Genomic DNA, 114815 nt, shown 5'->3' with positions numbered 1-114815 from the left:
GCGCTGGGCGTCACCATCTCCACACAGGCGGCAGACGATCACCATTTCTTTTCCGAGATGCTGGACGCGCCTCCAAGCCCGACGATCTATACCCAGCTTCACACCGCCCCGGCAGAGTGTGAGCTTGATGACCGGGACGCATGGGCCGCTGCGAACCCGGCGCTGGGCACCTTCCTTAATGAAGAGCAGTTTCAGGATGCAGCCGAACGGGCGAAGGCTTCCCCTTCCTTTGAACCGTCTTTCCGGCTGTTGCAGCTAAATCAGCGCATCAGTGTCGAGGCCCATTTCCTGAATGCCGCCGACTGGAAAGCCTGCGCAACCGATGCCGACATCGAAAAGACGCACGAAGGGGCGCGCTGCTATCTGGGGCTGGATCTGAGCGCCACCACCGACTTGACGAGCCTCACAGCGTTCTTTCCCGACACCGGAGCGGTTCTGTCATGGTCATGGACACCCGGCGACACGATTGCCGAGGCCGAGCGCCGGGACCACGTTCCCTATCAGCTCTGGAAGAAACAGGGCTTTATCGAGGCCGCACCCGGCAAGATCATCGACAAGCGTTGGGTTATCCAGCGCATCGCCGACATTGCCAGCCGCTTTGATGTCGTCACGCTGGCCTATGACCGCTGGGGCGCAAAGGAACTGGAAAAACTGCTTTCGGATGAAGGCGTGAAACTGAAGCTGGAGCCATTCGGGCAAGGTTATCAATCCATGTCCCCGGCCATTGCGGCGCTGGAAACGCTGGTGCTGACCGGCGAACTAAAGCACCCCGGCAATCCGCTTCTGGATTGGGCCGTTTCCAATGGCGTGATTATCCAAGACCCGGCAGGCAATCGAAAGCTGGTGAAGGGCAAGGCGACCGGGCGCATTGATCCCCTCATCGCCCTTGTGATGGCCGTTGGCACGGCTGCGCAGTCCAAGGCGCGAAAGACGGTCTATGCCCGCCGTGGAGTGTTCACGGTCGATTTGAGCGCCGCTTGACCGTAATACTATAACAGGAGTATATTCCTATTGTTCGAACAGGCCCGCAGTGATTGCGCGCCAGTCCCTTAGAAGGAAAGATTGATGAAGCTTCATGAACTTCTCGAAAAGCGTGGTCAGGCGGTCGCGGAAATGCGCCGTCTGGCCGATGCTGTTGAAACCCGTGGTGACGATTACAGCGCCGACGAAGCCAAGCGTCACGGCGATCTGAAATCCGAAATCACCGAGCTTGATAAGAAGATCGAGCGCGCCCGCGATATTCAGGAGGCCGAGCGTTCCGCCCCTGCGATTATTCAGGGCACCGGCAAGGATGGCGCTTACGAAGAGCGCGCCCGCGACTTCTCGATCACCAAGGCAATTTCCGCCCGTCTGGGTGATGATGTCGATGCCGGTTTCGAGCGTGAAATTTCTCAGGAAGTCGCCAAGCGTTCCGGTCGCAAGTTCGAGGGCATTGCCGTTCCCGACGAAGTTTTCTTCGCAGAGAACCGCACCCTTCTGGCAGGCTCCAGCGCCGCCGATCTTGTGCCGAATGTCCACCGCCCTGATCTCTTCATTGACCGCCTGCGCTCTTCCCTGATCACCGGACGCCTTGGCGCAACGGTTCTGGACAATCTTGTCGGTGACATCGACATTCCCAAACAGACCGGCTCCAGCGTGGCGCAATGGGTTGATGAAGATGGCAGCATCACCGAAACCGATGCCGCATTCGATGACGTGAAGCTGACCCCGAAAACCGTTGGCGCTATGACGAGCTTCAGCCGGCGCACCCTTATCAATGCCGTTCCCAGTGTGGAGCAGCTTGTGCGGCGTGACCTGTCTGCCGTGATTGCGAATGCAATCGACTTTCAGGCTCTCATGGGTGACGGCACGGGCAACACCCCGACCGGCATTGCAAACGTCGCTGGCACCGCTTCTGCGAGCCTTGCAACGCCCTCATGGGAAGAGGTGCTGGCCTTCATTTCCGCGATCCAGACCAGCGATGCCGACATCGGCGCAATGGGCTGGGCGATGAACCCGAAGGCGGTCGCCAAGCTTCGCGGCACCAACAAGGTTGCGGCAGAGCCGGAGCATGGTTTTCTCATGACCGATCCGGGCAATCTGGCTGGATATGGTTCGGCAACCACCACCGCTATCCCGGTCGAAAGCGGAACGCCCGACACCACCACGGTTCTTTTCGGCGCATGGTCCCAGCTTCTCATTGGCTACTGGAGCGGCACCGACATTCTGGTGAACCCCTATGAGGCAACCGCCTATGCCAAGGGCCGCGTCAAGGTGCGTGTCATGCGTGATTGTGACGTGAAGGTCCGACACGCCGAATCCTTTGCGGTCGCATCCGACCTGGAGGTCTAAATCATGGAGCGCCGGGTTGCCGTAGAGCTTCGCGCCAAGGGCCGACGCTTGGAGGGCTATGCCGCCCTCTATGGCGTTGACACCCGGATTGGAGACTTCACCGAAGTTATCCTTCCCGGCGCTTTCACTAAGACAATTAGCGAGGGCCGGGACATTCTGGCCCTTGCCGACCATGACCCCCGCCGCGTTCTCGCCCGCACCAAGTCGGGCACCCTGCGCCTTTCCGAAGACAGTCGAGGGCTTGCCTTCGATATGGACGTTCCCGGCACCACGGCAGGCCGCGACATGCTGGAGCTTGCCGAGCGTGGCGATCTGGGAGGCATGTCCTTTGGCTTCACGGTCCCCTCAGAGGGCGAGCGCTGGCAATCCGACCGCCGCGAGCTTCGATCCGTCACGCTTCACGAAATCAGCGTTGTGAGCGCCTTCCCGGCCTATGAGGGAACAATCGTTCACGCTCGCCAGCGTCCCATTGCTTCACCCCGCCTTATCGCCGCCCGCCGCTGGATGGAGACCCTATGAGCATCTTCACGCGCCTTTTCGGCACCAAAAGCGAAACCCGCGCCGCACCCACAAGCTGGGATTTGCTCGCAACGCTGGGCTTGCCGACCGCAACGGGACAGATGGTTTCCCCTGCCGTGGTGGAAGGCAATTCCGCCGCGTTCTCTGCAATCACGATCATCTCTGAAGCCGTGGGGGCTCTTCCCCTCATGGTCTATCGCAAGGAAGCCGAAGGCGTTCGGGAAGCTGAAGCCTCGCACCCGGTCGCCAAGCTCTTCACCGACGCGCCGAACGATCTGCAAACGCCCGTCGAGTTCGTTTCCACCATGCAGGCCAATTGCCTCATGCATGGCGCGGCCTATGCCGAGATCATCCGCGACGGCAACGGCAGACCGAATGCGCTATGGCCGATTCATCCGGGACAGGTCAGCATAGAACGCATTCCCGGCACCCGCCGCATTCGCTATCAGGTCTCCGACGAGGTAAGCACCCGTCGCTTGCTTCCCGGCGAAGTCTTCGCCTTGCGTGACCGCTGGGACGATGCATTCACGCCTCGCAGCCGTCTGGATCGTTGCCGGGAGGCTCTGGGGGGCGCTGTTGCCACCGAACGCTTTGCCTCATCCACATGGCGCAATGGAGCGCGCCTGAGCGGCGTTGTGACCCATCCTGAAGCCATTGGCCCGGAAGCTGCAAAGACGCTCAGGGAGACGTTGCAGGCGATCTATGGCGGTTCTGAAAACGCTGGCAAGATTGGCGTTCTGGAAGAGGGCATGGAGTGGAAAGGCATTTCCACCACGCCGCACGATGCCGAACTGTCCGAAGCCCGCCGCCTTGCCGTTCTGGAGGTGGCGCGAATCTTCAATATTCCTGCACCGTTGTTGAATGAGCTTTCCAACGCGAACTATTCCAACGTGGTGGAGCTTCGCCGCCAGTTTGCAGCCGGGACCGTGCAACCATGGCTAACCCGCTGGGAGCAAGCAATCATGCGCGATCTGTTTTCCGAAGCCGGTCGCAAGGCGCATGAAGTCGAGTTCGACATGGATTTGCTTGTGCGAGCCGACTTCCTCCAGCGTCTTCAGGGATACCGTATCGGGCGCGAGGTCGGGCTTTACAGCGCGAACGATCTTCGCCGCTTCGAGCATTTGAACCCGCGCACCGATGCCGAGGCAAATGCCTATCTCAGCCCGTTGAACATGCAGAGCGAGCAGACAGGGGAACCCAAAGACCGGGAGGCTTGAATGCTGGCCCGGACCCCATGGGTGAAACCCGTCAAGGCCCAGAAGCCGAAACCCCACCGCCTGAACAGAGACCGTCGCCGCTATCTGGTGGAAACCGTTGTGGCGATCCTGAAGCAAGGCGAGGCGAGCAAGTTCCAGTTTGAGGCCACATGCCGCCATGCGATCCGGTCACGCCTGTGCCTGAATGGCTGGAGCTGGCATGAGGCCGAAGCGATTGCGAAAGATATTGTCGATACCGCGTTGAACCGCATCGGAGCCTACAGACCGTCATGGGCCGAGGGGCAACCGGAATGGTCGCAGAATGGCGCGGGGGCGCTGATCGAGCGCACCCGTTGCATTCGATGTCGGTCCCCTCTGGAAGAGCAGCAGACGAAGTTTTGCAGCAAGCTTTGCGCCACTTCCCATTTCAAAGCACAGGAACGGCTCCAGCAGGCAGAAGAAAGCGCGACCTACGATCTAGTGGTTAACCCCGGCAACAGGCGGGCATTCGTATGAAGCTTGACGATATTCGAGGGCCGGAATGTCTCTGGTGCAATGCTTCGCTGGAAGGAAAACGGGCTGACGCGATCTATTGCAGCCGAAAATGCGCAGTGGATCACTACCATCACTTAGAGCGGGAGGCACGTCTGGAGGTCATGAAGAAGAGGCCGCCTTGCCGTGTCTGCAAAACACCGATCCCAGCCGAAGCCGACCCCAAACGTGTCTATTGTTCGATTCGATGCCTGCGCATTGCCAACGATCCAAAGGCAAAAGCGCTTTATCCGAAAACTTGCGAGCAATGCGGCGAGGCTTTCAATGCGCACAACCGGCATCAACGCTTTTGCTCCCAAAAATGTGCATCACCGACACGGGAAGCTCTCAAGAGGCTAAGAGCCGCGCCAAGCTGAAATGCGTTGTCTGTGGTGAGCCGCTTCGGAACGCCAAACGGGCGCATCAGAAATATTGCAGCCGTCATCGTGGAGTTAAGCCGAATAGGCGAGGGGCAGGCTAGCAAAAGCCTTCAGCGTACCTATGCCGTACCTATCGGCAATTCGTACCTTTTTCATTTTCAGCTAAGTGCTTGAAAAGAATGGCTCCCCGGGCCGGATTCGAACCAGCGACCAACCGGTTAACAGCCGGTTGCTCTACCACTGAGCTACCGGGGAACGCCTGTGCTCTGTCGAGTGAGCGTGCCTATAGCAAACCGAATTCAGCTTTGCAAAGAGGCAAATGTGTTTTTTGTCTTTTTTTTCACAAGCGCCATTCCTTGGATCCAATTTGCAACGCATATGAAGCATCAGCGTTTGTGCAGCAAAACCGCTGAAATGTGCGGAACGGGCGACGGAACGGGCGATGGAACAACAGGAAGACAGGCAGGACGACGACAAGCGCGCGAAGCCTTCGGTTTCGCTGATGGGGAAACGAATCCCGATTCCCCAGTCGCGTCTGGCACGAATCACGGGCGGGTCGGGCCTCGTGGTGCTGGGCATATTCGGCTTTTTGCCCGTGCTGGGCTTCTGGATGATTCCGCTTGGTCTTTTGATTCTGTCCTATGACATCGCCGTGGTGCGACGGAAACGGCGCAAGATGACCGTCTGGTGGAGCCGCCGGGGCGGCGACAGGACGAACAGGCGGTGAGAAAGGGCTCTTATAAGGGGCTATGACGATAAATTGCGGATCAATGACATTGTCCGCTTGACGGGGAAATGGTCGCAACCTATTGAACTGCTCGATGCTGCTTGCCAGCATGGCCTCGTGGCGGAGTGGTTACGCAGAGGACTGCAAATCCTTGCACCCCGGTTCGATTCCGGGCGAGGCCTCCAAATTCTTTTTCTTCATAAATCCATATCGTTTTGGTGCTGGCTGCCGTGGGCGCGCCGGCTGGCGTAAGCCAGTTGGTTCGGGCTTGCGAGAGCAGATTGTCTCTCGATCCAGCCTCGACCGTCCTCACCTCTTGGATTGCTCCGCCCGCTGGCAAGGGGGAGGTGGAAGGGGAGGGGGAAGCCGTTAGTCGACTGATAACCATATTCCTGCCCTAGCGTAAGCTGAAACTGGCGTTCGCCCTTAGAAGGGGCGAGACTGCTTCGCGTTCCGCTCTTCTTTGATTCGTGAAAGGAAAAGCGGGCGGGGACGGTATTTGTATGGAAGTACACAGGGGCGATCTTATGATGAATTTTCACGCACTACGTGCATTGCTTTTGGCGGGCACCGTGTTTGCCGGTGGAGCGGCTTGTGCGCAGGAAATTGCCGACACGATCTACAGTGGTGGCCCGATCCTGACGATCAATGATGCGCAGCCGACCGCTGAAGCGGTTGCGGTGAAGGACGGACGTATTCTCGCCGTTGGCGCGCTGGCTGATATTGAGGCCCACAAGGGCGATGAGACGACCGTTTTCGAGCTGGACGGTCGCGCCATGGTGCCGGGTTTCGTCGACAGTCACGGTCATGTGGTGTTTGGCGGCCTTCAGGCGCTCTCGGCAAACCTTCTGCCGCCGCCGGATGGCGGCGTTGCTGACATCGCCAGCCTGCAGGAGGCGCTCGGAAAGTGGATCGAAGACAACGCCGAGACAGTCGACAAGGTCCAGATGGTCATCGGCTTCGGTTACGACAACGCGCAGCTGGCCGAACTGCGCCACCCGACGCGCGAAGAACTGGATGCCGTTTCGACGGAGTTGCCGATCCTGATCGTCCATCAGTCCGGGCATCTGGGCGTCGTGAACTCCAAGGCGCTGGAACTGGCGGGCGTTACGGCCGATACCAAGGACCCGTCAGGTGGCGTGATCCGGCGCGACGAGAGCGGTGAGCCGAACGGCGTGCTGGAAGAGTATGCGTTCTTTACCGCTCTCGGTAAGATGCTGGGTGACCTCGGTGAGGAAGGCATGCACGCATTTGCGCGCGCGGGCGCCGAACTCTGGGCGCGCTTCGGCTACACGACCGCGCAGGACGGGCGTTCTGCGCCATCGATCGTGGAGGTTCTGAAGAAGCTTGGCGCCGAAGGGGATCTGCCGATCGATGTCGTGGCGTTTCCCGACGTTCTGGAAGCGCCGGATTACATCGTCGAGAATTTCTCGCAGGACTATACGAACGGTGTCCGCGTGGGCGGCTGCAAGCTGACCATTGACGGTTCCCCGCAGGGTTTTACGGCGCTGCGTGACCGCCCCTATTACAACCCGGTTGGCGATTATCCGCCCGGATATTCGGGTTATGCGGTGATCGGGATGGATGTCGTGCAAAACGCCGTCAACCATTGCTACAAGAACGGTCTGCAGATCATCACGCACTCCAATGGCGAAGCGGCCTCGGACATGCTTCTGACTGCCATCGAGGTGGCGCAGAAGGAATACAGCGACGCGAACAATCGCCCGGTTCTGGTGCACGGCCAGTTCCTGCGCGAGGATCAGGTCGACACGATCAAGCGGCTTGACGTCTTCCCGTCGCTGTTCCCGATGCACACTTTCTATTGGGGCGACTGGCACCGTGATCACACGGTCGGACCGGTGGCGGCAGACAATATCTCGCCGACCGGCTGGGTGCGTCAGCGGGACATGATGTTCGGTTCGCATCACGATGCGCCGGTGGCTCTGCCAGACAGCATGCGCATTCTGTCTGCGACGGTGACCCGCCGCACGCGCTCGGGCGACATTCTGGGGCCGAGCCAGCGGGTGGACGTGCCGACGGCCCTGAAGGCCATGACGATCTGGCCGGCCTGGCAGCATTTCGAGGAGGACGACAAGGGTTCGATCGAAACCGGCAAGCTGGCCGATTTCGTGATTCTCTCCGACGATCCGACCGCAATCGACCCGGAAACCCTGTCCAGCCTGACCGTCCAGGCGACGATCAAGAATGACAGGGTGGTCTATGAGGCGGACGGAAGCATGCAGAAGACCGAGTTCCTGAACTGGCCGGTCGGCCCGGATGGCGAGGCATCGCATCATCTGCTGCACGCCATGTATGACGGCATGAGCAAGAAGTAACGGACGAACCCGTTCAAGATCGACCGCCGGAGCACGCTTCGGCGGTCGTTTTTCTTTTGTGCCGACCATGCGGATGGTACTGTTTGGGGATGAGCTGTCCCGTGTATGGAGGCGTCGATGAGCTGGAACCCCGCACTCGAACCCGGCTGTCCGGATGACATTGAAGCCGAATCCATCGAGACGCTGATCATTCCGCGCGCCCGTGACATTGGCGGGTTCGAGGTGCGCCGCGCGCTGCCGGCGCCACGCCGCCAGATGGTTGGTCCGTTCATCTTCTTCGATCAGGCGGGGCCGGCCGAGTTTCTGACCGGGCAGGGGATTGATGTCAGGCCGCATCCACATATCGGCCTGGGGACGGTCACTTATCTCTTCCGCGGCGATTTTCATCACCGGGACAGTATCGGCTCGGACCAGGTCATTCATCCGGGCGCGCTCAACTGGATGGTTGCCGGGCGTGGCGTCTCGCATTCGGAGCGCACCAGCGAGGCAGCCCGCAAGGGGCCGCACAGCCTGTTTGGCATCCAGACCTGGGTGGCGCTGCCCGAAGCGATGGAAGACGCTGCCCCGGCATTCGAGCATCATGAGAAGGAGACGCTGCCGGAGATCGTCGATGACGGCATCGCGCTGCGTCTGATTCTGGGACGGGCTTATGGCGAGACTGCGCCGGCGACGGTGTATTCCGACATGTTCTATGCGGATGTGATGCTGGAGCCGGGTGCGCGTTTCCCTTTGCCGGACGATCATGAGGACAGGGGTATCTATGTGACGGACGGGGCGATCTCCGTTGCGGGCCAGGTTTTCGGGGCCGGGCGGATGATGGTGTTTCGTCCGGGCGATTCGATCACCGTGGCGGCGGGAAGCGAAGGGGCACGGATGATGCTTCTCGGCGGTGCAACGATGAACGGCCCGCGCTATATCTGGTGGAACTTCGTCGCCTCTTCGAAAGACAGGATCGAAGCGGCGAAAGAAGACTGGAAGCGTGCGCGCTGGGGTGCGGGACTGTTCGATCTGCCCACGGGAGACGATCAGGAGTTCATTCCGCTGCCCGGGTGAAGGGGTAGCCGGCCTTTGACACAATTGGCGCCGGGAATTCGGGGGCGCCGGGGCGCTATCAACCGCCAATATGCCGCAGCGGGGCGGAGTAATTGACAGGGGCGGCGGTAGCCGCTAGCAAACCCGTGAAATCGTTGTTTTCGCCGCATTGGGAACACAGTCCCGAGGGCGGCGCGAAAACAGGCATCGGGAACCAGACGCATGACAATCGATTTTTCCCAGCAGCGCGCCAATATGGTTGAGGGACAGTTGCGCACGTCGGACGTGACGGCGAGTGCTCTTCTGGACGCCATGGGTGACATTCCGCGCGAGGCGTTCGTGCCCGGCCGCAAGCAGGCTCTCGCCTATCTTGATGAGGATCTTGAGATCGCGCCGGCAACGGATGAGAGCGCGGCGCGCTACCTCATGGAACCGGCAGCGTTTGGCAAGCTGGTGCAGCTCGCCGACGTGCGCTCCAGCGACGTGGTGCTCAATGTGGGCGCGGGCTCGGGCTATTCGGCTGCGGTTCTGTCGCGTCTTGCAAGCTTTGTGGTTGCGCTGGAGAGCGATGAGGATCTGGCCGCCAAGGCAACGGATGCGCTCAGCGAACTCGGTTGCGTGAATGTTGCCGTGGTCAGCGGACCTCTGCAGGGCGGCTATGCCGACGATGCGCCTTATGACGTGATCTTCATCGGCGGCGCGGTGGATTCTGTGCCGCAGACGCTGATCGATCAGCTGCGCGACGGCGGGCGACTCGTCGCCGTGATCGGTGAAGGCAACGCAGCGCAGGCGCTGCTTTATGTTAAGGATGACGGCATTGTTTCGAGCCGCGTTGCATTCAATCTGGCCGTGAAGCCGCTTCCCGGCTTCCAGAATGCACCGGAATTTGTCTTTTGATCAGTGACTTGTTGCTTTCCTGCAACGGAATTGATCAAGAGTTTGATGTAATGTCTGTATAAAGAGCGCCTGGATTTGGGGGTGGGGGACAGGCTAACCGTTTGGTCTCCCGGGCGTGGACGCCGGTCGAAAGGCCGGAATTGATATTAGAGGTGGTGGTGTCGATTCGGCGCGGCTGCCGAAAACAGTCCGAGGTTGGCAGATCGTGTCCTTTTACCGTCGTTTCCTGATCCCTCTGGTGGCATCGTCCGCGCTCATTGCTGCGCCGGCCATTGCTTCCGCCGAAACCATTCTCGGCGCTCTGGCGAAAGCCTATCAGAACAACTCCACCCTGAACTCGGAACGCGCCGGCGTGCGGGTGACGGATGAAGACGTTGCGATTGCCAAGTCCGGCATGCGCCCGCGCATTCAGGGCACGGCGTCCTTCGCGCTTACCCACAATGACGGCACGGATATCAGGACCGGTGAGTTTGGCGTTTCGCTGACGCAGCCGATCTTCGACGGTTTCCAGACGCGCAACAATGTGCGTGCGGCCGAGGCTGGCGTGCGCGCCGCGAATGAAGGGCTGCGCAACCAGGAGCTCAACACGCTGTTTAACGCTGCCAGCGCCTATATGGACGTGATTCGTGATCGTCAGATCGCGGCGCTGCGCGCGCAAAACCTCGAATTCCTGGAAGAGCAGGTGCGCTCCGCACGTTCGCGCTTCGATGTGGGCGAGGGCACGCGCACCGACGTGGCACAGGCGGAAGCGCGCCGTCAGGCGGCTCTGGCGCAGCTAAGCGCCGCGCGCGCTTCGGTGACGTCGAGCTCTGCCGTCTATCGTCAGCTCATCGGCGATGCGCCGGACAATCTGAAAACCGCCAACCCGCTGGTCAAGCTTCTGCCGAAGAACCTCGACAGCGCACTGGCAACCGGGCTTGCAGCCCACCCGGCCATCAAGGGCCGTCAGCATCAGATCGATGCGGCTTCGTTCCGCGTGAAGTCTGCCGAAGGCACTTTCCTGCCGCAGGTGAATGGCTCGGTCGGGCTCTCGCACAGCTATCAGGACACGTCGCCTGGCATTCCCAGCGACGGTTCGCGCGACAGCGCGCGTGTCGGCATCAATCTGACCGTGCCGATCTACCAGGGTGGTCAGGCTTCTGCGCAGGTGCGCAAGAACAAGGAATCGCTTGGCCAGGCGCGCATCAATCTTGATGTGGCGCGTGACCAGGTTCGCGCTGCCGTGGTTTCCGCATGGAGCCAGTATCAGGCCGCGCAGGGCGTTCTTTCCGCCAACCATGAACTGGTGCGGGCTGCACAGCTGGCGCTGAACGGCGTGATCGAAGAGCGCAATGTTGGACAGCGCACCACGCTGGACGTGCTCAACGCACAGGCCGACGTGATTGCCGCGAAGGTGGACCGTGTCAGCGCCGAGCGCGACATCGTGGTCGCCAGCTACGCCATTCTTTCTGCCACGGGCAATCTGTCTGCGAACCGTCTCGGTCTGCAGGTTGCCGAATACCGGCCGCAGGAACACTACGAGGCCGTCAAGGACAAGTGGTACGGACTGCGCACGCCGGACGGTCGCTGAAACCGCAAGCGTATCCAGCGTTGGTCCTGCAGGGCGGCGTGTTTAACGCATTTTTCATAAAGTCTCGTATGCCGGGTTTGCTTTTGCGCCCGGCATTCTTGTGTGCAACCTGAAACAGGTGCTGCGCGGGGATTCTCATACCGCAGACGCTGCGTTACCCTTTTTTAGTGATTCGACCGTCTGCACTGGCGCCCGGACTTGGAATGGGAATGTCGCTCCGGACAAAGTCGGTGAAACGGACACAGGCTAGAGGCGGCTAATTTGACTATGTCACAGGGTTTCGGTGCGCACAAAATGGAAGCAGCGGTAGAAGCGCTGACTTCGAATGGAAGCCAGCGCGAGCCTTCCATGGAAGAGATTCTCGCTTCGATCCGACGGATCATTGAAGACAATGATGCGCCTGTGGCGCGCGCGGCAGATGCGGTTGGCGCCGTGACCAATGGTGCTTCTGCGGATGAGCGCTCGCAGGAGCGCGCTGCGCAGCCCGTGGACGCGCAGCAGCCTGACGCCGCGCCGGCCGCAGCCGTTGAAGAGCGCGCCGCGCCATTTCAGCCTGCGCCTGACGTCGAGAGTTTCCGTGCAGGATTGCGCGAGGAGCCTTTCCGGCCATCCGTGAGCGAAAAGCGCGACGAGGGGCGGGCTGCAAACGGTTTTGACTCCAAGCCTGTCGAGCCTGAGCCGGCCGTGGATCACGGTCTCATGCAGCGCCTTGCCGAGGCGCGGCCCGCTGCTGCTCCTGTCGTTGAGGATGTGGCTGACGTCGATGATGCGTCGGATGTCTATTCCTACCGCAGCGTTGAGGAGCAGGAGCCCGAGGTCGCCAGGCACGAGGATGCAGGCGCTGAGGAACTCCCGCAGGTGAAGGCCTCTGCAGATGAGGGCGAGGGCGCGAAACAGGGCATCCTCTCCGAGTACACCGGACGCAAGGTTGCGGCGGCCTTTGGCGAACTGAACGAGGCCTTCGAGGCCAGCCGTCGTCGTCAGCTTGACCAGATGGCCGAGGAAATGCTGCGGCCCATGCTGCAGGACTGGCTCGACAACAATCTGCCCACGATTGTCGAGCGCCTGGTGCGCGAAGAGATCGAACGGATCGCGCGCGGCGGATAAGCCGCGCCGACTGCCGGTTGACTTGATCTGACCCTTCGGCTTTACACCCTGCTGTGAACGGACCAGATTTCTGGTTTACTGTCTCGACAGTGCGTTTCTCCGTTTCATGAAGCGGCGGGGCGGGCTGACCATTTGACTCCATGCAATTCCGGGCGAAAATCCGGTTTCCAATTTTTCCGGAATTGCTCTAGCGCGGAAACCCTCATGCTTGAAAAGACTTACGACGCAGCAAGCGTCGAGCCCAAAATCGCCGCACGCTGGGAAGAGGCCGAGGCCTTCAAGGCCGGCGCCGGTGCAGAACCTGGCGCGGATCCCTTCACCATCGTCATTCCGCCGCCGAACGTGACCGGCTCGCTGCACATGGGCCACGCGCTCAACAACACGCTGCAGGACATCATGGTGCGCTTCGAGCGCATGCGCGGCAAGGACGTGCTCTGGCAGCCGGGCATGGACCATGCGGGCATCGCCACGCAGATGGTGGTCGAGCGCCAGCTCATGGAAAAGCAGCTGCACCGCCGCGACATGGGCCGCGAGAAGTTCGTCGACAAGATCTGGGAATGGAAGGCGGAGTCCGGCGGGGCGATCATGAACCAGCTCAAGCGGCTGGGCGCGTCCTGCGACTGGTCGCGTGAGCGTTTCACCATGGATGAGGGCCTGTCGAAGGCCGTGGTCGAGGTGTTCGTCTCGCTCTACAAGCAAGAGCTGATCTACAAGGACAAGCGCCTCGTCAACTGGGATCCGAAGCTTCTGACGGCGATTTCGGACCTTGAGGTCGAGCAGATCGAGACCAACGGCAATCTCTGGCATTTCCGTTACCCGCTCGCCGACGGGCTGACCTATGAGCATCCCTACAGGCTGGACGACGAGGGCAACCGCGTCATCTGGCGGCCGTCCGATGGGCAGCCGGATGGCTATGAGACGCGCGACTATGTGGTGGTCGCCACGACGCGTCCGGAAACGATGCTGGGCGATTCCGGTGTTGCGGTTCACCCCGACGATCCGCGCTACAGGGATCTGATCGGCAAGAACGTTCTCCTGCCGCTGGTCGGCCGCCGCATTCCGATTGTTGGCGACGAATATCCGGACCCGGAAGCGGGCACCGGCGCGGTGAAGATGACGCCTGCGCACGACTTCAACGATTTCGAGGTCGGCAAGCGGCATGATCTGGCGCAGATCAACGTGATGGCGACGGACGCAACGATCACGCTGAAAGGCAATGAGGCGTTTCTCGAGGGGCTGGAAGGCGCTGATGCGCCGCTCGCCCGCACGATCGCCGAGCTTGACGGCGTCGACCGCTTCGACGCGCGCAAGATGATTGTCGCGATGATGGAAGAGGCCGGGCTTCTGGAGAAGATCGAGCCGCACAAGCACATGGTCCCGCATGGCGACCGTGGCGGCGTGCCGATCGAGCCGTTCCTGACCGACCAGTGGTATGTCGACGCGAAAACGCTGGCGAAGCCGGCGATTGCATCGGTGCGCGAGGGGCGCACGAAGTTCGTGCCGAAGAACTGGGAAAAGACCTATTTCGAGTGGATGGAGAACATCCAGCCCTGGTGTGTTTCCCGTCAGCTCTGGTGGGGCCATCAGATCCCGGCCTGGTACGGCCCGGACGGGCAGGTCTTCGTCGAGAAGGACGAGGAGACGGCGCTCGAGGCCGCGATCCAGCACTACATCTCGCATGAAGGCCCCTGGAAGGCCTGGGTTGAGGACAAGCTGGAGAACTTCAAGCCGGGCGAGATCCTGACCCGCGACGAGGACGTGCTCGACACGTGGTTCTCTTCGGCGCTGTGGCCGTTCTCGACGCTCGGCTGGCCGGACAAGACGCCGGAGCTTGCGCGCTACTATCCGACTTCGGTTCTGGTGACCGGTTTCGACATCATTTTCTTCTGGGTCGCCCGGATGATGATGATGGGCATGCACTTCATGGAAGAAGAGCCGTTCCACACGGTCTATGTCCATGCGCTGGTGCGCGACAAGTCGGGCGCGAAGATGTCGAAGTCGAAAGGCAACGTCATCGACCCGCTCGAGCTGATCGACGAATATGGTGCGGACGCGCTGCGCTTCACGCTGACCATCATGGCCGCACAGGGGCGTGACGTGAAGCTCGACCCGGCGCGCGTGGCGGGCTACCGCAATTTCGGCACCAAGCTCTGGAACGCGACGCGTTTTGCCGAGATGAACGGCGTCAAGCGGGATGAGAATTTCCGTCCCGAAAACGCGAAGCTCGCCATCAACCGCTGGATCCTGACGGAGCTGACGCGGGCGGCAAAGGGCATCACGGAAGGCATTGAGGCCTACCGCTTCAATGAGGCGGCAGGCACGGCTTATCGTTTCGTGTGGAGCCTGTTCTGCGACTGGTATCTGGAGCTTCTGAAGCCGGTGTTTGCCGGTGAGGACGAGGAGGCCAAGGCCGAGGCCCGGGCCTGTGCGGCCTATGTGCTCGACGAGACCTACAAGCTTCTGCATCCGATGATGCCCTACATGACGGAAGAGCTGTGGGCGCATACCGGCGGCGACGCCGGGCGCGACGCCGTTCTGGCGCTGACCCGCTGGCCGGCTCCCGATTTCGTGGATGAGGATGCGGCAGCCGACATTAACTGGCTTGTCGACCTCGTTTCGGGCATCCGTTCGGTGCGCGCAGAGATGAACGTGCCGCCGTCTGCGACGGCTCCGCTCGTTGCGGTCGGTGCGGATGAGGCCATGCGTGCGCGCATCGCCCGCCATGATCCGGCCATTCGCCGTCTGGCGCGGGTCGGCGAGCTTGGCTTTGCCGGTGAAGCGCCGAAGGGCTCGGCGCAGATCGTGCTTGGCGACACCACCTTCTGCCTGCCGCTGGGCGACCTGATCGATCTGTCGGCGGAAGCCGCGCGGCTTGAGAAGGAGATCGCCAAGACGTCCTCCGAGATGCAGCGGCTTGAAAAGAAGCTGGGCAATGAGAAGTTCGTGGCCAATGCGCCGCAGGAGATCGTTGCCGCCGAGCGCGAAAAGCTCACCGAGTTCGCCGATGCGAAGGGCAGGCTGGAAGTGGCGCTCGCCCGCGTGAAGGAAGCCGGGTGACGAAACTGCGCCAGTCTCTCTAAAGGGCTGGCGTCAGCGTGAAGACAATCAGGGCCGCGTCCGCCGAAAGGTGGGCGCGGCTTTTGTATGTCCGCTTGCGATTCGCCTGAATGGGAAGTCCACAAGGAGAAGCGCGACGCTTTCAACAAGCGGATCGTGACAGTTTCTTGAAGAACTCAAGGTTGTGTTGCGCCTGTGCAACACTGGCGTCATTTGTGATGCTCACCATGTCAGAATGTGTCAGATTCAGGGGTTTTTTAAGGCATGGGCGGCAAGACTCAGGCTAACCGCAACCGCTGTCGCCTGCCTATTCAATAGGCGTATTACGTTGACGTAAGCGTGAGGTGCGACAAACTGTACAAAGGCCAATTGTGGTGGGGCATGGCGCTGCTATCCTCCCATCGGACAATTGGAGGAGAGGGTTCTCATGGGTTTTGTTCGCTTTGTTTCGGCAGCGTCCGTTCTGGCTGCGGCAATCGGCACAGCTCACGCTGGCGGTTTCTCGCGTGGTGTTGCAGACACTGAAATTCTCTACGAGGATGGGAATTTCAATATGCGTGCCGGGGCGATCATCGTGATCCCCACACAGAAGATTAAAACGGATGTAGGTGGTGCGACAAACACTGCGGTGGTCGGCACTGATTATCTGGAAACCTACGCGATCCCCTCTGGGGCCGTTAAGCTGAGCTTTGGCGAGCGTTTGGCATGCGCAGGTACCTATGTGGACGCCTATGGCGCGAAGTCGGACTATATTGCTCCTTTTGGACCGTCGTCAAAGGTCTCAGAGGATTTCACTGTGACTGAGTTTGGCGCGACGTGTGCTGCCTTCATGCCAATTGGCCCTGGACGGCTGGCTGTTCTTGGTGGTGCGTTTGTCGAGAAGTTTGATTACGCGCTTGCGGCGGCCCCGCTGGTTCGAGCGGGCGTTCGTATGCCCCTAGGTGTTGAGTTGGACAGCTCCGCCTATGGCTGGCGTGCAGGTATCGGTTACGACATTCCGGATATCGCGTTTCGCGCGCAACTGCTTTACCGTTCGGGCACAAAGCATGAAGCTGAGGGCGCAGCGACCCTTGGTGGCCGTCCCATCGGACCGGCGTTCGGCAGAGGAGAGCTGCCTCAGAGTGTCGAGTTGCGCATGCAATCGGGCATTGCGCCTGGTTGGCTGGCTTTTGGTTCGGTGAAATGGACCGACTGGTCGGTGAACCAGACTCTAGACTTGGTCACTGCATTGGCAGCTTCGAAGAACCAGTACTACTGGCGTGATGGTTGGACTGTCACCGGCGGTGTCGGTCATTCCTTCAATGAAAAGATATCGGGACTTGTTTCATTGCAGTGGGACCGTGGTGTTGCCACTGGATACGACTTCCGCTCTGACAAGTGGTTGCTGGCGGCCGGTCTTGCAGTCAAGGACGATCTCGGCGGCGAACTGCGCCTTGGTGCTGCGCTATCTTACCTGACATCGGCAAGCGCCTATGCAGCGGATTCTAATGAGCGGGGTGCTTCCGTGGATTCGGGTTGGGCCGGCATTCTTTCTGCCAACTATTCGGTGAAGTGGTAGCGCGTCGCGCAGACTGCTTTTCGAGACCCGGCTTCGGCCGGGTCTTTTTGTTTGGGGAAGGGGTGAAAATGCCATGCATTTTTGCATGGCTTGGGCGGTTCGGCGGATCCGAAGGCTTGTACTGCGCCGGATTTTGCAGCACATAAGAGGAAGTCACCCGGTCCGGGCCCCTCTGGCAGGCAAGGCGTTGCCTGTGATGTCGGATCGAACGACAACGCGCAAACGCGGCGCAAACCTCGTATCCTTCCAATGACAACCCATGATTGGCTCTGGCCCGGCTTTCTAGCTTTTGTGGCCGTTATTCTCTTTTTCGACCTTTTTGTCCTGCATCGCCGCGATCACGTGATCACCACGCGTGAGGCGATGAAAACCGTTGCCGGCTATGTGGCGCTCGCCATGGTCTTTGCAGCAGGCGTGTTCTACTTCGGCGGCAAGGACCGCGGCGCCGAATTTCTGACCGGCTATCTGGTCGAGCAGGCGCTTTCCCTCGACAACATTTTCGTCATCGCGCTCATCTTCACCTATTTCAAAGTGCCGTCGGAGGCCCAGTACCGGGTTCTCTTCTACGGCATTCTTGGCGCGATCGTGATGCGTCTCTCGCTGATCGTGCCGGGCGTGAAGCTCGTTGATCAGTTCATGGTGATCGGCATGGCGCTTGGCGCGCTGCTGGTTTTCTCCGGCTTCAAGATGATGACGTCCGACGACGAAATGGTGGACCCCGGCGAAAGCCGGATCGTGAAGCTGTTGATGCGCACCGGACGCGTGACGGAAGAGTATGAAGGCTCGCGCTTCCTGACGCGGCGCAACGGCCTTCTCTACATGACCCCGCTTTTCGTGGTTCTGGTCACGGTGGAGTTCACCGATCTCATCTTCGCGGTGGATTCGATCCCTGCGGTGCTGGCGATCTCGAACGATCCCTTCATCGTTTTCTCGTCCAACGTCTTTGCGGTGATGGGGCTGCGCGCCATGTTCTTCGTGCTTTCGGGCATGATGCGCAATTTCAAATACCTTCAGACGGGCCTGTCGCTCGTGCTGATGTTCATCGGCTTCAAGATGCTGATCGCGCACTGGATCAAGATCCCGTCGCCGGTGGCACTCTCTGTCACGGCGCTCCTGATCGGCGGGTCGGTCGTGATCTCCATCCTTGCGCGCAAGCGCGAAGAACAACGGGCTCGGTCCTGATTTGATGCTCCGGGGCAGGGCGTGTTTTCGCCCTGTCCGACACCCCGAAGTCTACGCACAGACTTCTGTGCCCATTTGGCAACAGTTTCTCAATAAGCATTCGGCTAAGACTAGCGTGGGACGGAACGTCAATTTCCCGCCATAAACCCGGCGCATCGAAAATGCTCGATGGCGCTCGGGATACAACCGAATGTTCAGGAGAATGCCGCGCGCTGCGGATGGGGTAGTTATGGACGCTAAAGCAATTTCGAAAGACAAACTTCCAAGCCGATACGTGACGGTGGGCCCGGCAAAGGCGCCGCATCGCTCCTATCTTTACGCCATGGGGCTTTCGGAGGACGAGATCGCGCAGCCGCTCGTGGGTGTTGCCACCTGCTGGAACGAGGCAGCGCCGTGCAACATTTCGCTTATGCGTCAGGCGCAGGTGGTCAAGAAGGGCGTTGCAGCCGCCCATGGCACGCCGCGCGAATTCACCACCATCACCGTGACCGACGGCATCGCCATGGGCCACCAGGGCATGAAGTCTTCGCTGGTGTCGCGTGAGGTCATCGCCGACTCGGTCGAGCTGACCATGCGCGGCCACTGCTATGACGCGATCGTGGGCCTCGCCGGCTGCGACAAGTCGCTGCCGGGCATGATGATGGCGATGGTGCGCCTCAACGTGCCGTCCGTCTTCATCTATGGCGGTTCGATCCTTCCCGGCAATTACCGTGGTCGCCAGATCACCGTTCAGGACGTGTTCGAGGCCGTTGGCCAGCACTCCGTCGGCTCGATCTCCGACGCCGACCTGACCGAAATCGAGCAGGCTGCCTGCCCGTCGGCCGGTTCCTGCGGCGCGCAGTTCACCGCCAACACGATGGCGACGGTTGCCGAGGCCATCGGCCTTGCGCTGCCTTATTCCTGCGGCGCGCCGGCTCCCTACGAGATGCGTGACCGGTTCAACTACGCCGCCGGCGAAAAGGTGATGGAACTCATCGCCAAGCAGATCCGCCCGCGCGACATCGTCACGCGCAAGGCGCTGGAAAATGCTGCTGCCGTGGTTGCCGCTTCGGGCGGTTCGACCAACGCCGCGCTGCACCTGCCGGCGATTGCCAACGAGGTCGGCATCGACTTCACGCTGTTTGACGTTGCCGAGATCTTCAAGAAGACCCCGTACATTGCCGACCTGAAGCCGGGCGGCAAATATGTGGCCAAGGACATGTTCGAGGCCGGCGGTATTCCGCTCCTCATGAAGACGCTTCTGGAGCATGGCTTCTTACACGGTGATTGCATGACGGTGACTGGCCGCACAATTGCCGAAAACATGGAGCATGTTCCGTGGAATGAAGAACAGGACGTCGTTCGTTCGGCGGATAACCCCATCACGAAGACCGGCGGTGTGGTTGGCCTCAGGGGCAATCTGGCTCCGGAAGGTGCAATCGTGAAGGTCGCCGGCATGAAGAATCTGGAGTTCACGGGCCCGGCGCGCTGCTTCGATTCCGAAGAGGAATGCTTCGCAGCCGTTCAGAACCGGAACTACAAGGAAGGCGAAGTGCTCGTCATCCGTTATGAAGGCCCGAAGGGCGGACCCGGCATGCGCGAGATGCTTGCCACCACGGCCGCACTTTACGGTCAGGGCATGGGCGACAAGGTTGCGCTCATCACCGATGGCCGTTTCTCCGGCGCAACGCGCGGCTTCTGCATCGGCCATGTCGGGCCTGAGGCTGCGGTCGGTGGACCGATCGGTCTGCTGAAGGATGGCGACATGATCACGATCAATGCCGTTGACGGCACGATCGACGTGGCGCTCAGCGATGAAGAACTCGCAGAGCGCGCCAAGGATTGGAAACCGCGTGAGACAGACTATCAGTCGGGCGCGATCTGGAAGTATGCCCAGACGGTTGGTCCGGCTCGCGATGGCGCGGTGACCCATCCCGGGGCTAAGAAAGAAACGCACTGTTATGCGGATATTTGAAGCAGGGAAAACAGCTGTTCTTGCCGGCCTGGTAGCGTCCTTCGTGGCGCTACCGGGAGCCGCTTACGCGCTCGACGAGAACGCCGTGATCCAGGAGCCGGAGAAGCGCAGCCCGTGGGCCGTGTTCCGCTTCGGCTTCTCTGCCTACAAGCGCGGCGAAAAGCAGGAAGCCGTCGAGGCCTACCGCTACGCCGCTGAAAACGGTCAGGTCGGCGCGCGCTGGAAACTGGCGCGCATGTATGCCGAAGGCGATGGCGTTGCGCGCAACGACTACGAAGCCTTCAAGTTCTTCTCTGCGGTTGCGCAGCAGGAAGTGCGTCCGGGCAGCCCCGACGAGACCTACATTTCCGATGCGCTTGTGGCGCTTGGCAAATATCTCAAGGCTGGCATTCCCGACAGCCCGATCCGCGCCAATCCGCTGGCCGCGCAGGAACATTTCATGCGTGCGGCTGCGACCTATCGCAATTCCGAGGCGCAGTATCAGGTCGGCAGAATGTTCCTGAACGGCGAGGGCGTTGCACAGAGCGTGCAGCAGGCCGCCCGCTGGTTCCAGCTGGCTGCTGAAAAGGGCCATTCCGGCGCGCAGGCGATGCTCGGACACATCCTGTTCGAGAGCGGGCGCGTGGTGAAGGGGCTGGCGATGATGACCGCTGCGCTCGACCATGCGGCACCAAACGACGTGGGCTGGATCCGCGGTATGCAGGAGCAGGCCTTTGCGCTGGCCGGCGAATCGGATCGCCGCACGGCAATCGCACTGGCGCATGATCTGCGCGAAAACGGCTTCGACTGAAGCATGAAACCCGGCGGGGCTATTTCCCGCTGGTTGCGGCGCTGAGCCGCGTGACTGTCGGATCAGACAGTTTCTCTGGAAGCCTTGCCGTCTCAACGCAGGGGCGATCCAGAACCTTCCATGAAGAATTGTTGAGCACCATCTCGCAGCGCGCGAGGCGCGGGCCGTCCGGCATTGCCAGACAGGCCGTTTCGCCCTGCGCGAAGGTCTTGCCATTGGCGCGGCACGCACATTCGGGCGCAGCAGATGCTGCGACCGGCAGGCAGAGTGTTGTCGCCAGTGCGACGACCGGGAAGGACCGGAACATGCCCATAACCCGCAAATGATAGCACGCAAGCGCGGCGCGGGCCATCAAGCGGCTTTGAGGGGCTGGACCCCAAGGGGCAGAATGCGGGGCGTTTGCCTCAGGCGGGGTTGAGCTTCAGATTGACAACCACGGGCACGTGATCGGACGGCTTCTCCCAGCCGCGCGTGTGCTTTTCCACCGTGACGGTTCCCAGATGGTCTGCCGCCTCTGGCGACAGCATCAGGTGATCGATGCGGATGCCGTTGTTCTTCTGCCAGGAGCCACCCTGATAATCCCAGAATGTGTAGACGCCGGCTTGATCATTGACGGCGCGCAGTGCGTCCGTGAAGCCGAGTGCGCCGAGACGACGGAAGGCCTGGCGGCTTTCGGGCCTGAACAGGGCGTCACCCACCCAGGCGTCCGGGTTTTTCGCATCTTCGGGCTCGGGAATGACGTTGTAGTCGCCGGCAAGAACGAGCGGCTCTTCGAGTTTCAGGCGCTCTGCGCTCCAGCGCTCGAGCCGCTCCATCCAGCCAAGTTTGTAGGGGAATTTCTCGGTGTCGACGGGGTTGCCGTTTGGCAGGTAGAGCGACACGACCCTGAGAACGCCCTTGTCGGTGGAGAAGACGCCTTCGATAAAGCGGGCCTGTTCGTCGCTGTCATCACCGGGCAGGCGGCGGTTGACCTCGTCGAAAGGCAGTTTGGAAAGAATGGCGACGCCGTTAAAGCCCTTCTGGCCATGGGTCTCGACATTGTAGCCGAGCGCCTCGATGGCCTCGCGCGGGAACAGTTCGTCGACGGATTTGATCTCCTGCAGGCAGGCGATGTCCGGGCTGGACTCGCTGAGCCAGTGCAGCAGATTGTCGATGCGCGCCTTGACGCCGTTGATGTTCCAGGTAGCGATCTTCATGGGGGCCCTTCCACAGCTCAACCTCTTCTTAGGTTGGACGGGAAGGGGCCGCAACCGCCTTGTGCAGGATACTGACAGACCATGCCTTGCGCGCTCTATTGCGCGGCCGGGTTGCCTCGCAGGCGGAAGGGCAGACCGGAGAGAAGCGCCTCGACATAGCGGCGGCGCTGATAGAACCCGTTGAGCGAGACACGGGGCAGTGCTGCGAGCGCGTCGCGTGCGCCGGGCGAGAGCAGACCGGGCTGCGTGGTGACCGCAGCGGCAAAGCCCGCCTGTTCGACGGCGGCGATTTCACGTGCGCCGACGGCGGACGGATAGCCATAGGGATAGGCGAAGGTCGTGGGAGAGGCACCTACATAGCCGCGAAGCTTCGAGGCGGAGGCGGAAAGCTCCTGATGGAGGCGGGCGTCATCGACCTTGCGCAGATTGGCGTGGGTCAGCGTGTGTACGCCAAAACGGGCAAGCGGATCGCCTGCAAGAGCAGCAAGCTCATCCGCGCTCATGGTAAGGCGTTCGGTGATCTCCAGCGGATTGACGCCGTGGGCCAGCGCAAGATCGTCCAGCAGCGCGATTGCCGCGTCTTCGTCCTGCGCATCCGTCACGAGACCCGACAGCCGGTCGAACAGGGCAATCTTGGCCATGCGGGTGCCGGCGCTCGCGCGCTCATTGATACCGATGCGCGAGAGGTCGACCGTCTCGCAGCGCATGGTGATTTCCTGCGCCGTCTTCCACCAGATCGAGCGGCTGCGCTCGACGAAGCCCGAGGTGATGAAGATCGTGTAGGGAATGCCGTGACGCTGGAACACGGGCGCGGCAAAGCGGGCATTGTCGCGATAACCGTCATCGAGCGTGAAAGAAACATAGCGGCGTGTGTCGCTCTCGTCGGCCAGGCGTTCGGGCAGGTCTTCGAGCGCGATGGGGATGAGCCCCTGCATGCGCGCGGCGTTGATCGCTTCTTCAAGAAAAGCGGGCGTGATGCTGAGCCACGCATTGGGCGTCCAGCCTGGCGGCGTCTGCGGATCCACGTGATGCAGGGCGAAGATGACGCCGCGTGCCGGCGTTTTCGATGGCAGGCCTGTCCTTAGGGCAATGGCTGAACCTTCCAGGCCGGCCCGGATCAACGCGTAGCGAGCGGATCTCTTGAGGGCTTGGAGTGGCAGCATCAGGCGTTCGGCGTCTTTCCGCGGGCTGGCATTGATTTTGAACGGTGGGACCGGGCTCATGTGAGCCCGGTCCGGTCAGGGCTGGGAACAAGGCGATCCAAACAGAAAAAGCTGAAGAATTTCCTTCGCGAAAAGCTTCAATGTTGCGGACGCTTACTGTTTGAATCCGTGTCTGTCTTTCAAAAAATTATAGATAGTTGCGCGCCCCATTGTGCCCGATGATTTCAAGAAAAGATTTCAGAAAATCTGAAACACAACCGGGGAACGAAATGACACAGACAATGGAGCGCGCCGGCGATGCTTTATCGCGGGCCGATTTGAGCAATCCAGATTATACGCCACCGCTGATGCAGGCGGTGCCGCTGGGCATTCAGCATGTGCTGGCGATGTTCGTTTCGAACGTCACGCCGGCCATTATCGTGGCGGGAGCGGCCGGTTTCGGTTTTGGCTCCAACTCGCCCGATTTTCCGAATTTGATCTACATGATCCAGATGGCGATGCTGTTTGCGGGCATCGCGACGCTGTTTCAGACAATTGGCATGGGCCCGGTGGGCGCAAGGCTGCCGATCGTGCAGGGCACGAGCTTCGCCTTTCTGCCGGTGATGATCCCGGTCGTGGCCGGGCAGGGCGTGGCCGCCATGGGCGCGCTGATGGGCGGTGTCGTGATCGGCGGCATTTTCCACTTCTTCCTGGGCAGCTTTGTCGGACGCCTGCGCTTTGCGCTGCCGCCGCTGGTGACCGGCCTGATTGTTCTCATGATCGGCCTGTCGCTCATTCAGGTGGGCATCCAGTATTCGGCAGGCGGCGTGCCGCTGATCGGCAAGCCGGAATATGGCAGCCTTCAGAACTGGAGCGTGGCGCTGGTCGTGGTTGTCGTGACGCTTCTGCTAAAATTCTTCGCGCGCGGCATGTGGTCGATTGCAGCCGTGCTTCTGGGGCTCATCGCCGGCTATGTGGTGGCGCTTGCCATGGGGATGGTGAGCTTCTCCAATGTTGGCAATGCATCCTGGGTGGCGGTTCCCGTTCCCTTCAAATGGGGCTTTGAACTGGCTGCGCCCGCAATCATCGGCATGTGCTTCATGGCGGTCATCTCGGCCATCGAGACCGTGGGGGACGTGTCGGGCATCACCAAGGGTGGTGCGGGCCGTGAGGCGACGGAGAAGGAAATCTCCGGTGCGACCTATGCGGATGGTCTTGGAACAGCCATTGGCGGCATTTTCGGCGGTCTGCCGAACACCTCGTTCAGCCAGAATGTCGGCCTGATCTCGATGACGGGCGTGATGAGCCGGCATGTGGTGACCTGCGGCGCGATTTTCCTGATCGTCTGCGGTCTGATCCCCAAGGTGGGCGCAATCATCTCGACCGTGCCGATCACGGTGCTGGGTGGCGGCGTGATCGTGATGTTCGGCATGGTTGCGGCAGCGGGCATCAACATGCTTTCGGAAGTGAACTGGAACCGCCGCAACATGGTGATCTTCGCCGTGTCGCTTTCGGTCGGGCTCGGGCTTCAGATGGAGCCGGCAGCACTCCAGCACCTGCCGAAGACGGCGCAGATCCTGCTGACCTCCGGCCTGTTGCCGGCGGCATTCCTGGCCATCGTCCTTAACCTGATCCTGCCTGAAGAGGTCGGGGGCGAGAACGAAGCGTAAGCCGCACGCGTCTTCGGGGGCTTGCTCCCGAAGACGCAAAATGGTCGGGGCCGCGCGCCGTCAGGGGCGGATGACGGGCGGCGTTTCTGCGTTGCCGATGAAGACGGCGAGAATGCGGGCCGGCTTGTCGCCCACCACGCGGCCATTGTGCCAGGTGTTGAGCGCTTCGATGAAGCTGTCGCCGGCCTTGAAGGTCTTCTCTTCCTCGCCTTCGTACTGGATGGCGAGTTCTCCTTCCAGAATGTGACCGAACAGGGGAACCGTGTGCATGTGACGCCCGGTTTCCTCGCCCGGCATCAGCGTGACCACGACCGCCTTCAGCTCGGCCTCGCCATTCGGGTAGATGAGCTTCTGATCAAGGATGGTGCTCTTCGTGTCGAGGAGCGGCTGGACCCGCTGATAATCGGCCTTCGGAGCCTGATCGTCGGCGCGGGCGGGTGTGTGCATTGAGGCCAGCAATGCGGGGAGTACAAGAAGCCCCGCCATATCTCGTCTGTTCATGAAATATCCTTTTAAAACAAATATATACTTGAATAAAAATACCTCATTGAGGCGGTCGCCCTTGTAACGGGTTCAGCCTCTGCGTCAATCGGGTTTTGGCTGTGACAGAGCGCCCACGGAAAGAATGCGCCGGAAAATGCGCACGAAAAAAAGCGCCGCGCAGGGGGCGCGACGCTTTTTTTCTGAAAGGGATTTTTGGATCAGATGGAGAAACTGGTTCCGCAGCCGCAGGAGGCGACGGCGTTCGGGTTTCTGATCTGGAAGGACTGGCCGATCAGATCGTCGACAAAGTCGATGACCGAGCCGCCCATATAGACCAGCGAAAGATCGTCGATCAGGACGGTGGCTCCGTCCCGCTCGATGGCGTGGTCGTCCTCATTGCGCTCACCGACCAGGTCGAATGCATAGGAGAAACCGGAGCAGCCGCCGCCCTCGACGGACACGCGCAGGGCGATCTTGCCCGGCTCGTCCTTGAGGATGCTGGTAATGCGCCGGGCCGCAGCCTCGGTCAGTTCAACGCTCTTCATTTCCGTTCCCGCGTCCATGCCCATGGTGGTTGTCCTGACGGTCACCTTGCGTTCGTGTTCATTGAATAGGTATGAAGCCGCAGGCGGCAAGTCAACCTGAGCAACGCAGTCGGGTTTGTCCGAGTGGTGCGGTTGGGGTTGAAACAGCAACAGCGGCAGGCCTGAAACGGTCTGCCCCAACGGTGTGGCGGATCATGAACAGTGAACAGGGTTTGCGGGACATCGGCTTCGGGTATCGGCCAAGGGCGGTTTACGCCACGGACCCGGCGGCCTCGCGCGGGCGGCTTTTTCCAGAACCGGAAAGCCCGACACGAACACCTTTCCAGCGTGACCGCGACAGGATCATCCATTCGACCGCTTTTCGCCGGCTGAAGCACAAGACGCAGGTTTTCATCGCCCATGAGGGCGACCATTACCGCACGCGGCTGACCCATTCCATCGAGGTGGCGCAGATCGCCCGTGCTCTGGCGCGGGCGCTGTGCTGTGACGAGGATCTGGCGGAAGCCATCGCGCTGGTTCACGATTTCGGCCACACGCCATTCGGCCATACGGGCGAAGATGCGCTCGACGAATGCATGGCGCGCTGGGGCGGGTTTGATCACAACGCACAGTCGCTGCGGATCGTGACGGAACTTGAGAACCGCTATGCCGAGTTCGACGGGTTGAACCTTTCCTGGGAAACGCTGGAAGGGCTGGTGAAGCACAATGGCCCGCTGATGGATGCACAGGGCAGGGGGCTCGAGGGGCCGGTGCCGCAGCCCATTCTGGATTATGTGGCGCGGCACGATCTGGAGCTGGCGCGCTATGCGGGCATCGAGGCCCAGTGCGCGGCCATTGCCGACGACATTGCCTATAACGCGCATGACATCGATGACGGTTTGCGCTCGGGCCTGCTCACGCTCGACATGATGGCGGGCGTTGGCCTGCCGGGAAGAATTCTGAGCGCGGTTGAGGAACGCTATCCCGATCTCGATCCGGTGCGGCGCGGGCATGAGCTGATGCGCCGGCAGATCACGGTGATGGTCGAGGATGTGATCGTGGCGTCAAGGCAGCGTCTGGAAGAACTGAAGCCCGCGAATGCGGACGATGTGCACGATGCGGGACAGACGATTGTGGCCTTCTCCGACGGCATGGCGGCGGATGAAAAGGAGCTGAAGCGCTTCCTTTACGCCAATCTCTACCGGCATGAGACGGTTGTGGCGGTGCGGGCCAATGCCGACCGCATCGTGAAGGACCTGTTCGACGCCTATTTCGACAATCCACGCCAAATGCCGGAGGGCTGGCGCGAGGGGCTGGATGTGGCGCAAGACGCTGAAAAGGCGCGGCATGTGGCCGATTTTCTGGCCGGCATGACCGACACCTACGCGGTGAAGGAACATCGACGTCTGTTTGACCAGACTCCTGAATTGAGCTAGTGCCAACCGCAATTCCGCCACCGGGCGGACGGTACCTTTCAACCGAACCTTTTTCAGGACATCGTCCATGAACATTTTCGCCGATTTTTCGGATCGGGTCGCAAAGACCATTGAAGCCCTTGGCCTGCAGGCCAGCAACGGTGAGCCGCTTGACCTTTTGCGCGTTGCCGTGGAGCCGCCGCGAGACGCCAGCCATGGCGATGTGGCGACCAATGCAGCCATGGTGCTGGCGAAGGCCGTTGGCGACAATCCGCGCGCGCTGGGCGAGAAGATCGCCAAGGCGTTCGAGGCCGATCCGGATGTGGCGGTTGCCTCCGTGGCCGGTCCTGGCTTCGTGAACCTGAAGCTGAGCGACAGCTTCTGGCAGGCGCGGCTTGGCGAAATGCTCGACCTGGGCACGAATTATGGCCGTTCGCAGCTCGGCAGGGGCGAGAAGGTGAACGTGGAATATGTGTCGGCCAACCCGACCGGCCCGATGCATGTGGGCCATTGCCGCGGCGCGGTGGTTGGCGATGCGCTGGCCAATCTGCTCGATTTCGCCGGTTATGACGTGGTGCGCGAGTACTACATCAACGATGCGGGCGTGCAGATCGACGTGCTCGGCCAGTCGGTCATGGTGCGCTACCGCGAGGCCCTTGGCGAGAACATCGGCGAAATCCCCGCAGGTCTCTATCCGGGCGATTACCTGAAGCCGGTCGGCAAGGCGCTGGCGGACGAATATGGCACCCGGCTTCTGGAAATGCCGTCCGCAGACGCGATGGTGATCGTCAAGGACAGGACGGTCGAGAGCATGATGCAGATGATCCGCGACGATCTCGCCGCGCTGAACATCCGCCACGACGTGTTCTTCTCCGAACGTTCGCTGCATGAGGGCAATGGCGGGGCGATCCGTTCCGCGATCAACGATCTGACCATGAAGGGCCATGTCTACAAGGGCAAGCTGCCGCCGCCGAAGGGGCAGAAGCCGGAAGACTGGGAAGACCGCGAGCAGACCCTGTTCCGCTCCACCGAAGTGGGCGATGACATTGATCGTCCGCTGATGAAGTCGGATGGCAGCTTCACCTATTTTGCCGCCGACGTGGCCTATATGAAGGACAAGCTGGATCGTGGCTTCGAGCATATGATCTATGTGCTGGGCGCTGATCACAGCGGTTATGTGAAGCGGCTTCAGGCCGTGGCGCGGGCGCTGGCCGAAGACAAGGTGGAGCTGACGGTGCTGCTTTGCCAGCTCGTGAAGCTGTTCCGTGGCGGCGAGCCGGTGCGCATGTCCAAGCGGGCAGGCGAGTTCGTGACCCTGCGCGAGGCGGTGGACGAGGTCGGGCGTGATCCGATCCGTTTCATGATGCTCTATCGCAAGAACGATGCGCCGCTCGACTTCGACTTCCAGAAGGTGACCGAGCAGTCCAAGGACAATCCGGTCTTTTACGTGCAGTATGCATCTGCGCGCAGCCACTCGGCTTTCCGCCAGGCGAGCGACCAGCTGGGCATTGCGGAATTCGGCCGCGAGGAGATGAAGGCGCAGCTTTCGAAGCTTTCCGACGAGGGCGAAATGGCGCTTGTACGCAAGCTCGCCGAGTACCCGCGTCTGGTCGAAAGTGCAGCCCAGGCGATGGAGCCGCACAGGCTGGCATTCTACCTCTACGACCTGGCGAGCCTCTTCCACGCTCAGTGGAATCGCGGCAGCGAGACAGACGACTTACGTTTTGTTAAGGTTAACGATCCAGAATTGACCTACGCCAGACTGGGTCTGGTGCAGGCAGTTCGTGATGTACTCACATCCGGACTTGCGTTGATCGGGGCCGAGGCGCCTTCAGAGATGCGCTAATCTCATCCCGAAAGGGGTGCGATCGTCTGTCACCTTTTGCCCACATTGCGCTGGTACCCGACAATTGTATGACGTCGCGGGCGTCTACCGAGTGTGAGTGCGGAAAAAGGTATGGCAGATCATAGCCCGAACCAACGTGCGGATAGCGCCGTTTTTGCTGATGATGACCCGTTTGCGGAACTGACCCGCATTATGGGGCATGATCCACGGCGCGCCGAGGATTCTGGCAATGCAGCAGGGCAGGAGGGCGATGATCTCGCCCTCGAGCTTGAGAACGAGCTGCTGGGCGACCTGGCGGAGTTTTCCGACGAGGTTCGCGAAGAACCGGCCGAAGACCACAGCCGTCCGGAAATGCAGACGCAGGACTGGCGCTTCGAAGCGCCGCCAGCGGCTGAAGAGCCCGGAGCGATGGAGCAGGAGCCCGAAGTGGATCTTGCCTCCGACATGGCAAATGAACTCGACGAGACCTTTGCGGCGAGCTTTGAGAGCGAAATGCGCCTCGAGCCCGGGGAGGAAGCCGTGTCGGCAGACGTTTCCGCTTCCCCGGCCGCATCCATGGCAGAGCCTGAACCGTCGTTTGAACCTTCCATGGAGCGCGAGCCGGTGGCCGCTGCTCAGGAGCCGGAGCAGGTTTCGCAGCACGATGCGTTTGCAGCGCCCGAGGCTCCCGAGGCCCGTCAGGGCCATGAAGCGCCTCCGGCTTTTGACCCGCACGATATCGAACAGCATTTTTCCGAGTTCGACATTGATGCGAGCGCCCGTGAGTTTGCGTCCTTCGCTGCGGAAGAGCAGCAGCCCATCGAGGAAAGCGCGCCGGAGCCAGCCGAGGAGCCGGTCGTAACGTTCGATGAGAGCGATTTTGCACAGCTCGACAATGATCTTGAAGCTTCGCTTGCAGCCGACAATTGGCAGGTGAGCGACGTATCCGCTCAGCCGGTCGAATCAGACGCGGCCGATACGCGTTACGTGCACGCACAGCCCCTGCACACACAGTCCATGCACTCCCAGCCCATGGTCACGCAACCCATGGACGTGCAGCCAGAGCAGACGGTCGAGACCGACATCACGTCTTCCGCCACTCCCACTGGAGCGGGCGTTGAGGACGAGGACATGTTCCCGGAGCCCGACGCCTGGGCAAGCATGCCTTCTGAGGACACGGATGCGGCGGATGCCGTTGCCGGGGATGTTGCATCGACAATCTCCGAATTCGACGTGCCGCCAGCCACCGACATTTCGGCGGCTCTTGCCGACGCCGTTCGGGTTTCGGGCGGTGCAGATCCCTATCTTTCGCCTCAGGCCTTCGCAAATTCCGTTGCGCAGGGGGCTGAAAAGTCTGGTACTGTCGATGCAGACATGGCCGGCGATGACCATGATTTTGCGGCCAGTCTCGAACAGCAACTGACTGCGGGGGCTCTTGCGGAAGAGGAGGTGGCGGAACCCGTCATGGAGCCGCAGAGAGAACCGACCCCCGAAACGAGCTTCGACTGGGGTGATCTTGATTTTGGAGCGCCCGAGGCTCTCCAGTCTGTCGAGACGCATGAGCCAGTCGCGCCCGAGGCAACCGAGACCACACCGGCATCGTCGATTCCGTTCTGGCAGCAGCCTGAAGAACCGCAGCCGAATGTGAGCTATGGTGGCGGCAGCGAAGCCAGCACGCCGTTCATCGATACGGTCGATGTTCCCGGCAATGAGCGCGTTCCCGTTACCGATTCCGCCCACATCCCGGAATTCGTGAGCGAGCCGGAGCATGCGCCGGCAGCCGAGGCGGATGATCTGGAACTGGCGCTGGCGCGTGCTTTCGGCGATAGCGAGAGCCTGCCCGAGCGTGCAGAGACCAGAAGCGCGGCCGAGGAAACGCCGGCATCGTCCATTCCCAGGGACGCCTATGCCGCAGCTGCCCTTGAGGGCGATGAGCCGCGGCGTCCGCAGGACGATTTCGACTTCGAGACGGCCTTTGCCGACAGCTTTGCCGAAACCGGCGAGTTCGACGATGATTTCGCTGCGGGCAGGGATGCCGGTGCGGCGGTTTCCGGTCGTGCGGAAGCTGCGGATGGATTTGCCCCGGCCATGACGCCCTGGGACGAGCCCGTCGACGAATTTACGCCGGCAGAACAGGCGGCAGCGCCCGCAGCGGCAGCTGCTGCGGCTGCGGCCTCGCGCTCCAACCCGCTCAAGAGCCGTCGCAACACGTTGATCGCGGCTGCGGTTGGTGGTGTTGCCGTGGTTGGCGCGATTGCCTTCTTCGCACTGGGATCCGGTGGCGGCGATGACAACACGGCCCCGGCGGTCGTTCGCGCGGACAATGATCCGGTCAAGGTGAAGCCTGAAAACCCGGGCGGCCAGCAGGTCCCGAATCAGGACAATCAGGTCTATCAGCGCGTGACCGGTGGTGAGACGGACAGCGATCCCGCGCAGGAGCGCCTGGTGTCCACGGCAGAGGAGCCCGTCGAGGTTCCGCTTGCCGCACCGAAGTCGGAAGAACGTCTTGATCCGAATGCAGGTGACACCGCAGCGCCGACCAGTGAGCCGGTGACGGCGATGACCCCGCGTCGCGTGCGCACCATGGTGGTTCGTCCCGACGGAACGATTGTTCCGCGCGAGCCGGAAGCTCCGGTGCAGACGGCGACGGAAACGGCGGGCGCGCCTGCTGCGACCGGCAATGCACAAGAGGTTGCGCCTGACGCAAGGCTGGCGGCAGCCGGTGAGAATGCGCCTGTTTCCGGCACAGCCCAGACGGGTGCCGGCGAAACGGCCGCCGCCCCGAATGTGCAGGCGCCGGTGCCGACATCGCGGCCTGCAGCGCCGGCGGCGCCGCAGCAGCCAGCTGCACAGCAGCAGTCTTCGCAGGTGGCCGCAGCCCCGAGCCAGCCGACGCAGCCTGTCGCACAGGCTCCGGCTCCCGCACCGGTAACCACCGGTACGGATGGCTGGTCGGTGCAGATTTCTTCGCAGCCGACCGTGGAAGCGGCGCAAAAATCCTATCAGGACATGGCGCAGCGCTACGGGAACCTGCTGACCGGCAAGGGCGTGAACATCGTCAAGGCGGAGATCGCAGGGAAGGGCACTTACTATCGTGTGCGCATTCCTTCTTCTTCGAAGGACGATGCAATCCGTCTCTGCTCGCAGCTGAAATCGGCTGGCGGAAGCTGCTTCGTCTCGAAGTAGGTTTCGCAGACACTCCAGTCAAAACCGCCGCCATTGCGCGGCGGTTTTTTGTTTTCTTTTCCAGATTCGTGCGCCCGGCTATCCTGTGGGCATGAGCGAATCAAAATCCATGATCCTCGGTGCGACCGGGACCAAGCTGACGGCGGACGAAATCGCCTTCTATCGAAACGAGCGTCCCTGGGGGTTCATCCTCTTCGCGCGCAATATCGCGGAGGCCGGGCAGCTGAGTGACCTTGTCGCCTCCATGCGCGACAGTGTCGGGCGGCCGGATGCGCCGGTTTTCATCGATCAGGAAGGCGGAAGGGTGCAGCGGCTGCGACCGCCCATGGCCGCCAATTATCCGACGGCTTCGGAGCTTGGCAGGATTTACGACAGGGATCCTGAGGCCGGCGTGCGCGCTGCCTGGCTGATGTCGCGTCTGCACGCGATGGACCTTAAGCGCTACGGCATTACCGCTGACTGTCTGCCGGTTCTCGATGTGCCGATTGCCGGCGCGCATGACGTGATCGGCGACCGCGCCTATGCGCATGATCCAGAGGCGGTGATTGCGCTCGGACGCGCGGCCAGTGACGGCCTGATGGCCGGGGGCGTGCTGCCGGTGATGAAGCATGTGCCCGGTCACGGGCGCGCGTTCTGCGACAGCCACAAGGCGCTGCCGGAGGTGACGGCCTCGCTGGACGAGCTGCGCGCGCATGATTTCGTGCCGTTCAAGGCGCTTGCCGATCTGCCCATGGCCATGACCGCGCATATCGTTTTCCACGCCATCGATGCTGAGCGTCCGGCGACCACTTCCGAGAAGGTGGTGCAGGAGATCATTCGCGGCGAAATCGGCTTTGACGGGCTTTTGATGAGCGATGACGTCTCGATGCACGCACTTTCTGGGGATTTCTCGGATCGTGCGGAAGCAATCCTTGCGGCAGGCTGTGATCTCGTCCTTCACTGTCACGGCATCATGCCGGAAATGAAGGCCGTCGCCGAAAAAGCGCCGGAATTGTCGGGCAAGAGCCTAGAGCGTGCGAACCGCGCCATGGCGTACCTGACACCGGGTGACGACACTGAAGAATTGGCCGCGCGGGCGGAATTCGAGCAATGCTTCGCGGCGGTCGCCTGATGATAGGAACCACAACGCTTGGCGCAGAGTGCTGAAAAGACAGCCGTCAAACCGGCTCCCATGGAGAAGCTGTGGGACGACAAACCCGATGATCACGGGGTGTCGGAGCCTGCGCTGACGGTCGATGTGGCGGGCTTTGAAGGCCCGCTCGATCTGTTGCTGCATCTGGCGCGTACACAGAAGGTGGATCTGGCGCGCATTTCCGTTTTGGCGCTCGCCGAGCAGTACATCGCCTTCATCGAACAGGTGCGCAAGATGCGCCTGGAGCTGGCCGCCGACTATCTGGTGATGGCGGCCTGGCTTGCCTATCTGAAATCGCGCCTGCTGATCCCCAAGAAGCCCGAGGACGAAGAGCCGACGGGTGAGGAGATGGCGGCCCTTCTGCAGTTTCGCCTGAAACGGCTTGAGGCGATGCGTGATGCGGCAGCGCGGCTCGTGAACCGCAACCGGCTTGGCCGGGATGTGTTTGCGCGCGGCATGCCCGAGCCGGTGATCGTGCAGAAGCAGAGCGCTTTCTCCGCTTCGCTCTATGATCTTCTGACCGCTTATGCTGCGCAGCGCCAGCGGCGCGCGGTGACCAATGTGCGCATCGCCAAGCGCGGCGTCTGGTCCCTGAAGCAGGCGCGCGACATTCTGGTGCGGATGATCGGTGATTTTGGCGACTGGACGGCGCTCGATCATTTTCTGATCCGTTACATGACCAATGCCGAGGAGCGGGCGACTGCGACGGCCAGTTCGTTTGCCGCTTCGCTGGAGCTGGTGCGCGAAGGCGCACTGGAAATCCGGCAGCAGGAGGCTTTTGCGCCCATCTATATGCGCACGGGCAAGAAGGCTCCCGCCAGCCTCTTCGAGGGCTATGATGACTGAAAACAGCAATGTGGTTCCGTTTGTCGCCAATGATGGCGATGAGGAAAGGGAAGAGAGCAAGTCTGTTTCGCCGCATCTGGTGGAAGCCAAGCGCATGGTCGAAGCGATCATCTTTGCCAGCGCCGAACCGGTGCCCGAGCGGGCGCTGGTCGAGCGGCTTCCACAGGGTACGGATGTTGCCGAGGCGCTGGAAGCACTGCGCAGCGACTATGAAAAGCGCGGCATCAATCTGGTTCGCGTGGAAGATTGCTGGGTGTTTCGCACGGCGAGCGATCTTTCCTTCCTGATGAGCCGCAATGCGGTCCAGCAGCGCAAATTGTCGCGCGCCGCGCTCGAGATGCTCGCGGTCATCGCCTACCACCAGCCGGTGACGCGGGCAGAGATCGAAGAAATCCGTGGTGTCGAGACCTCCAAGGGCACGCTCGACATTCTGCTGGAGACGGGCTGGGTGAAGATGCGCGGTCGCCGCCGCACGCCCGGACGGCCCGTAACCTACGGAACCAGCACGGAATTTCTCGACCATTTCGGTCTGGCGGAACTGCGTGATCTGCCGGGGATCGAAGAGTTGAAGGGCGCGGGGCTGCTTTCCGCCCGCATGCCGGCCAATTTTGCCGTTCCCCAGCCCATGACAGATCCCGATGAACTCACAGAAGATGAAGATCCGTTGACGGATATCGATCTGGAAGAGCTCGGTCTGTTGACACCGCTCGCAGAGGATGATTGACGGAAGGTCCGCGGGACAGGGGCCGCCTGCGATCCATCCAGGGATACCGGTGCATGGACAGTAAGAAGCAAAGTTCGGCGCGCAGGACAGCCGGCGTCAGCTTTGCGGCGCGTCTCTCCTTCAAGAACATCAGCCATTCCTATGCTTCGGGCGGGCAGACGCTGCGCGATGTTTCGGTTTCAGCCGAGCCGGGCGAGGTGCTGTGCCTTCTGGGGCCTTCCGGCTCCGGCAAGACGACGCTTCTGCGCATTGCCGCCGGCATCGAGGCGCAGCGCGCCGGGCAGGTATTCCTCAATGAGCGGGAGATTGCGGGGCCGGATGTCTTCCTGCCGCCGGAGAAACGCTCCATCGGCCTGGTGTTCCAGGATTTCGCGCTGTTTCCGCATCTGACGATTCTCGACAATGTGCGCTTTGGCCTGACAGCCCTGTCGGGCGGCGAGGCGCGGCAGGAGGCGATGAACGCGTTGGAGCGTGTCGGGCTCGACGGCTATGCCGACGCCTATCCACATGTGCTGTCGGGCGGTGAGCAGCAGCGTGTTGCGCTTGCGCGCGCGCTTGCGCCGCGTCCGGCGGTTCTCCTGATGGACGAGCCATTTTCCGGGCTCGATTCGCGCCTGAAGGACAATGTGCGCGCCGAAACGCTTGCGATCCTGCGCCAGAGCCGCGCCACGGCGGTTGTGGTGACGCATGACGCCGAGGAAGCCATGCGCATGGGCGACCGGATCGCCCTGCTCAAGGATGGCGGGCTGGTGCAGGTGGGCACTGCCGAAGAACTCTATCATCGTCCTGCCGATCTTTTCGTTGCGGGTTTCTTCTCCGAGATCAACGAATTCGAGGGGCGGGTTCATGCAGGCGCGGTGGAAACGCCGCTTGGACGTTTTCCCGCCGATGGGCTGGAAGAGGGGGCTGCGGCAACGGTCGCGGTGCGCCTTTCCGGCTTCCAGGTGGACCAGAAGGGCGGGGCCGTGCCTGCCCGCATCATCTCGCGCCGGTTCCTCGGCGTGGTGGAATTTCTCGAACTCGCCATTCCCGGCGCGGATCATCATGTCCGGGCGCGTGTGCGCTGTGGACATCTGGAGCCGGGCGTGCGCGATATATGGCTGAATGTCGTCCCGAGCGATGTGCTTGTGTTTGCGAGACAATCGTTTGAACAATCGGGCGAAAGCGCATAAATCAAATCAATGGCAATTGGTGAAAGAGACTGATCATGGGTTCCTTTTCAATCTGGCACTGGCTCATCGTGCTCGTCGTGGTGCTGCTCCTCTTTGGTCGCGGCAAGATCCCCGAGCTGATGGGTGACATGGCCAAGGGCATCAAAAGCTTCAAGAAGGGCATGTCCGACGATGACGAGGACACGACCAAGACGGTCGAGCATCAGGCTGACGAGCCGGTGAAGGACGCAAGCAAGCCGAACAAGAAGAAGTCCGGCTGATTCGGCGCTGATGCGCTGCGGATAAACTTCCTGCCCCTCTTTCCGGTGACTTATGTTTGATCTTGGCTGGCCCGAAATCATGGTGATCGCCATCGTCCTGATCGTCGTGGTCGGGCCGAAGGACTTGCCGCGTATGCTGCGCTCATTCGGGCGCACGACGTCCAAATTGCGCAGCATGGCTGGCGATTTCCGCAAGCAGTTCGATGAAGCGCTGCAGGAAGCCGAGCTTGATGACGTGAAGTCTATCGTGGACGACGCGCGCAAGCTCGATCCGCGCAACGAGATCAAGAAGCACCTGAACCCTCTGGAGCAGGTGGGACGTGATATTCGTTCCGGGCTGGATGAGGCCATGAAGCCGCAGGCGGCGAAGTCAGGGCCTCCGGCCTCGACCGAGACGCATGCGGCGGAACCGGCCAAGGCCGGGGCAACCCGCATGCCGGGCGAGGGGAAGGCTGGAGCCGTCAAGGCTCCGGCGAAGTCCACGTCTGCCAAGACGTCGCCGAAGGCTACTTCAACAAAGGCGGCGTCGACGAAGGCTGCTTCGACAAAGAGCACGGCAGCCAAAAGCACGGCAGCCAAGACGGCCGCTGCAAAGCCGGCGACGACGAAGGCGGCTGCAAAGCCGAGAGCGGCGGCCAAGCCGAAGGCCGCCAGCAAGACCACTGCGGCGGGCGCGGCGAAGCGTCCGGCCACCAAGAAGACCAGCGGAGCCTAATGTCGTGAACGCCGAACTAGACGACGACATCGATCAGTCTTCCGCCCCGCTGATGGATCACCTGATCGAGCTGCGTTCGCGGCTCATCTGGGCGATCGGAGGGTTCTTCGTGGCCTTTCTGGTCTGCTTCTTCTTCGCCAAGCAGATCTTCAACCTGCTGGTGATTCCGTTCCAGTGGGCGACCCAGTGGGCCGGTCTCGACGCGGACAAGGTGGACCTGATCTACACCGCGCCGCAGGAATTTTTCTTTACCCAGATCAAGCTGGCCATGTTTGGCGGCCTGGTGATCGCCTTCCCGGTGATTGCCATGCAGATCTACAAGTTTGTCGCACCGGGGCTTTACCGCAACGAGCGCCGCGCGTTCATTCCGTTCCTGATTGCCTCGCCGATCCTGTTTCTGATCGGCGCTGCACTCGTCTATTTCTTCTTCACGCCGATGGTGATGTGGTTCTTCCTGTCCATGCAGCAGGTGGGGCCTGACAATACGGTGCAGATCTCTCTGTTGCCCAAGGTTTCGGAGTATCTCGGCCTGATCATGACGCTGATCCTGTCCTTCGGCCTCGTGTTCCAGCTTCCGGTCGTGACGACGCTCATGGCGCGGGTGGGGCTTCTGACCTCGACCGGGCTTGCCGACAAGCGCAAATACGCCATCGTGGCTGCTTTCGTGGCCGCGGCGATCCTCACGCCGCCGGATCCGGTGAGCCAGATCGGCCTTGCGCTTCCGACCATCCTTCTCTACGAAATTGCCATCTGGGCCGCCCGCATGGTCGAGCGCCAGCGCGAGAAGGAAGCGAACGCGCAGGACGACACCGGCGAGACGGACCAGCCGACCGCCTAGATCAGCAGGTCATTTCCTGTCTGTCCCGGGGCGGTTCACTGCAATCTCTCCGCGATTGGAAATCAGACATGCTCGACATCAAATGGATTCGCGAGAACCCGCAGGCGCTGGACGAAGCGCTCAAAAAGCGCGGCGCGGACCCTGAAAGTGGGAAGCTCCTGGCGCTTGACGAAGCGCGCCGCCAGCACCTGACAAAGCTTCAGGAGGCGCAGGAGCGCCGCAATGCCGCCTCCAAGGAAATCGGCAAGGCCATGGCATCCGGCGACAAGGGCCTCGCCGAGAAGCTGAAGGCCGAAGTGTCTGAGCTGAAGAGTTTCGTTCAGGATGGCGAGGCTGAAGAGCGCCGCCACGACGCCGCGCTCAACGATGCGCTGGCGCGTGTTCCCAACATCCCGCTCGAAGACGTGCCGGTTGGCGCGGACGAAAACGACAATGTCGAAGTGCGCAGGCATGGCGAGCCGAAGCACGCCAGCTGGTCGAAAGAGCATTTTGAGATCGGCGAGGCGCTCGGCCTGATGGATTTCGAGCGCGCGGCAAAGCTTTCGGGCTCGCGCTTCACGGTGCTATCCGGCCAGCTTGCCCGCCTTGAGCGCGCGCTTGGCCAGTTCATGCTCGACCTGCACACGCAGGAGCATGGCTACACGGAAGTGCAGCCGCCGCTTCTGGTGCGTGACGATGCAATGTTCGGCACCGGGCAGTTGCCGAAGTTCACCGAGGACCTGTTCCGCGCCGGTGACGATCACTGGCTGATCCCGACGGCGGAAGTGTCGCTCACCAACCTCGTGCGCGAGGAAATTCTGGAAGGCGACAAGCTGCCGCTGCGCTTTACCGCGCTGACGCCGTGCTTCCGTTCGGAAGCGGGTTCTGCGGGACGCGACACGCGCGGCATGCTGCGCCAGCACCAGTTCTACAAGGTCGAACTGGTCTCGATCACCGATGCCGAAACATCGATTGACGAGCACGAGCGCATGACGGCCTGTGCCGAGACCGTGCTGAAGAAGCTCGACCTGCCTTACCGCACCATGGTTCTGTGCACGGGCGACATGGGGTTCGGCGCGCGCAAGACCTACGATCTGGAAGTCTGGCTGCCGGGGCAGAATGCCTATCGCGAAATCTCGTCCTGCTCGGTCTGTGGCGATTTCCAGGGGCGTCGCATGAATGCGCGCTACCGTGCGGCCGGCGAGAAGCAGACCCGCTTCGTGCACACGCTCAACGGTTCGGGAACGGCTGTTGGCCGTGCGCTGATCGCGGTTCTGGAAAATTACCAGAATGAGGACGGCAGTGTCACGATACCGTCAGCCCTCAAACCCTATATGGGCGGCCTGGAGAAAATCGAAGCATCGAAGGATTGAGACTTTGCGCATTCTGTTGACCAATGACGATGGCATTCACGCAGAAGGACTGGCGACGCTGGAGCGTATCGCCCGCACTTTGAGCGATGATGTCTGGGTTGTGGCGCCCGAAACCGACCAGTCGGGCTTTGCCCATTCGCTGTCATTGTCGGAGCCGCTCAGGATGCGCAAGATCGATGACAGGCATTTTGCCTTACGCGGCACGCCCACCGATTGCGTTATCATGGGCGTGCGGCACGTGATGGACACGCCGCCGGACCTGATCCTGTCCGGCGTCAACAACGGCACCAACATTGCCGATGACGTGACCTATTCGGGAACCGTGGCCGGTGCGATGGAAGGGACGCTTCTGGGCATTCCGTCCTTTGCGCTGAGCCAGGCCTACGACTTCACCGACGAAAGCCGCTACATTCCCTTCGGCACCGCCGAGGCGCTTGCGCCGCCGCTTCTGAAGAAGCTGATCGACCGGCCCATGCCCGAAGGCGTTCTGATCAACATCAACTTCCCCAATTGTGCGCCGGAAGACGCCAAGGGCACTCTGGTGACCGCACAGGGCAAGATGGTGCACGGGCTGAACGTGGAAGAGCGCCGCGACGGGCGCAACTATCCCTATTACTGGCTGCGTTTCGGCCGCCAGCAGGCCGATATTCGCCAGGGCAGCGATCAGGCGGCGATCCGTGACGGCTATGTTTCGGTTACGCCGCTGCATCTCGACCTGACGGCGCATGAAGTGCGTGACCAGCTTTCCAAGGCTCTGGCATGAACGAAGCGGGGCAGGAGCGCGAGAGCTTTGCCGCGTTCATGCTGCGCATGCGCGCACGCGGAATTGGCGGCAAGGAGCTCTTTGCCGCCATGGAAGCGACGCCGCGCGCGGGCTTTCTTCCATCGGAATGGTATGCGGCGGCGTGGTCGCAGCGCATGGTGCCGATTGCCTGTGGCGAGGCCATAGAAGGCTGCGACCTGCAGGCAAGGGCCATCGATGCGCTGGAACTCTCTTCCGGGCACCGGGTGCTGGAGATCGGCACGGGGTCGGGCTTCACCGCTGCGGTGATCGCGAGGCTGGCGGGCCGGGTCCTCACGCTCGACCGTTACAAGACGCTTGGTGTGGAAGCACAATTGCGCTGGGAGAATCTGGGCCTCACCAATGTGTCGGCCCGGCATGCAGACGGTTGCGAAGGCGCACCCTCCGACGGGCCGTTCGACCGAATCATCGTGTGGGCCGCTTTCGATGAATTGCCGCGCCGTTTCGTCGACCAGCTTGCCACCGGCGGCATTATGGTCGCGCCAATCGGACCGGGCGACGATGTGCAGATGATGACGAAACTGGCCAAGGTTGGCAGTCGTTTCGAGCGCACAGACCTTGAAAACGTGCGGTTACAGCCTCTTTTCAAAAGCGCTGCCGAGGCCATCTGACGCCCCCGGCGAGGGGCGTTCATCTCAAAATCTCCCCGCAGCTTAACCGCTGAGTAACATTAACGCGATTTAATTGCCCGTGTTCAGGTATTGGGTACGCGGGTAGTCACATGCGTTGCATTACACGGAGTTTCGATCGCGCTATGTTGCGCGGAGCCGCTGTCATTTTGATGGGCGGCGTTGCGGCAGGATGCAGTTCCGATGTGTCCCGCTTCAAGTCCAGCGATTTTGCAGATGCACGGTCGACCAACCGGGCGGTGGCCATGGCCCCTGCCAGCCAGCCCTATCCGGGCGATGTCGGCGGTGTTGACACCACCTACACGGGTTCGATCAGCCGTCAGGGCTCCAGCCCGCGGCCGAACGGTCTCGTGGGTGGCACTGTCAGCCAGCCTCTGCCCGCGCCGACCAACACACCGGTTCGCGCAGCGACCAGGCCGGTTGACCTGACCAATCAGACCGCTTCCAACGTACAGCGCCAGGCGCTTCCCGCGCCGTCGCAGCCGCAGCCGGCACGCGTTGCCGCAGCGCCCGTGCCGGCGCAGCCGCAGCTTGACCGCACGTCGACCGGATCGGTGACGCGCCAGCCTGCGCAGACCGGGCAGGGCGGCGGCCAGACGATCACGGTGCGCGAAGGCGAGACGGTGTTCAACCTGTCGCGCCGGTTCGGTGTGCCGGTTGCCGCCATTCTCGGCGCAAACAATCTTTCCAGCGCATCGCAGCTGCGCACGGGTCAGACGCTGATGATCCCGAGCTATGCCTATTCGGGCAATGCACCGGCTGCCGCATCTGACAATGGTGCGGCCACGCAGCGTCAGGCCGCTGCGCCGCAGCCTGTTCCCAATGAGCCGACGCCTCAGAGAGAGCCGCAGGAACGCCTTGCGGTTCTGCGCGAGACGCCGCGGCCCAAGCCGCGCCCGCAGGGTTCTGAAACGAACAATGCCGCGAGCAACGCCAATACGAACAGCCAGACGGCGCCGGTGCAGGCCAAGACGGCTTCTGCCGGTTCCTACACCGTGGTTTCGGGCGACACGCTTTACGGCATTGCCCGCAAGACGGGGGCGAGCGTCGCGAACATCAAGGCGGCCAATGGTCTTGCCGATGGTTATCTGAAGGTCGGTCAGATTCTGACCATCCCGTCCGGCAATGTGAGCCAGCCGACGCAAGTTGCAGCGGCTCCGAAGACGGTTGACCGCACGACGACCAGCGCCACGACCCGCGATCCTGCACCGGTGGTGAAAACCTCGACGCAGGCTCAGACACAGGTTGCCGCCGTGGCGAAGCAGAGCAATGAAGTTGCGCCGGACTCGACCGGCATCGGCAAGCTGCGCTGGCCGGCGCGTGGTCGAATCATCTCGGACTTCGGCAGCACCTCGGGTTCCGTGCGCAATGACGGCATCGACATTGCCGTTCCGGCAGGCACGCCGGTCAAGGCAGCCGAAAACGGCGTCGTGATCTATGCCGGCGACGGGCTGAAGGAATTCGGCAACACGGTTCTGGTGCGCCATGACAACGGCATGGTGACGGTTTACGGCCACGCCAGCGCGCTTCGGGTGAAGCGTGGCGAGAAGGTCCGGCGCGGTCAGGAAATCGCCCTGTCGGGCATGAGCGGCAGCGCCGAGCGCCCGAAACTGCACTTCGAAGTGCGCAAGGACGCCACGCCGGTCAACCCGACGGGTTATCTGGAATAGACGTTCCCTGAATAACGAGAAAAAAGCTGCGGCCTGCCAGACCTCCGGTCAGGCTGCCTCTTTGACCCGCCCGAAAGGGCGGGTTTTTTATTGAGGCGAAGCGTTGGGTCGGGGGGGTACGCCTTAGGCGTCGAGGCGCTTGCCGAGGCGGCCGGCGAGATCCTGAATGAACTGCCAGGCGACGCGGCCCGAACGGCTGCCGCGCGTGGTGGCCCATTCGAGTGCTTCGGCGCGCAGGCGCTCCGGATCGATCTCGAGGCCGTAATGGGCGACATAGCCGTCGATCATCGCCAGATATTCGTCCTGCGAGCATTTGTGGAAGCCGAGCCAGAGGCCGAAACGGTCTGACAGGGAAACCTTTTCTTCGACGGCTTCCGACGGGTTGATGGCCGTCGAGCGCTCATTCTCGATCATGTCGCGCGGCAAGAGGTGCCGCCGGTTGGAGGTGGCGTAGAGGATGACATTGGCGGGCCTGCCTTCAACACCGCCTTCCAATGCTGCCTTGAGCGATTTGTAGGAGGCGTCATTCTGATCGAAGGACAGATCGTCGCAGAAAAGGATGAAGCGGAACGGCGCGGCTTTCAGGAAAGCCATGAGCTGCGGCAGGGTCTCTATGTCCTCGCGGTGGATCTCCACCAGCTTCAGCGGTGGCTGGCCGGCAGGGGCGGCGCGGTTGATTTCGGCATGGACGGCTTTCACCAGCGACGACTTGCCCATGCCGCGCGCGCCCCACAGAAGCACGTTGTTGGCGGGAAGGTCGCGGGCAAAGCGCTCGGTGTTGTCGGCCAGGATATCGCGCACGCGGTCGACGCCGCGAATCAGCGAAAGCTCCACGCGATTGACCTTTTCGACGGGATCCAGCGTCCGGCGCTCCGCATTCCAGACAAAACAGTCGGCTTGCTCGAAGCGCGGCGGCTCTGGCTGCTGCGGGGTGAGGCGGGCGATCGTATCGATCAGCCGGTCGAGTTTCTCGGACAGCGCTTCGATGGTGTTTTCGGACATGATTTCCTCGCAAAGCTCATGCGCAGACGGGTTGCGTACCGTACGGTACGGTTCTTCCATAAGGGGGCGGGATTTGCAAGTGCGGGAGGCGGCGCGGGGGAGTGTATTGCCGGACGCAGCGTCAGATGTCTGCGCATAAGCGGCCTTGCGGGCCTGTGCACACTGCGCCAACAGTTGCAATGAAGGGGTGAAAGTCTATATTCCGGCCACATTTATGACCAGCCGGACGTCCGGCAGATATCAGGAGTTTTCGATGTTCATCACCCCGGCATACGCACAGGCTGGCGCAGGCGGAGCGCCCGACATCTTTGTCAGCATTCTGCCGTTCGTTCTGATCTTCGTGATCATGTATTTCCTCATCATCCGTCCGCAGCGCCAGCAGATGAAGAAGCGCGCCGAGATGCTGTCGGCTGTTCGTCGTGGCGACACGGTGGTGACGGGCGGCGGCCTGGTCGGCAAGGTGAGCAAGGTCATCAATGACAGCGAGCTCGAAATCGACCTGGGCGGCGGCAACAAGGTTACGGCCGTGCGCTCCATGCTCGCAGAGGTTCGCGTGAAGGGTGAGCCGGTTGCAGACAACAAGCAGCCCGCCAAGAAATAACCGCAATATGACGTGATTGCCGGGAAGGGCCGGCAAAAACGGCCCTCCCAACCTGAACAGACGAGGCCCCATGCTACACTTCTCGCGCTGGCAAACGATACTTATCTGGCTGGCCGTGGCGCTTGGCGTCGCCTACGCGGCGCCGAACATCATTCCGGCATCCTATTTGTCCTCCATGCCGAGCTGGGCGCCTTCGCGGCCAATGACGCTGGGCCTCGACCTTCAGGGCGGTTCGCACATTCTTCTCCAGATCGAGAAGAAGGAGCTGATCGAGGAGCGCATCGTTACGACGCGCGACGACATCCGCCGTACGCTGCGTGACAAGCGGATCGGCTATACCGGCCTCACCGGTTCGGGCCAGAGCGTGCAGGTGCGCATTCGCGACGCCGCTCAGATACCCGAAGCCAAGGAGGCTCTGCGCGAGCTGACACAGCCGGTGAATTCCGGCCTGTTCAGTGGCGGCACGGTGACCGAGCTTGCGCTCACCGAACCGGAGCCGGGCCTTCTGCGCTTCACGCTGACGGAAGACGGTATCAACTACCGTGTGTCCTCCGCGCTTTCGCAGTCCATTGAAGTGGTCTCCCGCCGCGTCAACGAGCTCGGCACCACCGAGCCGGTGATCCAGCGGCAGGGCGAAGACCGCATTCTCGTTCAGGTGCCGGGCCTTCAGGACCCGCAGCGCCTGAAAGACATTCTTGGCCAGACCGCCAAGCTGAGCTTCCAGATGGTCGACCAGTCGGTGCCCGTGCAGGAGGCCATCAACAGCCGCCCGCCCATCGGCACGACCATCAAATACTCGGTGGACGATCCGCCCGTTCCCTACCTGATCGAAGACCGCGTCATCGTTTCGGGTGAGAACCTCGTGGATGCGCAGGCGACCTTCGACCAGCGCACCAACGAACCGGTGGTGAGCTTCCGCTTCGACACGAAGGGCGCGACGCGCTTCGGTCAGGCGACGCAGGAGAATGTCGGTCGCCTGTTCGCCATCATTCTCGACGACCAGGTGATTTCGGCTCCGCAGATCCGCGAGCCCATCCTCGGCGGCACCGGTCAGATTTCGGGCAATTTCAACGTCCAGTCGGCCAATGATCTTGCCGTTCTTCTGCGCGCGGGCGCTCTGCCGGCGACGCTGACGATCATTGAAGAGCGCACGGTCGGACCGGGCCTTGGTCAGGACTCCATCGACGCCGGCAAGATCGCCTCGTTGATCGGCGCGGCTCTTGTCGTTGTGTTCATGATTGCCGCTTACGGGCTTCTCGGCGTGTTCGCCGTGATTGCGCTTGCCGCCAATGTGACGATGATCATCGCGATCCTCTCGGCGCTCGGTGCAACGCTGACGCTGCCGGGCATTGCCGGTATCGTGCTGACCATCGGCATGGCGGTGGACTCCAGCGTGCTCATCTTCGAGCGCATTCGCGAGGAAAGGGCTGGCGGACGTTCGCTCATTCAGGCGGTCGACACGGGCTTCTCCAAGGCGCTGGCAACCATTGTCGACGCCAATGTGACGACGCTGATCGCCGCCGTGATCCTGTTCTATCTGGGTTCGGGTCCGATCCGCGGCTTTGCCGTCACGCTTGCCATCGGTATCGCGACGACGGTCTTCACCGCCTATTCGCTGACGCGCTGGATCGTCGCCGAGTGGGTGCGCCGCCGGCGTCCCCGTGAGCTGCCGCGCACGCCGCTGCGTTTCGTGCCTGACAACACGAAGATCGGCTTCATGAAGCTGCGCCGCGTGACCTTCACGCTTTCGGCTCTGGCTTCCATCGCGGCTGTGGCGCTGTTCATGACCGTCAACATGAACTACGGCATCGACTTCAAGGGCGGCTCCTCCATCGAGGTGCAGTCCCGCGAAGGACCGGCTGACATCGGCGATATCCGCGCGCGTCTGTCGGAACTCAATCTGGGCGACGTTCAGGTGCAGGAGTTCGGCGATCCGCGTGAGGTGATGATCCGCGTTCAGGCGCAGGACGGCGGCGAGAATGCCGAACAGACCGTCATCGCCAAGGTGCGGGGCGAGCTTGAGGACGCCTATGAGTTCCGCCGCGTCGAAGTGGTGGGGCCGACCGTCTCCGGTGAGCTTGCGCGTGCCGGCACGATTGCGGTTCTGGTCTCGCTCCTGGCGATCCTGATTTACATCTGGCTGCGCTTCGAGTGGCAGTTTGCCGTGGGTGCAATTCTTGCCACACTGCACGATGTGATCATGACCGTCGGCTTCTTCGTGATAACCGGCATCGAGTTCAATCTGACGAGTATCGCGGCGATCCTGACAATCGTGGGTTACTCATTGAACGATACGGTCGTGGTCTATGACCGCGTGCGCGAGAACCTGCGACGGTTCAAGAAGATGCCGCTTCCGGAGCTTCTGAACCTGTCGATGAACCAGACGCTGTCGCGCACCATCATGACCTCGGTGACGACGCTTCTGGCGCTCGGTGCACTGTTCGTCTTCGGTGGCGAGGTGATCCGTTCCTTCACGGCCGCGATGATCTTCGGTGTGGTGATCGGCACCTACTCGTCGATCTTCATCGCCGGTCCGCTGCTGATCCTGTTCCGCATGCGCTCCACCGGGGCGCTGGGCGCAGAGCAGAAGGACGATGATGCGACCGGTTCGGACACGACCGGACAGATGCCGGCCAAGTGATGGCGGGCGGCATTGAAATACGCGCGGCCCATTTCCCGGGCCGCGCTCCCATCGACGCTTACGGCAATGGCGGTTTTCGCTTTGCCGACATGTCGCATCGCGGTTCCATCCTGTGCATGCCTTCGGGCATTCACGGGTGGGACGTGGCGGCTTTCGAAGGGCTGGGCGAGGGCGACTTCACCAGGCTGTTCGACGAAGCCGCCGACTTCGACATTCTGCTTCTTGGCACCGGAAAGACCCTGATCCCTGTGCCAGCTGAACTGCGCAAGCGCTTCCGGGCGGCCGGCGTGGCGGTCGAGCCCATGGCGACGGGCGCCGCGGTACGCACCTACAATGTGCTGCTTGCGGAAGACCGCACGGTTGCAGCAGCGCTGATCGCTGTCGACTGAGATGGCCGAAACGCAGCCTTTTGTCATGTCGGTGGTGCGCGACGCCGATCCCGACCGCTATCTCTCCGTGCTGTACGCACCGGAGGAAAAGCGCCCGGCGCTGTTTGCGCTTTATGCTTTCAATGTGGAAGTGGCGGGCATTCGCGACCGGGTGAGCGAGCCGCTTCCCGGCGAGGTGCGGCTGCAGTTCTGGCGGGATGTTCTGACGGCGGAGGCTGCGCCGGAGAGTGCGGACGGTTCGCCGCTCGCGGTGGCTCTTCTGGAGGCAATCCGCACGCATGGGCTGCCCGTGCAGCCACTGCTCGACCTTCTCGAAGCGCGCATCTTCGATCTCTATGACGACCCGATGCCAAGCCGCAACGATCTGGAAGGCTATTGCGGCGAGACCGCTTCGGCTCTGATCCAGCTTGCCGGACTGGTGCTCGACACGCCAGCCGCCATGCGCGCCTCGGAACTGGCAGGCCATGCGGGTTGTGCGCAGGCCATTGCCGGGCTTCTGCGCATGCTGCCGATCCATCGCCGGCGCGGGCAGTGCTACATTCCGGGCGATCTGTTACGGGCCGCCGGCACCACACGCGAAAACCTTTTGAGCGGCGAGGACCGTGACGCTGCGGCGCGCGCCGTGGCGGCCATGGTCGCCCTTGGCAAACATCATGCGGCGGCATTCGAGGCAGGCGCGAAGGCGCTGCCGGCTTCTCTGCGCCCGGCATTCCTGCCTGCGGGGCTTTCACAGGCCTATCTCAAGCGTCTTGAGGCCAGCGGGGCTGCGGCACTCGAAGACATCGTGACGCTGCCGCAATGGCGACGGCACTGGCTGATGTTCCGGCGCGCCACGAAGGGATGGGGATAACCCCAGGACCTGGACCTCAAAGCGCGATCCGTTTTTCGGTTGTTCCGGCGCTTCATTTACAATCCGGATTGTCCCTGATGCGCCCGAAGGGGCGCACGGCGGTTGACGATGCCGTTGTCCAATTTACGCCGCGTCCGCATGGTCTCTGACCATCGGCTCATTGATCGGGGGAAGGTTTGTGGCTGAAAATCTGAACAGAAATCATGCGGCCGCGGGGTGGCTCGCATCAGCGCTTGAGGCGCTTGTCGCCATGGGCGATGCCGTGGCGCGCTTTCCCGTCACCGTGTTTTTTCTCTTTTTGACCGCCACCTACGCCAACGCGCTTGTTGCGGATATCGATCTTGTGCCCGCCGCCCTTCTTGGCGCGGCCAACAAGGATGACCTCCTCTTTGCGCTGATCGCCGCCGTGATTGCCTCTTTTGCCGCAACCCTGTTTGCGCAGGCCCGGCAGCTTTCAGCGTTGATCAGCGTGGCATTGCCGGTGCTCGCCGGTGTTGCCGCCTTTGCCGTCATGTGGCCGGACATCACCGAGCGCACTGTGGAATGGGCGTTTGTGCTCTCCCTGATGGCGCTTGCGCCCATTGCGCCTTTCGCATGGCGGTGGACGGGCGATGCGTTCTGGATGTTCACGGCGCGGCTGGTATTTGCCGTGGGGCTCGGCCTGTTGGCGTTTGCGCTGTTCGGCGGCGGGATTTCGGCCATTCTGGCAAGTCTGACCCATCTCTTCGGGATCGATGTTCCGAATGATCTCTATGAGCATATCTGGGCCTCGATCGGCCTGTTCGTCGCACCGCTGTTCGGGCTCGGGCAGACGCCGCGCACCTTCGATGAAGAGCCGGGCGGCCATGAGCATGCGCTGATGCAGAGCGGTATGCGCGCGCTGGGTGATTTCGCCGCCGTGCCCATGCTCATCATCTATGCGCTCATTCTGCACCTCTATGCGGCCAAGATCGCGATTACCGGAGAGGTTCCGCAGGGCCAGATCGGATGGCTGGTGCTCACATATGGCGTGTGCATTGTCGCCGTTCTTCTTCTGACAAAGCCGTTTCTGGACACCGCCCGTGCGCCGACGCGCTTCTTCGTGCGTTTCTGGCCGCTGTTCCTTCTGGCGCCGCTGGGGCTTCTGTTCTACGCGCTCGCTCTGCGGGTGGGGGCGTTCGGCTGGACGCCGCAGCGCTATTTCCTCGGCCTGTTCGGTCTGGTGACGCTCGCGCTGGTCGGGATGCAGGCGCTGCCGCGTCTGCGGGGCGATATCCGCCTCATCGCCGGCATTCCGGTTCTGGCGCTGCTTTTGGGCAGTTTCGGGCCGCAGGGTGCGCTCGACTGGTCGGTGCGGTCGCAGACGGCGAGGTTTCTGGAACTCGTCAACGATACGCCGCTCAGCGTGGCAGCGAAATCCGAGGCGCTTTCGGTGCTGCGTTATCTCAACGGAGAGGACGCCGTTGGCGCTGTGGAGCCTGAAGGTTTTGCGCTGAGCCCGGACGGCAATGCGTATCGCGAAGTGGCCATCGCCTGGGGGCTCGATCCCGACAATCCCGTCCATGTGGATCGAAACGGGGTTTTCTACAGCAATCCGTTGATCGTTGCGTTCAAGTCGGATGGTTTCGATGTCGTTGTCCAGAATGCGATTTTCCTGGACGGGGAGCCGGGTACTTTCGATATCGTTCTGCCGGATGGCGGAAAGATCGCGCTTCTGCTGAAGCAGAATGCGGTTTCGGTGAAAACCGCGGACGGGGTTGAAGGGCTGTTCCCCGTGGAGGAAGAACGCATCGCATCTCTCGCCTCACAGGATGGGCAGACGGTGATGTTCTCTCTGGAGGCTGAGGGGCGAAAGATCCTCATCGTGCCATCTCATCTCCACGCCACGTTTGAGCCGGAGCTGGAGTTGCGCAACATGACCGGGACGCTGCTTCTAAGGCTTGAAGACTGGAAGTAGGGCGCAGCCAGGACTGAATAAAAAAGGGGAAGCCGGCATTGCGGCTTCCCCTTTCTCTTTGTGGGCTCTCTTTCGAGAACCTGCCTATTCGGCGGCCTGGCTTGCCGGCTGTGCAGCGAGCCATTCCTTGAAGTCGACCAGCGCGCGCGCCGTCATCGCCTTCTTCTTGGCGACGGTCTTCTCCTTGCCGCGAAGGCGCTTGCCTTCGGGCTTCGGCACCTCGACGGGCGGGAACAGGCCGAAATTGACGTTCATTGGCTGGAAGGAGCGTTTGCCCGGCTCATCGTCGGAGATGAGGTGCCCGCCGGTGATGTGGTTGAGCAGCGCGCCGAAGGCAGTGGTCCCGGGCGGCGTGGAGATCGGCTGACCCAGACGCTCGGATGCGGCAAAGCGACCGGCGATCAGGCCCATGGCCGCACTTTCCACATAGCCCTCGCAGCCGGTGATCTGACCGGCAAAGCGCAGGCCAGGGCGGCTTTTCAGCTGAAGCCGGCCGTCCAGAAGCGCAGGCGAATTCAGATAGGTGTTGCGGTGCAGGCCGCCGAGCCGTGCGAATTCCGCATTTTCCAGACCGGGGATCATGCGGAAGATGCGCGTCTGCTCGGCATATTTCAGCTTCGTCTGGAAGCCGACCATGTTGTAGAGCGTGCCAAGCGCGTTGTCCTGGCGCAACTGCACCACCGCATAGGCCTTTACATCGGGATTGTGTGCATTGGTGAGGCCCATCGGCTTCATCGGTCCGTGGCGCAGCGTCTCCGGTCCGCGTTCCGCCATCACCTCGATGGGCAGACAGCCATCGAAATAGGGCGTGCCTTCCCATTCCTTGAACTCGGTCTTGCCGCCGTCGAGCAGTGCCTGGATGAAGGCTTCATACTGCTCCTTGTCCATGGGGCAGTTGATGTAGTCCTTGCCGGTGCCGCCGGGGCCGACCTTGTCGTAACGCGACTGGAACCATGCGGTGCCTAGATCGATGGAATCGAAGTGGACAATTGGGGCGATCGCGTCGAAGAAGGCGAGCGACTGCGCGCCCGTGGCCTCCGAAATGGCTTCCGCCAGCGAGGGCGCGGTCAGCGGGCCGGTGGAGATGATTGCCTGATCCCACTCTTCCGGCGGCAGGCCGGTGACTTCCTCGCGCTCGATGGTGATGAGCGGATGCGCCTCAAGCTCTGCGGTGACGGCTTCGGAAAATCCGTCGCGGTCCACGGCCAGCGCGCCGCCGGCGGGCACCTGGTTGGCGTCGCCGCAGCGCATGATGAGGGAGTCTGCGAGCCGCATTTCCGCATGCAGCAGGCCGACCGCATTCGTTTCCGCATCGTCGGAGCGGAACGAGTTCGAGCAGACCAGTTCGGCAAGCCCGTCGGTCTTGTGCGCATCGGTGCCGCGCACCGGCCGCATCTCGTGCAGAATGACGGGAACACCCGCTTGTGCCGCCTGCCAGGCAGCTTCGGAACCGGCGAGACCGCCGCCAATGATGTGTATCGGTTTCATGGGGGAGGAGATAAGCCGCCGGACCATGGAATGCAACGGTGGATGGCGTGTGGCGCTAACCAATTATAGAGGCGGCTCTGCCATCCGGTTTCGCAATCAACAGGGGCGTTTTATACTGTGCGAATGGAATTTGGAGCATCACGGGCGGGGCTGTTTGCAGCGGCGCTGTGTCTGGCATGTGTGACCGGGCCGGCGGCAGCGAAGGCGGAGCGCATCTATCTGTGCAGCGGCTATGGCTGTGTCTACAAGAAGAGCATGAACCTGGGGGCGGCTGCGAAGCAGCGGCTGGCCGCGATCATGGCGGGCGGCAGGTCTTCCGCAAGCGCCGAACGGGCGGCCATCAGCAAGGCGGTCCGCTATTTCGAAACACTGGCGACACAGACCTTGGGCGTGCGCGATGGCGCGAAGTCCGGACCGGGCGGCGCGCGGGTCTATGGCCAGATGGACTGCATCGACGAGTCGCGCAACACGCGGACGCTCCTGACCTATCTGCAGCGCCACGGGCTGCTGCATCATCACACCGTGCGCAGGAACGCCGCACGCGGCTTCTTCATCGACATCCGCTACCCGCACGCCACTGCCGTGGTGCGCGCGAAGGATGGCCGGGACTGGGCTATCGACAGCTGGTACGAGCCGGCTGGCGGTGCGCCGGACATCATGCAGCTTTCTGAGTGGAAGAAGCGCGGCGTGCGCGGCGAGCGCTAGCGCATCCGGCGCGCGTGCATGGAAGCGGAGGGGATAAAAAAACGACACCCGCCGAGGGAGGAGGTTCGGCGGGTGTCGTTATAGGGTGACCGGCAATTTTGGGAGGAGGAGGTTGCCGGTCTATTCGTCAGGGTTGGGAGGAGGTAACCCGGACGAAATCTATGAAACTCAAATCCTGACAGCGCCCATATAGGAAGGCTTCTGCCCGGAAACAACACCCGCCGAGGGAGGAGGTTCGGCGGGTGTCGTTATAGGGTGACCGGCAATTTTGGGAGGAGGAGGTTGCCGGTCTATTCGTCAGGGTTGGGAGGAGGTAACCCGGACGAAATCTATGAAACTCAAATCCTGACAGCGCCCATATAGGAAGGCTTCTGCCCGGAAACAACACCCGCCGAGGGAGGAGGTTCGGCGGGTGTCGTTATAGGGTGACCGGCAATTTTGGGAGGAGGAGGTTGCCGGTCTATTCGTCAGGGTTGGGAGGAGGTAACCCGGACGAAATCTATGAAACTCAAATCCTGACAGCGCCCATATAGGAAGGCTTCTGCCCGGAAACAACACCCGCCGAGGGAGGAGGTTCGGCGGGTGTCGTTATAGGGTGACCGGCAATTTTGGGAGGAGGAGGTTGCCGGTCTATTCGTCAGGGTTGGGAGGAGGTAACCCGGACGAAATCTATGAAACTCAAATCCTGACAGCGCCCATATAGGAAGGCCTCTGCCCGGAAACAACACCCGCCGAGGGAGGAGGTTCGGCGGGTGTCGTTATAGGGTGACCGGCAATTTTGGGAGGAGGAGGTTGCCGGTCTATTCGTCAGGGTTGGGAGGAGGTAACCCGGACGAAATCTATGAAACTCAAATCCTGACAGCGCCCATATAGGAAGGCCTCTGCCCGGAAACAACACCCGCCGAGGGAGGAGGTTCGGCGGGTGTCGTTATAGGGTGACCGGCAATTGGGAGGAGGAGATGCCGGTCGTTTCCTTCGAAGTTGGGAGGAGGATAACTCCGAAGGAATCTCTAAAACTCTGTCTGGCGGGCTCTTACGAGGCTTACCGCCCTTTTTACAACCCCTGCCGAGGGAGGAGGTTCGGCAGGGGTTGTTTTGGGTGACCGACAATTGGGAGGAGGAGTTTGTCGGTCATATCCGTCAGGATTGGGAGGAGGTAATCCTGGCGAAACTGAATTAGCTGCTGTCCTTAGACAGACTTGCGTGCAACGAACGGGATGTCGCCGCGGGAGATGCCCAGATCGTTCAGTTCACGGTTGGACAGGCGGCTCAGCTCGTTGACGGTCTGACGGTAACGGCGCCAGTTGCGGTAGTTGCGAATGATGTTCATCTTGCTGCTCGCTTCGTTCGAATATTCTGTGTTCGTCTTGTGAGCAGGAGATAGTCCCAAGCCGCCCGGCTTTGAAGTGACAATGTTGCATGACAGCAATGCGATTTGTGCAATGCAACATGGCCTTTTTGCGGCTGCTGCATGGCTCGGGTTTGGCGCGGTTCTAATCGGTTTATAAAAAGCACGGTGGGAGCGGGGGATGCAGCCGGTATGCGCAAGGGGGCCGAAGCGATCAAAAAAGCCCTGAATCTTGCCAATTTTGCTTTGATAGACTAGGTGCAGGTGATATAGAACCCGCGCTTTCGGAAGCTTAAGGCGTTCCTTGGGTCTTTCGAAGCGGGTGTGGTGGAATTGGTAGACACGCAGGATTTAGGTTCCTGTGGCGCAAGCCGTGGGGGTTCAAGTCCCTCCACCCGCACCAGAAGGGCCATTCCCGGTAAGTATCCCCGACAGGAAGAGCGGTGGGCGCCGTGAACGCGGCGGCAAAAGCGAATACAAAGGTATGATGGATGCAGGTAACCGAAACTCTCAATTCAGGGCTCAAGCGCGAACTTAAGGTCGTTGTTCCTGCCAAGGACATGGAGGCGCGCCTCGCTGAGCGTCTCAACGACGCAAAGGACAAGGTGAACCTCAAGGGTTTCCGCCCCGGTAAAGTGCCCGCGCAGCACCTGCGCCGCGTCTACGGCAAGTCTTTCATGGCTGAAGTCGTGAACGAGATCCTCGCAGGCACGCAGAGCATCCTGACCGAGCGCGGTGAGAAGCCGGCCATTCAGCCGGAAATCTCGATGACCGAGGACGAGAAGGAAGCCGACAAGGTTCTCTCCGGCGATGCCGACTTCGAATTCTCCATGTCCTATGAAGTCATTCCGCCGATCGAGCTGAAGGATTTCTCCGACATCAAGATCACGCGTCAGGTCTATGACGTGACGGATGAGGAAGTCGAAGAGCAGGTCAAGCGCGTTGCCGACTCCGCCCGCACCTACGAGGTGAAGAAGGGCAAGGCGGCTGACGGCGACAAGGTCAAGATCGACTATCTCGGCAAGATCGACGGCGAAGCCTTTGATGGCGGCGCTGCCGAGGATTCCGAGGTCGTGATCGGCATGAACCAGTTCATCGCCGGTTTCGAAGAGCAGCTCGTGGGCCTGAAGGCCGGCGACGAGAGCACGATCAAGGTCACCTTCCCGGAAGAGTATGCGGCAGCGCATCTCGCCGGCAAGGAAGCCGAGTTCGACATCAAGGTCAAAGAAGTCTCCAAGCCCAACGAGATGGAGATCAACGACGAGACCGCACAGCAGCTCGGCCTTGAATCGGCTGACAAGCTGCGCGAGATCGTTCGTGGCCAGCTCGAGAACCAGTTCGGCCAGGTGACCCGCCAGAAGGCGAAGCGTCAGATCCTCGACGCGCTGGATGAGGCTTACAAGTTCGAAGCGCCGTCCAAGCTCGTGGAAGCCGAGTTCGAGAACATCTGGAACCAGGTGACCCGCGATCTCGAGGCTGCCGGCCGCTCCTTCGAAGACGAAGAGACGACCGAGGAAGAGGCTCGCGAAGAGTATCAGCGTCTTGCTGAGCGCCGCGTGCGTCTGGGCCTGGTTCTCTCCGAGATCGGCGAGAAGGCAGAGGTCAAGGTTGGCGACGAAGAGATGCAGCGCGCGCTCATCGAATCGATCCGCCGCTACCCGCCGCACCAGCAGCAGGAAATCTACGAGTTCTATCGTCAGAACCCGCAGGCCATGGCCAACATCCGTGCGCCGCTCTTCGAGGAGAAGGTCATCGACCATCTGCTCGCTGAAATCGCGGTTACCGACGAGAAGGTCTCCCGCGACGAGCTGATGGCTGACGACGAGGACGAGACCGAGGCGAAGCCGGCGAAGAAGGAGAAGGCTGCTCCGAAGAAGAAAGCCGCTCCGAAGAAGGCTGCTGCCAAGAAGAAGGAAGAGGGCGAATAAGCCTCTCCTTTTTGAAAGTTCGAGAAAGGCCGTCCTTCGGGGCGGCCTTTTTCTTTTTGCGGTATCTGGCTGGTGGGCTGGAGCGACGGCGCGGGCATTGCCGCTCTTAAACGGGCATGCGAAGAACCTGCCTGATTTCCGAATATGACACTTGCGGTATTCGCACGAGCCCGGAGAGACTGTGATGTTCGAGCCGTATCTGCGCCTTTGGAAGCTCGCCATTGATGGTGAGCCGATCGTTACCCCGGCAGCGAACCTTCTGCCGGTGCTTCGAGGGGACGAGCCGGCAATGCTCAAACTGTTCTCCAGCGCGGATCAGAAGCGCGGGGCGAGCCTTATGACATGGTGGAGCGGGGACGGGGCGGCAGAGGTTCTGGCGTGCACTGAAGGCGCTCTGCTTCTTGAGCGCGCCACCGGCGCTCGCTCTCTGGCGGACATGGTGCGTGGCAATGATGATGATGAGGCCTGCCGTATTCTCTGCGCCACCGCCAACCGCCTGCATCGCAGCAGACCCGGCCCCATGCCTGAACTCGTTCCTTTAAAGCGCTGGTTCCGGTGCCTCGAACCGGCGGCGGCCAGGCATGGCGGTATCCTGATTCACTCGCTTGAGACAGCGCAAAAGCTTCTTGCCGAGCCAAAAGAGCAGGTCGTCCTTCACGGCGACTTGCACCACGGCAATGTGCTTGATTTCGGCAAGCGGGGCTGGCTGGCCATCGATCCGCATGGCCTGACGGGTAATCGCGGCTTCGACTTTGCGAACATTTTCACCAACCCCGATTTGAGCGATTCCAGCCGACCGGTCGCAACGCAGCCCGGCCGCTTTCAGCGACGCCTGGCGGTCGTATCCGAAGCGGCGAAGCTGGAGCGCCGCACCCTGCTTCAGTGGATTCTCGCATGGACCGGCTTGTCGGCGGCGTGGTTTCTCGAGGATGAGAACCCATTGGCGGAAGTGGATCTGAAGATTGCCGCTCTGGCGGCTGCGGAGCTTTCGCGGTGAGACGTCGCTTGCGGCATGTTTAGGCGAATTTTCTCCCTGTGAGAGGGGAGCGGAGACTCGTGCTTGTGAGAAGGCCATGCAGATGAATATCAGACGGCTTGGAGCCGAAGACGCGCGCGCGTTCAGAGAACTGAGGCTCGAGGGGCTAAAGATGCATCCCGAGGCGTTCGGCGCTTCGTTTGATGATGAGCTTGCCCAGCCGCTCGAACGGGCAGCCGCACGTTTGGCGGAGAATGTCGTTTTGGGTGGATTTGACGCTGCTGGAGCCTTGCAGGGGATCATCGGCCTCCGCAGGGAAAAGGCGGCCAAAATCAGACACAGGGCCGGCATCTGGGGGATGTATGTGGTTCCTTCTGGTCGCGGCACCGGTCTGGCGAAAAACCTGCTGCAGGCAGCCATCAACGAAGCCATGGTTGATTGCCAGTCAGTCCTGCTTTCCGTGACCGCTTCAAACGAAGCGGCAAAAAGGCTGTATCAGCGCGCGGGTTTCAGGGAATGGGCGGTTGATCGGAAGGCGCTCTGCGTTGAGGGGGCATTTGTTGACGAAGTGCTGATGCGTCTCGACTTTGCCTGACAGCTGAGCCGACAGAGCCGCCCCGTCGCCGGTCGCGACTGCTTCCATTGCTCAAATCAGGGCGCATGCCGCGTTTTCAAGAGAAAGCCCCCGCGCATGGCGCGAGGGCTTGAGACCGTCGTTGGGCTTTGATCAGGCAGCGCGGACCCGGATCGGCAGGCCCTGACGCACGGATGCGCCTGACACGGGCTCCAGCCAGGTGCCCAGCGTCTGCCGTGTCGGGTCGGCAAAGCCCAGATCGTTGATGTTGACGCCGGCCGCAATCCACGGATTGCCGGCCATGGTCCTGTCGTCGATCACATGATCGCGCGCGCCCAGCTCCGTATGGCCGAAACTGTGCTCGATACCGATCGTGCCGGGCATCACGCCATTGGTGACGATCGCCAGTCCGCGAATGGCGCCACCGGGGCTTTCCACCACGATCTCGTCACCATGGGCGACGCCGAGCGCAGCCGCATCCTCGCTGTTCACGAGCATGGGGTTGTAGGGCTTGATCATGCGCAGCCGCTCAAGCCCGATGGCATAGCTGTTCATCACGTTCGACTTGTAGGAGAAGGCGAGCATCGGCCATTCCTCCTCGGTGAAGTGATCGCGCATGGGGGAACCATCGGCCATGACCGGAGGCTGCAGCTTTGCCGTGCCGAACAGGCGCTTGCCGGTCATGCTGTCGACGCAGGTGCCCACATCCTCGTTCCAGACGCAGAGCTGGCGCTTCCACAGATTGCCGAGCGTATCCCCCTTGCGCGCGTCGGCGAAAGTCTGGAACCGGCCGCCACGCGAATAAAGATGCGCCACGGGGCCGCGCTCTTCTGCCGGCAGGGTGGCCTCGATGGCCGGCAGAAGGCGTTCCAGGCCCGAGAAGCGGATGTCTTCTTCGCTGGCGTCGGGAAGCGTCTCGCCGGTGAAGGCGATGTTGGCCGCCGCACGCAGGTAGAAGTCTTCCGCCCGGTTGAGCGGATGCTTGCCGCCATTGGCGTCGGTGATGGCTGCATCGCCAAAGCCCTTGAGGCCGAGACGCTTGGACAGTGCGATGAAGAAACTGTCCATGCTCACGGGCTCGCCGTCCTGCGTCTTCGCCTGACGTGGCTCGACGATGGGCCAGCAGGCCGTGGTCATCTTGGTCAAATTGCCCGACCAAGCGCCCGTGAAGCCCCAGACTTCATACATGACCGAATCCGGCACGATGTAGTCGGCATAGGTGTTGGTCTCGTTGATGAAACCATCCACGGCCACATAGAGCGGCAGCACTTTGGGATCGGCAAGCTTGTCGCGCAGCACGGCCCTGAGGCCGGCCTGGCCGTACATCGGATTACACATGACGCCGATCATCGCCTTGATCGGGTAGGGATATCCTTCCACGGCTGCGGTGATGTGGTCGGTCAGGACCGGCGGCGCCAGCCGACGCCAGGGCGCACGGGCCGGGTAGGGGTTCTTGCCCTCGGCCTTGAGACGCTTGAACTCGCTCGTCTTCTCATAGGGGAAGCGCGAGCGCGACAGGAACACGCCCTTTGGCTTGCGCGCGCCTTCGAAGCCCGCGAGGTCGTAGCGTGGGCCTCCGGCAGTGCCGTTGAAATTGCCGCCGCCATGGGCGTTGCCGCCGGTGTGGTTGATGTTGCCGAGAAGCACGTTGAGCAATTGCAGCGAGAAGGCTGCATAGAAACCGGCACCCGACATCATGCCGCCATGGCAGTCGACCACGGCGGTGCGGCCATGCTCGGCCAGCTTGTCGGCCATCTCCTGCATGCGCGCGACGGGGATGCCGCAGGTCTCGGACATTTCGTCCAGTGTGTGCGCTTCTGCCTCGTCACGAAGCAGACGCAGGCCGGTGCGCACCTCAATGGTGTTGCCATCCGCCAGCGTGACGGTCTCAGCGGCAAAGAGCACTGCCTGATCGACGGCGTTGGCCGGCACGATCTGGCCATTGGCATCCACGACCATGGGCGCATCGTCCTCGCTACCGGCTTCCTTGAGGCCGAGATCGGACTCGCGCAGGAAAGCGCCGGCGCGCGGGTGGTTCTCGTCGATGATAACCAGATGCGTCGCATTGCTGTTGGAAGGCTCACCGGCGGCTCTGGCGGCATCCGGGTTGGGGATCGCCAGATAGTCGGCCGCATAGCCTTCATTGTCGAACAGGAGCTTGATGAGCGCCATGCCGAGCGCGGCATCGGTGCCCGGCTTGACCGGCACCCAGTTGGCGCGTTTGCCGGCGGCGCGCGCGACCGAGGCGTTCAGCGCCGGATCCACGACCATGTATTCGAGCGAACCGTCGACACGCGCCTTGGACAGAAGCCGTCCCTGCCGCTTGAACGGGTTGCCGGCCTGTGATGGTGCGGTGCCGACGAACAGGCCGAACGTGGCCTTTTCATAGTCGGGCTTTACATGGGCGTTCTTGGCGAGATCGTTCATCATCGCGCCCGCGCCCATGCGGAAGGCGAGGCCGCAATAGGAGCCGTGATGGCCATAATTGCGGGTGCCGAACGCCTTGTCGGAGAAACGGCGCAGAAGGGCCGAACGTCCATAATCGGTGGCTTCCATGACCAGAAGCTGGTTGGTCATGGGGCCGTATTCGGGGTTTTCCGGGTCGAGCGGCGTCTCATAGTCGTTGATCGCGGCAAGTCCGTCCACCTGGCCTTCGCCGAACAGATCGCCGCCCTCGACGATTTCCTCAATGAGCTGCTCGAAGCTGATCGTCTCCCACTTGCCTTCGCCGCGTTTTCCCGTGCGCTTCAGGCATGCGGTGACGCGCTGCGGGCTGGTCATCTGCGCGATCATGGCATTGCCGCGCGCGCAGGTGGTGGAGCGGTTGGCCCAGCCCTGATCGGCATAGGCGGTGGTGCGCAGGAGCGCATCCTTGACCGGCATGGTCTCGTCGGTGTGCACCTCCGAGGATAGCGGGTTGAACGGGTTGCCGATCGAGCGCAGCACCTCTTCGGTGTTGTTGTCGATGCGCACCCGCACGCCGCATTTGGTGGTGCAGCCATAGCAGACGGTGAAGGCGACGCGCTGGTCGGGGTTGAGCTCCATCGCGCCGGTTTCGAGATCGACCCTGTATTCGGGATCGAGCGCATTGCCGTAGACGGGGTGGCGGGGCTTTTCGCCCGAGCTGCCGGTCAGGCCCTTGGCCATGCGGGTCAGCGGCTCGGAATAGCCGGCGACGAAAGTGGCTGCGCCGGCGGCGGCAACGCCACCCTTGAGCAGGTTGCGGCGGTTCTTATCCATGGCTGGGAACTCCCTTGGCGGAGATGTCGGTCTTTTCTGCGGGCGCATCGGCGGGGCCGTCGAGCGCCTGTTTCCACGGTACGAACATGTCGATGACGAGCAGGAGGGCGATCCAGAGCCCGAAGGTTCCGATCACGCCGAGCCAGCCGCTGGACCCCCAGCCAACCACATATTCGAGATAGCCGGCGGTCTGCTTCTGCACCGTCTGCACGTCCATCAGCACGTTCCAGCGGGCCATCCAGGCGAGATGCAGCGCCACCAGCCCGATGATCCAGCCCCAGATGCGCGCGCCGTTGCGCCACACGAGCAGGAAGCTGACAAGCGTCATGGATGCGCCGACGGAGAGGCTCCAGATGGCCGTGGAGCGCCATTCGGCGCTGTGGCGCACCGACTGGATGGCGGCTGCGACGGAGCTGTCTTCCACGAAGATGCCCTCAAGCGCCCAGGCAAGGGCCACAAGCGCCGTCACCACCGCGGCGGCGACAACCACCATCAGCATGTTGCGGTCGGTGTCGGCGTCGCGCGTGCCGGTGAAACGGTTGAGCACGAGCACCAGACCGGCAGCGCCGATGAAGCCCGTGGCTGCGAAGAAGGGCAGGAGCCATTGCGTGTTCCACAGCGGACGACCTTTGAGGATGGCGACTTCGCTGCCGGTGTAGATGGCAATGGCGAACGACATCACGGCGGCGAACAGCGCAAGTGCAACGACTGCGAAGCGCGGGGTCTGCCAGCCGCCAAGCGTTGCGATGCGGGCGATGAGGCCGGTCATGTCGTCACGCGTGCGCCAGGCCAGCATGGGCTCGCGCCAGACAAGCCAGGCGAGCGCTATGATCGCGAAGACGAAGGGCGGCAGCATGAGGCTGCCGATGGACATCCACGACCACGGTGTGAAGTAGGCATAAAAATGCCAGAACCGCAGCGGCTGATGCAGATCGGCCAGAAGCGCGATGGGGGCAACGATGGCGGTTGTCATCGCGCCAAGGAGCGCATAGCGCGCCGTCGCCTTCCAGCGGCGTGCGCCGAGAAGACCCGGCAGGGCCAGCCAGAGCGAGGCATAGGCCAGCGCAATCATGAAAAAGTACTGCACGGCCCATGGGTACCAGGCGATCTGGTAGCGTGGCGCGAGGATCTCAATGACCGCTGAATTCATAGTGCAACTCCTCATTGTCCGTGCCACGGATTTCCCAGATCGAGGCGAAGGCCTCGGGGCGGTCGACGAAGCGTTCATCCATGCCGAGATAGAAGACGTGCGGCAGCGTTCCCTTTTCGGGCTGCAGAACCTGCAATTCGTCCCGGTGCTCGGCGATCATGCGGGCAATGGTGCTTTCGGGATCGTTCAGATCGCCGATGATCCGCGCGCCGCCGACGCAGCTTTCAACACAGGCCGGCAGAAGACCGGCTTCCAGCCGGTGGGTGCAGAATGTGCACTTGTCGGCGGTCTGCGTCTTGTCGTTGATGAAGCGCGCATCATAGGGGCAGGCCTGTACGCAATAGGCGCAGCCGACGCAGCGTTCCGCATCGACGACGACGATGCCGTCTTCCTGCTGATAGGTGGCCTGCACCGGGCAGACCGGCACGCAGGGCGGGTTGTCGCAGTGATTGCACAGCCGTGGCAGGAAGAAGGTCGACATGTCGCCCGTCTCCGGATCGTCGACCTCATATTGCGACACGATGGTGCGGAACTTGCCCAGCGGCGCATCGTTTTCCAGATGGCACGAGACCGTGCAGGCCTGGCAACCGATGCAGCGGCGCAGGTCGATCAGCATGGCGTAGCGCTTTGTGGGATCACCGCCGCGACGCGGCGGCTGGTCGTTGATGGCGGCTTCCGCCACCGTGGCCAGTGGCACGAGGCTGGCGCCCGCGGCAAGCCGCGCGAGCTGCCCCATGAACATCCGTCTTGCAAGATCCATGTGACCTCCAATGAGTTTGGCTAGCCCGCGAATCTGCAGGCAGGCATTGCTACGAAAGTCGTAGCCCGGAGGTGCGAGGTGGAATTTGACCAGAGTCAAAATTCCAAAAATATCAATGAGTTATGCTTTTTAGCATGGGTGCGATGCATTTCTGCATGCCTTGCCGGCAATGGGAGCCGCGTAGCAGCGCTGCCCTGCCATTGCTGTCTGGCGGGGCTTTCCGTTTCGCGCGGGATGGTGGGCGCAGGCTAGAGCATCGGCCCGAAAATCGGAATCGATTTTCGGAAAGCACGATGCGCAGATTGAATAGGTTAGAGCGTCCTTTGTGCATCCGAATGCACGGCGCTCTAGAAGAGCTGCAACCCCTTGAAGCTCACATGGCCGTTCTTGCCGATGATGATGTGATCATGCACGGCGATGCCGAGCGGTGTCGCGGTTTGCACGATGGTCTTGGTCATCTCGATATCGGCGCGTGACGGCGTCGGGTCGCCCGATGGGTGGTTGTGCACCAGCAACACGGCGCTCGCCGACAATTCCAGCGCGCGCCGAACGAGTTCGCGCGGATAGACCGGCGTGTGGTCGACCGTGCCCGTCTGCTGCACTTCGTCGGCAATGAGCTGATTCTTCTTGTCGAGGAACAGGACGCGAAACTGCTCGCGCTCCTCATGCGCCATGGAGGCGGTGCAATAGTCGATGACCTGTGACCAGGAGGACAGCAACTGTCGGCCACGCAGTTCGGCCTTCAGCATGCGTCGGGCGAGGGTGGCGGCAATCTTGAGATCGCGTGCGGCAGCCTCGCCAATGCCTTCCACTTCCTGCAGAAGGCGCTCTGGCGCGCCGAGCACTTCGGGAAGCGAGCCGAAGCGCTCCAGAAGGGCCTTTGCCGGCCCCTTGGTGTCTGCGCGGGGAATGGAGCGGAAGAGGAAGAGTTCGAGAAGCTCGTAATCCAGAAGCGCTTCGCTTCCATTATCGGTGAAGCGCTGCCGTAACCTGTCTCGATGGCCGTGATAGTGCGGTTTTCGCGCTGGCTTTGCGCGTTCTATCTTCGTGGTCGGTCCGACTGGCCCTTCAGCAAAGAATGTGTGCTCGTTCTGCCTGCCCATAAGTGCCTCCCCCCTTGCACCGCTCAAACAGGCGTGAGTCCGTAACGGACTGCACGCACCGGTAGAGCAGTTTAGGCGGAGAGGCCGGGGCGGTCGAGCCCTGCAGGCGAAAGGGTGAAGATTTCACAACCGGTTTCGGTGACGCCGATCGAGTGCTCATACTGAGCCGAAAGTGAGCGGTCGCGCGTCACAGCCGTCCAGCCATCCGAGAGCACCTTCACATGCGGACGACCCAGATTGATCATCGGCTCGATGGTGAAGATCATGCCAGGCCGCATCTCGACGCCTTCGCTCGGAGTGCCATAGTGCAGAATGTTCGGCGCGTCGTGGAACAGCTGTCCGAGGCCATGGCCGCAGAAATCGCGCACTACGGAGCAGCGCTCGCCTTCCGCATAGGACTGGATGGCGGCGCCGATTGCGCCGGTGCGTGCGCCAGGCTTTACGGCGGCGATGCCGCGCATGAGGCATTCATGCGTGACTTCGAGAAGCCGTTCGGCCGCGCGCTTGATCGTGCCGACCGGATACATGCGGCTCGAATCGCCGTGCCAGCCGTCGAGAATGTAGGTGACGTCGATGTTCACGATGTCGCCTTCGCGCAGCGGCTTGTTGTCTGGAATGCCGTGGCAGACCACATGGTTGATCGAGGTGCAGGTGGACTTTGTGTAGCCGCGATAGTTGAGCGTCGCGGGAATGGCGCCATGGTCCATGCCGAACTCGAAGACGAAACGGTCGATCTCGTTGGTCGTCACGCCCGGCGCGACGCGGTCTGCCAGCTCATCAAGGCAGCGCGCCGTGAGGTTGCACGCCTTGCGCATGCCTTCAAAGCCCTCTTCGCCGTAAAGGCGGATCTGGCCGGTATTACGCATGGGGGCGGAGTCTGCTTCGAGATAGGTGACCATGGGGCTTTGGTTCGCTTGCGCTTTGTTCAATAATCGTTGTGCCGGATTTTGCGGCTTTTATCGCACGATGTCTATCAGACGATCCGGGCGGATGGCTTCAGGGGTGATTTGGCATTTGATGGCGTAAGCTTCAACCCCGGCGGCGCTGGCCTGCGCAAAAGCCGCAGCATAGGCGGGGTCCAGATCGCCACAGAGGCGGAAGCGGTCGCAGTCGCCGCGCTGCACCAGATAGATCATGATTGCGCGGTGGCCGGCGGCGCGCATGCCGATGAGCTCATGCAGGTGCCGCGCGCCGCGCTCCGTGACCGTGTCGGGGAACTCGGCCAGCCCCGGCTCGCGCATGAAGTGGACGTTCTTGACCTCCACATAGGCGCAGGCGCGGTCTGCGGCCTCCAGAAGCATGTCGATGCGCGAGCGCTCTCCGTAGCGTTGCTCGCGCTTCAGGACGGGGTAGGCGGCAAGATCGGAAACGAGGCCGGCGTGGATTGCTTCTTCGGCGAGCCTGTTGGGCAGGCCGGTGTTGATTCCGACCAGCGTGTCGTCCGCCTCCACGATCTCCAGGCGATGGGCGTATTTGCGCTTGGGATCGTCGGAGTGGGAGAGAAAGACGCGTGACCCTTCAGCGGTCAGGCCCAGCATGGAGCCGGTGTTGGGCACCGAAACCGTTGTCTGCGATCCATCCTGCAGGATGACATCGGCCAGGAAGCGCTTGTAGCGGCGGATCAGCCGGGCTTCGATCAGGGGCTCTGGAAACTGCATTTGGGTCTTTCCGAAGGGGGGGAGTCTTTTCAGCGGGTTGCCTGGGCTTCTGCAAGCGCTGATTCAGGTGGACGGCTGGCGGTGGGCACTGATCGCTGCGCGCTTACGGTAATAACGGCCGAGCACGAGCGGCGTCAGATACATGGGGATCTGATAGCAGCCGATAAAGAGCAGAAGTGAATCGGTGACGCTCGCAGGAAGCGCAGTGAGGAAGAGGCCGATATTGCGGTTGCCGGCGGCAATGCCCAGAGGCGCTGCAATGGCTTTGGAGCCGGAGCGTTCCAGAAGCGTGGTCACGGCAAGCTGGAGAAGAAAGTTCGCCGCGAAGGCAATGGCGAGGTTGAGGCCTACAAGAGCGGGGTCGACCAGCAGGGTTTCGCCAACGGCGGACATGAGCCCCACAACGACCACACCCATGAGAATCGCGGAAAGACCGTCGATCGAGCGTATGGCGCCGGGACCGGGACTGCGTAACGCGAATCGGCGCAGCAGGAAGGCAGCAGAGACCGCCAGCGCGATAACGGCCAGCAGACGGCCTGCGGCCGCCAGAATCACGTCAGCGCTCCCCAGTGCGGGCGTGAGCCAGAATACGGGCAGAACGGTGAGTGGGAGGAGCGCGGTGCCGAGCGTCATGACCCGCATGACCGGTGCAGGATCGTTTCCCGTCATGATCGCCAGATGTGGGCTGCCGGAAACGGGCGCGGCTGCGGCCATGAGCACCAGAGCGGTGGGCAGAACGCCGGTCCAGCCGATGGCGAGGAAGAAGAGGGCGAAAGCGAGGGGAAGCGCCAGCTGAAAGGCGAGCGTGGCGACCAGTGACTGCCTCAGGTCGCTCAATGCGCCGATGAGGGCTCTGGGGCCGACGCGCAGCGCTGCAAGAAAGAGCAGGCCGGCGATCATTTCCGCAATCCATGGCTTTGCGGCGTGTGCTGCTGCCGGAGAAGCGATTCCCGCCACAAGCCCGGCTATCAGAAAGAATCGCGCATGCGAGGCTGCAAAGCCGAGCGTATTCGAAATGGCGGTCAGTACGCCCTGCATTCTCCCCGCCTTTCTCCCAAGGTCTCGACGGTAGGCGACTGGCCATGTGTCGAAGACATCTGCATCCGACAAGTACGCGGACTGCGAGAGCGGGTCAAACCGAAGCATTCGGCTGACGTTTTACTATGTGCAATTTCGGGAAAGAAACTGGCACGCCCAACGGGACTCGAACCCGTGTTTCCGCCGTGAAAGGGCGGCGTCCTAGACCGCTAGACGATGGGCGCGCTCGAGAACGAGACGGCTTATAGTAAGCTTCGCTGCATGGGGCAACCCATCAATTGATGGAACATGCATTTTTTTCAAAATTATTTTCTGCGGCGGCAGCGCCAGTTCCAATCGCGCTCCGGACCGACGTCCACATGCACGGATTTCGTGTGGCAATAGGTGCCTACACCACCACGGCCCGGCATGGAGCGAACGAACTTGGCCAGCTCCCATTTGCTGACGCCGGAAATCTGGATGTCGGCTGCCGCGCAATACATATGCAGCGACTTGCGGGCGCCGCGGACGCGACGGTTGTAGTTGGGGCTGCGATAGCCGGAGGTGACGACGATTCGCTTGCCATAGTGGCGCTCAATGGCCTTGAGCATGCCAACGAGCGCTGGCTTCAGGCAGGCAGTGTCGACGCTTTCGCGCTGCTTGAGGAGGCCATTGGGCGCAAGGCGCGCCATGCCGGCCGCAGAGGCGACCTGATAGGCAGGCTCTTCTTCGTAGATATCTGCATCTGCATCATCGTCCGCGCCGGACTTGCTCGAGAATTCGAACAGGCTGTCACCCTGGCGCACGCCGGGAAGGGCCGCGCCGGTGCCGAGGGATGCCGTTACGGGCCGGCTCTCGGAGGTGGCGGCGAGAACCACTTTGGGTTTCTCTTCGGCCTTCTTTTGCGTCTTCTTCGGATCGATGAGCGGGCGGGCCGCTCTTTCCGCAGCCTGGGCGGCCTTCGGTTCGCGAGCCGAGAAGAAGGCGGCAAGGAAAGTCTGTTTCTTGGCGGATGCTTCCGCCTCGGCTGCTGCGACGGCTTCTGCCTCCGCAGTTTCTGTTTCCGCCGGGCGCGCTGCAGGCTGGGGAACCTCTGCGGCGGCTGTCTGTGTCGTGGTTTCGGCAGCCTGTTGCGCTGCGGTCTCTACCGGCGCTGTCTCGCCGGCCGGGGGCTGCTCATTTGTCTGAGCGGTCTGTGTCTGGGGTTCCGGGGCCGGGGTGGCCGCCGTTTGGGAGCCGGGGCGCGCTGCCGGGAGTGGAACACTGCTGCCTTCAGCGGCATTCTCTTCGCCAGGTGCTGCGGCAATAAGGTCGCTGTCGCTGGCCTCAAACCCGTCTTCGACGGCGCTCGCCTGCAAATCTGTCGGTGTCAGGCCGAACTGCGTTACCGGATCTGATGTGGTGGAGCATGAAGCAAGAAAAAGAGCGCAAAGAACGCTGGCAAGGCTCGCACGCCCGCAACTCATCAACTTCATACAGCGCTTTCCGCTCTCGTCCCCCAGCAACAGAAGTCTGCCCCCTCATATGAATTCACGAACCAAACAACCCATGCCCGGTTACGGGCATGCAGCCACCGTTTGTCTGCTAACGAATCTTGGTCCCCATGTGGATAACTATCATAGGCGTTAGAAAACAATTAAGGCAACAACATGTTAGCTTTTAAGCATAGGCCAGAGACCCGGCTCGGTGCGTAAAAGCTTCTTTCGTTCGGTTACAACGCGTGATCAAGGTTTTGGTCCTGATCCAAGGGCGTGATCAGGCGCGGGTGCGAACATAATCTCCGGGTGCGTCGGCCAGAGCTTTCTTGCCTTTTGCGGGTTTGCGCGCCTTTACCTCTTCATTGTCGAGGCCGGTGATCCATTCGTGCCATCTGGGCCACCAGGAGCCCGCGTTCTCCTTCGCCTGCGCCATCCAGTCGTCCAGTTCGCCTTCAGGCTTCGGTCCGCTCCAGAACTGGTATTTCTTCATCTCGGGCGGGTTGATCACGCCGGCGATGTGGCCGGACCCCGCGAGCACGAACTCCACCGGTCCGCCGAAGAAACGGCTTCCCAGGAAGACGGATTTCGCAGGCGCGATGTGATCCTCGCGGGTTGCGAGGTTGAAGATCGGTATGTCGACATCTTCCAGATGCAGCGTCCTGCCGCGCAGCACCGCGCGGCCCTGCGAGAGATTGTTCTCCAGGTAGCAGTTGCGCAGGTAATAGGAGTGGTTCGCCGCTGCGAGCCGGGTGGAATCGGAGTTCCAGTAGAGAAGGTCAAAGGGCAGGGGCGCCTGACCGCGCAGGTAATTGTTGACCACATAGGGCCAGATCAGGTCGCCCGCGCGCAGCATGTTGAAGGCGGTGGCCATGCGTGTGGCGTCCAGAAAGCCGCGTTCACGCATTGCCGCGTCCAGCGCCTTTATCTGCTCTTCATCGACAAAGACCTTGAGATCACCGGCAAAGGTGAAGTCCACCTGCGTCGTCAGGAAGGTTGCAGACGCGATGCGTTGCTCACCCTCTGCCGCCATCAGCGCGAGGCCTGCGGCAAGCAGCGTGCCGCCCACGCAATAGCCCATTGCGTTGACCTGCTTCTCGCCCGTTGCCTGTTCGATCGTGTCGAGCGCGAAGCGAATGCCCTCATCAATGTAATCACCCCAGTCCAGACAGGCGTGGCGCTCATCCGGGTTGATCCACGAGATGACAAACACCGTGTGGCCCTGTTCCACCGCCCAGCGGATGAAGGAGCGCTTGGGGTTGAGGTCGAGAATGTAGAACTTGTTGATCCATGGCGGCACGATGAGCAAGGGCCGCTTGAACGCTTTCTTGGTGGTCGGCTCGTATTGCAGCACTTCCACGAGCCGGTTGCGGGCGATGACCTTGCCCGGCGTGGTGGCGATGTTCTCGCCCACCTTGAACTTGGAGGCGTCGGACTGGCGCAGTTTCAGGTCGCCCTTGCCAGCGGCGATGTCCTCGGCGAGCATGCGCATGCCGCGCACGAGATTTTCGCCGTCGCTCGCCATGGTTTCCCGGTAAAGCTCGGGATTGGTGAGCAGGAAGTTCGATGGCGAAAGGGCCTGGCTCATCTGCTCGACATAGAAGCGGGCCTTGTGGCGCGTCGCCTCATCCAGATTGTCGGCTCCATCAACCAGGTCGGCCGCCCAGCGCGCGGTAACCAGATAGGCCTGTTTCAGGAAGCTGAAAAAGGCGTTGCGGCCCCATTCGGGGTCCTGAAACCGCTTGTCCCTGTCGGATGCCGGCGCATAGTCGGCGATATTGTCTTCGCTCATGCGGCGGATCGCATTCGCCCAGATGCCCATGAACTCGCCAAAGAGCCGCGTCTGCGCCTCCAGTGCGCGCGCCGGATCGCTCAGCCAGTATTCACTGACGCGGGAGAACGTTTTGACCATGTCGGCGAGGGGCGCTGCGGAAATGTCGGTCGATTCGCCACTTTCGCGGGCCTGCCTCCAGGAGGCGGCCGCCTTGCCGAGCTCTTCGAGCGCCTGCGCCAGATTCTGCGCAAAACGCTGCGGATCTTTTGCGAAATACTGCTCTACCGTGCTGTCTGCTTGGTTTTCTGCGCCATTGGTCTGCTTTTCATGAGCCATGTTCTGCGCCTACAACCTAAACGCGCCTTTCAACGGGCGCGGTGTTAACATAATCTGACGGGAGGCTCCCCCTCTGCCATCATGCATGGTAGTGGCTTGAATCGGAAGAGAATATGAAAATCAAATCTCACGGCGGTTTTTTTCGCGCAGTCGCGCTTCTCGCTCCGGTGGTTGCGTTGCCGCCGATTCTGGGGGGGTGCATGAGCGCAAGCCTGGAGGATGCAGCGCCCGCCGCCGCCCTCCGCACGCCGCCCGTGGCTCCACAACCCGCCCCGCGCACGGCGGCAACGCCGTCGCAGAAGCCGGCACCAGGTGCGTCGACACCGGGTGCGCCCACACCGGGTGCAAATGTGACCGGCGCGTATCCTGACCTGAATGTGCCGCCGGCCTCGGCGACCGCGCCCATCGCGCCTTCGGAAAAGGATGCGCTGATGCGCGACCTGACAGCGACGCGGCAAAGGCTGGAGAACAGTGCGCCGGCAAATAATGCGGATGCCGAGGCGCGCCGTCTGCGCAATCTGGCGAAAACCCATGCCGAGCGGCAGCTTCAGGAAATCGAAAAGACCGAGTAGGGACGGGGTTCCTGCTCTCGACCGTTGACGGGATTGGGTATATGAGGACCGGGCGCGGCATCGCGCATCCCGTTTTGAGGTACGATGATGGAAGAATTCCATAAGATCCGCCGGCTTCCGCCTTATGTTTTCGAACAGGTAAACCGCCTGAAAGCCAGCGCGCGAGCGCGCGGCGCGGACATCATCGATCTCGGAATGGGCAATCCCGACCTGCCGACGCCGCAGGCCATTGTCGACAAGCTGTGCGACGTGGTGCGCGATCCGCGCACGCATCGCTATTCGTCTTCGCGGGGCATTCCGGGATTGCGCCGTGCGCAGGCGGCTTATTATGAGCGCCGCTTTGGTGTGAAGCTTGATCCCGAGACCCAGATTGTCGCGACGCTTGGCTCCAAGGAAGGTTTTGCCAACATGGCCCAGGCGATCACCGCGCCGGGCGATGTGGTTCTTTGCCCGAACCCGACCTATCCGATCCATACATTCGGCTTCATCATGTCGGGCGGCGTCGTGCGCGCCATTCCCGCCGAGCCGGATGAGAATTTCATTCCCGCGCTTGAACGCGCGGTGCGCTATTCGACGCCAAAGCCGCTGGCGCTGATCCTCAACTATCCGTCAAATCCGACGGCCTGTATGGCATCGCTCGATTTCTACAGGGACGTCGTTGCGTTCGCCCGCAAGAATGACCTCATCATTCTGTCGGATCTTGCCTATTCGGAAATCTATTTCGATGGCAACCCGCCGCCCTCCGTTCTGGAGGTTCCGGGCGCAATGGATGTGACGGTGGAGTTCACCTCCATGTCGAAGACCTTCTCCATGCCCGGCTGGCGCATGGGGTTTGCGGTCGGCAATGAGCGTCTGATCGCGGCGCTCTCGCGGGTGAAGTCCTATCTGGACTATGGCGCGTTCACGCCGATCCAGGTGGCCGCCGCCGCCGCGCTCAATTCCGATGGCTCCGAGATCGAAGAGGTGCGCGAGGTCTATCACCGCCGCCGCGATGTGCTCGTCGAGTCTTTTGGTCGCGCAGGCTGGGAGGTTCCGCCTCCGCCGGCCACCATGTTTGCCTGGGTGCCGATCCCCGAAGCCTATCGCGCGCTTGGCTCGCTTGAGTTTTCCAAGCTGCTGGTCGAAAAGGCGGAGGTGGCGGTCGCGCCGGGCATCGGTTTCGGCGAGTTTGGCGATCAGCATGTGCGCATTGCACTGGTGGAGAACGAGCACCGGATACGCCAGGCGGCGCGCAGCATCAAGCGCTTCCTTGCAACGGCGCCCGAAAACACCGACAACGTCATCCCGCTCGGCGCCCGTCGCTGAGTCCCACTTACAGACTGTTCAAGAAGGAGCACGCCGCATCATGTCCGAAGCGTTGCGTATTGGAATTGCGGGTTTGGGAACCGTAGGAGCTTCTGTCGTGCGCTGCATGACGGAGAAGGAAGCGGAACTGACCAGGCAATGCGGACGCATGATGACGCTCACGGCTGTCTCGGCGCGCGACCGAACCCGTGACCGTGGCGTCGATCTCGGCAATGCAAAGTGGTTCGATGATCCGGTGGAGCTCGCCCGTTCGTCTGATATCGACGTGTTCGTCGAACTGATCGGCGGCGATAGCGGCCCTGCCTATGACGCGGTGAAGGCAGCGCTTGAGGCCGGTCATCACGTGGTGACCGCCAACAAGGCGCTTCTGTCCAAACATGGCGTGGCGCTGGCGACGATTGCCGAGGAGAAGGGCGTTCTCCTCAACTATGAGGCGGCGGTCGCTGGCGGCATTCCGGTCATCAAGACAATGCGCGAAGCGCTGGCCGGTAATGATGTGAGCCGCGTGTTCGGCATCATGAACGGTACGGCCAACTACATTCTGACGCGGATGGAAGAAGAGGGGCTTTCCTTTGAGGACTGCCTCGCAGAGGCTCAGCGTCTTGGTTATGCCGAAGCCGATCCGACCTTCGATATCGAGGGACACGACACGGCGCACAAGCTCTCGATCCTCACGAGCCTTGCCTTCGGCTGCCAGATTTCGGCTGACGACATCTACATGGAAGGCATTTCCAACATCAGCCAGGCCGATATTCGCGCCGCCAGCGAACTCGGCTACCGCATCAAGCTTCTGGGCGTCGCGCAGCGCACCGACAGCGGCATCGAGCAGCGCGTGCACCCGACCATGGTGCCCACGCAGTCCGTGATCGCTCAGGTGCATGGCGTCACCAATGCAGTGGCAATCGAGACCGATGTTCTGGGCGAGCTCCTGCTCTCCGGCCCCGGCGCCGGCGGCAATGCGACGGCCTCTGCCGTGATTGGCGACATGGCGGATATCGCCAAGAGCCGGCCCGGCTTCCAGCATGGCCCGGTCTTCGGGCGTCCGGCCGCGAAGCTGAAGCCTTACCAGCGTGCGCGCATGCGTGCGCATGAGGGCGGCTACTTTATCCGCATGACCGTGCATGACCGCGCCGGCGTGTTCGCAGCCATCGCCAAGCGTATGGCCGACAACGAGATTTCGCTGGAATCCATCGTTCAGCACGCCGATGGCGGTCTGCCGGAGGATCAGAAGAACGTGATTCTCGTAACCCACGAGACCACCGAGGAAGCCGTGCGCAAGGCGGTGGATGGTGTGATTGCGGACGGTCACATGGTCGACAAGCCCCAGGTTATCCGCATCGAGCGGGCAGCCTGACGCAGGTTTGGCGTCTGTCACATTTATTCAATCGATTCATGTTTTTGACGGGGCGGTGAGGGACTTGCCGTCCCGCGCCGTCTTTGTCACAAGAAGCCGGCCCGCTCATGGGGAGCGGAAGAACATCAGGATTTGAGTCAATGTTGAAAGCCTCGCAGGCGGGTCTCGACCGCATTCTCACGCTGGAACTCGTTCGTGTGACGGAGCGCGCGGCTGTGGCTGCAGCGCGGCTGCGCGGACGTGGTGACGAGAAGGCCGCCGATCAGGTGGCCGTCGACGCGATGCGCTCCGAACTCAACCGCCTGCCCATTCAGGGCACGGTGGTGATTGGCGAAGGCGAACGCGACGAAGCGCCGATGCTTTACATCGGTGAGGAAGTGGGCGTGGGCGAAGGCCCGGAAGTCGACATCGCGCTCGACCCGCTGGAAGGCACCACGATCTGCGCCAAGAACCTGCCGAACTCGCTGGCGGTGATCGCCATCGCAGAGCGCGGCAGCCTGCTTTATGCGCCCGACGTCTACATGGAAAAGATTGCCGTCGGCCCGGGCTATCCCGAGGGCGTTGTCGATCTCGATGCGCCGGCCGTGGAGAACATCGAAGCGCTGGCCAAGGCCAAGGGCGTTCCGGTCAATGAGATCACGGCCTGCATTCTCGATCGTCCGCGCCATGCGCGCCTGATCGAGGAAGTGCGCGGCACCGGCGCTGCAATTCGCCTGATCGGCGATGGCGACGTGGCCGGCGTGATCCACACGACCGACCCGGACGAAACCGGCATCGACATCTATCTGGGCATCGGTGGCGCGCCGGAAGGCGTTCTGGCGGCTGCGGCTCTGCGCTGCATTGGTGGCCAGATGCAGGGACGTCTGCAGCTCAACACCGAGGAAAAGGTGGCGCGCGCGGCCAAGATGGGCATTTCCGATCCCGCCAAGGTCTACCGCATGGACGAGATGGCCAAGGGCGACGTTCTGTTCGCTGCGACCGGCGTGACGGATGGCAACCTGCTTTCGGGCGTGAAGTTCGGCCGTGACCAGATCTCCACCCACACCATCGTCATGCGCTCTTCTTCGCAGACGGTGCGCGAGATCATCGCCCGCCACCAGGATCTGGACAAGTTTTAGAGCATCGGACCGAAAAGTGGGATCCGGTTTTCGGGTCATTCCGATGCTCCATCAATGATTTAGATCGTCCTTTGTGCGTCCGGAAGGGCGCACAAATATCCAAGCGGGTTACGGCCCGCTTGCCTTTGTTGGGCCGCTGTGAAACGTAGGCGGTAATGACTGGCGAAAAACGGTATTTCCTCGATGTCCGGCACTCCGCACGCGGTCTTGCGTGGGAGCATCGGCTTGACCTGCGCGGCGAGAACGCTGCGCTGGCCATGGCGCAGACCCATGGCATTCCCGAAATCGTGGCGCGGGTTCTGGCCGGCCGCGGGGTGGATATCGACGATGCAGAGCGCTTCCTCGATCCCACCATTCGCGATCTCTTGCCAGATCCGGCAACGCTGACCGACATGGACAAGGCTGCCGAGCGGCTCGCCCATGCGGTGCGGCGCGGCGAAAAGGTGGCGATCTTCGGCGATTACGACGTCGATGGCGCTGTTTCCTCGGCCATGATGAAGCGCTTTCTCGGGCATTACGGCATCGACGCCGAGATCTATATTCCCGACCGCATTTTTGAGGGCTACGGCCCAAATCCCGACGCGATGCGCGACCTTGCGGGGCGTGCGAGCCTCATCGTTACCGTCGATTGCGGCGTCAACAGTGCCGCCGCCATCGCCGCCGCCAACGAGGCGGGCGCGGATGTGGTCGTGCTCGATCACCACCAGGTGGGCGGCGATCTGCCGGATGCGGTTGCGGTGGTGAACCCCAATCGCGAGGACGATCTTTCCGGCCAGGGGTTCCTGTGCGCTGCGGGCGTCGTGTTTCTGGCGCTTGTCCAGACCGCGAAGCATCTGCGTCAGGGCGGTGTCTCCAAGCCGCCGCCGAACCTGCTCGGCCTTCTTGATCTGGTGGCGCTGGGCACGGTCTGCGACGTGGTGCCGCTCGTTGGCGTCAACCGCGCTTTCGTGGTGAAAGGGCTTGTGGCCGCGCGCCAGATGAACACGCCGGGACTGGCTGCGCTGGCGCGGGTGTCGCGCATTGGCGAACCGCTCAACCCCTACCATCTGGGCTTCATGATCGGCCCGCGCATCAATGCGGGCGGGCGCATCGGCAATGCGGCGCTGGGCAGCAATCTGCTCGCCAGCGACGATCCTGCCGAGGCTGCCAAGATCGCCGAGACGCTCGACCGGTTGAACACCGAGCGGCAGGAAATGGAAACGGTGATGCTGGCCGAGGCGAAGGCGGAGGCCGATGCAGAACTGATTTCGGGCGAGGGGCCTGCGGTTCTGGTAACGGCAAGCGACCGCTGGCATCCGGGCATTGTCGGGCTGCTCGCCTCCCGTCTCAAGGATCACGCAAGGCGACCGACCTTCGCCATCGCCTTCGGTCCGAATGGCAAGGGCACCGGCTCCGGCCGCTCCATTCCCGGTTTCGATCTCGGCAAGATCGTGCGCGAGGCGGTGGCCGAGGGCATTCTGGTCAAGGGCGGCGGGCATGCGATGGCTGCCGGCATCACGGTTGAGCGCGAGAAGCTTGGGCCGTTGCGCGCCTTCTTCGAGGAGCGGGCGGCGAGTGCAGTAAAGCGGCTGCGCGACGCCGAGAGCCTCAAGATCGATGCAGCGCTTTCTGCCGATGGCGCGAACCTTGCGCTGCTCGATGCACTGGAGACGGCCGGGCCTTTCGGGTCCGGGCATTCGACGCCGGTTCTGGCGCTGCCGCGCCACCGTCTGGCGGATGCGCGTGTGGTGGGCAATGGCCATATCCGCGCAGAACTGCGCTCACAGACCGGCGCGCGCATGGAGGCGATTGCTTTCCGTGCGGCGGAAACGGATCTCGGCAATTTCCTGTTCGGCAATCGCGGTGCGACCATTCACGTGGCGGGCACCCTGGCGGCCAATCACTGGAATGGAAACAAACGCATCCAGTTGCGGCTGCAGGATGCGGCCAGCGCCTGAGCGCTGTGCCTATCCGAGAACCGTGAGCAGGCGTTCGAGTTCGGTAAGCCGGGCCTGCGTGGTTTCGTAACCGATGGTGATCGCCTCGTCGGCGCGGTGAAATTCCGTCAGGCCGATATGGCCGAGCTTGGGCTGAAGCGACAGGTCGGGCGGATCGCCCGCCATGCGCGCCCGTGAAATGCGATCCTGAATGATGTTGAAGGCCTCGACCATGACGCCGGTGATGCCAAGGCGCTGATCGCGCTGCTGCGGCCCCTTGTCGACCACCAGAGACGCAGTCTCGCCTTCCTCGCTTTCCTGCGGCATGTCGGCGGAATGCTTGATGACGGCGGCGCGGCCAAACAGGTCGTAATGCAGGTTCACCGCCATGACCAGAGGCTGCTCATAGGCGCGGCAGGCGGAAACGGGAACCGGATTGACCAGCGCGCCGTCCACCAGAACGCGGCCATTGCAGGTGACGGGTTCGAAAACGCCGGGCAGCGCATAGGACGCGCGCATGGCGGTGATCAGCGATCCTTTCGACAGCCAGATTTCATGACCGGTGCGGATTTCCGCCGCCACACAGACGAAGGGTTTGGCGAGGTCATCGAAGGTGACATCCTGAAGGTGCTCCTGCATGCGGGCCGTCAGCTTCATGCCGCCGAACAGGCCGCTGCCGCCAAAATTGATGTCGAGCAGGCCGAAGATGCGGCGTTTGGTGAGGGACCGGGCGAATTCTTCCAGCTCATCAAGCTTGCCGGCGAGATAGCAGCCGCCGACCAGTGCACCGATGGAGGTTCCGGCAATCATGCCGACGGGGATCTGGGCTTCATCGAGGGCGCGGAGGACGCCGATATGCGCCCAGCCACGGGCCGCGCCGCCGCCAAGAGCCAGGGCAATGCCGCCTTTTTCAGGCGCGGGCGCTGGATCAAGCGGGGGCGGTTCCGGCGAAATCACGTCGATTTCCCGGTTTTCCTGTTTCCTGCGTAGAGATGCCCAATCGAGCATGTTCATCTCCTCGTCCCCGGAAGCATCATGCCTGAGGACTGTATCGAATTGGTGAATATGCGTCGCTGTGGCGAACCGAATGGTTCAACGCTGCCTCACCGAGGAACGCGGCTACTACCCCTTCCCAGTAGATGGGCGCTCCCGAGGAGAAAGTCTACGCTTCGGGCGTTCAAGAAATCGAGACCGACTTTCGGTCAAGCATGTCCGTCTTTGTCGTCCAAAGGCTTCATGCCGAGGTCGACCAGAACCGGTTTGCCGTCGCGAATGCTCACATTGCGGTAGAAGCAGGTGCGGCGACCGGTGTGGCAGGTTGCGCCATCGCCGGCGACGCGTACGCTCAGATGCACCGCATCCTGATCGCAGTCGGTGGCGATGGAGACGATGTGCTGGACATTGCCGGAGGTCTCGCCCTTCTTCCACAATTTGCCGCGCGAGCGCGACCAGTAATGGGCGATGCCGGTTTCAAGCGTCATGGCGAGAGACGTGGCGTTCATGTGCGCCACCATCAGAAGTGCATTGGTGTCGGCGTCCGTCACCACGGCCGTGATGAGGCCATTGGCATCGAAGCGCGGAGAAAAAGCCGCGCCCTCTTCGAGCGCGGCCTTGTCGGATGGGGCAGGGGGAAACGTGAGTGTGGTCATCAGCCGTGTTTGTCGCGCAGCATGGTCATGAAGCGCGCCTGTTCCTGAAGGTCTTCGCGATAGGCGCCGGTGAAGGTCGTCGTCAGCGTGACCGAACCCTGTTTGCGGATGCCGCGCATGGCCATGCACATGTGCTCGGCTTCCACGAGAACGGCAACGCCGCGCGGCTTCAGGACGTCCTGAATCACATGGGCAATCTGCGCCGTCATGGCCTCCTGCGTCTGCAGGCGACGGGCGAAGATGTCGACCACGCGGGCGATCTTGGATAATCCGACCACCTTGCCGTCCGGCAGATAGGCGACATGCGCCTTGCCGATGATCGGCACCATGTGGTGTTCGCAATGGGAATGGAACGAGATGTCCTTGATGAGGACCATGTCGTTATAGCCCTGCACCTCCTCGAAGGTGCGGCCGAGTTCTTCGGCGGGACACTGGTCGTAGCCGGAGAACATTTCGCGATATGCCTTGGCGACGCGCTTGGGCGTCTCGATCAGGCCCTCACGGTTGATGTCGTCGCCTGTCCAGCGCAGCAGCGTGCGAACGGCGTTTTCGACCTCTTCCTGAGAGGGGCGATCAGTAACTGCTTTGTCCATATAGGAATTCTTCTCCGCAGTGGCTTCACCCTTATCGGCATGAGGCGGAAAGTTCTTGATAATGGCGTCCATAGAAGGCGTCTCCCGTAGTTCCTGTCTCAGCAGGAACGAGTTGAACGGTTCACGGCCTTATCCAGCGGGTATTGGAGAAAAATTCTCAGCCCGGCCCGACAGTGGCGTGCGCGAAACTGGAACCCGCAGCGGCATCATGCCTTGTCGCGGGCCCATAGCGATCATTATATAAGTGCCTTGAAGCAGAAGGAAAGATGCCGAAACGACTTTGATTTGTTTCGGCTGCGGCAGAGCGGGAAAACCATGCTGGACGATGTCTATAACGCAAAAATTCTTGGCTTTGCCGGCAATATTCAGCGGGTTGGACGGCTGGATAATCCCGACGCCACGGCAAAGGCGCACTCAAAGCTTTGCGGCTCCACTGTCATTGTCGATCTCAAGATGGATGGCGACACGGTCACAGACTTCGCGCATGAGGTGAAGGCCTGTGCGCTCGGTCAGGCATCGTCCTCGATCATGGCTGCGCATGTGGTGGGTGCGAAGGCTGATGAGCTGCGCCATGTGCGTGACGCGATGTACGCCATGCTCAAGGAAGAAGGCCCGCCGCCGGCAGGCCGCTTCGAGGATCTGAAATATCTGGAGCCGGTGCGCGGCTACAAGGCGCGCCATGCTTCAACGCTTCTCACCTTCGATGCGGTGGTGGATGCCATCGACCAGATCGAAAAGGCGCGCGCTGGCGCTGCCGCCTGACGATGGCCCAGCCCATTCGCAGCCGCAACTGGCAGGGGCCCTGGCCGAAGACGCCCGGTCGCCTGTTCGGAACGGCTTTCGTGCGGCTCTACCAGCTCACCCTGTCGGGCTTCATCGGCAATTCCTGCCGGCATTTCCCAACCTGCTCGGAATACACCTATGAGGCGATTGCCCGGCATGGGCTGTGGTCGGGCGGCTGGATGGGACTTTTCCGCGTGGTGCGGTGCGGGCCGGGCGGCACACATGGGATCGATCCGGTGCCCGATGTGCTGGAACAAGACCTGAAATGGTGGACGCCGTGGCGCTTCTGGCGGGTGGCGCGGCAGAAAGGCGAGCATTCATGACGGTGCCGATGGACTATCTTTACGCCAGCCGCGATTTCCGGCGTTTTCTCGATGCGGTGAAAAAGCAGTCCATGCGCGGTTCGCATAATCAGAGCTATGCGATGACGCGCGCCGTGCTGCACGTGTTTCGCAGCCACGTGCCGGTGAAGGACGCGCTGGCCTTTGCGGAAGTCCTGCCACCGCTCCTGCGGGTGATCTTCATTGAAGGCTGGGATGTTGAGGCGGAAGTCACTCCGTTTCCCGATCGTGAAACGCTGCACCGGGAGATGAAGGCCGTGCGGGAACCGCACAACACTGCGCCTGAAACCGCCATTGGAGATGTCGCCGCTGTCCTGCGTGCGGAGGTTGGCGAGGAGCGGCTGCGGCGGGTGCTTGGCGCCATGCCAATAGGGGCGGAAGACTACTGGCTGAAATAGCCGCGACACTACTGCCGCCGGTTTGCCCTTTACCTTCGCTGGCGAAATGCTTATTTCGGGCCCGCAAACCCAGAATGCCCAAACCACCCGCGCTCGTTGGCGGGACTGGATAAGGAGAAGACTTATGGCCGAGGCCGTTTCCCTGAAATTTCCCGATGGCTCCGTTCGCGAGTATGACGCGGCGACGACCGGCGCTGACATTGCAGCCGGCATCTCCAAGTCGCTCGCCAAGAAGTCCGTCGCCTATGCGCTTGATGGCACGGTGCGCGATCTGTCGGAGCCTGTCGGCACGTCCGGCGATATCGAGATCGTCACCCGTGACGACCCGCGCGCGCTGGAACTGATCCGTCACGATGCCGCGCATGTGCTCGCCGAAGCCGTGCAGGAACTGTGGCCCGGCACCCAGGTCACCATCGGTCCGGTGATCGAGAACGGCTTCTATTACGACTTCGCCCGCAATGAGCCCTTCACGCCCGAAGACCTGCCGGTCATCGAGAAGAAGATGGCGGAGATCATTGCGCGCAACAAGCCTTTCACCAAGGAAGTCTGGTCGCGCGACAAGGCCAAGGAAGTGTTCGCCGAAAAGGGCGAGAGCTACAAGGTCGAGCTGATCGACGCGATCCCCGAGGATCAGGACGTCAAGATCTACGCGCAGGGCGACTGGTTCGACCTCTGCCGTGGACCGCACATGGCTTCTACCGGTCAGATCGGCAAGGCTTTCAAGCTGATGAAGGTGGCCGGCGCCTATTGGCGCGGCGATTCCAACAATCCGATGCTGACCCGCATCTACGGCACGGCCTGGCACACGCAGGAAGAGCTCGACCAGTATCTCCACATGCTGGAAGAGGCCGAGAAGCGCGACCACCGTCGCCTTGGCCGCGAGATGGACCTGTTCCATTTCCAGGAAGAAGGCCCGGGCGTCGTGTTCTGGCACTCCAAGGGCTGGCGCATGTTCCAGAACCTTGTGAGCTACATGCGCCGCAGGCTCGCAACCGATGGCTATGATGAGGTCAACGCTCCGCAGGTGCTCGACAAGAGCCTGTGGGAGACTTCCGGTCACTGGGGCTGGTACAAGGAGAACATGTTCAAGGTCGAGTGCGCGGACGACGAGGCGGAAGACACCCGCACCTTCGCGCTGAAGCCGATGAACTGTCCCGGTCACGTGCAGATCTTCAAGCATGGCCTGAAGTCCTACCGCGACCTGCCGATCCGGATGGCCGAGTTCGGCAATGTGCATCGCTACGAGCCTTCGGGCGCGCTGCACGGCCTGATGCGTGTGCGCGGCTTCACGCAGGACGACGCGCACATCTTCTGCACGGAAGACCAGCTTGCGGCTGAATGCCTGAAGATCAACGACCTGATCCTCTCCACCTATGCCGATTTCGGCTTCAAGGAGATCACGGTCTTCTTCTCCACGCGGCCTGAAAAGCGCGTCGGATCGGATGCGCTGTGGGATCACGCCGAGGAGATCATGACTGGCGTTCTCGAAAAGATCGCCGCCTCGGACAGCCGCATCAAGACGGCGATCAATCCGGGCGATGGCGCGTTCTACGGGCCGAAGTTCGATTATGTTCTGAAGGACGCCATCGGCCGCGAATGGCAGTGCGGCACGACGCAGATCGACTTCAACCTGCCGGAGCGTTTCGGTGCGTTCTACATCGATCAGGATTCGGAGAAGAAGCAGCCGGTCATGGTGCACCGGGCGATCTGCGGCTCGATGGAGCGTTTCCTCGGCATTCTGATCGAGAACTTTGCCGGTCACTTCCCGCTCTGGTTCGCACCGGTGCAGGTGGTGGTGGCGACGATCACGTCCGATGCCGACGAATATGCACTGAAAGTGACGGAGACGCTGAAGGAGGCCGGACTTCTGGCCGAGGTGGATCTGCGCAACGAGAAGATCAACTACAAGGTCCGCGAGCACTCGCTGGCCAAGGTTCCGGTGATCCTCGTCTGCGGCAAGCGCGAAGCGGAAGAAGGTACGGTGAACATTCGCCGGCTGGGCAGCCGCGATCAGGCGTCCATGTCGCTGGCCGATGTGACCGCCATGCTGGTCGAAGAGGCAACGCCGCCGGACCTGAAGCGCAAGGCCGCGAAGGCCTGAGCTGTAAGGCGCTCAAAACGAAGAAAGCCCCGCTGGATGCAGCGGGGCTTTTTCATTTCTGCGATGTGTTCCGGTTTTCAGTCGGGAAACTGATTGCGCGTGTCGAGCAGATCGGTTGGCAGCAGTTCCACATCCTGATTGCGGCCGGGCACGACCGAAAAGTCGCGCTGGTAGATGCGGTCGCGGTTCTTGGCGACAATCGTGTAATTGCCTTCGGCAAGAACCATGGAGGCGTAGGCGCTGACCGTTTCGTAGACGATTTCGCCCGTGTCGGTCAGAACCGACCAGGCGGTATCGGCAATGGCTTCGCCGCCGCGTTCGCGCACAAGCTTCATGGTAAGGTCGGCGGCGCGGTGCTCCACCGTCGCTTCCGTCAGCTTGCCGGCTTCCACGCGGATGTCGGAGCGGATCGCTGCGTTGATGTCTCCGTAATTGGAGACCACGTGATAGGTGCCGGAATTGAGCCGGACGATGCTGCCGGGCTCGACCTTGGGCAGGATCAGCGCACCGTCGCCGATATTGTCTTCCGTCGCCTCATAGATGGCAAAGCGCAGCTGGTTCTGCGGAATGCGCACGCCGCCGGGCAGGATCGCGTTGAGCTTGAGACCGCCGGCATCGAGGAACAGGTCTTCGCGCATGGGCTCGCGGCTGACCGTGATGCGCTTCGTCACGCCTGCGCGTCCATAGGCGGCATGGACGAGATAGCTGCCGGGGGCGAGTTCGAAGACGCTGTTGCCGCCGCGCGCGGTTGCGACGAGCGGCAGTTTGTCATCGGGGCCGGGCTGCGTGCCGAAAATACGCCAGACGAGACCGTTCGGGATTTCGTCGCCGCCTTCGTTCAGATGCGCGACCAGCGTGACCTCGCCGGTGTCGGCAATGGCGAGCGCATCATCCACGGAGGCGGGGGCATAATTGTTGAGGCCGGGCAGGCGCAGGCCGTCGACGGCTTTCGCCGCATCCTCCTGCGCCATGACGTTCGACGCCTGAAAGGACAGCGTGCACAGGGCGAGAAGAGACAGAGTCGTTTTAAGTGAACCGCGCATAGCTGACATGAAGCCCAAGGCGGTGGCAATTTCAAGGCGATTATGCGATCTGGTTCCAGCGAAAAGCCAGCTTTTGCCAGCCAGACAACCTGTTTCAGGCAATGCAGATCCCACAGGAGACAGACAGTGCATCCATCCGTGCTTGATTTCATGCTCGCGCGCCGCTCCACGCCGGTGAAAGACCTCGCGAAACCAGCTCCTTCCGACAAGGAAATCGAGACCATCCTGACCGCAGCCTCGCGCGTGCCCGATCACGGGCGACTGACACCCTGGCGCTTTATTCTCTATCGTGGCGATGCGCGCACCGAGATCGGCGAGGCACTGGCCAAACGCGCCGTCGAGCGTGAGGGCGAGCTGCCGGAAACGCGTCTGGAGCAGGAGCGCAACCGCTTTTCCCGCGCGCCGCTGGTGATCGGTGTGGTTTGCGTGCCCAAGGAAAGCCCGACCATTCCCGAATGGGAGATGTTCCTGTCCGGCGGCATGGCGGCCATGAACCTTATGATTGCAGCCAATGCGCTCGGCTATGGCACCAATCTCATCACCAACTGGTATTCCGACGATGCGGAAGGCCGCCGCATTCTGGGGCTGGCGCCGCAGGAGCGTGTGGTCGGCTTCGTGCATATCGGTTCCTATGATGTGGAACTGGTCGAGCGGCCGCGCCCTGCGCTGGACGCCATTGTTTCCGATTACTCCGGCCCGTGGGAAGCATGATGTTTTTCGAACCCTCCAAGGGGCACGGCCTGCCGCATGATCCGTTCAAGGCGATCGTCTCGCCGCGTCCGATCGGCTGGATTTCGACCCTGTCGAAGGACGGAACGGCAAACCTTGCGCCTTACTCCTTCTTCAATGCGATCTCGTCCAATCCGCATCTGGTGTTTTTCTCCTCGGAAGGGGCGAAGGACAGCGCCACCCATGCGGAAGAAACCGGCGAGTTCGTCGTCAATCTTGCAAGCCATGATCTGGCCGCGCAGCTGAATGCAAGCTCGGTCGATGCGCCGCGCGGTGTCAGCGAGTTTGCCTTTGCCGGACTTACGGAAGCCCCATCGACGCTGGTTGCGCCGCCGCGCGTGGCCGAATGCCACGCCGCGCTTGAATGCAAGGTGACCGAAGTGCGTCGTCCGCTTGGCCTCGATGGCGCGTGGGCCGGCGTCATCGTCGTCACCGGTGAGGTGGTCGGCGTTCACATCAGCGATGCCGTTTTGAAGGACGGCATGTTCGATGCCGTTGCTGCCGGCAATCTCGCGCGTCTTGGATATCGTGACTATTCGGCTGTGACCGAGGTCTTCCAGATGACGCGCCCCCAGTGGAAGGGCGACTGACGCGCCAGGGCAATCGGAGTAGCCCGGTTTTCGGGTTAATCGATGCTTCTCCCCACTCTAGTCTGACGACGCGTCGGCTGCGCGTGCAAGCACGCGTTCGGCAAGCGCCAGGTGCGGGCGGTCATACATCCGCCCGCCAATATTGACCACGCCGGCGTTTCCGGCGGCAGAGAAGGCCTCCACCACGGCGCGGGCCTTCTCCACCTCCTTGGCGGAGGGGGTGAAGGTGGCGTTGATCGGTGCGACCTGCGCCGGGTGGATGGCCATCTTGGCGACGAAGCCATCGCGCGCCGCCAATTGGCAATCCCTTGCAAAAGCCTCTGTATCCGAAAAGTTCGGGAACACGGTGTCGATGGCCGGAACGCCTGCCGCCGCAGCCGCCAGCAGCGTCATGCTGCGGGCGAGCTGAAAGAGCGGCGTATAGCTTCCGTCTTCATGGCGCGCGGCGAGCGCGCCGATATGGGCCGACAGGTCTTCCGCGCCCCAGGTCAGCCCGGCCAACCGGTCGCTCGAACCCCGGTAGCTGGCGGCGTTGAGGACGCCCAGCGCCGTTTCCGTGATGATCGGCAGGATGCGTGTGCTTCCGTCTTCAATGCCGTTTTCTGCTTCGTGCACGCGCAATGCGGCGGCAAGGCGCGCCACATCTGCGCCGCCCTCGGCCTTGGGCAGCATCACGCCATCGGGACCCGCCTGCATGACGCCGGCGAGGTCGTCTTCCGTCAGGCCGCTCGACAGATCGTTGACCCGTACATAGAGCTGCGCGCCCGTACGGCCGCGCGCGTCCTCCAGGAAAGCGGTGGTGATGCGCCGGCCTTCGGCCTTGCGGTCGGGGCTGACCGAATCTTCCAGATCGATGATCAGCACATCGCTTGCGGAACCAAGCGCCTTTTCAAGCTTGCGCTCGGAATCCCCGGGCACGAATAGAAGCGAACGCATGATCAGGCGTCTTTCTTTTTGAGGATCATGGCCTGGCGCAGGCAGCGCGCCACCAGCCTGTCATTCTGATTGTAGGCGCGGTGCTCGAACTCGACGATGCCGCGGTCAGGCTTGGATTTGGATGCGCGCACCGATTTGACCTCCGTTTCAACCCGGATCGTGTCGCCGTGGAAGACCGGGTGAGGGAAGCCCGTCTCCGTCATGCCCAGATTGGCGACCGTCGTGCCAAGCGTCGTATCGTGAACGGAAATGCCGATCATCAGCCCCAGCGTGAAGAGCGAGTTGACGAGCGGCTTGCCCCATTCGGTCTTCTCGGCAAAGGCGAAATCGATGTGGAGCGGCTGCGGGTTCAGCGTCATGGTCGAAAACAGCATGTTGTCGCTTTCGGTCACGCTCTTGCGCAGCGTGTGCTGGAACACCTGTCCCGGCTGGAATTCCTCTAGGTAAAGACCGGCCATCGTGTCCTCCGCATCCCGTTTGACCAATGCATCCTCCCTTTCTTGATAGGCGGGCTGCCGGCCCCTCGCAAGCGGGCACTTATGGTAAACGTTTCCTATACGAATTCGCGCTAGGGTCATTCCAGACAGGGCGGGAGCGTGACTTCAGTGCAAGTGGTTCAGCATTTTCTTAAATGGATGGAGACTGCCAGAGTGGTTGACAGAGCAGGGGCTGCCACAGCTCTCGCCAGAGCCTATCTCGACCGGGAACTGCCGTTTGAGGACCGCTACGCGGCCGAGGCCGCGCTGACGGCGCTGCTCGACGATCCCTCATCCAAGGTGCGCGCCGCACTGGCCGAAGCGCTCTCCATGAGTCGGCATGCGCCCATGCAGGTGATCGCCGCTCTTGCCGCCGACCAGCCGGACGTGGCTGCGCCGATCCTGGCACGCTCGCCGATGCTTTCCGATTCCGACCTTATCGACCGCGTGGGCGACGGCCGCGAAGGGACGCAGCGGCTTGTTGCACAGCGTCCGCAGCTCGCCATGGGGGTTTCGGCCGCCATTGCAGAGGTGGGGTCGCTCGAAGCCTGTCTGGCGATGGTCGACAATCCGAGCGCGGAGATTGCCGCAGTGAGCTTTCGCCGCATGATCGAGCGTCATGGCCATGAGCCGCGCATGCGCGTGGCGCTGGCGGCCGATCAGCGTCTTCCTTCCGATTGCCGGCACACGCTTCTCGTGCAGCTTGGCGAAGCCCTGCGCGAAGCGCCGCTGGTTAAGGCGCTGGTGGGTGCGGCGCGGGCCGAGAAGCTGACGCGTGATGCATGCGTGCGCGCCTCGCTCACGCTGATCGAGACGATTGACCCGGATGAGCACGAAGCGCTGGTGGAGCATCTGCGCATGCGTGGTGATCTGACGGCAGGTTTCATCGTGCGCATGGTGGCGCATGGCAAGATCGATTTCTTCGGCCATGTGATGATGGCGCTCACCGGGCAGTCGCACACGCGCATTCGCGGCCTGCTCGTGAACGGACGCGATCTGGCCGTATCGGCGCTTTTGCAGAAGGCGGGGCTTGCAAAGCCGTTTCACCGCCCCCTGATCCGCGCGCTGTCGGTCTGGCGTGACGTGGCGCAGGGGCGGCGGGTGGCCGGTGCGCAGGAGGTTTCCTGGCTGATGATGGAGAGCATTGGCGCGACGCCCGGCCAGTCCGGTCCGGCAGCGGAATCTGCGGAGCTTGCAGGCCTGCTGCGCTCAATCCACCTTGATGCCCTGCGCGAGAACGCACGCCTTCAGGCGCAGGCGATCGCCGCCGCCTGACAGAAGGGCGTCCGCGTCGCCGGCATAAATGCCGGCTTTGCGCGTCAGATATCCAGTTCTTCAGCGAACTCGGCATTGTCCTGAATGAAGCGGAAGCGCGCTTCGGGCTTGGTTCCCATCAGGCTGTCGATGGCACCCTTGGTGGCTTCCTGACCGTCGAGCACGGTGACGCGCAGAAGCGTGCGCTTGGCCGGGTCCATGGTCGTTTCCTTGAGCTGGCTCGCCATCATCTCGCCCAGGCCCTTGAAGCGGCCGATATCGATCTTGCCGCGCCCCGTGAACTCCGTTTCCAGAAGCTCGTCCTTGTGGGCGTCGTCGCGCGCATACATGGTCTTGCCGCCCTGGCTGAGGCGGTAGAGCGGGGGAACAGCCATGTAGAGATGGCCGTTCTCGATGAGCTGCGGCATCTCCTGATAGAAGAAGGTGATGAGCAGCGAGGCAATGTGCGCGCCGTCGACGTCGGCATCCGTCATGATGATGACGCGGTCGTAACGCAGATCGTCTTCACGGTATTTCGAGCGCGTACCACAGCCGAGCGCCTGTGTGATGTCGGAAATCTGCTGGTTGGCGGCGAGCTTGTTGGAGCCGGCGCTGGCGACGTTGAGGATCTTGCCGCGCAGCGGCAGGACGGCCTGACTGGCGCGGTTGCGCGCCTGCTTGGCGGAGCCGCCAGCCGAGTCGCCCTCGACGATGAAGATTTCAGCACCCGCTGCCGCGCCCATGGTGCAGTCGGCGAGCTTTCCGGGCAGGCGCAGCTTGCGCACGGCGCTCTTGCGGCTGACCTCGCGCTCCTGACGGCGGCGAAGGCGCTCATCGGCGCGCGCCACAACCCATTCGAGCAGTTTGGAGGCTTCCTGCGGGTTTTCTGCAAGCCAGTGGTCGAACGGATCGCGGATCGCGTTTTCGACGATGCGGGTTGCCGCAGCCGTCGCCAGCTTGTCCTTGGTCTGGCCGACGAATTCCGGTTCGCGCACGAACACGGAAAGCATGCCGGCGGCCGAGATCATCACGTCTTCGGAGGTGATGATGGACGCGCGCTTGTTGCCGGTCAGCTCCGCATAGCCGCGCAGGCCGCGCAGGAGCGCGTTGCGGAAACCGCTTTCGTGGGTTCCGCCCTCGGGCGTCGGCACGGTGTTACAATAGGAGTTGAGCATGGCGTCGCCGCCATACCAGGTGATCGCCCATTCCACGGCGCCATGACCGGTGGTCTTTTCGCTGCGGCCGGAGAAAATCTCCTTGGTGACCTGGAACTGCCCGTCGAGCGAAGCGGCCAGATAGTCCTTGAGACCACCGGGGAAGTGGAAGGTCGCCTTTTCGGGCGTCTCGTCCTTCTCGCCGATCAGGGAAGGGGCGCAAATCCAGCGGATTTCCACGCCGCCGAACAGATAGGCCTTGGAGCGGGCCATCTTGTAGAGCCGCGCGGGCTCGAACTTCGCGCCCTTGCCAAAGATTTCTTCGTCCGGCTTGAAGCGCACCTTGGTGCCGCGCCGGTTGTGCACGTCGCCGAGCTTCTCCAGTCCGCCCTGCGGCAGGCCGCGCGAAAAAGTCTGGCGGAAGAGCTGGCGATTGCGGGCAACCTCCACCTGAAGGAGTTCGGACAGGGCGTTGACCACGGACACGCCAACGCCGTGCAGGCCGCCGGAGGTCTCGTAGACCTTGGAATCGAACTTACCGCCGGCATGCAGCGTCGTCATGATGACTTCGAGCGCCGACTTGTCCTTGAACTTGGGGTGCGGATCGACCGGAATGCCGCGACCGTTATCGGTGACGGAGAGATAGCCTTCCTCGTCGAGTTCCACTTCGATGAAGGTGGCGTGGCCGGCCACCGCCTCATCCATGGAGTTGTCGATAACTTCGGCGAACAGGTGGTGCAGCGCCTTGTCGTCGGTGCCGCCGATATACATGCCGGGACGGCGACGAACGGGCTCCAGACCTTCCAGAACCTCAATGTCGGCCGCACTGTAGCCGTCGCCCGACGGGGCGGGCGATGCAGATGGCGCGGGACGCGCAGCGGGCTTGCGCTGAGGCGCTGCCGGCTCGGGCGTTTTCGCACGTTCCACATTGGCAGGCGTCCCGGCGGCAGGCATTCCGGCGAAGAGGTCGTTGTTGTCGTCCATGAAGCGTGTTGTTTCCTGTCCGCGAATCAGCCCGCAGTTTGCCATGGTTTGCAAGGCAAAGCGAAGCCTGTTCCGGTTCCGTTCGGAGTGTGTGGACGACGCTTTACCAGAAAGCGAGGGCGCGCGCCAAGAGGTGCGCGGCAATTGAGGCGATCATCTCCCCAGCTTGGGGAGATGATCCGTTTCATTGTGGTCAGCTTGCCAGCGCTTCAATGGGCGGGCAGGCGCAGACCAGATTGCGGTCGCCACCCACATTGTCGACGCGCGAGACGGGCGGCCAGTATTTGGACGCTGCCTCGAGCGAACCTTCGGGGAAGGCGGCTTCCCTGCGGCTATAGGGATGCGTCCAGTCGTCACCCATCAGCTCCATGGCGGTGTGCGGCGCGTTGGCGAGCGGATTGTCATCCTTCGGCCATTCGCCCTTTTCCACCCGCGCAGCTTCTTCGGCGATGGAGATCATCGCCTGGCAGAAGCGGTCGACTTCGCTCTTCGGCTCCGACTCCGTCGGCTCCACCATCAGCGTGCCCGCAACGGGGAAGCTCATGGTCGGGGCGTGGAAGCCATAGTCGATGAGCCGCTTGGCGATGTCGTCGACGGTGATGCCGGCGCGATCCTTGAACACCCGCGTGTCGAGAATGCACTCATGCGCAACACGGTCGTTGCGGCCCTTGTAAAGCACCGGGTAGTGTTCCTTCAGGCTGTGGGCGATGTAGTTGGCGTTGAGGATTGCCATTTCCGTCGCCCGCTTGAGGCCGTCGCCGCCCATCATGCGGATATACATCCATGTGATCGGCAGGATCGACGCGCTGCCATAGGGGGCTGCGGCCACCGCATGGCTGCTGCCGAGCGCCACATGTCCCGGCACGAACGGCTTCAGATGCGCCTTGACGCCGATCGGGCCAACGCCCGGTCCGCCGCCGCCATGGGGAATGCAGAAGGTCTTGTGCAGGTTCAGGTGGCAGACATCCGCTCCCAGATCGCCCGGACGGGCAAGTCCGACCATCGCGTTGAGATTGGCGCCGTCGAAATAGACCTGGCCGCCGTGTTCGTGGATCACCGCGCACATGTCGCGCACGCCTTCCTCGAACACGCCGTGGGTCGACGGGTAGGTCAGCATCAGCGCCGCCAGCTTGTCGGCGTGCTCTTCCGCCTTCGCCTTCAGGTCGTCCTGATCGATATTGCCATCTTCCGTGCAGCGCACGACCACCACCCGCATGCCGGCCATGGAGGCGGACGCCGGGTTGGTGCCATGGGCGGAGGAGGGGATGAGGCAGATATCGCGGTCACCTTCGCCGCGCTCGGCGTGATAGCGGCGGATGGCCAGGAGACCGGCATATTCGCCCTGGCTACCGGCATTGGGCTGCAGCGAAACTGCGTCGAAGCCGGTGATTTCCGAGAGCCAGCGGTCCAGATCGTCGATCATGCGACGATAACCCACCGTGTGCTCCGGCGGAGCGAAGGGGTGAAGGCCACCCACTTCCGGCCAGCTCACGGGCATCATCTCGGCAGCGGCGTTGAGCTTCATGGTGCAGGAGCCAAGCGGGATCATGGCGCGGTCGAGCGCAAGATCCTTGTCGGCGAGCCTGCGCAGGAAGCGCATCATTTCCGTTTCCGAGCGGTGCGAGTGGAAATCCGGCTGCGTGAGGAAGCCTTCGCCGCGCGCTGCGGCCGGGGCAAGGCGCGGTGCGCTTTCCGGCACGGTGGCGCCGAACAGGGCTGCCAGTGCGGCCAGATCGTCTTCGGTCGTCGTCTCGTCGAAGGCGACGCTGACGCGGTCCGCGTCGAGAACGCGCACAAGCCGGCCCTCGGCCTCGGCTCCGGCCGCGATCTCCTGCGCCTTGCCGGGAACGGTGACGGTGACCGTGTCGAAGATGACATCGCCTGCAAGCGAAAGGCCGGCAGCCTTGAGGCCCGCATGGAAGCGGGCTGCGCGCTCATGCACCTGCTCGGCAATTGCAGCGAGCCCTTCCGGGCCATGCCAGATGGCAAAGGCTGCGGCCATGTTGGCAAGCAGCGCCTGCGCGGTGCAGATGTTGGAGGTCGCCTTGTCGCGGCGGATGTGCTGCTCGCGGGTCTGCAGCGCCAGACGGTAGCCCGGACGGCCATGCGCATCGACCGACTGGCCGACGAGACGGCCGGGCATGAGGCGCGTCAGCTTGTCCGATACGGCGCAATAGGCCGCGTGCGGACCGCCAAAGCCCATTGGCACGCCATAGCGCTGCATCGAGCCAACGGCGATTTCCGCGCCGAGCGCTGCCGGCGTTTCGCTCAACAACAGGCCGAGCGGGTCGGCCACCATGATGACGATGGCGCCCTTGTCCTTTGCCTCGGCGATCAGCGCGCCGTGGTCGCCATGAACACCGTAGGTGTCGGTCCACGGAACGATAAGGGCGAAGGTGTTGTCGTCGATCGTGTCGCCATCGACCTCGATGCCCAGCGGCTCCGCGCGGGTGACCACCACGTCGCGGGTCTGCGGGTGCAGTTCGCCGGCAATCGCCAGCTTGCTGCGCTTGGAGCGATGATGACGCCAGGCAATGCCCACGGCTTCGGCCACGGCCGAACCTTCGTCCAGCAGCGAGGCGGAGGCGACCGGCAGGCCGGTCAGTTCCGTCACCAGCGTCTGGAAGTGGAACAGAAGCTCAAGGCGGCCCTGGCTGATTTCCGACTGGTAGGGCGTGTAGGCCGTGTACCAGGCAGGGTTTTCAAACAGGTTGCGCTGGATGACCGGCGGAACCTTCACGCCGTAATAGCCGGCGCCGATGAAGCTCTTGAGCACCTTGTTCTGGCGCATGGCTGCGCCGAGCTCTTCGAGCGCCTCGGTCTCGCTGGCTGCCGGCGGCAGGTCGAGCGGACGGTCGAGGCGGATCGAATTCGGCACGGCCTGCGTGATCAGCGTCTCGAGCGACGGAACGCCGAGCGTGGCCAGCATGGCCTTGGTTTCTTCACCGCGCGGGCCGATATGGCGGGCGGCGAAAGGGAGTGTGTTGGCGGACATGGTGTTTCCTCAGGCAATCGACGCCTTGTAGGCGGCTTCGTCCATCAGGCCTTGGAGCTGGCTTTCATCGGAGAGCTTCATCTTCCACAGCCAGCCATCGCCGGTGGGGGCGGAGTTCACGAGGGCCGGGTCGCTTGCAAGCGCTTCGTTGACCTCGGAGATCTCGCCATCGGCAGGCGCGTACACATCGGAAGCGGCCTTCACGGATTCAACCACGACGGCGGTGTCGCCCTTGGAGAGCGTTGCGCCGGTTTCGGGCAGTTCCACGAACACCAGGTCGCCGAGCTGTTCCTGAGCGTGATCGGTGATGCCGACGGTTGCGACGCCGTTCTCGACTTTGATCCACTCGTGGTCTTCGGTGAAATAGGTCAGGCTCATCTGGCTGTTATCCTTTTTTGTAGCGCTGCGGCGTGAAGGGCAGGGTATGGACATCAAGTGCGATGCGGTTGCCGCGCACTTCGGTGAAAAGACGGGTGCCGGGTTCGGAAAGCCCCTTGGCGACATAGCCCATCGCCACCGGATGACCGGCGGAGGGGCCGAAACCGCCCGATGTGACGCGGCCGACCTTTTCGCCGGCTTCGTTGATGAGCGGTGCGCCGGCGCGCACCGGCTGGCGGCCTTCCGGCTTCAGGCCGACGCGCTTTTCCTTCGCGCCATCGGCAATGATCTTCTGCAGGGCCTCGGCGCCGATGAACCGGCCTTCGGACCGCAGCGCCTTCGGCACGGCCCAAAGGATGGCGGCATTGGCCGGATCGGTCGTCTCGTCGAGATCCTGACCATGCAGGCAGAGCCCGGCCTCGAGCCTGAGGCTGTCGCGGGCGGCAAGGCCAACCCACTGGACGCGCTCGTCGTCGAGCAGTTTGCGGGCAAAGCGCTCCGCCTGATCGACCGGCAGCGCCACCTCGAAACCGTCTTCGCCGGTGTAGCCCGAACGGGTGGCGAACCAGCCCTCATGCGGCTCCGTGCCGGTCATGAAGACGAGATCGCTGAGGTCGAGGCCGGCGGCGATCAGGATGGCTTCTGCGTCGGGGCCCTGAAGGGCGAGGAGGACGCGCTCGAGCGCAGTGAAGGAGATGTCGAAATCTGCGGCGATGGCGCGGAAATGCGCTTCATCCTTCGCGGCATTGCCGGCATTCGCCACGATCATGTAGCGGTTTTCGCCGAGCCGGGTGACGATCAGGTCGTCGATGATGCCGGCATTCTCGTTGAGAAGGACGGTGTATTTCGACTGGCCTTCCTTGAGCGCCGTCGCATCGAGCGGGCAGGCGCGCGACAGGAAGGCTGCTGCGTCTGCGCCTTCAACCTCGAAGAGCTGCATGTGAGAGATGTCGAACAGTCCGGCGCTTTCGCGCGTGTGGATGTGTTCTTTCATCACGCCGGCGGGATAGGTCAGGGGCATGCGCCAGCCGGCGAATGCGCCAAAACGTGCGCCGGCATCTTCATGCAGCGCTTCCAGCGGCAGATGTTTCAGGGATTCGGTGTTGCTCATCATTCCTCCAGAATCGCACGCATGCCGCGGGAAGCGACATGTTCGTGCCCCTCTGTCGGAAGCCTGAGAGACTCGCGCAGCCGGAACTCTGTCGACCACGCTTACACCTTCGGCGCGGGGATCGCTCCCCGACTTTCCAGAGTGTCTTGACCTGTCTACGGTTCTTTTGCCTGAGAGATTTCGGGCGATTTCCCCTTCGGCGTCCGCCCCGGTTTTTCCCGGTTTGGCTCTCTCCCGCAAACAGGTAGGGCTGCTGCCCTCGACGGCTGGAAACTAGCGCAGGCCGCTGCGTTTGTCACCTGTCATAACGCCGGTCGCGGTCGTGGCATCACGCTTTCTGTGCACAATGTCGCATCAGAAGAAATCCGCGCGTCAGCCAGCGCCTTCAGCGCGCGCAAGGTCGGTTTCGATCTGCGCAACAATGCGGTTGGTTTCTTCCTGGAGCCTGCGGATGCGCTTCAGGTTGGCTGCAACGGCGTTGACCAGTTCCGAGCGGCTTTCGTCGGCGGGCGAAACGCCCACGCCGTGCAGCAGCCAGGAGAGGCTGACATTGAGAACGCCGGCGAGCATGGCCAGCCGGTTTGCGCGCGGCTGCGAGCGGTCGCTTTCCCAGGCCTGTATCGTGGCTGCCTTCACGCCGAGGCGACGGGCGAGTTCGGCAACCGAGAGGCCGACGGCGTCGCGCGCCCGGGAGAGGCGGCCGCCCATCGTGTCGCGGTCGGGTGTGTCTGAATAAATATGTGCTGTGTCCTGCACCGGGCAGCACCTCCGTTTTCGATCATCATTGGGTGGCATTCTGAGCTCAATGATCCCGCATTTTAGGGCGGGTTTGCTCCCGAAAGCATGCCGGATGGGACGCGCCGGCACAAGTTTGCGCCGGCGCGTCAATCGTCGTGGAGGTGAAAAGCCGTTTGCTGGCAGAATGTTAGCCGAAGAACATGAGGAGATGATTCATCGGCTTCATGTGTTGATTCAGGTCAGCGGGCTGCGAGGCGCTTTGCGTGCCAGGCAAGATGGCCGTCCATGAAGGTCGAGATGAAGAAGTAGGAGTGGTCATAGCCCTCACGCATGTTGAGCGTGAGCGGAATGCCGGCCTTTTCGCAGGCCGCTTCGAACAGCCATGGCCTGAGGCCCTCCTCCAGGAAGCCGTCAGCCGCGCCCTGATCGATCAGGAATTCGGGGAAGCGAGCGCCGTCGGCTACCAGCGCGCAGGCGTCGTGTCCGCGCCACGTGGCTTCCTCCGCTCCCAGATATTTCTCCAGCGCCGGTTTCGACCAGCCCGCAGTCGAGGGTTCGACGATGGGGGCGAAGGCGGAGCAGCTTTTGAAGCGGTCGGGATCTTTAAGCGCGATGGTCAGCGCCCCGTGGCCACCCATGGAGTGTCCGAAAATGCCCTGGCGATCCATGTCCGCCGGAAATTTTTCGGCGATCAGCGCCGGCAGTTCCTCTGTGATGTAGGAATACATGCGGTAGTTCTTGGCGAAGGGCTCCTGCGTGGCGTCAACATAGAAGCCTGCGCCCTTGCCGAACTGCCAGTTGTCCGCCTCGTCCGGCACGTCGCCGCCGCGCGGGCTCGTGTCCGGGCAGACCACGATCATGCCGAGTTCGGCGGCCATGCGGCGGTATTCGCCCTTGTCCATGACATTGGCGTGCGTGCAGGTGAGGCCTGACAGATACCACAGGACCGGGCAGGGGCCATCAGCTGCCTGCGGCGGCACGAACACGGCGAAAGTCATGTCGCACTGGCAGGTTTTGGAGGTGTGGCTGTAAACGCCCTGGACGCCGCCATGGGAGCGGGCGGTGGAGACGGTCTTCATGAGGTCAGTCCCTGTTTTCTTTCAAAGCGCGGCGCACGGTGCGGTCGAGCGCCTGCAGGAAGTCGGAGCGGTCGCGTGCGGTGAAACCGGGATTGTATCCCTTGATCTCACCGGATTCGCGCAGATCCTGTTTGAGGTTGCGCATGGCGACCGCCATGCCGATGGTTTCGGCCGTGAACGGGCGGCCGGTGGGGCCGAGCACATGCACGTCCATCTCCACCAGGCGCGCGGCCAGCGGCACGTCCGCCGTGATGGCGATGTCTCCGGCCACGGCATTCTCCACGATCCAGTCATCGGCGGCGTCGGCGGTGCCGGGCACCACCACATGCCGCACCATGGGATCGCGTGAGGGGCGCAGCCCGCCATTGGAGACATAGACGATGACAAGCCCGTGCCGCTCGGCGACACGGGCTGCTTCCGGTTTCACCGGACAGGCGTCTGCATCCACATAGATGGTCGACAAGGTGATGACCTCAGTAGACCACCACGGAGCGGATGGATTCGCCCGCATGCATGAGGTCGAAGCCCTTGTTGATCTCGTCCAGCGACAGGGTGTGCGTGATCATCGGGTCGATGTCGATTTTGCCTTCCATGTACCAGTCGACGATCTTGGGCACATCCGTGCGGCCGCGTGCGCCGCCAAAGGCGGTGCCTTTCCAGGTGCGTCCGGTGACCAGCTGGAAGGGACGGGTGGAGATTTCCTGACCCGCACCGGCCACGCCGATGATGATGGACTCGCCCCAGCCGCGATGCGCGCTTTCCAGCGCCTGACGCATCACATGAACATTGCCGGTGCAGTCGAACGTGTAGTCCGCGCCGCCGATCTGGTCAGCGCCGCGCTTGGTCATGTTGACGAGATAGGGGACGAGGTCTTCGCCGGCTTCCTTCGGATTGACGAAATGCGTCATGCCGAATTTCTCGCCCCATTCCTTCTTGTCGTTGTTCAGGTCCACGCCGATGATCATGTCGGCGCCGGCAAGCCGGAGGCCCTGGATCACGTTGAGGCCGATGCCGCCGAGGCCGAACACGATGGCCGTCGAGCCGATCTCGACCTTGGCGGTGTTGATGACCGCGCCGACGCCCGTGGTCACGCCGCAGCCGATGTAGCAGATCTTGTCGAAGGGCGCGTCCGGATTGACCTTGGCGACCGCGATTTCGGGCAGAACGGTGAAGTTCGAGAAGGTCGAGCAGCCCATATAGTGATGCAGCTTCTCGCCGTTGAGGGAGAAACGGCTCGTGCCGTCCGGCATCAGGCCCTGGCCCTGGGTGGAGCGGATGGCGGTGCACAGATTGGTTTTCTGCGACAGGCAGGACGGGCACGCACGGCACTCGGGCGTGTAGAGCGGGATCACGTGATCGCCCTTCTTGAGGCTCGTCACGCCGGGACCGACATCAACGACGACGCCAGCGCCTTCATGGCCAAGAATCGCCGGGAAGATGCCTTCCGGATCTGCGCCGGAGAGGGTGAACTCATCCGTATGGCAGATGCCGGTCGCTTTCACCTCGATCAGCACTTCGCCTTCGCGCGGGCCATCGAGGTCTACCTCCATGATTTCAAGTGGTTTTCCTGCCTGAACGGCAACAGCGGCGCGGGTTTTCATGGACAATTCTCCTGCAAGTCCGGAATCTAAGCCGAAAGTTTCAGGAATTGTTATGTCCCGCAAGCCCGTTCCGGCCATAGGATGACGCAATCTGACAAACCCGCTTCTCATGCGACAATTGTGTGAAACGCTTGAGCGGGGGCAAGCAAAGCCATAAAACAGAAACGACGTCGCTCGTTGGGGGGAAACACCGTTCATGTTCAAGAAGATCCTCGTCGCCAATCGCGGTGAAATCGCCTGCCGGGTCATGAAGACAGCGAGGAGGATGGGCATCGCCACCGTCGCGGTCTATTCCGACGCCGATGCCGACGCGGTGCATGTGGACATGGCCGACGAGGCCGTTCACATCGGACCGCCCGCCGCCAGTCAGAGCTATCTGGTTGCAGACAGGATCATCGCCGCCTGCAAGGAGACCGGCGCAGAGGCCGTGCATCCGGGCTATGGCTTCCTTTCCGAGAATGCAGGGTTCTGCGAGCGACTGGAAGCCGAGGGCATCGTTTTCATCGGCCCCAAGCCGAAGGCCATCAAGGCCATGGGCGACAAGATCACCTCCAAGAAAATTGCCGCCGAGGCCGGAGTCTCGACCGTTCCCGGTTTCATGGGACTGATCGATGATGCCGAACATGCGGTGCGCATCGCGGGTGAAATCGGTTACCCGGTGATGATCAAGGCGTCGGCGGGCGGCGGCGGCAAGGGCATGCGGATTGCCTGGAACGATGACGAGGCGCGCGAAGGGTTCGAGCGCTCAAAATCGGAAGCTGCGTCCTCTTTCGGCGATGACCGCATCTTCATCGAAAAATTCATCGAGGAGCCGCGCCACATCGAGATACAGGTGCTGGCGGACGCGCATGGCGCGTGCCTGCATCTGGGCGAGCGCGAGTGCTCCATCCAGCGCCGCAATCAGAAGGTGGTGGAGGAGGCTCCGTCGCCCTTTCTGGACGCCGAGACGCGCGCGGCCATGGGCGCACAGTCTGTGGCGCTCGCAAAAGCCGTTGATTATCAAAGCGCCGGCACGGTCGAGTTCATCGTCGACAAGAACCGGAATTTCTATTTTCTGGAGATGAATACGCGCCTTCAGGTGGAACATCCGGTGACCGAGCTTGTCACCGGCATCGACCTGGTGGAGCAGATGCTGCGGGTGGCGGCAGGCGAGGCGCTGTCCTTCGGCCAGGCCGATGTGAAGCTCAATGGCTGGGCCATTGAAAGCCGTATCTATGCCGAAGATCCGGTGCGTAACTTTCTGCCGTCCATCGGCAGGCTCACCCGTTACCGTCCGCCGCAGGAGGGGCGTTTGGGCGATGCCGTCCTGCGCAACGATACGGGCGTGACGGAAGGGTCGGAAATCTCGATGTTCTACGACCCGATGATCGCCAAGCTCTGTACCTGGGCGCCCGAGCGACTTGATGCGATCAACGCGATGAGCGAGGCGCTGGACCGTTTCGTGATCGACGGGATCGAGCACAACATTCCATTCCTCGCAGCTCTGATGAGCCATCCGCGCTGGCGCGAAGGGCGTCTGTCGACCGGCTTCATCGCGGAGGAGTTTCCTGACGGGTTTGCGCCGCCATCGCCCATGGCGGGCGAGCGCACGGTGCTGGCTGCGGTGGCGCTGGCCGTGGAGCTTCTGCGGCGTGACCGTCTCGACCGGCTGACCGGCCGTCTTGCACCGCATTCGGGCGAACTGAAGCGCGACTGGGTGGTGCGGCTCGATGACGATTATCTGTCCGTCAGCCTTGTCGAAGGCATGATCTCGATCCCGCTGGAAATGGACATTCGCATTGGCGATGCCGATCCGGTGACCGTGCGCTCTTCCTGGCGTCCGGGGGAGCCGGTCTGGGAAGGCGATGTCAATGGCCGCACTGTCGCCGTTCAGGTGCGTCCGATCCTCAATGGCGTTCAGGTCGCCTGGCAGGGCGTGGCTGCGAATGCGCGCGTGATGCTGCCACGCATTGCCGAGCTTGACCGCCTGATGCCCGTGCGCGAAGCGCCCGATACGTCGAAAATGCTGCTTTGCCCGATGCCGGGTCTGGTCGTGTCCATCGCGGTCACCACCGGGCAGGAGGTCAAGGCGGGCGAAATACTCGCCGTTGTCGAGGCGATGAAGATGGAGAATGTCCTGCGCGCCGAGCGCGACGGGGTGGTGGCAAAGATCAATGCCGCGCCCGGTGACAGCCTCGCCGTGGATGCGGTCATCATGGAATTCGAATAGGAGCTTTCCGAAAATGGCGCAGATGGAAAAGCGGGCAGCGGTGCTGTTCGATCTCGACGGCACGCTGACGAACCCGTTTGTCGGCATTTCCAGCTGCATTCGTCATGCGATGGAGAAGATGGGGCGCACGGCCCCGGATGACGCCACCATTCGCTCCCATATCGGGCCGCCCCTGCAGGTCACCTTCGCCACGTTTCTGGAAACCAGTGACGAAGCGCGCATCTGGGAGGCCGTCGGGCACTATCGCGAACGTTATCAGGACGTCGGAAAGTTCGAGAATGAGCTCATTCCCGGCATCAGGGAGACGCTTTCCCATTGTGTCGATGCAGGACATTTCCTCTCCGTGGCGACCTCGAAGATGGAAGCCTACAGCAAGGATATCATTGCGCATTTCGATCTCGCGCGCTTCTTCGATGCAGTGCACGGCTCTGCCCCCGATGGGACCAATGCCAACAAGGCGGACCTGATCCGGCACATCATCGCCAGTGAAGGGATCGAGCCAGAAAACACGGTGATGATCGGCGACCGGCTTCACGATGTTGCCGGCGGCAAGGCGAATGGCGTGCCGGCGATTGGCGTTCTCTGGGGATTTGGCGACCGGGCCGAGCTGGCGGAAGCGGGCGCGGTCGGTATCGTGGAAGAGCCGGCAGAGCTGGCCGTCGAAATCGACCGGGTTCTGGCTGCAGAGACGGTCTGACGCGTTCAGAAAGCCGTGTGCTGCCGGGTGACGGGCCTTTACCCCCGGTGCCCGATGCGGGACAATGAGCTTTGAGTCTTCAAGAAGCAGTTGGCAGCAATTCATGGCGAGCGACAGGCGTTTGCGCGATCCGATTTTCGCAGCGGCGGAGCGTGAAAGAAACCGGCCCGAACGGCCCTTCATTCACCTGCGGGTGCATTCGCCCTATTCGCTGCTGGAAGGCGCGCTGCCTCTTGGAAAGGTCATTGGCCATGCGCTGAAGGATGAAGCGCCGGCCATCGCCATCACCGACACCAACAATCTGTTCGGTGCGCTGGAGTTTTCCCAGAAAGCCTCCAAGGAGGGGCTGCAACCCATCGTCGGCTGCCAGCTTGACTGCGCGTTTGAGGACGCGCTGGCGGAAAGCCGCCGCGGCAATGGCCGCAAGGGTGGGGGCGCGCATTATGAACCGCTGGTTCTGATCGCTTCGACCGAGGCAGGTTACGCCAATCTCGTGCGGCTCGTCAGCCGCGCCTATCTCGACAATGAGCCGGGTGAGGCGACCCATATCACCACGGAATGGCTGACCGAGCTGGCCGACGGCATCATCTGCCTGAGCGGCGGTCCGCGCGGGCCGGTCGGCGCCGCATTGAAGGCCGACCGGCCCGAGGTTGCCGAGGAGCGGCTGCTTTTCCTGAAGGAATGCTTTGGCAACCGGCTCTATGTGGAACTGGAGCGTTTCGAGGGGTACGACCGGGTTGTCGAGGCGGCAACCGTCGATCTCGCCTACAAGCTCGAACTGCCGCTGGTTGCGACCAATGAGGCGTTTTTTCCCGCCCGCGAGGATTACGAGGCCCATGACGCGCTGATCGCCATCGCCGAGGGCGCGGTGATCGCCATGGACGACCGCCGCCAGCTCACGCCGGACAATTATCTCAAGAGCCAGGCCGAGATGGCGCGGCTCTTTTCCGATCTGCCCGAGGCCATCGACAACACGATCGAGATCGCCCGGCGCTGTTCCTATTTCACGCAGACCCATCCGCCGATCCTGCCGCGCTTTACGGGCGCGGATGCGGCCGACGCCGAGGCGGCGCTTCAGGCCGAGGCTGACGAATTGCGGCGTCAGGCCCGCGAAGGTCTCGACCACCGCCTCAATTCACAGGGTCTGGCCGAAGGCTATACGCGCGAGCAATATGCCGAGCGCCTTGACTATGAGCTCGGCATTATCGAGCGGATGAAGTTCCCGGGCTACTTCCTGATCGTTTCGGACTTCATCAAATGGGCGAAGGCTCAGGATATCCCTGTGGGGCCGGGGCGTGGTTCGGGTGCTGGCTCGCTCGTCGCCTACGCGCTCACCATTACCGATGTGGACCCGCTGCGCTTCTCGCTTCTGTTCGAGCGCTTCCTGAACCCCGACCGCGTGTCGATGCCCGACTTTGATATCGACTTCTGTCAGGATCGCCGCGAAGAGGTGATCCGCTACGTGCAGCGCAAATATGGCCGCGATCAGGTGGGCCAGATCATCACCTTTGGTACGCTGCAGGCCCGCGCCGTTCTGCGCGATGTGGGGCGCGTGCTGCAGATGCCCTATGGCCAGGTCGACCGGCTCTGCAAGATGGTGCCTTCGAACCCGGCCAATCCCACGCCGCTGCCCAAGGCCATCGAGGATGAGCCGCGCTTCGCCGAGGAGGTGGAGAAGGAGCCGATTGTCGGCACGCTTCTCGACTATGCCCAGAAGCTCGAGGGCCTCTACCGTCACGCCTCGACGCACGCCGCCGGCATCGTGATCGGCGACCGGCCGCTCTCCGAGCTGGTGCCGATGTATCGAGACCCGCGCTCCGACATGCCGGTCACCCAGTTCAACATGAAATGGGTCGAGCAGGCGGGGCTGGTGAAGTTCGACTTTCTCGGCCTGAAGACGCTGACCGTTCTGGAAACGGCGGTGAAGCTCATCCGCCGCCGGGGCATCGAGATCGATCTGGCGCATATCCCGCTCGACGATCCGCAAACCTACGCGATGCTCTCGCGCGGCGAGACGGTCGGCGTGTTCCAGGTGGAATCGGCCGGCATGCGCAAGGCGCTGATCGGCATGAAGCCCGACCGCATCGAGGACATCATCGCGCTGGTCGCGCTCTATCGTCCCGGTCCGATGGAGAACATTCCCACCTACAATGCGCGCAAGCATGGTGACGAGGAAATCGCCTCGATCCACCCCAAGATCGACCATCTGGTGAAGGAGACGCAGGGCGTTATCGTTTACCAGGAGCAGGTGATGCAGATCGCGCAGGAGCTGGCCGGCTACACGCTCGGACAGGCTGACCTTCTGCGCCGCGCCATGGGCAAGAAGATCCGCGCGGAGATGGAGAAGCAGCGCGGCATCTTCGTGGATGGCGCGACCGAGCGCGGCGTTTCCAAGCAGCAGGCAAACTTCATCTTTGACCTGCTCGCCAAGTTCGCCGACTACGGCTTCAACAAGTCGCACGCCGCTGCCTACGCCATCGTCTCCTATCAGACGGCCTATCTGAAGGCGCATTACCCGGTCGAGTTCCTCGCCGCGTCGATGACCTACGATATGGCCAACTCCGACAAGCTGAACGACTTCCGCCGTGACGCCATGCGGCTCGACATTGAAGTCGTGTCGCCATCGGTCCTGACCTCGCATCGTCCGTTCGAAGTGGGTGAGAACAAGATTTTCTACTCGCTCGCCGCCATCAAGGGCGTGGGCGACGCGGCGGTGGAGCACATCGTCGAGAAGCGCAACGAGAAGCAGTTCGAGAGCCTTGAGGATTTCTGCGCCCGCATCGATCCCAAGATCGTCGGCAAACGGGTTTTGGAAAGCCTGATTCAGGCCGGCGCATTCGACTGTTTCGGTCTCGACCGCGCGGCCCTGTTCGGCGGCATCGACCGGCTTATGGGCATGGCGGCACGCGCGGCCGAAGACGCGGCCATGGGGCAGGGCGACATTTTCGGCATGTCGGGCGGCGGCGAGCCGCAGAAGCTTCATCTGCCGGTGGTCGAGCCATGGTCCGCTGCCGACAAGCTGCACCGCGAATTCCAGGTGGTCGGCTGCTATCTCTCGGCGCATCCGCTGGATGAGTATGCCGAGATACTGGAAAAGATGCGCGTGCAGAACTGGGGCACATTCCAGGCTGCAGTGAAGCGCGGAGCGACCGCCGGGCGGCTTGCCGGCACCGTCACCTCCAAGCAGGAGCGGCGCACGCGCACCGGCAACAAGATGGGCATCATCCAGTTGTCCGACGCCACCGGACAGTATGAGGCCGTCCTGTTTTCCGAGGCGCTCGCGCAATATCGCGATCTTCTGGAAGCGGGTTCCTCCGTGGTCATCATGGTGGGGGCTGAAAACCGGCCCGAAGGCGTCAATCTGCGCATTCAGGGCGTGCAGTCGCTCGAGGAAGAAGCCTGCCGGATGCAGAAGGCGCTGCGCATCTATCTGCGCGACCCCAAGCCGCTGGCCGCCATCTCCTCGCAGCTGACCCAGCGCGGCGACGCGCAGGTGAGCCTCGTCGTCATCAAGGAAGGCGGGCAGGGCGAGATCGAGGTCGGGTTACCCAACCGCTACCGGATCTCACCGCAGGTTGCGGCCGCCATGCGGGCCGTGCCTGGCGTTGTAGAGGTTGAACTTGTTTAGGCGTTGCGCCACAAGGTGAGCGCAGCAACTTCTGGTCGTTTTTGCAAATTTCCGCGATCAGCTGTTTTTTTTGATAATTTTTATTTTTAGGTCTTATTTTTATGAACCACGTTGAAACGGCGGCAGAGAGCCGCCCTGCGCCCGTGAATCTGGAGTTTTCATTTACCGGGCGCGCTTCTGAGTATTTTGGCATCTGGATTGTCAATCTGTTCCTGTCAATCATCACGCTCGGCATTTACACTGCCTGGGCGAAGGTGCGCCGGTTGCGCTACTTTTATGGAAACAGCTGGCTCGACGGGCACAATTTCGAGTATCACGGGGACCCCAACACGATCCTGGTCGGGCGCGTCATCGTGGTAGCGGCTCTGTTGATCCACGATACGCTGGTTGGTCTGTGGCCCGACTTGGGGTTTCTGTCCCTCGCTTACGTGTTTTGTTTCCCCTTGCTTCTTAACAAGTCGATGTCATTCAACGCGCGGATGACCAGCTATCGCAATGTGCGGCTGAATTTTCAGGGAACCTATTGGGGCGCGTTCTTCGCCTTTCTGATCATGCCTCTGGTTGCTCTCTTGTCGGCAGGGCTCCTCGCGCCCTTGGCTTCAAAATTCGCGCGCAACTATATCGGTCGGCATCTGGGATATGGATCGACCCGCTTTGAGACGAATGCGCCACTATTGGCGCTTTACGGAAATTTGGGCGTGACGGTCATCTTCATCGGGCTTGTCCTGTTGCTTTGCATTGGAGGGGGATTCCTGTTCGGTTCAGGACTGCTCTCGGCGGAAAACTTGCTTCAGCTAGGTCAGGATAAGCTCTTCGATATCTATGATGTTGAGGCGATGTCCGACATCCTGACTGCTGCTGCCATCAGCGCTTATATCGCGCTGGCGCTTGCCTATCTCTTCTATGAGGCCGGTGTGCGCAACATCGCCTACAATCACACCGTTCTTGATGGTCGGCACCGCTTTACATCCCGCATGGGTCGGCGGCGTTACGTCTGGATTCAAGTCTCAAACCTGCTCGCCACCGTTTTGACGCTTGGACTGCTGCGGCCATGGGCGGTGGTCCGCAGCTGGCGCTATCTGGTGGTCAGCACCGGCGTGATTGCGGTCGGTCTGCTCGATGATTTTGTGGATGAAGCAGCACCGGAGGGCAATGTCAGTGCGGCCGAGTACTTCGATATTGAAGGCATCGATATCGCATTTTGACGACTTTCGGCATCCCGCAGACCGCATGATCGATATTGGAGCGAAGCAGGAAGAGGCCATGATTGAGGGACGTTATTTCCCACCCGGTTCCTCGCGTGTCGTGGCGGCCAGCCTTTCCGGCGTTCCGGAACGGCTGGTGCTGCGTCTTGCCGGTGAAACGGAGGCGCTGGAGCCGGTAATCGCTTCCGTCTCCGACCCGGTTGCCGCCGTTCCGCGCAAGATCACCTTTGCCGATGGCGGTGTTTTCGAAGCCCCGCTTGGTGCCGATGTGGACGGCTTCCTGAAGACGGGTGGCAGCTTCTTCGCCCGGCTGATGCGCCTTGAGGGGCATCCGGGCTTCGTGGCGGCGGCCGCCGTGGTGACGATGGGGCTGATCTTCGTCGTCTACCGGTTCGGTGTCCCGCTTCTGGCGTCGGGTGCGGCGCTGGTGACGCCGCAGCCCATCATCGTCGCGATGGACCGGGGAACGCTTGAGACGGTGGATCGCACCGTGTTCTCCCCCACGGAACTTGCCGAAGAGCGCCAGAAGGCGCTGCACGACATGTTCGGTGAACTGGCGCAGATCGCAGGCGATGATGGACCCGCGCTCAGATTGGAACTCCGGCAGGGCGGCATGATAGGCGCGAATGCGCTGGCGCTGCCGGGCGGCACCATCATTGTTACGGACGAACTGGTCGGGCTTGCCCGGTCTGACGACGAGATTGCCGGCGTTATCGCCCATGAGATCGGCCATGTGCGCGAGCGGCACTCGCTGCAGCAGATCTATCGCGTTCTGGGCATTGGTTTCATGGTGGGGCTGATCGGTGGTGATGCGAGCCAGCTGGTCGATGATGTGATCGTGCAGGCAAGCGCTCTGCAGACCCTTGTCTATTCGCGTGAGTTCGAGACCCATGCCGACCTCTACAGTGTCGGGCTGATGGCGAAGGCGGGCCGCGATCCGTTGGCTTTTGTGGGGCTTCTGGACCGTGTGGTTGAGGACGCTGGCGGTTCCGATGAGACAGGCTGGTTCTCCACGCATCCCGGCACGAAGGATCGGCGTGAGGCGGTTCGGCAGCGTGTTGAGGAACTTCGCGGCCAGTAGGGCAGGCCTCAAGCAGCTGGCTCAATCGTCGCCGTCACGCTGTGGGCGCGCGACTTTGGAGCGCCCGAACGTATAGCCGGTCTCGACGGCCTGTTTGCCGAATTTTTCGCGCAGGCTGTCGATGGCGCCCTCGGCGAGTGCGCGCTTGTGGGAAAGCCCGTCGACAAGGTCTTGCGGATCGGCCCTGCCGGCGTCGGTCAGGTCGCTGACACCGATGCCCAGAAGGCGAAAGCGCGTGCCATCCACCTCCCGTTTCAGGAGTTCCAGCCCCGTGTGAAAGATGCGGTCGGCGAGCCGTGTCGGGTCTCCCAGCTGCCGGTTGCGTGTGCGCAGCCGGAACTCGGCGGTCTTGAGTTTCAGAACGACGGTTCGACCGGCAATGTCGGCCTCCTTAAGCCGGGCGGAAACCCGCTCGGAAAGCGCGCGCAGCACCGGCACCAGATCCTCCATTTTGGACAGATCCGTGTTGAACGTGGTTTCAGACGAAACGCTTTTTGCTTCACTGCGCGGTTTCACTCCGCGTTCATCCATGCCGCGCGAAAGGTGATAGAGCCGGTCGCCCATCGTGCCGTAACGCCGCATCAGCTCGTTGCGCTCCATGGTCTGAAGCTGGCCGATGGTGCGGATGCCATCCTTGCCGAGCGTGGCGGCAAAGGCCTTGCCGACGCCCCAGATGAGCGTGACGGGCTGTTTCTGAAGAAAGCTGACGGCCTCTTCCTGGCCGATCACGGAAAAGCCGCGCGGTTTGTCCAGGTCTGAAGCCACCTTGGCCAAGAACTTGCAGTAGGAGAGGCCGACCGAAACGGTGATGCCGACTTCCTCTTCCACCTGCCGTGCGAAGCGCGCGAGCACCAGGGCGGCGGGCGCACCATGCAGTTTCTCCGTGCCGGCGAGATCGAGAAAGGCTTCGTCGATGGACAGCGGCTCGACCATGGGGGTGAGCGCCTCCATCATTGAGCGCACCTGACGGCCGACCCTTGAATATTTCTCCATGTCCGGCTTGACCACGACAGCCTCGGGGCATGCTTCGAGCGCCTTGAACATGGGCATGGCGGAGCGAACGCCGTGGATGCGGGCGATGTAGCAGGCGGTGGAGACGACACCGCGTTTGCCGCCACCAATGATGACCGGCCTGTCGCGCAGGGCCGGATTGTCCCGCTTCTCCACCGAGGCGTAGAAGGCATCACAGTCGACATGCGCGAGAGACAGGCGGTCAAGCTCGGCATGGGCGAGCGTGCGCGGGCTCCCGCATGACCGGCAACGCCGCGATGCGGTGTTCGCCGGGGTCAGGCAATCGCGGCAAATGCCATGCGTGAGGGCGTTGACTGGCATGATTGATCATGTGAACATAAAGTGAACATGCATCTTACTTGAAACGCCGCCATGGCACAAGCTGCGGTATGGAGGAGGCAGGGTTGCCAGAAGCCGGGTTGCAACAGGTCAGGGTGGACTATCGAATTGCGCCCCTGACGCCGGATTTGTGGCCGGCGTTCGAGGATCTGTTTGGCAGGCAGGGCGCCTGTTACGGTTGCTGGTGCACGCATTTTCGTTTGCCACCGGCGGTGCGGCGACAAAACGACCGCGAGAGCAACAGGGATCACATCAAGGCGCGAATTGCAGCCGGCCCGCCTCCGGGGATCTTGCTCATGGATGGCGCAAAGGCGGATGGCTGGATGCAGATCGGGCCGCGCGCCGACATTCCCGAATGGAACAACAAGGGGCGTGTCTCTGCGCCGCTGGGAGAGGGCGAGGAGCGTGAGGTGGATATCTGGGCGATCTCGTGCTTCTTCCTGCGAAGCTCGGCGCGCCGAAAGGGGCTGTCTCACGTGCTTGTTGCCGGCGGGATCGATTTTGCCCGGCAAAACGGCGCGCGCCTGCTGGAAGCCTGCCCGATCACCCGGTCGAACGACAAGCGTTCCATCGGCCTGTTCGTGGGCTCGACGCGGGTCTTTGAAAAAGCCGGGTTCCAGGCGGTCGCCGAGCGCAAGGCGGAGCGGCCGCTGATGCGGTTTACGCTTTGACTGTGTGATGCCGGGATGCGCTGTGGCTCCGGCCGGGCGCGGCGTTGTCTTTGCCAGGCCCGGCAGGTGCGGTGTGACTGTTCAGAGCGTTGCTGACGAGAAAAGGTTCATCGGTAATGCTCTATCTCATTGATTTTGCGCAATTTTGTCCGCAAAACCGGTTTCCGCTTTTGCTGCAATCGCTTTAGATCTGCAGTGAGCGGGCGATCTTCTCGCCGGCCTCTTTCCAGTGTTCCACCGCCGTTACGCCCTCGGGGATTGGCGGCATCAGCGTGCGCACGGAATTGTCGGCCATCAGGTGGAAGAGATGCGCGTCCTCCACCGTGTCGCGCACCGAGACGAGGTTGTAATACATGTCGTCGACGAAAGCGACGGGACGCTGATGCTCGCCGCGCAGGCGCTGGATTGCCGGGCCCTTGGCGCGCTCGGTCGTGAGCAGCGGATAGTGCATTTCCAGTTGGTCGAGCAGGGTGCGGCGCGTCTGCCGGTAGCGGTGGGGCATGGCGGTCAGGAGCACCACCTGGCTTGCTTTCGAAAGCCGTGCAATGGTTTCGGAGGCGTCTTCGGCCAGCGCCTGCCAGTCATGCTGGACCTCGAAAAACGCATCGACGAGCTGCGCCACGGTTTCATTGCTCACGCGGTCTCCGGAGGCGAGGTCGGTGACGTTCCCGTTGAGGCCGAAGCTTTCGAGCTTCAGCTCGAAGCCGCGCGTGCGCAGATATTCCGGAAACGGCCGGATGAATTCCAGGATCACGTCGTCCACATCGAGCACCAGCAGGGGATCGCTGCTGAGCGATAATTCGTCAATTTGCCGGGAGGTTTCCGGATCGATCGTCATGTTTGTGCCGTCCAAATCGTGTCAGGGCTGAATGTCGTAAGATGTGTTGCCATGGGGCAGGGCGGCTGGCGCGCGCGCAACCCGCTCGGGCGCGATGCCGCTTTCTTCGCAAAAGCGCAGCACTGTCGGCTCATGCGCCAGCACGAACTGCAGAACACCCGCCAGAAAACCCGGTTCGGCGGCGGCAGCGCGGATCTGGTGGGCCTCGATGCCGGTCAGCGACAGGAAGCGCGGCAGAAGTTCGCCGTCTGCCGCAATGAAGGCCAGGGCGGACACGGCAATGGTTTCGGCTTCCTCGCGTTGCATGGTTCATCCTCAATATAGGGTGTTTGGCCCGCTGCTGCATTTTCAACACGTGAATTGCGCGCAAAACCAGGGCCGTTATGCTGGAAGACTACGATTCGCAGGCGCCCATTACCGATTCATAAATCAAATCGTGCAAGGGTGGCGTCTGAAATTTCGGTGTATCGCACATCGCGGTCGGCAACCGGCGGTCTGCTGTTACGGCGGAGTTGAGTGGGACGGGGTTTGATGTCGAAGAAAGTCATGATCGTCGAAGACAATGAGCTCAACATGAAGCTCTTTCGCGATCTCATCGAGGCAAGCGGTTATGAGACAGTGCGTACGCGCGACGGGCTGCATGCGCTTGATCTTGCGCGTGAGCATCGGCCTGACCTCATCCTGATGGACATCCAGCTGCCGGAGGTTTCCGGTCTGGAAGTCACCAAATGGCTCAAGCAGGATGACGATCTGCACACCATCCCGGTCATCGCGGTCACGGCCTTTGCGATGAAGGGCGATGAGGAGCGGATCCGCCAGGGCGGATGCGAGGCTTACATTTCCAAGCCGATCTCCGTGCCGAGCTTCATCGAAACGATCAAATCCTATCTCGGAGACGCCTGATGCTGCACCCGGCCTCTCCAGTATTCATCTGAGGAGCCGACCATGACCGCGCGCATCCTTGTCGTCGATGATGTCCCTTCCAATGTGAAGCTGCTCGAAAGCCGGCTTCTGGCCGAGTATTTCGAGGTGGTCTGCGCGCATAGTGGCGCAGAGGCGCTGAAGATCTGCGCGGACGGCAAGGTGGATGTCGTGCTTTTGGACGTGATGATGCCGGAGCTCGATGGGTTCGAGGTGTGCCGCCGGCTGAAGGCCGATCCGGCTACGCAGCACATTCCCGTCATCATGGTCACCTCCCTTGAAGAGACGGCGGATCGCATCAGGGGGCTTGAAGCCGGTGCGGATGATTTTCTCTCGAAGCCGGTCAATGATCTGCAGCTTGTGACGCGCGTGAAAAGTCTGGTGCGGCTGAAAATGCTGACGGATGAATTGCGCCTGCGCACCGTGACGGCGCGCAATGCCGGTTTTGACGATGGTATTGAAGAGGAGCGTCGTGCTGCGCCCTCCATTCTGTTGATCGATGAAGACGCGCAGTCTTCTGCAACCATCGCCAACATGCTGCGTGATGGCTACAGGGTTGATGTCGAGGATGACCCGCAGGCCGGTCTGTTCCGCGCCGCCGATGGCAGCTACGAGTGCATTCTCGTCACATCTGCTTACACGACTTACGATCCGCTGCGGTTGTGCGCACAATTACGGGCGCTGGATCGCACGCGGCTTCTGCCGGTCATGCTGGTGGCCGACAGGGGCGACGATGCGATGATCGCGCGGGCTCTCGAACTCGGCGTGAACGACTATATCGTGCGCCCGGTGGATCAACAGGAACTCATGGCGCGCCTGCGCACGCAGCTGCGCCGCAAACGCTACAATGACCGTCTGCGCTCCAGCGTGAGCGAGAGCTTCCAGATGGCCGTAACCGACCCGCTGACGGGGCTTCACAACCGACGCTATCTGGACACGCATCTGCCGAGGCTTCTTGCCCGTGCCGCCGCGCGCGGGCGGCCTCTCTCGGTGATGATGGCCGATATCGACTGCTTCAAGGCGATCAATGACAGCTGGGGACATCAGGGCGGCGACGATGTGCTGCGCGAATTCGCCGACCGGCTTCGCCAGAACATTCGTGGCATTGATCTCATCTGCCGTTTTGGCGGTGAGGAATTCGTGGTGGTGATGCCGGATACCCCGCTCGATGTTGCGGAGACCGTGGCTGAGCGTCTTCGTGTCGCCATTGCCAGCGACCCGTTCACGGTCGATGGTGGCAAGAATGCGATTGCGGTGACGACCAGTGTGGGCGTTGTGGCCACCGCCGGCGCGCATGACGACCCGGCCACTCTGCTCAAACGTGTCGACCTGGCCCTGTATGATGCCAAGAATGCAGGGCGCAATTGCGTGGTGGCTCCCGCCGCGTGAGGTGGCGTGCTGCGGTCTTTTGATAAAATTTATTGTGTAAAACTGTCGCAGTTTGAGCGCTCGTGCACTTAAACTTGACTTTAATAATCATGTTTTTTCCGTGGCGGATAACGGTTTGCCGCGGTCTGAGGCATTGCCCAGTGGTTTTGGGAGCCCGTTTGACGTGCTGATGCCGCGAGGCTAAGCAAAAGTACATTCCAGCAAGCAAATGTTCAGCCAGCCCGAAATTCTGCTTTAGTCCGACAGGAGGTTTCGTTGGCTTTGATCATCGATGATTCCCGCAGGTTGCTTGCGGGAAGTGTCTTCGCTTGTTCTTTCTTATGTGCGCATGCAGCCTTTGCCCAGGAGCAGGCATCCCCGGCAGAGGAAGAGGTGGAGCAAGCCGTTTCGGGTGACGTGGGTGAGGGCAGGACCCATCGGCTGAAACGGCTGGTGGTGGTTGATGACCAGACGCTTCTGCCCTCGGGCGAAGCAGTCTACACCACGCCTGCGGCGGTCGGCTCGCTTGATGAGCAGGCACTGCAGGAGCGCTTCGGCGGCGATGTGCGAACGGCGGTGCGTTCAGTTCCGGGCGCCTTTACCTATTCGCCGAGCACCAATCCGGCGATCGAGGTCAACATTCGCGGACTGACCGGCTATGGCCGCGTCAATGCCATGATCGACGGCGTGCCGCAGACCTTCCGGAATGTGGGCGGGCATGGTTCGTCAGGCGGCAATCTGCTTTACGTACATCCCGAGCTTCTGGCCGGTGTGGATGTGGCGCGCGGCGCGGTTTCGGGCGCGGCCGGTGCGGGAACGCTGGCCGGCGCTGCCAATTTCCGCACGCTTGAGGTGGATGACGTTCTGAAGCCGGGCGCTGACATCGGTGCGCTCACCCGCTTCAAGGCCGGCACCAATGGTTATCGCTGGTCAGGTCTGCTCGCTGGCGGCGCGCGGGGCAAGATGTTCCCCGGTCAGACTGGCGATGTGAGCATTGTCGGCGCGCTCGCCTATTCCGATTTTCACGATTATAAAACGGCGGATGGCGCGGTGTTTCCCGATTACGACAGGGTTTCCAATGCGCCTGCGGGTGGACTGGTCAAGCTCGATTTCGAACCCAATGGCGAGCATCGGCTCAAGCTTGGCGGGCGCTGGTATGACAACCGCTTCACCAGCAGCAATTACGAGCAAAGCCTGAAGAACCAGACCTACACGCTCGATTACACATATGATCCGGGGTCGGCGCTGATCGATCTTGCGGCCAATGTCTACTACAACGAAACGGAGATGACCTACGATTCCGAGTTTGGCGGCGGCTATCGCGGTCGTGAATCCCGGGATCGTTCCTTCGGTGCGAGCCTCGCCAACACGTCACGCTTCGTGGTGGGCAAGGGCGTGGACCTCTCCTGGAATTACGGGCTTTCCTACGGTTCCACGGATTTCGAGGTGCTGCGTCGCCGTGGCGCGAACCCGCCGGGCAGGATGCAGAAGGCGAGCGCCTTCTCCGATGTCACGCTGGACTGGAACATCTTCTCGCTGACGGCCGGGCTGCGCTATGATTACTGGAACATGTCCGGGCAGCAGACCGCATACAGTGCGGGTACGGGTGATTGTCCGCCCGGCGGGCCGGACTGCGGCAACCGGAAGGTCTCGCGCTCCGGTGGTGAATTCCTGCCCAAGGTGACACTGGCCGCCGATCCGCTCGACTGGATGCAGCTTTACGCCACCTATGCGCACACGGCGCGTCCGCCCACCGTTCAGGAGATGCTGTGGACGATGATCCCGTTTGGTGATGGCATCGGCTCGGCCTATGCGAACAATCTGGGGCTTGAGCCGGAGGTTCGCAGAGGCTGGGATGTGGGCGTCAATCTGCACAGGGATGGTGTCCTGCTGCCCGACGACCGCCTGCGCCTGAAGGTCGGCTATTACAGTCACGACATCGAAAACTACATCGTCAACGATCTGGCGGATGTGACGGGAATTCCGTGGCAGGTCGCCAAATGGGTGAATGCGCCCGGCACCACCCGCATGTCCGGCTGGGAAGTGCAGGGCAGCTATGATGCGGGAGCCTTCTACGTGAATGCGTCCTACACCAATGCGGATACCGATCAGCCGGTCGGCTTCGGCACGGGCTGGGGCAATGGTGATGCCGGCTTCCTGCCCGAGACCTACGCCACGGTGGATGTGGGGGTGCGGCTTCTTGAGCAGCGGCTGAACCTTGGTGCGCAGATGCGCTATGTCGGTCCAAGCCGGCAGGCGAACGGCATGATGGAGCCGGAGGACCTTGAGGCCTACACGCTCTACGATGCCTATGGCAGCTATGAGATCCGCGAGGATTTCAACGTGTTCTTCACGGTCGAAAATCTGTTCGACAAGAGCTACGCGGTGGCTGCATCCGGGCCGGAATCGATGAATTCAAAGCGGGGCAGGGGGCGCACCTTCATTCTGGGAGCGACTGCGAAGTTCTAGGTCGCCATCCCGTCGCCGTGCGGTTTCGGTCGCACGGCATTCCTGCCGTCAAGAGCGCCGCATGTCCTCCCGGACGTGCGGCGTTTTCGGTTGTGGGTGCGCGGCTTTGTTTCGGGTGTGGTAGGCCGGTCACCTGACAGGCACGAAAGAGTGATGGCGCTCTCACCTTATTGGGGGCTGACGCAAAGCCGGTCGCGCGCCATATTTACCCTAACGTCAGGGAGTTGGCGGCAATGGTTAAGTAAGTGTTGATTTTCTTACTGCCCTGCGCAAATCTCTCGACCGATAAGGGCAGTTGCATGGTCGGGCCGATATGGTTCTGACGCGCCATGCCCCAAATACCCCATGATGCTCAGGTCCGCCGCATCTCCTGGGTCCGTGGGGTCGGTCGGTCGGCGCTGGTCTTTAGTGGCCTCCTCGTACCGCTGCCAGTTTGCCGACCGACCCCCATTTCCTTTAACGCGCATAGAAGTTCGTGGGCTCCGCCAGGCATAGAAGCGTGACGGTCAGGCCGTTTCATGCGCGCATAAAAAAACGCCGCTCGGAGCGGCGTTTTTGTACGGCGAAAACGGGATCTATTTGATCTTCGTTTCCTTGAACTCCACATGCTTCTTCGCGATGGGGTCGTATTTCCGCTTGGTCATCTTGTCGGTCATCGTCCGGCTGTTCTTCTTCGTGACGTAGAAGAAGCCCGTGTCGGCCGTCGACTGGAGCTTGATCTTGATGGTCGTGGCCTTCGCCATAGCTGTCGTCCGTTCCTGATGTTTGTTGGTCGCGCATCAGCAGAATCTCTCCACCAGGCGCTTAAAGAGTCTGGCGGACACATAAAGGGTACGCGCGGAATGTCAAGCCGGTCTTGCTGGCGGGGTGCCGGTAAGTCGTGCTCTGCCACTTCGGAGGAGAGGGAGGCGCGGGCGGCAAAGCCCTAAGCTGCTGGTGCAGGAACCGTAAAGATACAGTGTCACAACTCATGATGCGACGTTATCGCCGCTAGGACACAAACTAATAAATAGTAGCGGCTCACAGCGATAAGTGTTTCAAACTCCGAAAGGAGTTTGTCATGTCCCAGCGTGGCTAAGAACTGACCGATTTTGAATGGTCGGTCATCGAGCCGCTACTTTCCAACAAGCCGCGTGGTGCGCCACGAGTCGATGATCGCAAAGTGCTGAACGGCGTCTACTGGCGGTTGCGCACGGGCTCGCCTTGGGCCGACATGCTGGAAGCAATCGGTTCGAGCCAGGCGCTTTGGGCCGATGCTGCTTATGACATTGACGCATAGCGTCGGCAAGTGAAGGCGCAAGGAGGCTGGCTGTGCGCCAAGCCCGTCTCCTGTCGACGAGAAAAACCACCTTTCAGCCGCTGGCCCTACCGGTTTCGAAACGTCATCGAGCGGTTCTTCAACCGCATCAAATATTGTCGGGCCATCGCCACACGATCGTAAGCGGTGCGCCGGTCACACTGCCTGGTCGTAGTTCCATGGC

97 protein-coding genes, 4 tRNA genes and 1 riboswitch (1 of these 102 running past the window's edge) are annotated in these 114815 nt (G+C 62.0%); of the genes, 64 read left to right on the top strand and 37 right to left on the bottom strand.

What is annotated here, in order from left to right; genetic code table 11:
• From NDI72_RS15435 to NDI72_RS15415, 5 genes are all read left to right on the top strand, one after another.
• Nucleotides 1-981, top strand: the 3' portion of a protein-coding gene (locus NDI72_RS15435; RefSeq protein ID WP_283800885.1) for a terminase large subunit. The gene continues 582 nt to the left of window position 1, outside the view; 981 of the gene's 1563 nt are visible here — the last part of the coding sequence; the start codon falls outside the window, past its left edge; the stop codon is at nucleotides 979-981.
• Between the two features lie 84 nt (nucleotides 982-1065).
• The gene (locus NDI72_RS15430) at nucleotides 1066-2331 is read left to right on the top strand and encodes a phage major capsid protein (protein ID WP_283800884.1); all 1266 of its coding nucleotides are present in this window, start codon (nucleotides 1066-1068) and stop codon (nucleotides 2329-2331) included.
• Nucleotides 2332-2334: 3 nt separating this feature from the next.
• Complete coding sequence (locus NDI72_RS15425) at nucleotides 2335-2850, top strand: HK97 family phage prohead protease (protein WP_283800883.1); 516 nt, start codon at nucleotides 2335-2337, stop codon at nucleotides 2848-2850.
• The gene (locus NDI72_RS15420; protein ID WP_283800882.1) at nucleotides 2847-4067 is read left to right on the top strand and encodes a phage portal protein; all 1221 of its coding nucleotides are present in this window, start codon (nucleotides 2847-2849) and stop codon (nucleotides 4065-4067) included. Before NDI72_RS15425 ends, NDI72_RS15420 begins: the two co-directional genes overlap by 4 nt.
• On the top strand, nucleotides 4068-4562 hold the full coding sequence (locus tag NDI72_RS15415; RefSeq protein WP_283800881.1) for a hypothetical protein: 495 nt from the start codon (nucleotides 4068-4070) through the stop codon (nucleotides 4560-4562). It abuts the gene before it with no gap.
• A gap of 575 nt (nucleotides 4563-5137) precedes the next feature.
• Here NDI72_RS15415 and NDI72_RS15410 read toward each other — a convergent pair.
• A tRNA-Asn gene (locus tag NDI72_RS15410) sits at nucleotides 5138-5212 on the bottom strand.
• A 187-nt stretch (nucleotides 5213-5399) separates the two neighbouring features.
• Between NDI72_RS15410 and NDI72_RS15405 the strand changes: the two genes are divergently transcribed.
• From NDI72_RS15405 to NDI72_RS15350, 12 genes are all read left to right on the top strand, one after another.
• The gene (locus NDI72_RS15405) at nucleotides 5400-5684 is read left to right on the top strand and encodes a hypothetical protein (RefSeq protein ID WP_222474230.1); all 285 of its coding nucleotides are present in this window, start codon (nucleotides 5400-5402) and stop codon (nucleotides 5682-5684) included.
• Nucleotides 5685-5795: 111 nt separating this feature from the next.
• Nucleotides 5796-5869, top strand: a tRNA-Cys gene (locus NDI72_RS15400).
• A gap of 342 nt (nucleotides 5870-6211) precedes the next feature.
• Nucleotides 6212-8020, top strand: coding sequence for an amidohydrolase (locus tag NDI72_RS15395; RefSeq protein WP_283800880.1), 1809 nt, complete (start codon nucleotides 6212-6214; stop codon nucleotides 8018-8020).
• A 117-nt stretch (nucleotides 8021-8137) separates the two neighbouring features.
• Complete coding sequence (locus NDI72_RS15390) at nucleotides 8138-9073, top strand: pirin family protein (protein ID WP_113156346.1); 936 nt, start codon at nucleotides 8138-8140, stop codon at nucleotides 9071-9073.
• 201 nt (nucleotides 9074-9274) lie between these two features.
• Nucleotides 9275-9949 (top strand): protein-L-isoaspartate O-methyltransferase family protein, encoded by a 675-nt coding sequence (locus NDI72_RS15385; protein WP_206546379.1) that lies wholly within the window; start codon nucleotides 9275-9277, stop codon nucleotides 9947-9949.
• A gap of 205 nt (nucleotides 9950-10154) precedes the next feature.
• On the top strand, nucleotides 10155-11519 hold the full coding sequence (locus NDI72_RS15380; RefSeq protein ID WP_206546378.1) for a TolC family outer membrane protein: 1365 nt from the start codon (nucleotides 10155-10157) through the stop codon (nucleotides 11517-11519).
• Nucleotides 11520-11813: 294 nt separating this feature from the next.
• A complete protein-coding gene (locus NDI72_RS15375) occupies nucleotides 11814-12626 on the top strand; it encodes a PopZ family protein (RefSeq protein ID WP_283800879.1) in 813 nt (270 codons plus the stop codon).
• Nucleotides 12627-12830: 204 nt separating this feature from the next.
• Nucleotides 12831-15683, top strand: coding sequence for a valine--tRNA ligase (locus NDI72_RS15370; protein ID WP_283800878.1), 2853 nt, complete (start codon nucleotides 12831-12833; stop codon nucleotides 15681-15683).
• 427 nt (nucleotides 15684-16110) lie between these two features.
• Nucleotides 16111-17241, top strand: a complete 1131-nt coding sequence (locus NDI72_RS15365; protein WP_283800877.1) for an outer membrane protein transport protein — start codon at nucleotides 16111-16113, stop codon at nucleotides 17239-17241.
• A gap of 249 nt (nucleotides 17242-17490) precedes the next feature.
• Nucleotides 17491-18423 carry a TerC family protein gene (locus NDI72_RS15360; RefSeq protein ID WP_206548870.1) on the top strand — a complete coding sequence of 311 codons (933 nt, stop codon included), beginning with the start codon at nucleotides 17491-17493 and terminating at the stop codon, nucleotides 18421-18423.
• 229 nt (nucleotides 18424-18652) lie between these two features.
• The gene (ilvD, locus tag NDI72_RS15355) at nucleotides 18653-20377 is read left to right on the top strand and encodes a dihydroxy-acid dehydratase (protein ID WP_206546373.1); all 1725 of its coding nucleotides are present in this window, start codon (nucleotides 18653-18655) and stop codon (nucleotides 20375-20377) included.
• A complete protein-coding gene (locus NDI72_RS15350) occupies nucleotides 20364-21167 on the top strand; it encodes a tetratricopeptide repeat protein (RefSeq protein ID WP_113155487.1) in 804 nt (267 codons plus the stop codon). Before ilvD ends, NDI72_RS15350 begins: the two co-directional genes overlap by 14 nt.
• A 19-nt stretch (nucleotides 21168-21186) precedes the next feature.
• Here NDI72_RS15350 and NDI72_RS15345 read toward each other — a convergent pair whose 3' ends face one another.
• The 3 genes from NDI72_RS15345 to NDI72_RS15335 all read right to left on the bottom strand — a co-directional run bounded on the left by NDI72_RS15345 (nucleotide 21187) and on the right by NDI72_RS15335 (nucleotide 23526).
• Complete coding sequence (locus NDI72_RS15345; protein ID WP_206995016.1) at nucleotides 21187-21474, bottom strand: hypothetical protein; 288 nt, start codon at nucleotides 21472-21474, stop codon at nucleotides 21187-21189.
• Between the two features lie 97 nt (nucleotides 21475-21571).
• The gene (xth, locus tag NDI72_RS15340) at nucleotides 21572-22363 is read right to left on the bottom strand and encodes an exodeoxyribonuclease III (protein ID WP_283800876.1); all 792 of its coding nucleotides are present in this window, start codon (nucleotides 22361-22363) and stop codon (nucleotides 21572-21574) included.
• Between the two features lie 95 nt (nucleotides 22364-22458).
• Nucleotides 22459-23526: a polysaccharide deacetylase family protein gene (locus NDI72_RS15335; protein ID WP_283800875.1), complete on the bottom strand. Its 1068-nt coding sequence runs from the start codon at nucleotides 23524-23526 to the stop codon at nucleotides 22459-22461.
• A gap of 269 nt (nucleotides 23527-23795) precedes the next feature.
• Here NDI72_RS15335 and NDI72_RS15330 point away from each other — a divergent pair, with 269 nt between their 5' ends.
• Nucleotides 23796-25175, top strand: a complete 1380-nt coding sequence (locus NDI72_RS15330) for a uracil-xanthine permease family protein (RefSeq protein ID WP_283800874.1) — start codon at nucleotides 23796-23798, stop codon at nucleotides 25173-25175.
• A gap of 60 nt (nucleotides 25176-25235) precedes the next feature.
• Here NDI72_RS15330 and NDI72_RS15325 read toward each other — a convergent pair whose 3' ends face one another.
• Nucleotides 25236-25676 (bottom strand): cupin domain-containing protein, encoded by a 441-nt coding sequence (locus NDI72_RS15325; protein WP_224873587.1) that lies wholly within the window; start codon nucleotides 25674-25676, stop codon nucleotides 25236-25238.
• A 200-nt stretch (nucleotides 25677-25876) separates the two neighbouring features.
• The gene (gene erpA / locus NDI72_RS15320) at nucleotides 25877-26227 is read right to left on the bottom strand and encodes an iron-sulfur cluster insertion protein ErpA (protein WP_206546368.1); all 351 of its coding nucleotides are present in this window, start codon (nucleotides 26225-26227) and stop codon (nucleotides 25877-25879) included.
• A 170-nt stretch (nucleotides 26228-26397) separates the two neighbouring features.
• Here erpA and NDI72_RS15315 point away from each other — a divergent pair, with 170 nt between their 5' ends.
• The 14 genes from NDI72_RS15315 (at nucleotide 26398) to NDI72_RS15250 (ending at nucleotide 42748) form a co-directional block, all read left to right on the top strand.
• Nucleotides 26398-27618 (top strand): deoxyguanosinetriphosphate triphosphohydrolase, encoded by a 1221-nt coding sequence (locus tag NDI72_RS15315; RefSeq protein WP_283800873.1) that lies wholly within the window; start codon nucleotides 26398-26400, stop codon nucleotides 27616-27618.
• A 67-nt stretch (nucleotides 27619-27685) separates the two neighbouring features.
• A complete protein-coding gene (argS, locus tag NDI72_RS15310) occupies nucleotides 27686-29443 on the top strand; it encodes an arginine--tRNA ligase (protein WP_283800872.1) in 1758 nt (585 codons plus the stop codon).
• Between the two features lie 111 nt (nucleotides 29444-29554).
• Entirely contained in the window at nucleotides 29555-32608 is a 3054-nt protein-coding gene (locus tag NDI72_RS15305; protein ID WP_283800871.1) for an SPOR domain-containing protein, read from the top strand.
• Nucleotides 32609-32699: 91 nt separating this feature from the next.
• A complete protein-coding gene (gene nagZ / locus NDI72_RS15300; RefSeq protein WP_206546365.1) occupies nucleotides 32700-33719 on the top strand; it encodes a beta-N-acetylhexosaminidase in 1020 nt (339 codons plus the stop codon).
• A 60-nt stretch (nucleotides 33720-33779) separates the two neighbouring features.
• Entirely contained in the window at nucleotides 33780-34586 is an 807-nt protein-coding gene (locus tag NDI72_RS15295; RefSeq protein ID WP_204360910.1) for a segregation and condensation protein A, read from the top strand.
• A complete protein-coding gene (gene scpB / locus NDI72_RS15290; RefSeq protein WP_113156343.1) occupies nucleotides 34579-35310 on the top strand; it encodes an SMC-Scp complex subunit ScpB in 732 nt (243 codons plus the stop codon). Before NDI72_RS15295 ends, scpB begins: the two co-directional genes overlap by 8 nt.
• Nucleotides 35311-35363: 53 nt before the next feature.
• The gene (locus NDI72_RS15285; protein WP_283800870.1) at nucleotides 35364-36482 is read left to right on the top strand and encodes an ABC transporter ATP-binding protein; all 1119 of its coding nucleotides are present in this window, start codon (nucleotides 35364-35366) and stop codon (nucleotides 36480-36482) included.
• 35 nt (nucleotides 36483-36517) lie between these two features.
• Nucleotides 36518-36742: a twin-arginine translocase TatA/TatE family subunit gene (locus NDI72_RS15280; protein ID WP_113155475.1), complete on the top strand. Its 225-nt coding sequence runs from the start codon at nucleotides 36518-36520 to the stop codon at nucleotides 36740-36742.
• Nucleotides 36743-36794: 52 nt separating this feature from the next.
• The gene (gene tatB, locus NDI72_RS15275) at nucleotides 36795-37457 is read left to right on the top strand and encodes a Sec-independent protein translocase protein TatB (protein ID WP_283800869.1); all 663 of its coding nucleotides are present in this window, start codon (nucleotides 36795-36797) and stop codon (nucleotides 37455-37457) included.
• 52 nt (nucleotides 37458-37509) lie between these two features.
• Nucleotides 37510-38295 (top strand): twin-arginine translocase subunit TatC, encoded by a 786-nt coding sequence (gene tatC / locus NDI72_RS15270; protein ID WP_283800913.1) that lies wholly within the window; start codon nucleotides 37510-37512, stop codon nucleotides 38293-38295.
• Nucleotides 38296-38363: 68 nt separating this feature from the next.
• On the top strand, nucleotides 38364-39647 hold the full coding sequence (gene serS, locus NDI72_RS15265; protein ID WP_283800868.1) for a serine--tRNA ligase: 1284 nt from the start codon (nucleotides 38364-38366) through the stop codon (nucleotides 39645-39647).
• 4 nt (nucleotides 39648-39651) lie between these two features.
• The gene (gene surE / locus NDI72_RS15260) at nucleotides 39652-40410 is read left to right on the top strand and encodes a 5'/3'-nucleotidase SurE (RefSeq protein ID WP_113155472.1); all 759 of its coding nucleotides are present in this window, start codon (nucleotides 39652-39654) and stop codon (nucleotides 40408-40410) included.
• Nucleotides 40407-41060 carry a protein-L-isoaspartate(D-aspartate) O-methyltransferase gene (locus tag NDI72_RS15255; RefSeq protein ID WP_283800867.1) on the top strand — a complete coding sequence of 218 codons (654 nt, stop codon included), beginning with the start codon at nucleotides 40407-40409 and terminating at the stop codon, nucleotides 41058-41060. Before surE ends, NDI72_RS15255 begins: the two co-directional genes overlap by 4 nt.
• A gap of 203 nt (nucleotides 41061-41263) precedes the next feature.
• Nucleotides 41264-42748, top strand: a complete 1485-nt coding sequence (locus NDI72_RS15250) for a peptidoglycan DD-metalloendopeptidase family protein (protein WP_349632277.1) — start codon at nucleotides 41264-41266, stop codon at nucleotides 42746-42748.
• Nucleotides 42749-42871: 123 nt separating this feature from the next.
• On the opposite strand, the gene NDI72_RS15245 is transcribed toward NDI72_RS15250, so the two are convergent.
• Entirely contained in the window at nucleotides 42872-43750 is an 879-nt protein-coding gene (locus NDI72_RS15245) for an ATP-binding protein (RefSeq protein WP_206546362.1), read from the bottom strand.
• A gap of 253 nt (nucleotides 43751-44003) precedes the next feature.
• On the opposite strand from NDI72_RS15245, the gene yajC reads away from it, so the two are divergent.
• From yajC to NDI72_RS15220, 5 genes are all read left to right on the top strand, one after another.
• On the top strand, nucleotides 44004-44351 hold the full coding sequence (gene yajC / locus NDI72_RS15240; protein WP_113156340.1) for a preprotein translocase subunit YajC: 348 nt from the start codon (nucleotides 44004-44006) through the stop codon (nucleotides 44349-44351).
• Between the two features lie 70 nt (nucleotides 44352-44421).
• Entirely contained in the window at nucleotides 44422-46992 is a 2571-nt protein-coding gene (secDF, locus tag NDI72_RS15235) for a protein translocase subunit SecDF (protein ID WP_283800865.1), read from the top strand.
• Entirely contained in the window at nucleotides 46992-47381 is a 390-nt protein-coding gene (locus tag NDI72_RS15230) for an Mth938-like domain-containing protein (RefSeq protein ID WP_113155468.1), read from the top strand. The genes secDF and NDI72_RS15230 overlap by 1 nt, the downstream gene beginning before the upstream one ends.
• A 1-nt stretch (nucleotide 47382) precedes the next feature.
• Nucleotides 47383-48231, top strand: a complete 849-nt coding sequence (locus tag NDI72_RS15225) for a phytoene/squalene synthase family protein (protein WP_245447591.1) — start codon at nucleotides 47383-47385, stop codon at nucleotides 48229-48231.
• A 178-nt stretch (nucleotides 48232-48409) separates the two neighbouring features.
• Entirely contained in the window at nucleotides 48410-50167 is a 1758-nt protein-coding gene (locus NDI72_RS15220; RefSeq protein ID WP_283800864.1) for a DUF4153 domain-containing protein, read from the top strand.
• Between the two features lie 84 nt (nucleotides 50168-50251).
• Here the strand turns inward: NDI72_RS15220 and trmFO are convergent, their stop codons facing one another.
• Nucleotides 50252-51655: a methylenetetrahydrofolate--tRNA-(uracil(54)-C(5))-methyltransferase (FADH(2)-oxidizing) TrmFO gene (gene trmFO / locus NDI72_RS15215; protein ID WP_206546359.1), complete on the bottom strand. Its 1404-nt coding sequence runs from the start codon at nucleotides 51653-51655 to the stop codon at nucleotides 50252-50254.
• Between the two features lie 123 nt (nucleotides 51656-51778).
• Here trmFO and NDI72_RS15210 point away from each other — a divergent pair, with 123 nt between their 5' ends.
• A complete protein-coding gene (locus NDI72_RS15210) occupies nucleotides 51779-52360 on the top strand; it encodes a hypothetical protein (RefSeq protein WP_283800863.1) in 582 nt (193 codons plus the stop codon).
• Nucleotides 52361-53549: 1189 nt separating this feature from the next.
• Here NDI72_RS15210 and NDI72_RS15205 read toward each other — a convergent pair.
• Entirely contained in the window at nucleotides 53550-53690 is a 141-nt protein-coding gene (locus NDI72_RS15205) for a DUF1127 domain-containing protein (RefSeq protein WP_008599151.1), read from the bottom strand.
• Between the two features lie 336 nt (nucleotides 53691-54026).
• On the opposite strand from NDI72_RS15205, the gene NDI72_RS15200 reads away from it, so the two are divergent.
• From NDI72_RS15200 to NDI72_RS15185, 4 genes are all read left to right on the top strand, one after another.
• Nucleotides 54027-54111, top strand: a tRNA-Leu gene (locus tag NDI72_RS15200).
• Between the two features lie 88 nt (nucleotides 54112-54199).
• Nucleotides 54200-55636, top strand: coding sequence for a trigger factor (tig, locus tag NDI72_RS15195; protein ID WP_206548883.1), 1437 nt, complete (start codon nucleotides 54200-54202; stop codon nucleotides 55634-55636).
• A gap of 184 nt (nucleotides 55637-55820) precedes the next feature.
• On the top strand, nucleotides 55821-56633 hold the full coding sequence (locus NDI72_RS15190) for an aminoglycoside phosphotransferase family protein (RefSeq protein WP_283800862.1): 813 nt from the start codon (nucleotides 55821-55823) through the stop codon (nucleotides 56631-56633).
• Between the two features lie 76 nt (nucleotides 56634-56709).
• Complete coding sequence (locus NDI72_RS15185) at nucleotides 56710-57207, top strand: GNAT family N-acetyltransferase (protein WP_283800861.1); 498 nt, start codon at nucleotides 56710-56712, stop codon at nucleotides 57205-57207.
• A 132-nt stretch (nucleotides 57208-57339) separates the two neighbouring features.
• On the opposite strand, the gene NDI72_RS15180 is transcribed toward NDI72_RS15185, so the two are convergent.
• From NDI72_RS15180 to NDI72_RS15135, 10 genes are all read right to left on the bottom strand, one after another.
• Nucleotides 57340-60426: a molybdopterin dinucleotide binding domain-containing protein gene (locus tag NDI72_RS15180; protein WP_283800860.1), complete on the bottom strand. Its 3087-nt coding sequence runs from the start codon at nucleotides 60424-60426 to the stop codon at nucleotides 57340-57342.
• A complete protein-coding gene (gene nrfD / locus NDI72_RS15175; RefSeq protein ID WP_206546354.1) occupies nucleotides 60419-61576 on the bottom strand; it encodes an NrfD/PsrC family molybdoenzyme membrane anchor subunit in 1158 nt (385 codons plus the stop codon). Before nrfD ends, NDI72_RS15180 begins: the two co-directional genes overlap by 8 nt.
• Nucleotides 61557-62336 carry a sulfate reduction electron transfer complex DsrMKJOP subunit DsrO gene (gene dsrO, locus NDI72_RS15170; protein ID WP_113155460.1) on the bottom strand — a complete coding sequence of 260 codons (780 nt, stop codon included), beginning with the start codon at nucleotides 62334-62336 and terminating at the stop codon, nucleotides 61557-61559. Before dsrO ends, nrfD begins: the two co-directional genes overlap by 20 nt.
• Before the next feature lie 347 nt (nucleotides 62337-62683).
• Nucleotides 62684-63439 (bottom strand): RadC family protein, encoded by a 756-nt coding sequence (gene radC, locus NDI72_RS15165; protein ID WP_283800859.1) that lies wholly within the window; start codon nucleotides 63437-63439, stop codon nucleotides 62684-62686.
• A gap of 71 nt (nucleotides 63440-63510) precedes the next feature.
• Nucleotides 63511-64338, bottom strand: coding sequence for a type I methionyl aminopeptidase (gene map, locus NDI72_RS15160; protein ID WP_113155458.1), 828 nt, complete (start codon nucleotides 64336-64338; stop codon nucleotides 63511-63513).
• Between the two features lie 57 nt (nucleotides 64339-64395).
• Nucleotides 64396-65097 (bottom strand): DNA/RNA nuclease SfsA, encoded by a 702-nt coding sequence (gene sfsA / locus NDI72_RS15155; protein WP_283800858.1) that lies wholly within the window; start codon nucleotides 65095-65097, stop codon nucleotides 64396-64398.
• Nucleotides 65098-65160: 63 nt separating this feature from the next.
• The gene (locus NDI72_RS15150; RefSeq protein ID WP_283800857.1) at nucleotides 65161-66135 is read right to left on the bottom strand and encodes a hypothetical protein; all 975 of its coding nucleotides are present in this window, start codon (nucleotides 66133-66135) and stop codon (nucleotides 65161-65163) included.
• Between the two features lie 148 nt (nucleotides 66136-66283).
• A tRNA-Glu gene (locus tag NDI72_RS15145) sits at nucleotides 66284-66359 on the bottom strand.
• An 81-nt stretch (nucleotides 66360-66440) separates the two neighbouring features.
• Nucleotides 66441-67589: a YcbK family protein gene (locus tag NDI72_RS15140; RefSeq protein ID WP_283800856.1), complete on the bottom strand. Its 1149-nt coding sequence runs from the start codon at nucleotides 67587-67589 to the stop codon at nucleotides 66441-66443.
• A 280-nt stretch (nucleotides 67590-67869) separates the two neighbouring features.
• On the bottom strand, nucleotides 67870-69699 hold the full coding sequence (locus tag NDI72_RS15135) for a PHA/PHB synthase family protein (RefSeq protein ID WP_206546350.1): 1830 nt from the start codon (nucleotides 69697-69699) through the stop codon (nucleotides 67870-67872).
• A 200-nt stretch (nucleotides 69700-69899) separates the two neighbouring features.
• On the opposite strand from NDI72_RS15135, the gene NDI72_RS15130 reads away from it, so the two are divergent.
• The 5 genes from NDI72_RS15130 to recJ all read left to right on the top strand — a co-directional run bounded on the left by NDI72_RS15130 (nucleotide 69900) and on the right by recJ (nucleotide 75985).
• Nucleotides 69900-70271 carry a hypothetical protein gene (locus NDI72_RS15130; protein WP_206546349.1) on the top strand — a complete coding sequence of 124 codons (372 nt, stop codon included), beginning with the start codon at nucleotides 69900-69902 and terminating at the stop codon, nucleotides 70269-70271.
• A gap of 84 nt (nucleotides 70272-70355) precedes the next feature.
• Nucleotides 70356-71576 (top strand): LL-diaminopimelate aminotransferase, encoded by a 1221-nt coding sequence (locus tag NDI72_RS15125; RefSeq protein ID WP_206546348.1) that lies wholly within the window; start codon nucleotides 70356-70358, stop codon nucleotides 71574-71576.
• 40 nt (nucleotides 71577-71616) lie between these two features.
• Nucleotides 71617-72930 carry a homoserine dehydrogenase gene (locus tag NDI72_RS15120; RefSeq protein ID WP_113155453.1) on the top strand — a complete coding sequence of 438 codons (1314 nt, stop codon included), beginning with the start codon at nucleotides 71617-71619 and terminating at the stop codon, nucleotides 72928-72930.
• A 140-nt stretch (nucleotides 72931-73070) separates the two neighbouring features.
• Nucleotides 73071-74048, top strand: coding sequence for a class II fructose-bisphosphatase (glpX, locus tag NDI72_RS15115; protein ID WP_113155452.1), 978 nt, complete (start codon nucleotides 73071-73073; stop codon nucleotides 74046-74048).
• 155 nt (nucleotides 74049-74203) lie between these two features.
• A complete protein-coding gene (gene recJ, locus NDI72_RS15110) occupies nucleotides 74204-75985 on the top strand; it encodes a single-stranded-DNA-specific exonuclease RecJ (protein WP_113155451.1) in 1782 nt (593 codons plus the stop codon).
• Between the two features lie 9 nt (nucleotides 75986-75994).
• Here recJ and NDI72_RS15105 read toward each other — a convergent pair whose 3' ends face one another.
• The 3 genes from NDI72_RS15105 to folE form a co-directional block, all read right to left on the bottom strand.
• Nucleotides 75995-76978, bottom strand: coding sequence for a patatin-like phospholipase family protein (locus NDI72_RS15105; protein WP_371685904.1), 984 nt, complete (start codon nucleotides 76976-76978; stop codon nucleotides 75995-75997).
• Nucleotides 76979-77166: 188 nt separating this feature from the next.
• A complete protein-coding gene (gene hisI, locus NDI72_RS15100; RefSeq protein WP_113155450.1) occupies nucleotides 77167-77613 on the bottom strand; it encodes a phosphoribosyl-AMP cyclohydrolase in 447 nt (148 codons plus the stop codon).
• Nucleotides 77613-78278 (bottom strand): GTP cyclohydrolase I FolE, encoded by a 666-nt coding sequence (gene folE / locus NDI72_RS15095; RefSeq protein ID WP_113155449.1) that lies wholly within the window; start codon nucleotides 78276-78278, stop codon nucleotides 77613-77615. Before folE ends, hisI begins: the two co-directional genes overlap by 1 nt.
• A gap of 243 nt (nucleotides 78279-78521) precedes the next feature.
• Here folE and NDI72_RS15090 point away from each other — a divergent pair, with 243 nt between their 5' ends.
• The 4 genes from NDI72_RS15090 to thrS all read left to right on the top strand — a co-directional run bounded on the left by NDI72_RS15090 (nucleotide 78522) and on the right by thrS (nucleotide 81829).
• Nucleotides 78522-78968, top strand: a complete 447-nt coding sequence (locus tag NDI72_RS15090) for an iron-sulfur cluster assembly scaffold protein (protein WP_113155448.1) — start codon at nucleotides 78522-78524, stop codon at nucleotides 78966-78968.
• 2 nt (nucleotides 78969-78970) lie between these two features.
• Entirely contained in the window at nucleotides 78971-79312 is a 342-nt protein-coding gene (yidD, locus tag NDI72_RS15085; RefSeq protein WP_113155447.1) for a membrane protein insertion efficiency factor YidD, read from the top strand.
• Nucleotides 79309-79728: a DUF2267 domain-containing protein gene (locus tag NDI72_RS15080; protein ID WP_113155446.1), complete on the top strand. Its 420-nt coding sequence runs from the start codon at nucleotides 79309-79311 to the stop codon at nucleotides 79726-79728. The genes yidD and NDI72_RS15080 overlap by 4 nt, the downstream gene beginning before the upstream one ends.
• A gap of 124 nt (nucleotides 79729-79852) precedes the next feature.
• The gene (gene thrS, locus NDI72_RS15075) at nucleotides 79853-81829 is read left to right on the top strand and encodes a threonine--tRNA ligase (RefSeq protein ID WP_283800855.1); all 1977 of its coding nucleotides are present in this window, start codon (nucleotides 79853-79855) and stop codon (nucleotides 81827-81829) included.
• Nucleotides 81830-81906: 77 nt separating this feature from the next.
• On the opposite strand, the gene NDI72_RS15070 is transcribed toward thrS, so the two are convergent.
• Nucleotides 81907-82800, bottom strand: coding sequence for an RgsD C-terminal domain-containing protein (locus tag NDI72_RS15070; protein ID WP_113155444.1), 894 nt, complete (start codon nucleotides 82798-82800; stop codon nucleotides 81907-81909).
• Nucleotides 82801-83022: 222 nt separating this feature from the next.
• Between NDI72_RS15070 and NDI72_RS15065 the strand changes: the two genes are divergently transcribed.
• On the top strand, nucleotides 83023-83583 hold the full coding sequence (locus NDI72_RS15065) for a nitroreductase family protein (protein ID WP_502888414.1): 561 nt from the start codon (nucleotides 83023-83025) through the stop codon (nucleotides 83581-83583).
• Entirely contained in the window at nucleotides 83583-84191 is a 609-nt protein-coding gene (locus NDI72_RS15060; protein WP_283800853.1) for a flavin reductase family protein, read from the top strand. Before NDI72_RS15065 ends, NDI72_RS15060 begins: the two co-directional genes overlap by 1 nt.
• Before the next feature lie 57 nt (nucleotides 84192-84248).
• Here the strand turns inward: NDI72_RS15060 and NDI72_RS15055 are convergent, their stop codons facing one another.
• Together NDI72_RS15055 and NDI72_RS15050 are read right to left on the bottom strand one after the other, a co-directional pair.
• Nucleotides 84249-85127 (bottom strand): HpcH/HpaI aldolase/citrate lyase family protein, encoded by an 879-nt coding sequence (locus tag NDI72_RS15055; RefSeq protein ID WP_283800852.1) that lies wholly within the window; start codon nucleotides 85125-85127, stop codon nucleotides 84249-84251.
• A gap of 2 nt (nucleotides 85128-85129) precedes the next feature.
• Complete coding sequence (locus NDI72_RS15050; RefSeq protein ID WP_283800851.1) at nucleotides 85130-85585, bottom strand: MaoC family dehydratase; 456 nt, start codon at nucleotides 85583-85585, stop codon at nucleotides 85130-85132.
• Between the two features lie 177 nt (nucleotides 85586-85762).
• Here NDI72_RS15050 and NDI72_RS15045 point away from each other — a divergent pair, with 177 nt between their 5' ends.
• Complete coding sequence (locus NDI72_RS15045; RefSeq protein WP_206995042.1) at nucleotides 85763-86878, top strand: DUF2336 domain-containing protein; 1116 nt, start codon at nucleotides 85763-85765, stop codon at nucleotides 86876-86878.
• A gap of 44 nt (nucleotides 86879-86922) precedes the next feature.
• On the opposite strand, the gene parE is transcribed toward NDI72_RS15045, so the two are convergent.
• The 8 genes from parE to NDI72_RS15005 all read right to left on the bottom strand — a co-directional run bounded on the left by parE (nucleotide 86923) and on the right by NDI72_RS15005 (nucleotide 96897).
• Nucleotides 86923-88995 (bottom strand): DNA topoisomerase IV subunit B, encoded by a 2073-nt coding sequence (gene parE / locus NDI72_RS15040; RefSeq protein WP_206546342.1) that lies wholly within the window; start codon nucleotides 88993-88995, stop codon nucleotides 86923-86925.
• 193 nt (nucleotides 88996-89188) lie between these two features.
• Nucleotides 89189-91990, bottom strand: a complete 2802-nt coding sequence (gcvP, locus tag NDI72_RS15035; protein WP_283800850.1) for an aminomethyl-transferring glycine dehydrogenase — start codon at nucleotides 91988-91990, stop codon at nucleotides 89189-89191.
• Between the two features lie 9 nt (nucleotides 91991-91999).
• Nucleotides 92000-92368 carry a glycine cleavage system protein GcvH gene (gene gcvH, locus NDI72_RS15030; protein WP_283800849.1) on the bottom strand — a complete coding sequence of 123 codons (369 nt, stop codon included), beginning with the start codon at nucleotides 92366-92368 and terminating at the stop codon, nucleotides 92000-92002.
• A 7-nt stretch (nucleotides 92369-92375) separates the two neighbouring features.
• Entirely contained in the window at nucleotides 92376-93479 is a 1104-nt protein-coding gene (gene gcvT / locus NDI72_RS15025) for a glycine cleavage system aminomethyltransferase GcvT (RefSeq protein ID WP_283800848.1), read from the bottom strand.
• A gap of 148 nt (nucleotides 93480-93627) precedes the next feature.
• A riboswitch (glycine riboswitch) is annotated at nucleotides 93628-93726 on the bottom strand.
• A gap of 125 nt (nucleotides 93727-93851) precedes the next feature.
• A complete protein-coding gene (locus tag NDI72_RS15020; protein ID WP_113155436.1) occupies nucleotides 93852-94235 on the bottom strand; it encodes a helix-turn-helix domain-containing protein in 384 nt (127 codons plus the stop codon).
• Between the two features lie 221 nt (nucleotides 94236-94456).
• Nucleotides 94457-95296: an S-formylglutathione hydrolase gene (gene fghA / locus NDI72_RS15015; protein WP_283800847.1), complete on the bottom strand. Its 840-nt coding sequence runs from the start codon at nucleotides 95294-95296 to the stop codon at nucleotides 94457-94459.
• A gap of 4 nt (nucleotides 95297-95300) precedes the next feature.
• Nucleotides 95301-95765: a YaiI/YqxD family protein gene (locus tag NDI72_RS15010; protein WP_283800912.1), complete on the bottom strand. Its 465-nt coding sequence runs from the start codon at nucleotides 95763-95765 to the stop codon at nucleotides 95301-95303.
• Between the two features lie 4 nt (nucleotides 95766-95769).
• On the bottom strand, nucleotides 95770-96897 hold the full coding sequence (locus tag NDI72_RS15005; protein ID WP_113155433.1) for an S-(hydroxymethyl)glutathione dehydrogenase/class III alcohol dehydrogenase: 1128 nt from the start codon (nucleotides 96895-96897) through the stop codon (nucleotides 95770-95772).
• Nucleotides 96898-97093: 196 nt separating this feature from the next.
• On the opposite strand from NDI72_RS15005, the gene NDI72_RS15000 reads away from it, so the two are divergent.
• The 5 genes from NDI72_RS15000 to NDI72_RS14980 all read left to right on the top strand — a co-directional run bounded on the left by NDI72_RS15000 (nucleotide 97094) and on the right by NDI72_RS14980 (nucleotide 105717).
• Complete coding sequence (locus NDI72_RS15000) at nucleotides 97094-99106, top strand: acetyl-CoA carboxylase biotin carboxylase subunit (RefSeq protein WP_283800846.1); 2013 nt, start codon at nucleotides 97094-97096, stop codon at nucleotides 99104-99106.
• A gap of 13 nt (nucleotides 99107-99119) precedes the next feature.
• Entirely contained in the window at nucleotides 99120-99803 is a 684-nt protein-coding gene (locus NDI72_RS14995) for an HAD hydrolase-like protein (protein ID WP_283800845.1), read from the top strand.
• Between the two features lie 103 nt (nucleotides 99804-99906).
• Nucleotides 99907-103431, top strand: a complete 3525-nt coding sequence (gene dnaE / locus NDI72_RS14990; RefSeq protein ID WP_283800844.1) for a DNA polymerase III subunit alpha — start codon at nucleotides 99907-99909, stop codon at nucleotides 103429-103431.
• A 101-nt stretch (nucleotides 103432-103532) separates the two neighbouring features.
• Nucleotides 103533-104636 carry a YjgN family protein gene (locus tag NDI72_RS14985; RefSeq protein WP_283800843.1) on the top strand — a complete coding sequence of 368 codons (1104 nt, stop codon included), beginning with the start codon at nucleotides 103533-103535 and terminating at the stop codon, nucleotides 104634-104636.
• A 25-nt stretch (nucleotides 104637-104661) separates the two neighbouring features.
• Complete coding sequence (locus tag NDI72_RS14980) at nucleotides 104662-105717, top strand: M48 family metallopeptidase (RefSeq protein ID WP_283800842.1); 1056 nt, start codon at nucleotides 104662-104664, stop codon at nucleotides 105715-105717.
• Nucleotides 105718-105738: 21 nt separating this feature from the next.
• Here NDI72_RS14980 and NDI72_RS14975 read toward each other — a convergent pair whose 3' ends face one another.
• On the bottom strand, nucleotides 105739-107049 hold the full coding sequence (locus NDI72_RS14975; RefSeq protein ID WP_283800841.1) for a DNA polymerase IV: 1311 nt from the start codon (nucleotides 107047-107049) through the stop codon (nucleotides 105739-105741).
• 68 nt (nucleotides 107050-107117) lie between these two features.
• Between NDI72_RS14975 and NDI72_RS14970 the strand changes: the two genes are divergently transcribed.
• Nucleotides 107118-107738, top strand: a complete 621-nt coding sequence (locus NDI72_RS14970) for a GNAT family N-acetyltransferase (RefSeq protein ID WP_502888413.1) — start codon at nucleotides 107118-107120, stop codon at nucleotides 107736-107738.
• 184 nt (nucleotides 107739-107922) lie between these two features.
• On the opposite strand, the gene NDI72_RS14965 is transcribed toward NDI72_RS14970, so the two are convergent.
• Together NDI72_RS14965 and NDI72_RS14960 are read right to left on the bottom strand one after the other, a co-directional pair.
• A complete protein-coding gene (locus tag NDI72_RS14965; RefSeq protein WP_206552344.1) occupies nucleotides 107923-108576 on the bottom strand; it encodes a hypothetical protein in 654 nt (217 codons plus the stop codon).
• Between the two features lie 21 nt (nucleotides 108577-108597).
• Nucleotides 108598-108882 (bottom strand): DUF3572 domain-containing protein, encoded by a 285-nt coding sequence (locus tag NDI72_RS14960; RefSeq protein WP_113155425.1) that lies wholly within the window; start codon nucleotides 108880-108882, stop codon nucleotides 108598-108600.
• A gap of 225 nt (nucleotides 108883-109107) precedes the next feature.
• Between NDI72_RS14960 and NDI72_RS14955 the strand changes: the two genes are divergently transcribed.
• From NDI72_RS14955 to NDI72_RS14945, 3 genes are all read left to right on the top strand, one after another.
• Nucleotides 109108-109479, top strand: coding sequence for a response regulator (locus NDI72_RS14955; protein WP_113155424.1), 372 nt, complete (start codon nucleotides 109108-109110; stop codon nucleotides 109477-109479).
• 42 nt (nucleotides 109480-109521) lie between these two features.
• Nucleotides 109522-110886, top strand: a complete 1365-nt coding sequence (locus NDI72_RS14950) for a PleD family two-component system response regulator (protein ID WP_206548903.1) — start codon at nucleotides 109522-109524, stop codon at nucleotides 110884-110886.
• Nucleotides 110887-111258: 372 nt separating this feature from the next.
• Nucleotides 111259-113334: a TonB-dependent receptor domain-containing protein gene (locus tag NDI72_RS14945; protein WP_283800839.1), complete on the top strand. Its 2076-nt coding sequence runs from the start codon at nucleotides 111259-111261 to the stop codon at nucleotides 113332-113334.
• 575 nt (nucleotides 113335-113909) lie between these two features.
• On the opposite strand, the gene rpmG is transcribed toward NDI72_RS14945, so the two are convergent.
• Nucleotides 113910-114077, bottom strand: coding sequence for a 50S ribosomal protein L33 (gene rpmG / locus NDI72_RS14940; protein ID WP_007008183.1), 168 nt, complete (start codon nucleotides 114075-114077; stop codon nucleotides 113910-113912).
• Nucleotides 114078-114415: 338 nt separating this feature from the next.
• On the opposite strand from rpmG, the gene NDI72_RS14935 reads away from it, so the two are divergent.
• Complete coding sequence (locus tag NDI72_RS14935) at nucleotides 114416-114613, top strand: transposase (protein ID WP_283800911.1); 198 nt, start codon at nucleotides 114416-114418, stop codon at nucleotides 114611-114613.
• Nucleotides 114614-114815 lie beyond the last annotated feature (202 nt).

Origin of the sequence: Nitratireductor sp. GZWM139, from assembly GCF_030068685.1 — a bacterium.
Lineage (GTDB): Bacteria > Pseudomonadota > Alphaproteobacteria > Rhizobiales > Rhizobiaceae > Nitratireductor > Nitratireductor aquimarinus.
Note: the sequence above shows the minus strand (reverse complement) of the source record. Positions and strands in the feature narration are given on the sequence as shown.

What these genes read in the sequence shown, in the direction of transcription:
- NDI72_RS15325 (WP_224873587.1), bottom strand. Translation starts at nt 25,676, where the DNA reads ATGAACAGACGAGATATGGCGGGGCTTCTTGTACTCCCCGCATTGCTG.
- NDI72_RS15125 (WP_206546348.1), top strand. Translation starts at nt 70,356, where the DNA reads ATGATGGAAGAATTCCATAAGATCCGCCGGCTTCCGCCTTATGTTTTC.
- NDI72_RS15285 (WP_283800870.1), top strand. Translation starts at nt 35,364, where the DNA reads ATGGACAGTAAGAAGCAAAGTTCGGCGCGCAGGACAGCCGGCGTCAGC.
- NDI72_RS15390 (WP_113156346.1), top strand. Translation starts at nt 8,138, where the DNA reads ATGAGCTGGAACCCCGCACTCGAACCCGGCTGTCCGGATGACATTGAA.
- NDI72_RS15000 (WP_283800846.1), top strand. Translation starts at nt 97,094, where the DNA reads ATGTTCAAGAAGATCCTCGTCGCCAATCGCGGTGAAATCGCCTGCCGG.
- NDI72_RS15330 (WP_283800874.1), top strand. Translation starts at nt 23,796, where the DNA reads ATGACACAGACAATGGAGCGCGCCGGCGATGCTTTATCGCGGGCCGAT.
- NDI72_RS15055 (WP_283800852.1), bottom strand. Translation starts at nt 85,127, where the DNA reads ATGCGTTCGCTTCTATTCGTGCCCGGGGATTCCGAGCGCAAGCTTGAA.
- NDI72_RS15255 (WP_283800867.1), top strand. Translation starts at nt 40,407, where the DNA reads ATGAACGAAGCGGGGCAGGAGCGCGAGAGCTTTGCCGCGTTCATGCTG.
- NDI72_RS15090 (WP_113155448.1), top strand. Translation starts at nt 78,522, where the DNA reads ATGCTGGACGATGTCTATAACGCAAAAATTCTTGGCTTTGCCGGCAAT.
- NDI72_RS15120 (WP_113155453.1), top strand. Translation starts at nt 71,617, where the DNA reads ATGTCCGAAGCGTTGCGTATTGGAATTGCGGGTTTGGGAACCGTAGGA.
- tig (WP_206548883.1), top strand. Translation starts at nt 54,200, where the DNA reads ATGCAGGTAACCGAAACTCTCAATTCAGGGCTCAAGCGCGAACTTAAG.
- NDI72_RS15065 (WP_502888414.1), top strand. Translation starts at nt 83,023, where the DNA reads ATGCTCGCGCGCCGCTCCACGCCGGTGAAAGACCTCGCGAAACCAGCT.
- NDI72_RS15230 (WP_113155468.1), top strand. Translation starts at nt 46,992, where the DNA reads ATGGCGGGCGGCATTGAAATACGCGCGGCCCATTTCCCGGGCCGCGCT.
- NDI72_RS15415 (WP_283800881.1), top strand. Translation starts at nt 4,068, where the DNA reads ATGCTGGCCCGGACCCCATGGGTGAAACCCGTCAAGGCCCAGAAGCCG.
- NDI72_RS15190 (WP_283800862.1), top strand. Translation starts at nt 55,821, where the DNA reads ATGTTCGAGCCGTATCTGCGCCTTTGGAAGCTCGCCATTGATGGTGAG.
- NDI72_RS15135 (WP_206546350.1), bottom strand. Translation starts at nt 69,699, where the DNA reads ATGGCTCATGAAAAGCAGACCAATGGCGCAGAAAACCAAGCAGACAGC.
- xth (WP_283800876.1), bottom strand. Translation starts at nt 22,363, where the DNA reads ATGAAGATCGCTACCTGGAACATCAACGGCGTCAAGGCGCGCATCGAC.
- NDI72_RS14980 (WP_283800842.1), top strand. Translation starts at nt 104,662, where the DNA reads ATGATCGATATTGGAGCGAAGCAGGAAGAGGCCATGATTGAGGGACGT.
- NDI72_RS14955 (WP_113155424.1), top strand. Translation starts at nt 109,108, where the DNA reads ATGTCGAAGAAAGTCATGATCGTCGAAGACAATGAGCTCAACATGAAG.
- scpB (WP_113156343.1), top strand. Translation starts at nt 34,579, where the DNA reads ATGACTGAAAACAGCAATGTGGTTCCGTTTGTCGCCAATGATGGCGAT.
- thrS (WP_283800855.1), top strand. Translation starts at nt 79,853, where the DNA reads ATGGCCGAGGCCGTTTCCCTGAAATTTCCCGATGGCTCCGTTCGCGAG.
- NDI72_RS15295 (WP_204360910.1), top strand. Translation starts at nt 33,780, where the DNA reads ATGGAGAAGCTGTGGGACGACAAACCCGATGATCACGGGGTGTCGGAG.
- fghA (WP_283800847.1), bottom strand. Translation starts at nt 95,296, where the DNA reads ATGAAGACCGTCTCCACCGCCCGCTCCCATGGCGGCGTCCAGGGCGTT.
- NDI72_RS15370 (WP_283800878.1), top strand. Translation starts at nt 12,831, where the DNA reads ATGCTTGAAAAGACTTACGACGCAGCAAGCGTCGAGCCCAAAATCGCC.
- parE (WP_206546342.1), bottom strand. Translation starts at nt 88,995, where the DNA reads ATGGACGACAACAACGACCTCTTCGCCGGAATGCCTGCCGCCGGGACG.
- gcvT (WP_283800848.1), bottom strand. Translation starts at nt 93,479, where the DNA reads ATGAGCAACACCGAATCCCTGAAACATCTGCCGCTGGAAGCGCTGCAT.
- NDI72_RS15375 (WP_283800879.1), top strand. Translation starts at nt 11,814, where the DNA reads ATGGAAGCAGCGGTAGAAGCGCTGACTTCGAATGGAAGCCAGCGCGAG.
- NDI72_RS14960 (WP_113155425.1), bottom strand. Translation starts at nt 108,882, where the DNA reads ATGCAACGCGAGGAAGCCGAAACCATTGCCGTGTCCGCCCTGGCCTTC.
- NDI72_RS15045 (WP_206995042.1), top strand. Translation starts at nt 85,763, where the DNA reads ATGGAGACTGCCAGAGTGGTTGACAGAGCAGGGGCTGCCACAGCTCTC.
- folE (WP_113155449.1), bottom strand. Translation starts at nt 78,278, where the DNA reads ATGGACGCCATTATCAAGAACTTTCCGCCTCATGCCGATAAGGGTGAA.
- glpX (WP_113155452.1), top strand. Translation starts at nt 73,071, where the DNA reads ATGTTGAAAGCCTCGCAGGCGGGTCTCGACCGCATTCTCACGCTGGAA.
- NDI72_RS14950 (WP_206548903.1), top strand. Translation starts at nt 109,522, where the DNA reads ATGACCGCGCGCATCCTTGTCGTCGATGATGTCCCTTCCAATGTGAAG.
- NDI72_RS15350 (WP_113155487.1), top strand. Translation starts at nt 20,364, where the DNA reads ATGCGGATATTTGAAGCAGGGAAAACAGCTGTTCTTGCCGGCCTGGTA.
- dnaE (WP_283800844.1), top strand. Translation starts at nt 99,907, where the DNA reads ATGGCGAGCGACAGGCGTTTGCGCGATCCGATTTTCGCAGCGGCGGAG.
- NDI72_RS15420 (WP_283800882.1), top strand. Translation starts at nt 2,847, where the DNA reads ATGAGCATCTTCACGCGCCTTTTCGGCACCAAAAGCGAAACCCGCGCC.
- rpmG (WP_007008183.1), bottom strand. Translation starts at nt 114,077, where the DNA reads ATGGCGAAGGCCACGACCATCAAGATCAAGCTCCAGTCGACGGCCGAC.
- NDI72_RS15185 (WP_283800861.1), top strand. Translation starts at nt 56,710, where the DNA reads ATGCAGATGAATATCAGACGGCTTGGAGCCGAAGACGCGCGCGCGTTC.
- dsrO (WP_113155460.1), bottom strand. Translation starts at nt 62,336, where the DNA reads ATGGATCTTGCAAGACGGATGTTCATGGGGCAGCTCGCGCGGCTTGCC.
- NDI72_RS14975 (WP_283800841.1), bottom strand. Translation starts at nt 107,049, where the DNA reads ATGCCAGTCAACGCCCTCACGCATGGCATTTGCCGCGATTGCCTGACC.
- NDI72_RS15385 (WP_206546379.1), top strand. Translation starts at nt 9,275, where the DNA reads ATGACAATCGATTTTTCCCAGCAGCGCGCCAATATGGTTGAGGGACAG.
- NDI72_RS15225 (WP_245447591.1), top strand. Translation starts at nt 47,383, where the DNA reads ATGGCCGAAACGCAGCCTTTTGTCATGTCGGTGGTGCGCGACGCCGAT.
- NDI72_RS15080 (WP_113155446.1), top strand. Translation starts at nt 79,309, where the DNA reads ATGACGGTGCCGATGGACTATCTTTACGCCAGCCGCGATTTCCGGCGT.
- NDI72_RS14985 (WP_283800843.1), top strand. Translation starts at nt 103,533, where the DNA reads ATGAACCACGTTGAAACGGCGGCAGAGAGCCGCCCTGCGCCCGTGAAT.
- gcvP (WP_283800850.1), bottom strand. Translation starts at nt 91,990, where the DNA reads ATGTCCGCCAACACACTCCCTTTCGCCGCCCGCCATATCGGCCCGCGC.
- NDI72_RS15405 (WP_222474230.1), top strand. Translation starts at nt 5,400, where the DNA reads ATGGAACAACAGGAAGACAGGCAGGACGACGACAAGCGCGCGAAGCCT.
- NDI72_RS15430 (WP_283800884.1), top strand. Translation starts at nt 1,066, where the DNA reads ATGAAGCTTCATGAACTTCTCGAAAAGCGTGGTCAGGCGGTCGCGGAA.
- NDI72_RS15425 (WP_283800883.1), top strand. Translation starts at nt 2,335, where the DNA reads ATGGAGCGCCGGGTTGCCGTAGAGCTTCGCGCCAAGGGCCGACGCTTG.
- NDI72_RS15210 (WP_283800863.1), top strand. Translation starts at nt 51,779, where the DNA reads ATGGAATTTGGAGCATCACGGGCGGGGCTGTTTGCAGCGGCGCTGTGT.
- NDI72_RS15180 (WP_283800860.1), bottom strand. Translation starts at nt 60,426, where the DNA reads ATGGATAAGAACCGCCGCAACCTGCTCAAGGGTGGCGTTGCCGCCGCC.
- NDI72_RS15245 (WP_206546362.1), bottom strand. Translation starts at nt 43,750, where the DNA reads ATGTCCGAAAACACCATCGAAGCGCTGTCCGAGAAACTCGACCGGCTG.
- NDI72_RS15130 (WP_206546349.1), top strand. Translation starts at nt 69,900, where the DNA reads ATGAGCGCAAGCCTGGAGGATGCAGCGCCCGCCGCCGCCCTCCGCACG.
- NDI72_RS15315 (WP_283800873.1), top strand. Translation starts at nt 26,398, where the DNA reads ATGAACAGTGAACAGGGTTTGCGGGACATCGGCTTCGGGTATCGGCCA.
- NDI72_RS14965 (WP_206552344.1), bottom strand. Translation starts at nt 108,576, where the DNA reads ATGACGATCGATCCGGAAACCTCCCGGCAAATTGACGAATTATCGCTC.
- NDI72_RS15360 (WP_206548870.1), top strand. Translation starts at nt 17,491, where the DNA reads ATGACAACCCATGATTGGCTCTGGCCCGGCTTTCTAGCTTTTGTGGCC.
- NDI72_RS15205 (WP_008599151.1), bottom strand. Translation starts at nt 53,690, where the DNA reads ATGAACATCATTCGCAACTACCGCAACTGGCGCCGTTACCGTCAGACC.
- erpA (WP_206546368.1), bottom strand. Translation starts at nt 26,227, where the DNA reads ATGGGCATGGACGCGGGAACGGAAATGAAGAGCGTTGAACTGACCGAG.
- nrfD (WP_206546354.1), bottom strand. Translation starts at nt 61,576, where the DNA reads ATGAATTCAGCGGTCATTGAGATCCTCGCGCCACGCTACCAGATCGCC.
- NDI72_RS14970 (WP_502888413.1), top strand. Translation starts at nt 107,118, where the DNA reads ATGGAGGAGGCAGGGTTGCCAGAAGCCGGGTTGCAACAGGTCAGGGTG.
- map (WP_113155458.1), bottom strand. Translation starts at nt 64,338, where the DNA reads ATGGTCACCTATCTCGAAGCAGACTCCGCCCCCATGCGTAATACCGGC.
- NDI72_RS15395 (WP_283800880.1), top strand. Translation starts at nt 6,212, where the DNA reads ATGATGAATTTTCACGCACTACGTGCATTGCTTTTGGCGGGCACCGTG.
- hisI (WP_113155450.1), bottom strand. Translation starts at nt 77,613, where the DNA reads ATGACCACACTCACGTTTCCCCCTGCCCCATCCGACAAGGCCGCGCTC.
- tatB (WP_283800869.1), top strand. Translation starts at nt 36,795, where the DNA reads ATGTTTGATCTTGGCTGGCCCGAAATCATGGTGATCGCCATCGTCCTG.
- NDI72_RS15150 (WP_283800857.1), bottom strand. Translation starts at nt 66,135, where the DNA reads ATGCAGGGCGTACTGACCGCCATTTCGAATACGCTCGGCTTTGCAGCC.
- NDI72_RS15140 (WP_283800856.1), bottom strand. Translation starts at nt 67,589, where the DNA reads ATGAAGTTGATGAGTTGCGGGCGTGCGAGCCTTGCCAGCGTTCTTTGC.
- nagZ (WP_206546365.1), top strand. Translation starts at nt 32,700, where the DNA reads ATGAGCGAATCAAAATCCATGATCCTCGGTGCGACCGGGACCAAGCTG.
- secDF (WP_283800865.1), top strand. Translation starts at nt 44,422, where the DNA reads ATGCTACACTTCTCGCGCTGGCAAACGATACTTATCTGGCTGGCCGTG.
- NDI72_RS15345 (WP_206995016.1), bottom strand. Translation starts at nt 21,474, where the DNA reads ATGTTCCGGTCCTTCCCGGTCGTCGCACTGGCGACAACACTCTGCCTG.
- NDI72_RS14995 (WP_283800845.1), top strand. Translation starts at nt 99,120, where the DNA reads ATGGCGCAGATGGAAAAGCGGGCAGCGGTGCTGTTCGATCTCGACGGC.
- recJ (WP_113155451.1), top strand. Translation starts at nt 74,204, where the DNA reads ATGACTGGCGAAAAACGGTATTTCCTCGATGTCCGGCACTCCGCACGC.
- NDI72_RS15105 (WP_371685904.1), bottom strand. Translation starts at nt 76,978, where the DNA reads ATGAACATGCTCGATTGGGCATCTCTACGCAGGAAACAGGAAAACCGG.
- radC (WP_283800859.1), bottom strand. Translation starts at nt 63,439, where the DNA reads ATGGGCAGGCAGAACGAGCACACATTCTTTGCTGAAGGGCCAGTCGGA.
- serS (WP_283800868.1), top strand. Translation starts at nt 38,364, where the DNA reads ATGCTCGACATCAAATGGATTCGCGAGAACCCGCAGGCGCTGGACGAA.
- trmFO (WP_206546359.1), bottom strand. Translation starts at nt 51,655, where the DNA reads ATGAAACCGATACACATCATTGGCGGCGGTCTCGCCGGTTCCGAAGCT.
- argS (WP_283800872.1), top strand. Translation starts at nt 27,686, where the DNA reads ATGAACATTTTCGCCGATTTTTCGGATCGGGTCGCAAAGACCATTGAA.
- sfsA (WP_283800858.1), bottom strand. Translation starts at nt 65,097, where the DNA reads ATGCAGTTTCCAGAGCCCCTGATCGAAGCCCGGCTGATCCGCCGCTAC.
- NDI72_RS15305 (WP_283800871.1), top strand. Translation starts at nt 29,555, where the DNA reads ATGGCAGATCATAGCCCGAACCAACGTGCGGATAGCGCCGTTTTTGCT.
- ilvD (WP_206546373.1), top strand. Translation starts at nt 18,653, where the DNA reads ATGGACGCTAAAGCAATTTCGAAAGACAAACTTCCAAGCCGATACGTG.
- gcvH (WP_283800849.1), bottom strand. Translation starts at nt 92,368, where the DNA reads ATGAGCCTGACCTATTTCACCGAAGACCACGAGTGGATCAAAGTCGAG.
- NDI72_RS15335 (WP_283800875.1), bottom strand. Translation starts at nt 23,526, where the DNA reads ATGCTGCCACTCCAAGCCCTCAAGAGATCCGCTCGCTACGCGTTGATC.
- NDI72_RS15050 (WP_283800851.1), bottom strand. Translation starts at nt 85,585, where the DNA reads ATGGCCGGTCTTTACCTAGAGGAATTCCAGCCGGGACAGGTGTTCCAG.
- NDI72_RS15365 (WP_283800877.1), top strand. Translation starts at nt 16,111, where the DNA reads ATGGGTTTTGTTCGCTTTGTTTCGGCAGCGTCCGTTCTGGCTGCGGCA.
- NDI72_RS15005 (WP_113155433.1), bottom strand. Translation starts at nt 96,897, where the DNA reads ATGAAAACCCGCGCCGCTGTTGCCGTTCAGGCAGGAAAACCACTTGAA.
- tatC (WP_283800913.1), top strand. Translation starts at nt 37,510, where the DNA reads ATGGATCACCTGATCGAGCTGCGTTCGCGGCTCATCTGGGCGATCGGA.
- yidD (WP_113155447.1), top strand. Translation starts at nt 78,971, where the DNA reads ATGGCCCAGCCCATTCGCAGCCGCAACTGGCAGGGGCCCTGGCCGAAG.
- NDI72_RS15070 (WP_113155444.1), bottom strand. Translation starts at nt 82,800, where the DNA reads ATGGCGCAGGAGGATGCGGCGAAAGCCGTCGACGGCCTGCGCCTGCCC.
- yajC (WP_113156340.1), top strand. Translation starts at nt 44,004, where the DNA reads ATGTTCATCACCCCGGCATACGCACAGGCTGGCGCAGGCGGAGCGCCC.
- NDI72_RS15060 (WP_283800853.1), top strand. Translation starts at nt 83,583, where the DNA reads ATGTTTTTCGAACCCTCCAAGGGGCACGGCCTGCCGCATGATCCGTTC.
- NDI72_RS15280 (WP_113155475.1), top strand. Translation starts at nt 36,518, where the DNA reads ATGGGTTCCTTTTCAATCTGGCACTGGCTCATCGTGCTCGTCGTGGTG.